At 63.3% G+C, this 113176-nt stretch carries 107 protein-coding genes, 2 pseudogenes and 1 riboswitch (2 of these 110 running past the window's edge); of the genes and pseudogenes, 52 read left to right on the forward strand and 57 right to left on the reverse strand.

The features are described from left to right. The 6 genes from tsaE to BQ8482_RS03345 all read left to right on the forward strand — a co-directional run. Window positions 1-508 carry the 3' portion of a tRNA (adenosine(37)-N6)-threonylcarbamoyltransferase complex ATPase subunit type 1 TsaE gene (tsaE, locus tag BQ8482_RS03320; protein WP_123147350.1) on the forward strand. Its footprint begins 1004 nt before the window's first position, so 508 of the gene's 1512 nt are visible here — the last part of the coding sequence; its start codon lies off the left edge, out of view; its stop codon occupies window positions 506-508. Window positions 509-528: 20 nt separating this feature from the next. Continuing rightward, window positions 529-1254 (forward strand): nucleotidyltransferase family protein, encoded by a 726-nt coding sequence (locus BQ8482_RS03325; RefSeq protein WP_123146248.1) that lies wholly within the window; start codon window positions 529-531, stop codon window positions 1252-1254. Further along, a complete protein-coding gene (gene addB, locus BQ8482_RS03330; RefSeq protein WP_123146249.1) occupies window positions 1251-4373 on the forward strand; it encodes a double-strand break repair protein AddB in 3123 nt (1040 codons plus the stop codon). Before BQ8482_RS03325 ends, addB begins: the two co-directional genes overlap by 4 nt. Then, window positions 4370-7882 (forward strand): double-strand break repair helicase AddA, encoded by a 3513-nt coding sequence (gene addA, locus BQ8482_RS03335; RefSeq protein ID WP_123146250.1) that lies wholly within the window; start codon window positions 4370-4372, stop codon window positions 7880-7882. Before addB ends, addA begins: the two co-directional genes overlap by 4 nt. 74 nt (window positions 7883-7956) lie before the next feature. Then, a complete protein-coding gene (gene trxA, locus BQ8482_RS03340; protein ID WP_123146251.1) occupies window positions 7957-8280 on the forward strand; it encodes a thioredoxin in 324 nt (107 codons plus the stop codon). Window positions 8281-8465: 185 nt separating this feature from the next. Beyond that, the gene (locus tag BQ8482_RS03345; protein WP_065011517.1) at window positions 8466-8747 is read left to right on the forward strand and encodes a cupin domain-containing protein; all 282 of its coding nucleotides are present in this window, start codon (window positions 8466-8468) and stop codon (window positions 8745-8747) included. Window positions 8748-8935: 188 nt separating this feature from the next. On the opposite strand, the gene BQ8482_RS03350 is transcribed toward BQ8482_RS03345, so the two are convergent. The 6 genes from BQ8482_RS03350 to BQ8482_RS03375 form a co-directional block, all read right to left on the reverse strand. Then, a complete protein-coding gene (locus tag BQ8482_RS03350; RefSeq protein WP_123146252.1) occupies window positions 8936-9355 on the reverse strand; it encodes a VOC family protein in 420 nt (139 codons plus the stop codon). Window positions 9356-9417: 62 nt separating this feature from the next. Next, entirely contained in the window at window positions 9418-10743 is a 1326-nt protein-coding gene (locus BQ8482_RS03355) for a bifunctional folylpolyglutamate synthase/dihydrofolate synthase (protein ID WP_123146253.1), read from the reverse strand. Between the two features lie 125 nt (window positions 10744-10868). Further along, window positions 10869-11795 (reverse strand): acetyl-CoA carboxylase, carboxyltransferase subunit beta, encoded by a 927-nt coding sequence (accD, locus tag BQ8482_RS03360; RefSeq protein ID WP_123146254.1) that lies wholly within the window; start codon window positions 11793-11795, stop codon window positions 10869-10871. Window positions 11796-11831: 36 nt separating this feature from the next. Then, window positions 11832-12671, reverse strand: coding sequence for a tryptophan synthase subunit alpha (trpA, locus tag BQ8482_RS03365; protein ID WP_123146255.1), 840 nt, complete (start codon window positions 12669-12671; stop codon window positions 11832-11834). Between the two features lie 2 nt (window positions 12672-12673). Beyond that, window positions 12674-13924, reverse strand: coding sequence for a tryptophan synthase subunit beta (gene trpB / locus BQ8482_RS03370; RefSeq protein WP_123146256.1), 1251 nt, complete (start codon window positions 13922-13924; stop codon window positions 12674-12676). 86 nt (window positions 13925-14010) lie between these two features. Continuing rightward, entirely contained in the window at window positions 14011-14670 is a 660-nt protein-coding gene (locus tag BQ8482_RS03375; RefSeq protein ID WP_123146257.1) for a phosphoribosylanthranilate isomerase, read from the reverse strand. Window positions 14671-14780: 110 nt separating this feature from the next. On the opposite strand from BQ8482_RS03375, the gene BQ8482_RS03380 reads away from it, so the two are divergent. After that, window positions 14781-14999 (forward strand): hypothetical protein, encoded by a 219-nt coding sequence (locus tag BQ8482_RS03380; protein ID WP_077374793.1) that lies wholly within the window; start codon window positions 14781-14783, stop codon window positions 14997-14999. A gap of 9 nt (window positions 15000-15008) precedes the next feature. Here BQ8482_RS03380 and BQ8482_RS03385 read toward each other — a convergent pair whose 3' ends face one another. From BQ8482_RS03385 to BQ8482_RS03395, 3 genes are all read right to left on the reverse strand, one after another. Then, entirely contained in the window at window positions 15009-15767 is a 759-nt protein-coding gene (locus BQ8482_RS03385; protein ID WP_123146258.1) for a M48 family metallopeptidase, read from the reverse strand. Between the two features lie 98 nt (window positions 15768-15865). Then, window positions 15866-16354, reverse strand: coding sequence for a DUF2852 domain-containing protein (locus tag BQ8482_RS03390; protein WP_123146259.1), 489 nt, complete (start codon window positions 16352-16354; stop codon window positions 15866-15868). Between the two features lie 235 nt (window positions 16355-16589). Beyond that, complete coding sequence (locus BQ8482_RS03395; RefSeq protein WP_123146260.1) at window positions 16590-17054, reverse strand: Lrp/AsnC family transcriptional regulator; 465 nt, start codon at window positions 17052-17054, stop codon at window positions 16590-16592. Window positions 17055-17225: 171 nt separating this feature from the next. Between BQ8482_RS03395 and BQ8482_RS03400 the strand changes: the two genes are divergently transcribed. Beyond that, a complete protein-coding gene (locus tag BQ8482_RS03400) occupies window positions 17226-18239 on the forward strand; it encodes a 1-aminocyclopropane-1-carboxylate deaminase (RefSeq protein ID WP_123146261.1) in 1014 nt (337 codons plus the stop codon). 108 nt (window positions 18240-18347) lie between these two features. On the opposite strand, the gene BQ8482_RS03405 is transcribed toward BQ8482_RS03400, so the two are convergent. Then, on the reverse strand, window positions 18348-19124 hold the full coding sequence (locus BQ8482_RS03405) for an alpha/beta hydrolase (protein WP_123146262.1): 777 nt from the start codon (window positions 19122-19124) through the stop codon (window positions 18348-18350). A 210-nt stretch (window positions 19125-19334) separates the two neighbouring features. Between BQ8482_RS03405 and infC the strand changes: the two genes are divergently transcribed. The 8 genes from infC (at window position 19335) to pheT (ending at window position 26514) form a co-directional block, all read left to right on the forward strand. Further along, entirely contained in the window at window positions 19335-19871 is a 537-nt protein-coding gene (gene infC, locus BQ8482_RS03410) for a translation initiation factor IF-3 (RefSeq protein ID WP_077374810.1), read from the forward strand. 127 nt (window positions 19872-19998) lie between these two features. Then, the gene (locus BQ8482_RS03415) at window positions 19999-20643 is read left to right on the forward strand and encodes a methyltransferase family protein (RefSeq protein WP_123146263.1); all 645 of its coding nucleotides are present in this window, start codon (window positions 19999-20001) and stop codon (window positions 20641-20643) included. A gap of 241 nt (window positions 20644-20884) precedes the next feature. Further along, window positions 20885-21541 (forward strand): methyltransferase family protein, encoded by a 657-nt coding sequence (locus BQ8482_RS03420; protein WP_123147351.1) that lies wholly within the window; start codon window positions 20885-20887, stop codon window positions 21539-21541. 274 nt (window positions 21542-21815) lie between these two features. Continuing rightward, window positions 21816-22019, forward strand: coding sequence for a 50S ribosomal protein L35 (gene rpmI, locus BQ8482_RS03425; RefSeq protein WP_006201248.1), 204 nt, complete (start codon window positions 21816-21818; stop codon window positions 22017-22019). A gap of 38 nt (window positions 22020-22057) precedes the next feature. Next, window positions 22058-22459: a 50S ribosomal protein L20 gene (gene rplT / locus BQ8482_RS03430; protein ID WP_006201247.1), complete on the forward strand. Its 402-nt coding sequence runs from the start codon at window positions 22058-22060 to the stop codon at window positions 22457-22459. 124 nt (window positions 22460-22583) lie between these two features. Next, window positions 22584-23687, forward strand: coding sequence for a phenylalanine--tRNA ligase subunit alpha (gene pheS / locus BQ8482_RS03435; RefSeq protein WP_123146264.1), 1104 nt, complete (start codon window positions 22584-22586; stop codon window positions 23685-23687). Next, window positions 23684-24109, forward strand: a complete 426-nt coding sequence (locus BQ8482_RS03440; RefSeq protein ID WP_123146265.1) for a GFA family protein — start codon at window positions 23684-23686, stop codon at window positions 24107-24109. Before pheS ends, BQ8482_RS03440 begins: the two co-directional genes overlap by 4 nt. Continuing rightward, a complete protein-coding gene (pheT, locus tag BQ8482_RS03445; RefSeq protein ID WP_123146266.1) occupies window positions 24106-26514 on the forward strand; it encodes a phenylalanine--tRNA ligase subunit beta in 2409 nt (802 codons plus the stop codon). Before BQ8482_RS03440 ends, pheT begins: the two co-directional genes overlap by 4 nt. Before the next feature lie 172 nt (window positions 26515-26686). On the opposite strand, the gene BQ8482_RS03450 is transcribed toward pheT, so the two are convergent. After that, window positions 26687-27682: an aldo/keto reductase gene (locus BQ8482_RS03450; RefSeq protein WP_123146267.1), complete on the reverse strand. Its 996-nt coding sequence runs from the start codon at window positions 27680-27682 to the stop codon at window positions 26687-26689. A 96-nt stretch (window positions 27683-27778) separates the two neighbouring features. Between BQ8482_RS03450 and BQ8482_RS03455 the strand changes: the two genes are divergently transcribed. The 4 genes from BQ8482_RS03455 (at window position 27779) to BQ8482_RS03470 (ending at window position 31246) form a co-directional block, all read left to right on the forward strand. Continuing rightward, window positions 27779-28669: a LysR family transcriptional regulator gene (locus tag BQ8482_RS03455; RefSeq protein WP_123146268.1), complete on the forward strand. Its 891-nt coding sequence runs from the start codon at window positions 27779-27781 to the stop codon at window positions 28667-28669. A 179-nt stretch (window positions 28670-28848) separates the two neighbouring features. After that, the gene (locus tag BQ8482_RS03460) at window positions 28849-29427 is read left to right on the forward strand and encodes a cytochrome b (protein ID WP_123146269.1); all 579 of its coding nucleotides are present in this window, start codon (window positions 28849-28851) and stop codon (window positions 29425-29427) included. 71 nt (window positions 29428-29498) lie between these two features. Beyond that, on the forward strand, window positions 29499-30074 hold the full coding sequence (locus tag BQ8482_RS03465) for a YceI family protein (RefSeq protein ID WP_123146270.1): 576 nt from the start codon (window positions 29499-29501) through the stop codon (window positions 30072-30074). Window positions 30075-30259: 185 nt separating this feature from the next. Next, window positions 30260-31246 carry a Gfo/Idh/MocA family protein gene (locus tag BQ8482_RS03470; RefSeq protein WP_123146271.1) on the forward strand — a complete coding sequence of 329 codons (987 nt, stop codon included), beginning with the start codon at window positions 30260-30262 and terminating at the stop codon, window positions 31244-31246. Window positions 31247-31522: 276 nt separating this feature from the next. Here the strand turns inward: BQ8482_RS03470 and BQ8482_RS03475 are convergent, their stop codons facing one another. The 7 genes from BQ8482_RS03475 to bcoG form a co-directional block, all read right to left on the reverse strand. Further along, window positions 31523-32464, reverse strand: coding sequence for an alpha/beta hydrolase (locus BQ8482_RS03475; protein WP_123146272.1), 942 nt, complete (start codon window positions 32462-32464; stop codon window positions 31523-31525). A 219-nt stretch (window positions 32465-32683) separates the two neighbouring features. Next, window positions 32684-33466: a carnitinyl-CoA dehydratase gene (locus BQ8482_RS03485; RefSeq protein ID WP_123146273.1), complete on the reverse strand. Its 783-nt coding sequence runs from the start codon at window positions 33464-33466 to the stop codon at window positions 32684-32686. Then, a complete protein-coding gene (locus tag BQ8482_RS03490) occupies window positions 33459-35537 on the reverse strand; it encodes an acetate--CoA ligase family protein (protein WP_123146274.1) in 2079 nt (692 codons plus the stop codon). The genes BQ8482_RS03485 and BQ8482_RS03490 overlap by 8 nt, the downstream gene beginning before the upstream one ends. Window positions 35538-35540: 3 nt before the next feature. Continuing rightward, entirely contained in the window at window positions 35541-36704 is a 1164-nt protein-coding gene (locus BQ8482_RS03495) for an acyl-CoA dehydrogenase family protein (protein WP_123146275.1), read from the reverse strand. A 4-nt stretch (window positions 36705-36708) separates the two neighbouring features. Next, the gene (locus BQ8482_RS03500) at window positions 36709-37782 is read right to left on the reverse strand and encodes a 3-hydroxyacyl-CoA dehydrogenase NAD-binding domain-containing protein (RefSeq protein ID WP_123146276.1); all 1074 of its coding nucleotides are present in this window, start codon (window positions 37780-37782) and stop codon (window positions 36709-36711) included. Continuing rightward, entirely contained in the window at window positions 37779-38408 is a 630-nt protein-coding gene (locus BQ8482_RS03505) for an HD domain-containing protein (protein WP_123146277.1), read from the reverse strand. Before BQ8482_RS03505 ends, BQ8482_RS03500 begins: the two co-directional genes overlap by 4 nt. A gap of 28 nt (window positions 38409-38436) precedes the next feature. Further along, window positions 38437-39348: a 3-dehydrocarnitine:acetyl-CoA trimethylamine transferase BcoG gene (gene bcoG, locus BQ8482_RS03510; protein ID WP_123147352.1), complete on the reverse strand. Its 912-nt coding sequence runs from the start codon at window positions 39346-39348 to the stop codon at window positions 38437-38439. Window positions 39349-39466: 118 nt separating this feature from the next. On the opposite strand from bcoG, the gene BQ8482_RS03515 reads away from it, so the two are divergent. Then, window positions 39467-40447 carry a GlxA family transcriptional regulator gene (locus tag BQ8482_RS03515; RefSeq protein ID WP_123146278.1) on the forward strand — a complete coding sequence of 327 codons (981 nt, stop codon included), beginning with the start codon at window positions 39467-39469 and terminating at the stop codon, window positions 40445-40447. A 6-nt stretch (window positions 40448-40453) separates the two neighbouring features. Here the strand turns inward: BQ8482_RS03515 and BQ8482_RS03520 are convergent, their stop codons facing one another. After that, window positions 40454-40663, reverse strand: a complete 210-nt coding sequence (locus tag BQ8482_RS03520; protein ID WP_123146279.1) for a hypothetical protein — start codon at window positions 40661-40663, stop codon at window positions 40454-40456. 185 nt (window positions 40664-40848) lie between these two features. Beyond that, window positions 40849-42174 carry a xylose isomerase gene (gene xylA / locus BQ8482_RS03525; RefSeq protein ID WP_123146280.1) on the reverse strand — a complete coding sequence of 442 codons (1326 nt, stop codon included), beginning with the start codon at window positions 42172-42174 and terminating at the stop codon, window positions 40849-40851. 112 nt (window positions 42175-42286) lie between these two features. Here xylA and BQ8482_RS03530 point away from each other — a divergent pair, with 112 nt between their 5' ends. Beyond that, entirely contained in the window at window positions 42287-42649 is a 363-nt protein-coding gene (locus BQ8482_RS03530) for a nuclear transport factor 2 family protein (protein ID WP_123146281.1), read from the forward strand. A gap of 290 nt (window positions 42650-42939) precedes the next feature. Here the strand turns inward: BQ8482_RS03530 and xylB are convergent, their stop codons facing one another. Both xylB and BQ8482_RS03540 read right to left on the reverse strand, forming a co-directional pair. Then, window positions 42940-44394 carry a xylulokinase gene (xylB, locus tag BQ8482_RS03535; protein WP_123146282.1) on the reverse strand — a complete coding sequence of 485 codons (1455 nt, stop codon included), beginning with the start codon at window positions 44392-44394 and terminating at the stop codon, window positions 42940-42942. Window positions 44395-44475: 81 nt separating this feature from the next. Beyond that, window positions 44476-45798, reverse strand: coding sequence for a tetratricopeptide repeat protein (locus tag BQ8482_RS03540; protein WP_123146283.1), 1323 nt, complete (start codon window positions 45796-45798; stop codon window positions 44476-44478). Window positions 45799-46044: 246 nt separating this feature from the next. On the opposite strand from BQ8482_RS03540, the gene BQ8482_RS03545 reads away from it, so the two are divergent. Next, complete coding sequence (locus tag BQ8482_RS03545) at window positions 46045-46449, forward strand: hypothetical protein (RefSeq protein WP_133254694.1); 405 nt, start codon at window positions 46045-46047, stop codon at window positions 46447-46449. 393 nt (window positions 46450-46842) lie between these two features. Here BQ8482_RS03545 and BQ8482_RS03550 read toward each other — a convergent pair whose 3' ends face one another. Further along, the gene (locus tag BQ8482_RS03550; RefSeq protein ID WP_123146285.1) at window positions 46843-47466 is read right to left on the reverse strand and encodes a LysE family translocator; all 624 of its coding nucleotides are present in this window, start codon (window positions 47464-47466) and stop codon (window positions 46843-46845) included. 197 nt (window positions 47467-47663) lie between these two features. On the opposite strand from BQ8482_RS03550, the gene BQ8482_RS03555 reads away from it, so the two are divergent. The 6 genes and pseudogenes from BQ8482_RS03555 to BQ8482_RS03580 all read left to right on the forward strand — a co-directional run bounded on the left by BQ8482_RS03555 (window position 47664) and on the right by BQ8482_RS03580 (window position 52385). After that, entirely contained in the window at window positions 47664-48437 is a 774-nt protein-coding gene (locus BQ8482_RS03555; RefSeq protein ID WP_123146286.1) for a L,D-transpeptidase, read from the forward strand. A 119-nt stretch (window positions 48438-48556) separates the two neighbouring features. Further along, entirely contained in the window at window positions 48557-49723 is a 1167-nt protein-coding gene (locus tag BQ8482_RS03560; protein ID WP_123146287.1) for a diphosphate--fructose-6-phosphate 1-phosphotransferase, read from the forward strand. Window positions 49724-49757: 34 nt separating this feature from the next. Beyond that, window positions 49758-50483: an MBL fold metallo-hydrolase gene (locus BQ8482_RS03565; protein ID WP_123147353.1), complete on the forward strand. Its 726-nt coding sequence runs from the start codon at window positions 49758-49760 to the stop codon at window positions 50481-50483. Window positions 50484-50672: 189 nt separating this feature from the next. Beyond that, window positions 50673-50922 (forward strand): annotated as a pseudogene (locus tag BQ8482_RS03570) (PDZ domain-containing protein); the annotation flags it as partial. Between the two features lie 108 nt (window positions 50923-51030). Continuing rightward, the gene (locus tag BQ8482_RS03575; protein ID WP_123146288.1) at window positions 51031-51642 is read left to right on the forward strand and encodes a molybdopterin-dependent oxidoreductase; all 612 of its coding nucleotides are present in this window, start codon (window positions 51031-51033) and stop codon (window positions 51640-51642) included. Further along, complete coding sequence (locus BQ8482_RS03580; protein WP_123146289.1) at window positions 51639-52385, forward strand: FAD-binding oxidoreductase; 747 nt, start codon at window positions 51639-51641, stop codon at window positions 52383-52385. Before BQ8482_RS03575 ends, BQ8482_RS03580 begins: the two co-directional genes overlap by 4 nt. Before the next feature lie 12 nt (window positions 52386-52397). Here BQ8482_RS03580 and BQ8482_RS03585 read toward each other — a convergent pair whose 3' ends face one another. Both BQ8482_RS03585 and BQ8482_RS03590 read right to left on the reverse strand, forming a co-directional pair. Then, complete coding sequence (locus BQ8482_RS03585; RefSeq protein ID WP_123147354.1) at window positions 52398-53528, reverse strand: FAD-binding oxidoreductase; 1131 nt, start codon at window positions 53526-53528, stop codon at window positions 52398-52400. A 23-nt stretch (window positions 53529-53551) separates the two neighbouring features. Further along, window positions 53552-54799 (reverse strand): aromatic ring-hydroxylating oxygenase subunit alpha, encoded by a 1248-nt coding sequence (locus tag BQ8482_RS03590; RefSeq protein WP_123146290.1) that lies wholly within the window; start codon window positions 54797-54799, stop codon window positions 53552-53554. A gap of 215 nt (window positions 54800-55014) precedes the next feature. Further along, a riboswitch (cobalamin riboswitch) is annotated at window positions 55015-55215 on the reverse strand. 521 nt (window positions 55216-55736) lie between these two features. Here BQ8482_RS03590 and BQ8482_RS03595 point away from each other — a divergent pair. From BQ8482_RS03595 to BQ8482_RS03605, 3 genes are all read left to right on the forward strand, one after another. Then, a complete protein-coding gene (locus tag BQ8482_RS03595; RefSeq protein ID WP_123146291.1) occupies window positions 55737-55940 on the forward strand; it encodes a DUF680 domain-containing protein in 204 nt (67 codons plus the stop codon). A gap of 121 nt (window positions 55941-56061) precedes the next feature. Next, window positions 56062-56286: a DUF680 domain-containing protein gene (locus tag BQ8482_RS03600; RefSeq protein WP_123146292.1), complete on the forward strand. Its 225-nt coding sequence runs from the start codon at window positions 56062-56064 to the stop codon at window positions 56284-56286. Window positions 56287-56374: 88 nt separating this feature from the next. Continuing rightward, the gene (locus tag BQ8482_RS03605; protein WP_123146293.1) at window positions 56375-56611 is read left to right on the forward strand and encodes a DUF680 domain-containing protein; all 237 of its coding nucleotides are present in this window, start codon (window positions 56375-56377) and stop codon (window positions 56609-56611) included. 85 nt (window positions 56612-56696) lie between these two features. Here BQ8482_RS03605 and BQ8482_RS03610 read toward each other — a convergent pair whose 3' ends face one another. The 5 genes from BQ8482_RS03610 to BQ8482_RS03630 all read right to left on the reverse strand — a co-directional run bounded on the left by BQ8482_RS03610 (window position 56697) and on the right by BQ8482_RS03630 (window position 63259). Further along, complete coding sequence (locus tag BQ8482_RS03610) at window positions 56697-57809, reverse strand: ABC transporter ATP-binding protein (protein ID WP_123146294.1); 1113 nt, start codon at window positions 57807-57809, stop codon at window positions 56697-56699. 24 nt (window positions 57810-57833) lie between these two features. After that, window positions 57834-59498 (reverse strand): beta-galactosidase BglA, encoded by a 1665-nt coding sequence (bglA, locus tag BQ8482_RS03615; protein WP_123146295.1) that lies wholly within the window; start codon window positions 59496-59498, stop codon window positions 57834-57836. A 4-nt stretch (window positions 59499-59502) separates the two neighbouring features. Beyond that, the gene (locus BQ8482_RS03620; protein ID WP_123146296.1) at window positions 59503-60657 is read right to left on the reverse strand and encodes a carbohydrate ABC transporter permease; all 1155 of its coding nucleotides are present in this window, start codon (window positions 60655-60657) and stop codon (window positions 59503-59505) included. Window position 60658: 1 nt separating this feature from the next. Beyond that, window positions 60659-61672 carry a carbohydrate ABC transporter permease gene (locus tag BQ8482_RS03625; protein ID WP_123146297.1) on the reverse strand — a complete coding sequence of 338 codons (1014 nt, stop codon included), beginning with the start codon at window positions 61670-61672 and terminating at the stop codon, window positions 60659-60661. A 231-nt stretch (window positions 61673-61903) separates the two neighbouring features. Next, window positions 61904-63259: an ABC transporter substrate-binding protein gene (locus tag BQ8482_RS03630; protein ID WP_123146298.1), complete on the reverse strand. Its 1356-nt coding sequence runs from the start codon at window positions 63257-63259 to the stop codon at window positions 61904-61906. A 366-nt stretch (window positions 63260-63625) separates the two neighbouring features. Here BQ8482_RS03630 and BQ8482_RS03635 point away from each other — a divergent pair, with 366 nt between their 5' ends. Beyond that, window positions 63626-64648: a substrate-binding domain-containing protein gene (locus BQ8482_RS03635; protein WP_123146299.1), complete on the forward strand. Its 1023-nt coding sequence runs from the start codon at window positions 63626-63628 to the stop codon at window positions 64646-64648. A gap of 61 nt (window positions 64649-64709) precedes the next feature. Here the strand turns inward: BQ8482_RS03635 and BQ8482_RS03640 are convergent, their stop codons facing one another. From BQ8482_RS03640 to BQ8482_RS03655, 4 genes are all read right to left on the reverse strand, one after another. Next, entirely contained in the window at window positions 64710-65105 is a 396-nt protein-coding gene (locus BQ8482_RS03640; protein ID WP_123146300.1) for a DUF2314 domain-containing protein, read from the reverse strand. Window positions 65106-65247: 142 nt separating this feature from the next. Further along, entirely contained in the window at window positions 65248-66726 is a 1479-nt protein-coding gene (locus tag BQ8482_RS03645; RefSeq protein WP_123146301.1) for a S8 family serine peptidase, read from the reverse strand. Continuing rightward, window positions 66716-67384: an anti-sigma factor gene (locus BQ8482_RS03650; protein ID WP_123146302.1), complete on the reverse strand. Its 669-nt coding sequence runs from the start codon at window positions 67382-67384 to the stop codon at window positions 66716-66718. Before BQ8482_RS03650 ends, BQ8482_RS03645 begins: the two co-directional genes overlap by 11 nt. Further along, window positions 67381-67947 carry a sigma-70 family RNA polymerase sigma factor gene (locus tag BQ8482_RS03655; protein WP_123147355.1) on the reverse strand — a complete coding sequence of 189 codons (567 nt, stop codon included), beginning with the start codon at window positions 67945-67947 and terminating at the stop codon, window positions 67381-67383. The genes BQ8482_RS03650 and BQ8482_RS03655 overlap by 4 nt, the downstream gene beginning before the upstream one ends. 496 nt (window positions 67948-68443) lie before the next feature. Between BQ8482_RS03655 and BQ8482_RS03660 the strand changes: the two genes are divergently transcribed. Then, the gene (locus tag BQ8482_RS03660; protein ID WP_123147356.1) at window positions 68444-69448 is read left to right on the forward strand and encodes a zinc-dependent alcohol dehydrogenase family protein; all 1005 of its coding nucleotides are present in this window, start codon (window positions 68444-68446) and stop codon (window positions 69446-69448) included. A gap of 84 nt (window positions 69449-69532) precedes the next feature. Here BQ8482_RS03660 and BQ8482_RS03665 read toward each other — a convergent pair whose 3' ends face one another. The 10 genes from BQ8482_RS03665 to puuE all read right to left on the reverse strand — a co-directional run bounded on the left by BQ8482_RS03665 (window position 69533) and on the right by puuE (window position 81080). Further along, window positions 69533-70372, reverse strand: coding sequence for an alkaline phosphatase family protein (locus BQ8482_RS03665; protein WP_123146303.1), 840 nt, complete (start codon window positions 70370-70372; stop codon window positions 69533-69535). Window positions 70373-70380: 8 nt separating this feature from the next. Further along, window positions 70381-72033: an ABC transporter ATP-binding protein gene (locus BQ8482_RS03670; RefSeq protein WP_123146304.1), complete on the reverse strand. Its 1653-nt coding sequence runs from the start codon at window positions 72031-72033 to the stop codon at window positions 70381-70383. Further along, the gene (locus BQ8482_RS03675; RefSeq protein ID WP_123146305.1) at window positions 72033-72857 is read right to left on the reverse strand and encodes an ABC transporter permease; all 825 of its coding nucleotides are present in this window, start codon (window positions 72855-72857) and stop codon (window positions 72033-72035) included. Before BQ8482_RS03675 ends, BQ8482_RS03670 begins: the two co-directional genes overlap by 1 nt. A gap of 10 nt (window positions 72858-72867) precedes the next feature. Next, window positions 72868-73827 (reverse strand): ABC transporter permease, encoded by a 960-nt coding sequence (locus BQ8482_RS03680; protein ID WP_123146306.1) that lies wholly within the window; start codon window positions 73825-73827, stop codon window positions 72868-72870. Between the two features lie 17 nt (window positions 73828-73844). After that, window positions 73845-75434, reverse strand: coding sequence for an ABC transporter substrate-binding protein (locus BQ8482_RS03685; protein ID WP_123146307.1), 1590 nt, complete (start codon window positions 75432-75434; stop codon window positions 73845-73847). A 156-nt stretch (window positions 75435-75590) separates the two neighbouring features. Beyond that, window positions 75591-77576: a CocE/NonD family hydrolase gene (locus BQ8482_RS03690; protein WP_123146308.1), complete on the reverse strand. Its 1986-nt coding sequence runs from the start codon at window positions 77574-77576 to the stop codon at window positions 75591-75593. 83 nt (window positions 77577-77659) lie between these two features. Beyond that, a complete protein-coding gene (locus BQ8482_RS03695) occupies window positions 77660-78253 on the reverse strand; it encodes a nucleoside deaminase (RefSeq protein WP_123146309.1) in 594 nt (197 codons plus the stop codon). Continuing rightward, on the reverse strand, window positions 78253-78756 hold the full coding sequence (locus tag BQ8482_RS03700) for an ureidoglycolate lyase (RefSeq protein WP_123146310.1): 504 nt from the start codon (window positions 78754-78756) through the stop codon (window positions 78253-78255). The genes BQ8482_RS03695 and BQ8482_RS03700 overlap by 1 nt, the downstream gene beginning before the upstream one ends. After that, window positions 78753-79601: a bifunctional allantoicase/(S)-ureidoglycine aminohydrolase gene (locus tag BQ8482_RS03705; RefSeq protein WP_425294067.1), complete on the reverse strand. Its 849-nt coding sequence runs from the start codon at window positions 79599-79601 to the stop codon at window positions 78753-78755. The genes BQ8482_RS03700 and BQ8482_RS03705 overlap by 4 nt, the downstream gene beginning before the upstream one ends. A 45-nt stretch (window positions 79602-79646) precedes the next feature. Beyond that, on the reverse strand, window positions 79647-81080 hold the full coding sequence (gene puuE / locus BQ8482_RS03710; protein WP_123146312.1) for an allantoinase PuuE: 1434 nt from the start codon (window positions 81078-81080) through the stop codon (window positions 79647-79649). 174 nt (window positions 81081-81254) lie between these two features. Here puuE and uraH point away from each other — a divergent pair, with 174 nt between their 5' ends. The 4 genes from uraH (at window position 81255) to xdhC (ending at window position 86745) form a co-directional block, all read left to right on the forward strand. Then, a complete protein-coding gene (gene uraH, locus BQ8482_RS03715) occupies window positions 81255-81629 on the forward strand; it encodes a hydroxyisourate hydrolase (RefSeq protein ID WP_095493926.1) in 375 nt (124 codons plus the stop codon). Window positions 81630-81632: 3 nt separating this feature from the next. Then, window positions 81633-83114: a xanthine dehydrogenase small subunit gene (gene xdhA / locus BQ8482_RS03720; RefSeq protein ID WP_123146313.1), complete on the forward strand. Its 1482-nt coding sequence runs from the start codon at window positions 81633-81635 to the stop codon at window positions 83112-83114. A gap of 217 nt (window positions 83115-83331) precedes the next feature. After that, complete coding sequence (xdhB, locus tag BQ8482_RS03725) at window positions 83332-85680, forward strand: xanthine dehydrogenase molybdopterin binding subunit (protein WP_123146314.1); 2349 nt, start codon at window positions 83332-83334, stop codon at window positions 85678-85680. 75 nt (window positions 85681-85755) lie between these two features. Then, complete coding sequence (gene xdhC / locus BQ8482_RS03730; protein WP_123146315.1) at window positions 85756-86745, forward strand: xanthine dehydrogenase accessory protein XdhC; 990 nt, start codon at window positions 85756-85758, stop codon at window positions 86743-86745. Between the two features lie 57 nt (window positions 86746-86802). Here xdhC and BQ8482_RS03735 read toward each other — a convergent pair whose 3' ends face one another. The 3 genes from BQ8482_RS03735 to BQ8482_RS03745 form a co-directional block, all read right to left on the reverse strand. Continuing rightward, the gene (locus BQ8482_RS03735) at window positions 86803-88068 is read right to left on the reverse strand and encodes an LLM class flavin-dependent oxidoreductase (protein ID WP_123146316.1); all 1266 of its coding nucleotides are present in this window, start codon (window positions 88066-88068) and stop codon (window positions 86803-86805) included. Further along, window positions 88065-89090, reverse strand: coding sequence for an LLM class flavin-dependent oxidoreductase (locus BQ8482_RS03740; protein ID WP_123146317.1), 1026 nt, complete (start codon window positions 89088-89090; stop codon window positions 88065-88067). Before BQ8482_RS03740 ends, BQ8482_RS03735 begins: the two co-directional genes overlap by 4 nt. Window positions 89091-89177: 87 nt before the next feature. Next, window positions 89178-90098, reverse strand: coding sequence for a LysR family transcriptional regulator (locus BQ8482_RS03745; RefSeq protein ID WP_123146318.1), 921 nt, complete (start codon window positions 90096-90098; stop codon window positions 89178-89180). A gap of 140 nt (window positions 90099-90238) precedes the next feature. Here BQ8482_RS03745 and BQ8482_RS03750 point away from each other — a divergent pair, with 140 nt between their 5' ends. The 5 genes from BQ8482_RS03750 to BQ8482_RS03770 are packed head-to-tail and all read left to right on the forward strand — an operon-like array spanning window position 90239 to window position 95351. Then, a complete protein-coding gene (locus BQ8482_RS03750) occupies window positions 90239-91456 on the forward strand; it encodes a urate hydroxylase PuuD (RefSeq protein ID WP_123146319.1) in 1218 nt (405 codons plus the stop codon). Between the two features lie 2 nt (window positions 91457-91458). Then, the gene (guaD, locus tag BQ8482_RS03755; protein WP_123146320.1) at window positions 91459-92787 is read left to right on the forward strand and encodes a guanine deaminase; all 1329 of its coding nucleotides are present in this window, start codon (window positions 91459-91461) and stop codon (window positions 92785-92787) included. 15 nt (window positions 92788-92802) lie between these two features. Continuing rightward, window positions 92803-93537, forward strand: coding sequence for an aspartate/glutamate racemase family protein (locus BQ8482_RS03760; protein WP_123146321.1), 735 nt, complete (start codon window positions 92803-92805; stop codon window positions 93535-93537). Window positions 93538-93585: 48 nt separating this feature from the next. Next, complete coding sequence (locus BQ8482_RS03765) at window positions 93586-94089, forward strand: heme-degrading domain-containing protein (RefSeq protein ID WP_123146322.1); 504 nt, start codon at window positions 93586-93588, stop codon at window positions 94087-94089. Beyond that, entirely contained in the window at window positions 94086-95351 is a 1266-nt protein-coding gene (locus BQ8482_RS03770; RefSeq protein WP_123146323.1) for a glycerate kinase type-2 family protein, read from the forward strand. The genes BQ8482_RS03765 and BQ8482_RS03770 overlap by 4 nt, the downstream gene beginning before the upstream one ends. 2 nt (window positions 95352-95353) lie before the next feature. Here BQ8482_RS03770 and BQ8482_RS03775 read toward each other — a convergent pair whose 3' ends face one another. The 3 genes from BQ8482_RS03775 to BQ8482_RS03785 all read right to left on the reverse strand — a co-directional run bounded on the left by BQ8482_RS03775 (window position 95354) and on the right by BQ8482_RS03785 (window position 98986). Then, window positions 95354-96079 carry a UdgX family uracil-DNA binding protein gene (locus BQ8482_RS03775; RefSeq protein WP_280178803.1) on the reverse strand — a complete coding sequence of 242 codons (726 nt, stop codon included), beginning with the start codon at window positions 96077-96079 and terminating at the stop codon, window positions 95354-95356. 89 nt (window positions 96080-96168) lie between these two features. After that, on the reverse strand, window positions 96169-97590 hold the full coding sequence (locus BQ8482_RS03780) for a glutamine synthetase family protein (protein WP_123146325.1): 1422 nt from the start codon (window positions 97588-97590) through the stop codon (window positions 96169-96171). Window positions 97591-97603: 13 nt separating this feature from the next. After that, window positions 97604-98986: an aspartate aminotransferase family protein gene (locus tag BQ8482_RS03785; RefSeq protein ID WP_123146326.1), complete on the reverse strand. Its 1383-nt coding sequence runs from the start codon at window positions 98984-98986 to the stop codon at window positions 97604-97606. Between the two features lie 165 nt (window positions 98987-99151). Between BQ8482_RS03785 and BQ8482_RS03790 the strand changes: the two genes are divergently transcribed. Further along, on the forward strand, window positions 99152-99604 hold the full coding sequence (locus tag BQ8482_RS03790; RefSeq protein ID WP_123146327.1) for a hypothetical protein: 453 nt from the start codon (window positions 99152-99154) through the stop codon (window positions 99602-99604). Between the two features lie 11 nt (window positions 99605-99615). Here BQ8482_RS03790 and BQ8482_RS03795 read toward each other — a convergent pair whose 3' ends face one another. Next, window positions 99616-100590 (reverse strand): WD40 repeat domain-containing protein, encoded by a 975-nt coding sequence (locus BQ8482_RS03795; protein WP_123146328.1) that lies wholly within the window; start codon window positions 100588-100590, stop codon window positions 99616-99618. A gap of 261 nt (window positions 100591-100851) precedes the next feature. Then, window positions 100852-101907 carry a CobW family GTP-binding protein gene (locus tag BQ8482_RS03800; protein ID WP_123146329.1) on the reverse strand — a complete coding sequence of 352 codons (1056 nt, stop codon included), beginning with the start codon at window positions 101905-101907 and terminating at the stop codon, window positions 100852-100854. Window positions 101908-102092: 185 nt separating this feature from the next. On the opposite strand from BQ8482_RS03800, the gene BQ8482_RS03805 reads away from it, so the two are divergent. Then, entirely contained in the window at window positions 102093-102824 is a 732-nt protein-coding gene (locus BQ8482_RS03805) for an intradiol ring-cleavage dioxygenase (RefSeq protein ID WP_123146330.1), read from the forward strand. A 221-nt stretch (window positions 102825-103045) separates the two neighbouring features. Next, a complete protein-coding gene (locus tag BQ8482_RS03810; protein WP_123147357.1) occupies window positions 103046-103516 on the forward strand; it encodes a MarR family winged helix-turn-helix transcriptional regulator in 471 nt (156 codons plus the stop codon). A 16-nt stretch (window positions 103517-103532) separates the two neighbouring features. On the opposite strand, the gene BQ8482_RS03815 is transcribed toward BQ8482_RS03810, so the two are convergent. Next, window positions 103533-104411: an AraC family transcriptional regulator gene (locus BQ8482_RS03815; RefSeq protein WP_123146331.1), complete on the reverse strand. Its 879-nt coding sequence runs from the start codon at window positions 104409-104411 to the stop codon at window positions 103533-103535. A 35-nt stretch (window positions 104412-104446) separates the two neighbouring features. Here BQ8482_RS03815 and BQ8482_RS03820 point away from each other — a divergent pair, with 35 nt between their 5' ends. The 5 genes and pseudogenes from BQ8482_RS03820 (at window position 104447) to BQ8482_RS03840 (ending at window position 107798) form a co-directional block, all read left to right on the forward strand. After that, complete coding sequence (locus BQ8482_RS03820; protein WP_123146332.1) at window positions 104447-104854, forward strand: DUF2000 family protein; 408 nt, start codon at window positions 104447-104449, stop codon at window positions 104852-104854. Between the two features lie 72 nt (window positions 104855-104926). Further along, window positions 104927-105187, forward strand: a pseudogene (locus tag BQ8482_RS03825) (EamA/RhaT family transporter); the annotation flags it as partial. A 123-nt stretch (window positions 105188-105310) separates the two neighbouring features. Continuing rightward, window positions 105311-106333: a LacI family DNA-binding transcriptional regulator gene (locus tag BQ8482_RS03830; RefSeq protein WP_123146333.1), complete on the forward strand. Its 1023-nt coding sequence runs from the start codon at window positions 105311-105313 to the stop codon at window positions 106331-106333. Continuing rightward, window positions 106330-107313 carry a 2-hydroxyacid dehydrogenase gene (locus BQ8482_RS03835; RefSeq protein ID WP_123146334.1) on the forward strand — a complete coding sequence of 328 codons (984 nt, stop codon included), beginning with the start codon at window positions 106330-106332 and terminating at the stop codon, window positions 107311-107313. The genes BQ8482_RS03830 and BQ8482_RS03835 overlap by 4 nt, the downstream gene beginning before the upstream one ends. Before the next feature lie 83 nt (window positions 107314-107396). Next, window positions 107397-107798 (forward strand): hypothetical protein, encoded by a 402-nt coding sequence (locus tag BQ8482_RS03840; RefSeq protein WP_123146335.1) that lies wholly within the window; start codon window positions 107397-107399, stop codon window positions 107796-107798. Window positions 107799-107813: 15 nt separating this feature from the next. On the opposite strand, the gene BQ8482_RS03845 is transcribed toward BQ8482_RS03840, so the two are convergent. Then, the gene (locus BQ8482_RS03845; RefSeq protein WP_123146336.1) at window positions 107814-108587 is read right to left on the reverse strand and encodes a gamma-glutamyl-gamma-aminobutyrate hydrolase family protein; all 774 of its coding nucleotides are present in this window, start codon (window positions 108585-108587) and stop codon (window positions 107814-107816) included. A gap of 289 nt (window positions 108588-108876) precedes the next feature. Here BQ8482_RS03845 and BQ8482_RS03850 point away from each other — a divergent pair, with 289 nt between their 5' ends. Beyond that, complete coding sequence (locus tag BQ8482_RS03850) at window positions 108877-109986, forward strand: TRAP transporter substrate-binding protein (RefSeq protein ID WP_123146337.1); 1110 nt, start codon at window positions 108877-108879, stop codon at window positions 109984-109986. 62 nt (window positions 109987-110048) lie between these two features. Here BQ8482_RS03850 and BQ8482_RS03855 read toward each other — a convergent pair whose 3' ends face one another. The 3 genes in view from BQ8482_RS03855 to BQ8482_RS03865 are tightly spaced (at most 19 nt apart) and all read right to left on the reverse strand, a layout consistent with a single transcriptional unit that may run on beyond the window. After that, window positions 110049-111071 (reverse strand): zinc-dependent alcohol dehydrogenase family protein, encoded by a 1023-nt coding sequence (locus tag BQ8482_RS03855; protein ID WP_123146338.1) that lies wholly within the window; start codon window positions 111069-111071, stop codon window positions 110049-110051. A 19-nt stretch (window positions 111072-111090) separates the two neighbouring features. Next, window positions 111091-112863 (reverse strand): TRAP transporter large permease, encoded by a 1773-nt coding sequence (locus BQ8482_RS03860; RefSeq protein ID WP_208867593.1) that lies wholly within the window; start codon window positions 112861-112863, stop codon window positions 111091-111093. Further along, window positions 112860-113176: the 3' portion of a TRAP transporter small permease subunit gene (locus BQ8482_RS03865; RefSeq protein WP_095493902.1), read on the reverse strand. 268 nt of this gene lie beyond the right edge of the window; the window shows 317 of its 585 coding nt (coding positions 269-585); its start codon lies off the right edge, out of view; the stop codon is at window positions 112860-112862. Before BQ8482_RS03865 ends, BQ8482_RS03860 begins: the two co-directional genes overlap by 4 nt.

Raw genomic sequence — 113176 nt, forward strand, 5'->3', positions numbered from 1 at the left:
GCGCGTCGGCTATACAAAAGAATGGAATGCGGTTCTCGACCGGTTGGAGGGGCGCGAATACACGCTCATGCTGCGCGACTTTCATTCGCCCAACATCATCTGGCGCGGCGAGCGTACCGGTCACGATCGCCTCGGCATCGTCGATGTCCAGGACGCGCTGATCGGCCCTTCGGCCTACGATCTCGCCTCGCTGGCCATGGATGCCCGCGTTACAATTTCGCCTGAGATCGAGCGGCGGACGCTCGATGCCTATATCGCCGCGCGCCATAAGGCTGGCGTTTTTAACGAAGACGAATTCGTCGAGACCTATGCGATGATGGCGGCGCAGCGCAATTCGAAGATTCTCGGCATTTTCGTCCGGCTCGAAAAGCGCGACGGCAAGCCCTATTATCTGAAACACCTGCCGCGCATTCGCGATTATCTCCGGCGGGCGCTGGCGCATCCCGGGCTGGCCAGCTTGCGGGATTTCTATACCGCCCACGGCCTACTGGAGGAACGGTCGCTGTGACGACACGCCTCAAAACCGCAATGGTGCTTGCCGCCGGGCTCGGAAAGCGCATGCGGCCAATCACCGACACAATGCCGAAGCCGCTGGTCAAGATATCAGGCAAGACGTTGCTCGACTGGAGCCTGGACAGCCTGGCCCACGCCGGCGTCGACAAGGCCATGGTCAACGTCCATTATTTTCCCGAACAGATCGTCGCCCATGTCGCCGCGCGCCGCGCGCCGCGGGTCGTCATTTCCGACGAAAGCGAAAGACTGCTCGATTCCGCCGGCGGTATCGTCCATGCTTTGCCGGAACTGGGAGGGGCTCCCTTTTACATTGTCAACGCCGACACCTTCTGGATCGACAGCGGCGTGCCCAACCTTGCCCGCCTCGTCCTTGCATGGGACGCGGCGAAAATGGATATTCTGCTGATGCTCGCGGATCCCCAGTCAGCAACCGGACACAGCGGCGGCACCGATTTCCTGATGTCGCCGGCTGGCGCCTTGCGGCGTTCGAAAGGCGACCCGACAGGCCTGATCTACGCCGGCGCGGCGATCGTCCATCCCAGGCTTTTCAAGGATGCGCCGGCCGGGCCGCATTCGCTTAACGCCTATTTCGATGCGGCCATCGCTGCCAGTCGCCTGTTCGGCATGACGATGCACGGCCATTGGATCACCGTCGGCACGCCCGACGCCATACCGCTTGCGGAAGCGGCCGTCGCCGCCGCTCTTGCTGAGTCGCCCAGCGCTCTTACTGAGTTGAAATGAGCGGCTCCCGCCGCGTTTTCTCGATCCCGCCCGGAGCGCCGTTTCTGCCGACGCTGGCCGAGGCCCTGCTGTCAGGATGGCTTGTCCCCGGTTTCCGGTTCGACGGCGACCCACTGGCACTGGCCGACGCCACCATCTACGTGCCGACGCGTCGCGCTGCGCGGGCGCTGCGCGGCGTCTTCGTCGACCGTCTCGGTGGCCGCTCGGCGATCCTGCCGGTCATCCGTCCGCTCGGCGAGTTCGACGAGGATGAAGCTGCATTCGAGGCCGACGCATCGGCGGCCATCAATCTTGCGCCGCCGATCGCCGCGATCGAGCGCCTGCTGCTGCTGGCGCCGCTGGTCCGCGCCTGGAAACGCCGCCTGCCGGCGCATGTCGCGGCACTTTTCGACGAAGAGATCGTCGTGCCGGCCTCCGCCGCCGACGCCATCTGGCTGGCGCGCGACCTGGCCCGGCTGATGGACGAGATCGAGACGGAAGGTACGGACTGGACCAGGCTCGCCGATCTGGTGACCGGCAACCTCGCCGGCTGGTGGCAAGTGACGCTCGATTTCCTGGGCATCGTCACCGAAAACTGGCCGAATCTCCTCGAGGAACGCAATCGCTCCAACCCGGCCGCGCATCGCAATGCGCTGATAAGGCTGGAAGCAGCACGGCTGAAGCGCAATCCGCCGGCCGGACCGGTGATCGCCGCTGGCTCCACCGGGTCTATTCCCGCCACCGCTGAACTGCTTGCGGTGATCGCCGGCCTGCCCAGCGGCGCGGTCGTGCTGCCCGGCCTCGACCTGATGCTGGATGAGCCGTCATTCCAGGCAATTGCGGCGCCCGGCGCGCGGCCGGCCTTGCTCGGCCATCCGCAATACGGCCTGACAAAACTGATCGGCAAGATCGGCGTGCTGCGCGGCGATGTCGAGGAGATCGCCGTTGCCGAAACGCCGCTCACGTTGCGCGCCGCACTTGTCGGCGAGGCGCTGCGGCCGGCCGAAACCACTGAGCTGTGGGCCGAGACGCGCGCCCGCTTTACGGCCGGCGATATCACCGACGCCTTCGCCGACGTGACGCTTCTCGAAGCCGCCGGCGAACGCGACGAAGCGGTGGCGATCGCCGTCGCGCTCAAACGTGCCGTCGAACAGCCCGGCCAGCGCGCCGCACTCGTCACTGGCGACCGCGCCCTGGCGCGGCGCGTCTCAGTCGAGCTCTTGCGGTTTGGCGTCGTCGCCGACGATTCGGGCGGCACGCCGCTCGCCAACACGCCTGCCGCCAGCCTGCTCAGGTTGGCGCTTCAGGCTGCGTTCCGCCCTGGCGACCCGGTCGCCCTGCTGTCGCTGCTCAAGCACCCGCTGCTGGGCCTCGGCCTGGAACGCACAAGCGTCCGTCATGCGGCGGAGATCGTCGAACTGGTGGTGCTGCGCGGCGGCACCGGCCGCCCCGACATCGCATCGCTGCCGGAGCTCTTCGAGGCCCGACTCACCGGCGTGGGCAACGGCACCCGCCCGCCTTTCTGGTTCTCCCGCCTGACTGTGCGAAACATCGAGGGCGCCCGCGAATTGCTCATCCGCCTTGTCGCCGCGCTGGCGCCGCTGATCGCCTTTCGCAGTCAAGCCGAGGCCGATCTTGCCGAATTGACCCGGGCCAGCGTCGTCGCGCTCGAAAGTCTGGGCCGCACCGCGGATGGCAGCCTGAGCGAACTCTATGCCGGCGATGCCGGCGAAAAGCTCGCCGAGCTCTTGCGCGGGCTGGTCGCTGCCTCGGCGTCGTTCTCCTTCGCGGCGGACGAATGGCCCGATGTGATGGAGGCGCTGATCGCGCCCGAGACAGTCAAGCCGGCACGAGGGACCGATAGGAACATCGCCATCTGGGGTGCGCTGGAAGCCCGATTGCAGAACGTCGACACGCTGGTCGTCGGCGGGCTCAACGAAGGCGTGTGGCCGCGCAAGCCGGAAAGCGACCGCTTCATGTCGCGGCTGATGAAGACCGGCATCGATCTCGAGCCGCCCGAACGGCGCATCGGCCTGGCCGCCCATGATTTCCAGATGGCGATGGGGGCGAAGAAAGTGGTGCTGGCGCGCTCCGCCCGCTCGGGCGACGCGCCGGCGGTGCCGTCGCGCTGGCTGCAACGCCTCCTGACCTTCATCGGCAAGGACCATGCGGCGGTGCTTCGCCGGCGTGGTGATGAATTCCTGTCCTGGGCCCGTGCGCTCGATGCCGGCGAAAGAAGAGAGTTCGCGCCGCGACCGCAGCCGAAGCCGCCGCTGGCTGTGCGGCCTCAGCATTTCTCCGTCACCGAAATCGAGACGCTGCGCCGCGACCCTTACGCGGTCTATGCCAGGAGGATCCTCGGCCTGATGCCGCTCGATCCCGTCATCCGCGATCCGGGCGCCGCCGAGCGCGGTACGCTGTTCCACGCCATCCTGCATCTTTTTTCGCGGACCGTGGCCGATCCGCTTGTGCCGGAGGCGCTGGACGCTCTCATCGCCGCCGGCCGCGCATGCTTTGCCGAGGCGCCCCTTCCTTCCGATGTCGAGGCGGTGTGGTGGCCGCGCTTCGAAAAGCTCGCCGCCGGCATCATCGAATGGGAGCGCGGCCGCGCCTTCGCCGTGACACGGCGCCACGCGGAGGAGCGCGCCGAAAAAACCGGCGTCGGCCAGTCCGGCGTGACGCTGTCCGGCTATGCCGATCGCGTCGATCTCCTGGCCGGCGGCATGGCCGATATCCTGGACTACAAGACCGGCTCGTCGCCGTCGAAGGCGCAGGCCCATACGCTGCTTTCGCCGCAACTGGCGCTCGAGGGCGCGCTGCTCAGGCGCGGCGCCTTCAAGGGGCTTGGCGCGCGCGAGCCGTCGCAGCTGGCCTTCATCAGGCTGAAGCCGAATGGCGAGGTATTCGAGGAATCCATCCTCGAATACAACCGCAAGCCGCGAACCGCCACCGATCTTGCCGAGGAGGCCTGGGCGCGGCTCGAAAAACTGCTGATCCACTATGCCGACCCGACGACCGGCTATTTGTCGCGGGCGCTGCCGTTCCGTGAGGGCGAGACCGATGGCGACTACGACCATCTCGCCCGCGTGCTCGAATGGTCTGCTGGCGGCGACGCCGACGACGAGGGAGGGGAGGCATGAAGAAGGCCTATCCCATCCCGACCGATACCGCCGCCAGCCAGGCCAGCGCCTCCGACCCGCAAAATTCCGCCTGGGTGTCGGCCAATGCCGGATCGGGCAAGACCCATGTGCTGGCCCAGCGCGTCATCCGTCTTCTGCTGCGTGGCACCGATCCGTCGAAGATCCTGTGCCTGACCTATACCCGCGCCGCCGCCGCCAACATGTCGAACCGGGTGTTTTCGACATTGTCGGAATGGACGGCGCTTGGCGACGTCGAACTGGCGGCAAGGATAGAAGCGCTGGACGGTCGCCAGCCCGATCGCGAAACCCTGCGCCGCGCCCGCCGGCTGTTTGCCGAGGCGCTGGAGACACCGGGCGGGCTGAAGATCCAGACCATCCACGCCTTCTGCGAATCGGTGCTGCACCAGTTTCCGCTGGAAGCCAACATACCGGCTCATTTCGAAATGCTCGATCCGCAGATGGAGGCGTCGCTCTTCGCCGCCGCCCGCCGCGACATGATCTCGGGCACGGCGGCCGGCGATGCGGGGCTGGCCGAGGCTTTCGCCACCATTCTGGAGCGCGGCGGCGAACATGGGCTCGACGCATTGCTGGCCGAGATCGTGCGCAAGCGCGACGGCTTGCGCGCCTTCATCAGCGCGGCCGGCGGCGATGGCTTCCGGGCGCTGTTCGACGAATTCAAGTTTCGCGCCGGCCAGACCGCCGAAGGCCTGGCTGCATCCGTCTGGCCGCTGCCGGGCTTCCTGCCGGACTATTTCATCACCTTTGCCGGCGCTGCCGAAGCCGCCGATGCCCGCATCGTGCTGAACAATTTGCTGCCCTACGCCCATCTTGCCTTCGCCGAGAATGATCCGGTTCGCCGGCTGCAATTGCTGGCAAAAGCCTTCCTGCGGGCAGATGGCGAGCCTTATGAGCCGGCAAAGACGTTCAAGAAGGCGTTGCTCGACCGGCTGCCGGATCTTGCCGAGCGCTATCTCTCAGCGGCCGATGCCATCCTCGAAATCTCCGATCGGCTGGCCTTGTTCAGGATGCTGGAGGGCACACGTGCCGCTCTGACCATCGCTGACTGGCTGATCGCCCGCTACGAGCACTTGAAGCGCGCCCGCGGCTTCCTTGACTTCAACGACCTCATCACCCGAACGGTCAATCTTCTGGCGCGGCCCGACGCCGGTCCATGGGTGCAATATAAGCTCGACCAGGGCATCGACCATATCCTGCTCGACGAGGCGCAGGACACCAGTCCCGACCAGTGGGAGGTGGTTAAGCGGCTGGCCGAGGAATTCTTTGCCGGGCTCGGCGCGCGAGACATGGTCCACCGCACGGTGTTTGCCGTCGGCGATGAAAAGCAGTCGATCTATTCCTTTCAAGGAGCAGCGCCCGACTCCTTCGCCGACTCAAGGCTGCTGTTTTCCGGAAAGGTGCGCGACGCCAATGCCGCCTTCGCCGATCTCAAGCTGACCTGGTCTTTCCGCTCGACCGACGACGTGCTTGCGGCGGTGGACCGTGTCTTTGCCGACCCGGTCGTGCGGCGCGGCATCAGCCACGATCCCGACCCGCTGAACCACAAGGCGATCCGCACCGATGCGCCGGGCTATGTCGAGGTCTGGCCGTCGATCGGTGCCGACGTCGTCGACGAGCCCGACGACTGGACGCAAGCCGTCGACCACGCCCATGCGCCGGCGGTGCGTGTTGCCGAAAACGTGGCGGCGACCGTTGCCGGCTGGATCGGCGCCGGCGAGATCATCGAAGGCCGCGGCAAGAAGCTTCGGCCCGGCGACGTGCTGGTGCTGGTGCGCAAGCGCGATCGCTTCGTCCATGCGCTGACACGCGCGCTGAAGCGCCGCGGCATACCGGTCGCAGGCGCCGACCGGCTCAGCCTGCCCGGTCATATCGCGGTTAAGGACCTGATCGCGCTCGGCCATTTTCTCATCCAGCCTGAGGACGATCTGTCGCTTGCCGCCGTGCTGCGCAGCCCGGTTTTCGATGTTTCGGAAGAGATGCTTTTCGCGCTCGCCGGCGAGCGGCCGTCCGGCCTCTCGTTGATCGCTTCGCTCAGGCAGCAAGCCGGCGAAAGCGCCGCCTTGGCCGCAATCGTTGCCCAACTCGACACATGGTCTGATGAAGCCGCATTCAAGCCGGTATTCGAATTCTATGCCGGGGCTCTCGGCCGCGACGGCCTGCGCAAGAAAATGATCGCACGGCTCGGGCCGGAGGCCGGCGACATCCTCGACGAGTTCCTGAGCTTCTGCCTGGCCGAGGAGCGGAGCGGCCTGCCAGGACTGGAATCCTTCCTGTCGACGCTGGAAAATGCCGGCCCCGAGATCAAACGCGAAATGGACCAGACCCGCGACGAGGTTCGCGTCATGACCGTGCATGCCGCCAAGGGCCTGGAGGCGCCTGTCGTGTTCCTGGTCGATGGCGGTTCCGCCCCGTTCAGCGACCAGCATCTGCCAAGGCTGATGCCGTTCGATGGCTCGGGCGACCATTGGGACGGCAAGGGCTATCTCTGGCGCTCGGCCAGCGATGTCGCCAATGGATTTTCGCGGGCCGCTTCGGTCCGCGCCCGCGAATTGGCCGACGACGAATACCGCCGGCTGCTCTATGTCGGCATGACTCGTGCCGAGGACCGGCTGATTGTCTGCGGCTATCACGGCAAGCGGGCGCCGAACGCCGGCACCTGGCATTCGATCGTCAGTCGCGCGCTGGTCGGCGCCCCCGAAAGCACGGAGCGGCAGCACCCGGCCACCGGCGAGACCGTGCATCGCTTTCACGCGACAAAACTGCCGCCGGTCGCACACGCGGCCACCGAAGAGGCGCGGCAGGCGCAACAGTTGGAGCCGTTGCCAAACACCCTGTTCCAGCCCTTGCCGCCCTTCGAGGACCTGCCGCGACCGCTGTCGCCGTCCGGCGCCTCGGCGCTGATCGACGAGGCCAAGCAAGCGGTGATCGACACCGGCTCGCCGGTGCTGGACACCGAGGCGGAGCCTGGCTTTGCCGTAATGCGAGGGCTGGCGCTGCACAAATTGCTGCAGATGCTGCCCGGCATTGCGGAGGCGGAACGCCGCGATGCCGCGGAACGCTATCTCAGGCGCGCCGGCGCGCAATGGCCTGAAACCGAGCGCGACAAGGCCTTGGCCTCGGTGGCGGCGATCCTTGCCGACAGCCGTTTCGATCAGCTGTTTGCGTCGAATTCACGCGCCGAAGTCGCGATCATGGGCAGCCTGGAGGTCAAGGGCAAGCTGCGCTCGATCTCCGGCAAGATCGACCGGCTGGCGGTCACATCAGGCAAGGTGTCGATCGTCGACTACAAGACCAACCGGCCGGCGCCTGCAACCCTGTCGGACGTTCCACCGGCCTATGTCCTGCAGCTCGCGCTCTATCGCGCGCTGCTCCAGCCGCTTTATCCCGAGCATGAGGTCTCGGCGGCGCTGATGTTCACTGAAGCGCCGCGATTGATCGAGCTGCCGCTAGCGGTCATGGACGACGCCCTTGCCCGACTCACGCGAGCGTGACACAACAATTGCTTGAAGAAGGGCGCGACCACCACCACATTTGGTGCGACAATAACTCTCGAAAGGATTTTCGCATGGCCACCGTCAAGGTCGACAAGAGCAATTTCCAGACCGACGTACTTGATGCCAAGGAGCCGGTCGTGGTCGACTTCTGGGCGGAATGGTGCGGCCCGTGTAAGATGATCGCGCCGGCGCTGGAAGACATCGCTGTCGAACTCGGCAGCAAGGTCAAGATCGCCAAGCTCAACATCGACGAGAATCCCGAGCTGGCCGCGCAGTTCGGCGTGCGCTCGATCCCGACGCTGATGATCTTCAAGGGCGGCGAAATGGCCGACATGAAGGTCGGCGCCGCGCCGAAGACGGCGCTGTCGCACTGGATCAACGGCAATCTCGCCTGAACCGGCTGAAATTTCGCAGACAAGCCCGGCCTCGCGCCGGGCTTTTTCGTGGCGTCATCTCCAGCACTTGATCTTACGCATGACCCAGAAAATCGAATCCGATTTTCTGGGTCATGCGCTGGTCCGCCCTGGCACTCGCCACTTGCCGCCTCATGCTCTTGTCTGGCTTAAAGCAGGAGAACGACATGACCGGATCCGCCAAGGCCACCGTCTTCATCGACAATGAGCGCGTCATCGTCACCGAATACCGCTTCGCCCCAGGCGACAACACCGGCTGGCACCGTCATGGCCACGATTATGTCATCGTGCCGCTGATGGACGGCAAGCTCAAGCTCCTGACCAAGGACGGCGAATCCTTCGCCGAAATGAAGAAGGGGGCGCCCTATTTCCGCAAGGAGGGCGTGGAGCATGACGTCATCAATGCCAATGAGGGCGAATATGCCTTCATCGAGATCGAGCTGAAGTAATTCACCTAGGGTGTGTTGAGATTCAGGTCAGGCCGAGTCGAAAATGGTGGGTTCCGAGAACCGGGGCGGAGCGTACTTTTGGGTACGTGAGCACCGGAAGCGCAGGAAGCCGCCATTTGCAGGCCGGCATCACCTGAATATCAACACACCCTAAAGCGGCTCAGGCCCGCCGTAGGCTGGAGGCGCGGTTACCAATCCGCGATACGATCGCCTCCGACGAACTGTGCACTTTTCTCGGTATATTCAAACAGTTCTATCATCACGTCGTTAGGACCGCGAACCCATGCCTGGTAGGTATCATCGCACGCGTGTTTCTTTGAAGTGATATCAACGCCTTTCGACCTTACGTGGGCGATCGCGGCGTCAATGTCTTCCACTTCGAGGCAGAAGTGGTTGATCTGGTTCAAGTCGCTATAGCTGGCCCCATCTTTCTGGAACACCTCGATGTGGCTGCGGCTGCCGCAATTGAGGTAGAAACCAAAAATCTTGCCGTCGCGCAGGAAGTTGAACTGGGTGTCCATGCCGAGGACGTCCCGATAGAAGCTTCGCGTCGCTTCGAGGTCATCCGCGAAGATGCAAACGTGAGCGAGCTGCTTTACCTTGATCATGACTGGCTCCTCGCGGTGATCTGACGAAGTCCGGCGTCATCGTGCCCTGGTGAACACGCGCCTCAAACCGGCGGCGTGCCGTTTTCGGCCAGCACCGCGCCGGCCAGATAGAGCGAGCCGCTGATCAGGATGCGCGGCGGCGGTCCGTCCCACGTGTCGCGCAGCAGCATCAGCGCATTGGCGACGGAGCTCACCGGTTCGGCCGACAGGCCGGCCTCGACGGCGCGGATCGCCAGTTCGTCATTCGGCACGCTGGCCTCGCTGAGGCTCACTGGCACCGTGTAGACATGCCGCACCAGGCCCTTGAAGGCGCGGAAATAGCCGCTCTGGTCCTTGGTGTTGATCATGCCGGAAATCAGAAACAGCGGCCGCGGGTTTTTTTCCTCCTGCTCGGCCAATGCCTCGGCGACGACCACGCCGGCGCCTGGATTGTGGCCGCCGTCGAGCCAGATGTCGGCGCCCTTTGGCGCCAGTTCCGTCAGCCTGCCTTGCGGCAATTTTTGCATCCGCCCCGGCCAGGTGACATTGGCCATCGCCTTGTCGGCGACGCGATGGCTGATCTCGAAGCCCGCCGCCTTGACCGCCGCAATCGCCGCCGCCGCATTGGCGAACTGGTGGCGCCCGGGCAGGCGCGGTGGCGACAGGTCCATCAGCCCGTCTTCGTCCTGATAGACCATCCGGCCGTTTTCCTCGAAGGCGAGGAAATCCTGGCCATAGACGAAGGCGGGACAGTCGAGCCGCTCGGCGGTTTCGATAAGCACCTGCAGCGCCGTCTCGCTTTCCTGCGCGCCGATGACCACCGGGCAACCGCCCTTGATGATGCCGGCCTTTTCGGCGGCGATCAGTTCGACACGGTCGCCGAGATAGGATTCGTGGTCGAGCGAGACCGGCATGATCACCGACACCGCCGGCTCGCTGATGACATTGGTGGCGTCGAAGCGGCCGCCGAGACCGACCTCGATGATGACGGCATCTGCCGGATGTTCGGAAAACAGCAGAAAGGTGACGGCGGTGAGGATTTCGAAGACGGTGATCTTCTGGCCTTCATTGGCTTTGGCGACGCGGGCGATGGCGTCGGCGAAGACCTTGTCCTCGACCAGCCTGCCGCCGCCATCGGCGGCCAGCCGGTAGCGCTCATGCCAGTTCACCAGATGTGGCGATGTGTGGACATGGACGCGGCGGCCGGTCGCTTCGAGCAGCGCCCGCGAAAACGCGGCGCAGGAGCCCTTGCCGTTGGTGCCGGCGATGTGGATGACCGGCGGCAGATGGTCCTGCGGATTGCCAAGCCGCTCCAGCAGCCGCGAAATGCGGTCGAGCGAAAGATCGAAGCCCTTCGGATGAAGCGACATCAGGCTTTCGATTTCGCGGTCGGCAGCAAGCGTGGTCATGGGAGAATCCTAGCGCATGACCCCGAAAATCGAAAATCGATTTTCGGAAAGGATCATGCGCGAAATCAAGATGCTACAGCGCCACAGATGGCGCGCAATCGCGGTTCGCGACGACGGATGTCGCGTCAGGCTTGCGGGCGTGCTTCCCCCGGCAGCGCCATCGGCGGCAGGATTTCCGGCTCCAGCGGCTTTTCTTCTTCCGGCAGCTTGAGCAGCATTTTCAGGAGCCGAGCGATCGTCTGGCGCATCTCCAGCCGCGACACCACCATATCGACCATGCCGTGCTCCATCAGATACTCGGAGCGCTGGAAGCCGTCGGGCAGCTTTTCCCTGATGGTCTGCTCGATGACGCGCGGCCCGGCAAACCCGATCAGCGCGCCGGGCTCTGCGATGTGCACGTCGCCCAGCATGGCGTAAGAGGCGGTGACGCCGCCGGTGGTCGGGTTGGTCAGGACGACAATATAGGGAAGACCGGCCTCCTTCAGTCGATCGACGCCGATCGTGGTTCTCGGCAACTGCATGAGCGACAGGATGCCTTCCTGCATGCGGGCGCCACCGGAGGCCGCGAACAGGATCAGCGGCCGCTTGCGTTGCACTGCGACCTCGAAGCCACGAATGATGGCGTCGCCGGCGGCCATGCCGAGCGAGCCACCCATGAAGGCGAAGTCCTGCACAGTCACCACCACCGGCAGGCCCTCGACGGTCCCCAGCGCATTGATGATCGCGTCCTCCAGCCCGGTCTTGGCCTTGGCGTCCTTCAGCCGGTCGGTGTAGCGCTTCTCGTCGCGGAATTTCAGCGGATCCTGCACCACCTTGGGGTTTTCGAGCATCTCGTACTTGCCGTCGTCGAAGAAGAATCTCAGCCGCTCCTTGGCCGAGATCTTCATGTGATGGCCGGAGGACGGGATGACGAACTGGTTCTGCTCCAGATCCTTGTGGAAGACCATCTCGCCGGTCTCCGGATCCTTGATCCAGAGATTCTCAGGCATGTCGGTGCGCCGGCCGAGCATCGAATTGATCTTCGGGCGAACGTAGTTGGTGATCCAGTTCATCGCTTCGGCTCCTGTCCTGACGAAGAGGTAGGACAGTTATTCGGCGGCAGCAAGGCGGGCTGCGCGCACGCCTTGCGAAAGCCCGCTGACCAACGTGGCGACCGCCTCGGCCGGGTCGGCGGTCTTTTCGCCCTTCGGCCCCAGAACATTGGCGACGGCATTGACGATCGCGGTGCCGACGACGACGCCGTCGGCCGACGCTCCGATGATGCGCGCCTGCTCGGCGGTCTTGACGCCGAAGCCGACGCAGACCGGCAGGTCGGTATGGCCCTTGATGCGCCTGACCGCCGCCGCCACCTTGCCGGTGTCGGCAAGCGCCGAGCCGGTGATGCCGGTCATCGACACGTAATAGACGAAGCCGGAGGTGTTCTGCAGCACCTTGGGCAGGCGCTTGTCGTCGGTGGTCGGCGTCGCCAGCCGGATGAAATTAATGCCGGCCTTCAGCGCCGGAATGCACAATTCCTCATCCATTTCCGGCGGCAGGTCGACGACGATCAGCCCGTCGATGCCGCTGGCCAGCGCATCCCTGAGAAAGCGGTCGACGCCGTGAATGTAGATCGGATTGTAGTAGCCCATCAAAACGATCGGCGTTTCATTGTCGGTAGCGCGAAATTCCGAAGCCATCTTCAGCGTCTTGACCAGCGTCTGGCCGCCTTTCAGCGCGCGCAGGCCGGCCGCCTGGATCGCCGGGCCGTCCGCCATCGGATCAGAAAACGGCATGCCCATTTCGATGATGTCGGCGCCCGCTTTGGGCAGCGCCTTCATGATCGACAAAGCGGTGTCGTAGTCCGGGTCGCCGCTCATGAAATAGGTGACGAGCGCCGGGCGGCCTTCGGCCTTCAGCTTGGCCATGCGTCGGTCGATGCGGGTGGTCATGATCAGATCTCCATGCCCAGCATATTGGCCACCGTATGCACATCCTTGTCGCCGCGGCCGGACAGGTTGACGATGACGATCTGGTCCTTGTCCATGGCGGGCACGACCTTCACCGCATGCGCAATGGCATGGGCGGATTCGAGCGCCGGAATGATGCCTTCGACGCGCGTCGTCAGCTGGAACGCCTCGAGCGCCTCGTCATCGAGGATTGGCACGTAGTCGACGCGGCCACTGTCGCGCAGCCAGGAATGCTCCGGCCCGACGCCCGGATAGTCGAGGCCGGCCGAGATCGAATGCCCGTCCATGATCTGCCCGTCGGCGTTCTGCAGAAGATAGGTGCGGTTGCCGTGCAGCACGCCGGGCGCGCCGGCACTCATCGAGGCGCAATGCTCGATGCCGTCGAGGCCGCGGCCACCGGCCTCGATGCCGATGATCTTTACGCTGCGGTCGTCGAGGAACGGGTGAAAAAGGCCGATGGCGTTCGAGCCGCCGCCGACGGCGGCGATGATGGTGTCCGGCAGCCGGCCTTCCTGTTCGAGGATCTGGGCGCGCGCCTCAATGCCGATCACCGACTGGAAGTCGCGCACCAGTTCCGGATAGGGGTGCGGGCCGGCGGCCGTGCCGATCAGGTAATAGGTGTCCTCGACATTGGTCACCCAATCCCGAAGAGCTTCGTTCATGGCGTCCTTCAGCGTACCGTGGCCGGCGGTCACCGGCCGCACCTCGGCACCGAGCAGCTTCATCCGGAAGACGTTCGGGCTTTGCCGGGCGACGTCGGTGGCGCCCATATAGACGACACACGGGAAGCCGAAACGCGCCGCCACGGTGGCCGACGCCACGCCATGCTGGCCGGCGCCGGTCTCGGCGATGATACGCTTCTTGCCCATGCGCTTGGCCAGCAGGATCTGGCCGAGGCAGTTGTTGATCTTGTGCGAGCCGGTGTGGTTCAAATCCTCGCGCTTGAAATAGACCTTTGCGCCGCCCCCAAGACCCTTCGCCGAGGAAACCTCGCGAAGATGCCTGGTCAGGCCTTCGGCGAAATAAAGCTTCGACGGCCGCCCGGCATAGTGGGTTGAAAGGTCAGTCAGTTCGGCCTTGAAATCCGGATCGTCCTTGACCTCGTTCCAGTGCCGCTCGAGGTCGAGGATCAGCGGCATCAACGTTTCGGCAACGAAACGACCGCCGAAGATGCCGAACATGCCCTGCTCGTCGGGTCCGGTGCGGAAGGAATTGGGTATCGCCGGCTTGTTCATCGCCGATCTCCTACTTCTTGGTTGGAGCTTGTCCTTGTCGGAAAACCGGTTTCCTATTTTCCGAGACATGCTCCGGGTTCTATCCTTCAGGCTGCGCGGGTATCCCGCGCGGCTCTGACGGCCCGGAAAAACTGTTCGATCAGCGCCGGGTCCTTGACGCCTGGCGCGCTTTCCACGCCCGAGGAAATGTCTAGTCCGGGCGGGTTGGCAAGCCGAAAGGCATCGCCGATATTGGCGGCGTTGAGCCCACCGGAAAGCATGTAATCGACGCCTGCGTCAAGGCCGGCCAGAACGCGCCAGTCGAAGGCAATGCCGTTGCCGCCCGGCAGTTCCGAACCCTTCGGCGGCTTGGCGTCGAATAGGAAACGGTCGGCAATGCCGACGAAGGGTCTTATCCGCTCCAGGTCGGCAGCCTCGCTGACCGGCAGCGCCTTCATCACCGGCAGGCCATAGCGGGCCTTGATCTCGGCCACCCGCTCCGGCGTTTCCGAGCCATGCAGCTGCAGCATGTCGGGCTGCATTTTTTCGACGATTTCGTCCAGGAACGCATCACCGGCGTCGACCGTCACGGCAACCGTCTTGGCCTTGCCGGTCGCCGCTTCGCGCAAGCGGCCGGCTTCCGCCGGCTCGATATAGCGCGGGCTTTTGGCAAAGAAAATAAAGCCGACATGGCTGGCGCCGCCGGCCAATGCCGCGGCCAATGCCTTGTCAGTCTTCAGTCCGCATATCTTGATGTCGAGCGCCATGGCGCGGGATTGGCACGAAACGGCAAAAGAGTCGAGAAAAAGCATCCTGTTTGCCACCAGCGCGGAACGCGCTACCTTACTTAAGATAGTACAGGCGGGAGCACACAAGCATGGCAGACGAAACCGTCGCCCAACTCAGGCAGAAGGTCGCGCAGGCCCGCGAGGTCATCGCTCATCTGATGGACAAGGCCGCCTTCAACGGCGCCGAGGCACACCGCGCGCTCGACTATTTCAGCAACGACGCCTTCGAGAAGAATTTCTTGCCATGGCCGCGCCATACCGACGAAGGCTTGCGTCCTGAAGAGCTCAACGCCGCCAACGACGATTGATCGGGCGATCTAATCGAACATGATCGCTTGCAGCGCGCCGCCATTGCGCTTGAGCCAGTCCTTGCAGCGCTCGGTGTCCGGGCAAAGCTGCTCGCACAATTTCCAGAATTTCGGGCCGTGGTTCATCTCCTTGAGATGCGCCACCTCATGCGCGACGAGGTAGTTTATAACAGGCGATGGCGCCATCATGATGCGCCAGGAGAAGGACAAATTGCCGTCGGAAGTGCACGAGCCCCAGCGGCTCGACGTGTCCTTGAAGCGGATCGCCTTGGCGCGCTTGCCGATCGTCCCGGTGTGCCTGACCACCAACCGCTCGATCTCGCGCTTGGCCTCGCGCTTGAGGAAATCGGCGATGCGGCGCGGCAGGTGCACGCGCTCGCCATGCACGATCATCAGCGGACCGCGTTCGTCGCACGACAGCGTGACGGTACCGCGTTTCGAGGGCTCATGAACAATGCGATGCGGCACGCCGCGCACCGGTATCTTGATGCCGGGCCGCACCTGCGGGCGGTTGGGCACCTTGGCCAGCCGCTGTTCCAGCCAGTCCTGATGGCGGTCGAGGAATTTTTCCACCTCGCCACGGCGCAGGCCCGGCGGCACGGTGATGCGCAAGCCGCGGCCGCCGGAATCGATCCGCAGCGTCAGGCGCCGCGCGCGGTCGCTCTCGACGATCTTGAGTGGCAGCGTGCGGCCGGCAACACAATGCTCCCGCTCCACGACGGGGGCGGGCCTGGGTTTGGTCAGGTTGCGGAGGAAGCCGAATGACATGGCGGGACGATACGTGATTCGAGGAAAACGAATAGAACAAAAAAGAAACGGCGCCGCTGACGCGACGCCGTTTTTGATTATTTATCGGGGCAAGGCTCTTACTCGTCCAGTAGGCCTGGCGTGGATTTGCCACCGCGTTTGCCGGTCGCCGTCGAGCCGGTCGATCCACCTGTTGTAGGCGACGTCGACTTGTTGCGGTTCGCCATGAAGCGGTCGAACTCTTCCTGGTCCTTGGCGCGACGCAATTCCCTGGCATATTCATCGAACTCGCTCAACATCTCGTCGAGCTTGCGGCGCTCTTCATTGAGCCGCTCAAGTTCCTTTTCGCGCCAGTCGTCGAAAGCGACGTTGCCGGTGCGGGCGGAGCCGTAGCCCCAGCGCGCCGCTCTGTCAGAACCGCGGCGGCAGCCGGCGAAGATGCCGTCGGTGGCGCGGTTGACGTCGCGCTTGAAGCCTTCAAGCCGGTCGCCCCAGATGATGTAGGCGAGCATGGCGAGGCCGAGCGGCCAGAACACCATAAAGCCGATCACCATCAGTGCGATGGTCGCCGGCGTCCAGGCCGGACGGATCAATGCAGATGTGTTCATTTTCTCCCAATCCTTCAGTTGGAGACAGCCAATCCCGGCTGCGTGGAATCGAAATGGGAAGGGAAAAACGGCTATTCAAGACAGTCACAGCCAAAACCGGACAAACATCTGAAATGATTATCGCTTTTTGAGCGTTTCAAGGGAAAGAACGACCAGGCCGGCAAGCAAGGTGGCCGACGGTTCTGCAGCGAAAGTCCGGCGCCGGTGCATTGACTTGATGCTTCGGATGTCCGTTTCAAAAATCCAGGGGTGCGTTATCGACGACCTCTTTCATCACGAAGAAGGTTCTCGTCTGGCGAACGCCGGGCAATGCGATCAACTGGTCTCCGTGAATTCGGTTGAAATCCGCCATGTCGCCGACCCTGATCTTCAGAAAATAGTCGAAGTCGCCCGCCACCAGATGGCAATCGAGGATGAATTTCAGTTTCGCGACGGCCTTCTCGAAATCCGCGAAACTCTCCGGGGTCGAGCGGTCGAGGACGACGCCAACCATCACCAGCGCGCCTCTGTCGACTTTCTGCGGTATCACCACCGCCCTGACATGGCTGATGAAGCCTTCATCGAACAAGCGCTGCGTGCGGCGGTGGCACGTCGCCGGGCTGACAGCGACCGACTGCGCCAGCTCTGCATTGGTCAGTCGTCCGTTGTCCTGGAGCAGGCGCAACATTTTCAGGTCGATCCGGTCGAGCGGTGCTCGCATGGAAGATTCTTCCGATATTGGAGTTGAAAATTGAAGCTATATGACAATTCCGCGCTGTTAGGCGATGCCTCGGACATTTCAGGTCCGATCTTTGAGAGCACCTTTCAAGGCAAAGATGGTAGTGTTCACCGCATCACATCGCAATGAACAGGAACAAGAGAGGGCACTCTCATGCTCGAGAAATTCGAACGCTATCCGCTCACCTTCGGGCCGACCCATATCGAGAAACTGGAGCGGCTCGGCGCTCACCTCGGCGGGAAGGTCGATCTCTACGCCAAGCGAGAGGATTGCAATTCCGGCCTCGCCTTCGGCGGCAACAAATTGCGCAAGCTCGAATACATCATCCCGGACGCGATCGCCTCAAACGCCGACACGCTGGTCTCGATCGGCGGCGTTCAATCCAACCATACGCGCATGGTGGCGGCCGTCGCGGCGAAGATCGGCATGAAATGCCGCCTCGTGCAGGAAAGCTGGGTACCCCATGAAGATGCCATCTACGATCGCGTCGGCAACATCCTTTTGAGCCGGATTATGGGCGCTGATGTCCAGATGGTCGATGAGGGCTTCGATATCGGAATTAGGGAAAGCTGGGAGCAGGCGATCGCGGATGTGAAGGCGAAGGGTGGCAAGCCTTATCCGATTCCGGCCGGGGCTTCGGTGCATAAATATGGCGGCTTGGGTTATGTCGGCTTCGCCGAGGAGGTCCGCGCGCAGGAGAAGGAACTCGGCTTTGCCTTCGACTACATCGTCGTTTGTACCGTCACCGGTTCAACTCATGCTGGCATGCTGGTCGGCTTCGCCAAGGACGGCCGCGAACGCAACGTGATCGGCATCGACGCATCCTGCACCCCGGCGCAGACCAAGGCGCAGGTACTCAACATTGCGCAGAACACCGCGACGCTGGTCGAACTCGGCAAGGAGCTCAATGAGGATGATGTCGTCCTGATCGAGGATTATGCCTACCCGGTCTACGGCGTCCCCTCTCAGGAGACGAAGGAAGCAATCCGTCTCTGCGCGCGCCTCGAAGGCATGATCACGGATCCGGTTTACGAGGGAAAATCCATGCAGGGCACGATCGATCTCGTGAGGAAGGGTTATTTTCCCAAGGGATCCAAGGTGCTCTACGCCCACCTCGGCGGTGCTCCAGCCATCAACGGATATGCTTACACATTCCGCAACGGCTGAATGCTTTTTAGTTGCAGCACGTATCCCTCTGACGACATCCGCGTCCGCCGGCAGACAGGGCAGGATTCCAGGAGGGCTGCAGCCGGCCGCGACGAATGCGCATGTCTCTTAGCATGCCTGCCGCACCATGGCGTCGACCGCCCGCACCAGCATGTCTAGATCCTGAGGCCGCGACAGGCGGTGGTCGCCGTCGGGGATCAGCGACAGCGTGACGTCGTCGGCCGGCAGCAGGCCGACCAGTTTCAGCGCATGGCTCGGCGGCACGTCTGCATCGGCCAGCCCTTGCAATATGTGGACGGGGCAGTGGGTGTCGATCGGCCCGTTCATCGTCAGGTTGTTGCGGCCGTCCTCGATCAGCGCACGGGTGTAGATGTAAGGCTCGGCCGAATAGTCCGACGGCTCCTCGAAATAACCCTTTTTGGCAAGATCGCGCTTCTGCGCTTTGGTCAGCGCCGGCTCGACCAGCTCTGCGGTGAAATCCGCCGCCGGCGCCAGAAGCACCAGGCCGGCGATGCGGTTCTCGTGCGACTTGTGCAATTCTTGGCGCAATTCCTGGACCATGCGTAGCGCTATCCATGCGCCCATCGAGGAGCCCACCAGGATCTGCCTGCCTAGCGTGAAATGGTGGAAGACGGCGAGGCTTTGCGAAAGCCATTTCGAGACGGTGCCATCGGCAAAGGCGCCGTCCGATTCGCCATGGCCGGAATAGTCGTGGCGCAGGAATGCCCGGCCTTGTCCGCTCGCCCATTCCGCCAGCTTCTCGGCTTTGGTGCCCAGCATGTCCGACTTGTAGCCGCCGAGCCAGACAATGCCTGGCGCGGCACCCGCAGCGCGCCTGACAGCGATGCTGGTTCCGTCGACGTTGAGAAAAACCGGTGCGATCATGGCTCACTCCTCACGCAGGTCTTTTGACACAGCTGGCGGTTCAACGAAAAGTGCTCGGCAACTTTCTTCGTTTGGTACAGGCTGAAGTCAGGGAACAGGTGATTTCCTGTGAACGCTGTGCTATTGACTCCGGCCGCGCGCTCACCACATTGGCGCGTTCGCAATCTGAATTGAAAACCCTGAACGAAACGGCTCAAGGAGACCACGACCATTCGCAGACCTTTCAAAGCAACGGCGCCCACCAAGGAGGGCCCGCGCTCCAACCGTGACATCCGGGTTCCCCGGGTCCAACTTATCGACGCCGAAGGCCACAACCATGGCGATGTCTCCATCAACGACGCATTGCTGCTCGCCGAAGAGGCTGGGCTCGATCTGGTCGAGATATCGCCCAACGCAGTGCCGCCCGTCGTAAAAATTCTCGATCTCGGCAAGCTGAAATACGCCAACCAGAAGAAGGCGGCTGAGGCGCGCAAGAACCAGAAGGTCATCGAGATCAAGGAGATCAAGATGCGCCCGAACATCGACAGCCATGATTACGAGACCAAGATGAAAGCGGTCCGGCGGTTTTTCGAGGAAGGTGACAAGGTCAAGCTGACATTGCGCTTTCGCGGCCGCGAAATGGCGCATATGGAACTCGGCATGCAGCTTCTGAACAAGGTTCGCGAGGAAGTGGCGCCGATCGCCAAGGTCGAAGCCGAACCAAAGCTCGAAGGCCGCCAGATGATGATGGTGCTGGCGCCCCGCTAAAGCGATCCCGTCAAAAGCAAAGGCCGCTTCGGCGGCCTTTTGTTGTTTTTGTCTTCGCCATGATTTCTCCGCAAGGTGCAGCGACAAGGATTCTGGTTGCCGGTCCTCGCGGCGAAAGGATTGTCCCATGGCCGCTGCGGCACGTTCTCCGATTGAAAAGTCGTTCGACGAAATGGGCCGCTATCAGCGGCGCCGGCGCGTCCTGCTGGCGCTGCTGATCGGAGCTTTTTGCGCTTTGCTGATCTTCGGCGGCTCCACGCACGATGAACTAGGCCACGAACGCATAGAGGGGCAGTACGGGATCGCCCTGATACTGATCGGGATCGGCGGCCGGCTCTGGTCGATCCTCTATATCGGCGGCCGCAAGTCGGCCGAAGTGGTTGCTACCGGCCCATATTCGGTGATGCGCAACCCGCTGTATTTTTTCTCCACCGTAGCGGCCGCCGGCATCGGCGCCCAGACCGGCAGCGTGATCGTCTCGGTGGCGTCGGCGGTTTTGTGCGCGGCCGCGTTCTACATCGTCACGCTGCGCGAGGAACGGCATTTGACCACCGTGCTCGGGGCGCCGTACAAGGACTACATCGCACGGGTGCCGCGGTTTTTTCCCAATCCCCGGCTTTATCGCGATCAGGCCGAAGTCACCTTCACACCGCGCATCTTCAATCATACGCTGCGCGACGGCTTGATGTTCGTGGCTTCCATACCGTTTTTCGAACTCATCGAGTCCGGACAGGAAAGCGGGGTAATTCCCGTCCTCTTCTGGCTGTATTGAGCGGGATGGGCAGGCAAAGGAGGCGACATGCTACCCGCCTTCTCGCTTCTTTTCCTCGCGCGTCGTTGTCCCAAAACCGCTGCGCACCCTCGGGTGAGGCCCGTGGGCGGGCTTTTGGGCGACATGCATTAAATTCGCCTGAATCATCTTGCAAGGCGTCCCGGCGATCGGCGGGACGCCTGTTTTCTTGGCCAGAAGCTGCGATCGCCAGCGAAGTTTCCTCGACGATCGGATTCCCGACATGCTCAATGAAGTCAAATCGGCGCCGGCCGAACAAGCGCAGGCCAGGCGTGCGCTGGGCAGGTATCAGCACGCGCGCAGGATGGTGCTTGCCGCCCTCGTCGTCGTCATGTTCGCAGCGCTGCTGTTTGGCCAGTCTGCTTTTCCTCCCGAAAGCGTGCCGCACGAAACGATCGAAATGGTCGGCGTCCTGCTGATCTTTCTCGGCATTGTCGGGCGCTTGTGGTCGACGCTCTATATTGGCGGACGCAAATCCTCCGAGGTGGTTACCGGCGGACCCTATTCGATCACCCGCAATCCGCTCTATGTCTTCTCCTCGATAGCTGCCGCCGGCGTCGGCGCGCAGATGGGCTCGATCACTGCGGCGATCGGCTTCGCGGTGGTTTGCGCCGCCGCCTTTCATGTCGTCATCCTGCGCGAAGAGAAGTTCCTGAAGGAGGCCTTCGGTACTCCATTCCAGGCCTATATGGCGCGGGTGCCGCGCTTCTTCCCGAAGCTTTCGCTGTATCGGGAAGGTGATACCGGCAGCTTCAAGCCGCGCCTGCTGCGGACGACGCTGCTGGACGGACTGGTATTCCTCGTTGCCCTGCCGTTTTTCGAATCGATCGACGGCGCCCAACTATCGGGCATACTGCCGGTGCTGTTCCGTCTCCCATAGGCAAGATCCCGAACCGAAGGTCTGCGACGGCCAAAGTGGGAACCGGTTTTGCTGCGATGACCTCCAGTTCGGATAAGGTCATGGGAATACCGGATACTGGACAGAGCGTCGCATCCTTGCAGGTGTTGCGCGCCGGCCCGCTTTGACGTATAGCACCGCCGTTCCCAAAAACCGCCCGGCAGGGCATGCCGTGGCGGTTTCATTTGCTTTTCGGGCTTTGGTCGGCCTGAAGCGAACAAAAAGCGCGATGATGCGCACATAACGGAGTAGCAAAATGCCCAAGATGAAGACCAAGTCAGCCGCCAAGAAGCGGTTCAAGATCACAGGTACGGGTAAAGTCCTGTCGGCTGCGGCCGGCAAGCGTCACGGCATGATCAAGCGTTCCAACAAGTTCATTCGAAATGCCCGCGGCACGATGGTTCTGGCTGAACCGGATGGCAAGAAGGTCATCAAGAATTTTCTGCCGAACGGCCTCTAAGGCATTCGGTCTGGACAAATTTTTAAGGAGATCATGACATGGCACGCGTAAAAAGAGGCGTCACCTCGCACGCCAAGCACAAAAAGGTCCTGAAAGCCGCCAAGGGTTTTTATGGCCGCCGCAAGAACACCATCCGCATCGCCAAGCAGGCGGTGGAAAAGTCGCTGCAGTATGCCTACCGCGACCGCAAGAACCGCAAGCGTTCGTTCCGCGCTCTGTGGATCCAGCGCATCAATGCCGCGACCCACGAGCATGGCCTGACCTATGGCCGGTTCATCGACGGCCTCAACAAGGCCGGCATCGAGATCGATCGCAAGATCCTGTCGGACATGGCCATCCACGAGCCGCAGGCATTTGCCGCACTTGTGGCCAAGGCCAAGGTCGCGCTCGAATACCTCAAGAACACCACCCCGAACGCTTTTGAAAGCGCTGTAGCCTAACCAGCGCCTTCCCAAGCACTTCGACACTTGATTTGGGAAACCCGCGCTGGCAGGGCTGGCGCGGGTTTTTCTTTGTGACGCGATGTAAGTCAGCGATGACTTAATCTTTGAACTGGTAGCTGCGATGAACATCACTTTAAACGATCGGAATATCGACGCCCTCGAAACAGCATTGATGGCGGAGATTGCGGGTGCGGCGGATGAGCACGAGATCGAAGCCGTTCGCATCTCTGCGCTGGGCAAAAAAGGCTCGGTCTCGGAGTTGTTGAAATCGCTGGGAGGGATGTCGCAGGAACAGCGTCAAATTTTTGGCCCCGAGGTCAACGGCCTCAAGAACCGCATCACCGAGGCGCTTACTGCGCGGCGCGCCGAGCTGAAGGACGTGGCGATCGCGGCACGGCTCGCGGCGGAAAAGGTCGACGTCACATTGCCGGTGCGGCAATCGCCGGCCGAGCGCGGCCGCATCCACCCGATCAGCCAGGTCAGCGACGAGATTGCCGCGATCTTCGGCGACCTCGGCTTTGCCATCGCCGAAGGCCCCGATATCGAGACCGATTATTACAATTTCACCGCGCTGAATTTCCCGGAAGGCCATCCGGCGCGCGAGATGCACGACACCTTCTTCTTCCGGCCGAACGAGAAGGGCGAGCGCAAGCTTTTGCGCACCCACACCTCGCCGGTGCAGATCCGCACCATGGAGGCGCAGAAGCCGCCGATCCGCATCGTCATTCCCGGAAAAACCTACCGGCAGGATTCCGATGCCACGCACTCGCCGATGTTCCATCAGGTCGAAGGGCTGGTGATCGACAGATCAGCCAACGTCGCCAACATGAAATGGGTGCTGGAGGAGTTCTGCAAGGCCTTCTTCGAGGTGCCGCAGGTCAAGATGCGCTTCCGGCCGAGCTTCTTCCCGTTCACCGAACCCAGCATGGAGGTCGACATCCAGTGCGACCGTTCGCGGCCGGGCGAGGTGCGCTTCGGCGAAGGCTCCGACTGGATGGAGATCCTCGGCTGCGGCATGGTCCACCCCAATGTGCTGAGATATGGCGGGCTCGATCCCGACGAATATCAGGGCTTTGCCTGGGGCATGGGCATCGATCGCATCGCCATGCTGAAATACGGCATGCCGGACCTGCGCGCCTTCTTCGACGCCGATGTGCGCTGGCTGTCGCATTACGGTTTCCGGCCGCTCGACATGCCGACACTATTCGGGGGCTTGAGCTCATGACAGCGGCCCACACCGGCGGCTGCCGCTGCGGCGCCGTGCGGTTCGAGGCTTCGGCCGAACCGCACCATGTCAGCTATTGCCATTGCGGCGATTGCCGGCGGGCCAGCGGCGCGCCGGTTTCGGCTTTCGTCGGCTTCCTGACCGAGCAGGTCGCCTTTACGGGCAAGGCGCTGAAGATGTTCGAGAATGGCCCGGTGACGCGCTCCTTTTGCGGCATCTGCGGCTCGCCGATCGCCTATGTCGACGAGCGGCTGGCCGACCACATTTATTTCATGCTCGGCGCCATGGACATGCCGGCTTTTTTCAAGCCGACGCACCACGCCCATGTGCGCGAGCAGCTTCCCTTCCTGCACATGCCCGACGCGCTGCCGCGCCATCTGAAAACCAGCGTGCCCAGACCATCAGACGGAACCCAGTCATGAAACTCACCCTCTCCTGGCTCAAGGATCACCTCGAGACCGACGCCTCGCTGGCCGAGATCGTCGAGCGGCTGACCTCGATCGGCCTCGAAGTCGAGCATGTCGACGACAGATCGAGCCTAAAACCCTTCGTCATCGCCAAGGTGCTGACGGCGGTGCAGCACCCCGACGCCGATCGGTTGCGCGTGCTGACGGTCGATACCGGCGACGGCAAGGCCCCCGTACAGGTTGTGTGTGGAGCGCCGAACGCCCGCGCGGGCCTGATCGGCGCCTTTGCGGCACCCGGCACCTATATTCCCGGCATCGACGTGACGCTAACCGTCGGCAAGATCAGGGGCGTCGAAAGCCACGGCATGATGTGCTCCGAGCGCGAGTTGGAATTGTCCGACGAGCATGACGGCATCATCGATCTGCCGGCCGATGCGCCGGTCGGCACCAGCTTCGCCGCCTATGCGCATCTCGACGACCCGTTGATCGACATCAACCTCACGCCGAACCGGCCGGATGCGACCAGTGTCTACGGCATCGCTCGCGATCTGGCGGCGAGCGGCCTTGGCCGCCTCGTCGGCGGAGCAATCATGCCACATGCCGGCAGCGGCATGTGCCCGGTCAAGGTGACGATCGAGGCGCCGGAGCTCTGCCCCGGTTTTGCGCTGCGCCTGGTGCGCGGCGTGAAAAACCGCCCGTCGCCGAAATGGCTGCAGCAAAGGCTGATCGCCATTGGTCTTCGGCCGATCAGCGCGCTGGTCGACATCACCAATTACGTCACCTTCGACCGCGGCCGGCCCTTGCATGTGTTCGACGCCAGCAAGGTCGCTGGCAACCTCGTCGTGCGCCGGGCGCGCGATGGCGAAAAGGTCCTGGCGCTCGATGGCCGCGAATACACGCTGACACCTGAAATGTGCGTGATAGCAGACCAGGACGGCGTCGAATCGATCGCCGGCATCATGGGCGGCGAGCATTCCGGCTGCGACGAGAACACCACCGACGTGCTGATCGAATCGGCCCTTTGGGATCCGATCACCACGGCTCGCACCGGCCGCACGCTCGGCATCATCAGCGATGCGCGCTATCGCTTCGAGCGTGGTGTCGACCCGGAATTCATGGTGCCAGGCGTGGAACTGGCGACCAAGCTGGTGCTGGATTTCTGCGGCGGCACGCCGACCGAAATCGAGGTGGCCGGCTATGGCGGCCACAAACCCAAGATCGTGTCCTTCCCATTGTCGGAAGTGAAGCGGCTGACCGGCATCGAGGTGCCGCGCTCGACAAGCCTCGACATTCTTGCCCGCCTCGGCTTCAAGCCGGAAGGCGAGGGCGATGTCATCAATGTGGCGGTTCCGTCCTGGCGGCCGGATGTCGACGGCAAGGCCGATCTGGTCGAGGAAGTCATGCGCATCCATGGCGTCGACAATATCGCACCGCAGCCGCTCGGCGCGCACGACGCCGTCAACGCCAAGATCCTGACTGTCTTGCAGGTCCGCACCCGCGCCGCCAAGCGGGCGCTGGCGGTGCGCGGCATGATGGAGGCGGTCACCTGGTCGTTCATTCCGGCAAAACATGCCGAACTGTTCGGCGGCGGCCAGACAGCACTCAAGCTCGCCAACCCGATCGCCGCCGACATGTCCGACATGCGGCCGTCGCTGCTGCCGGGCCTGATCGCCGCCGCGCAGCGCAATGCCGACAAGGGCATCGGCGATGTCGCGCTGTTCGAAGTGTCCGGCACCTATGAGGGCGATGCGGCCGACCAGCAGCGGCGCGTCGCCGCCGGCGTGCGGCGCGGCACGGCCAAGCTCGAAGGCTCCGGCCGCCACTGGGCCGGCAATGCCGGTCCGGTCGGTGTGTTCGACGCCAAGGCCGACGCGATCGCAGCACTTGAAGCCTGCGGCGCGCCGGTCGAGCGGCTGCAGATCGAGGCCGGCGGCTCGGCCTGGTATCATCCCGGCCGTTCCGGCACGATCAAGCTCGGGCCGAAGGTCATTTTGGGCACGTTCGGCGAATTCCACCCGAAGACGCTGGAGGAATTGGACGTCTCCGGGCCGCTCTGCGGCTTCGAGGTTTTCGTCGATGCCGTGCCCGAGCCGAAGGCCAAGCCGACGCGGACCAAGCCGAGACTGGAACTGTCCGCCTTCCAGGCGGTCAAGCGCGATTTCGCCTTCGTCGTCGACAAGGCAGTCGAAGCCGGCACGCTGACTCGCGCAGCCCTTGCCGCCGACAGGAAGCTGATCACCAACGTCTCGGTATTCGATGTTTTCGAAGGTGCCGCACTCGGCGCGGCCAAGAAATCGATCGCCATCGAAGTGTCGATCCAGCCGGTCGAAAAGACGCTGACCGACGAGGATTTTGAGGCGCTGGCAAAGCGCATCGTCGAGAATGTGAACAAGCAGACCGGCGGCGTGCTCAGAGCGTGACGGCTGCGGGCACATGGCGATCACTGCTGTGCCGTGGTGAGCCTATCTCCGCGGAAGTTGGCAGGACAGAGGGGGGTGTCTCGCGCCCACATCTCGCAATTATTTTTGCATCGCGCGGCGCTCGAAAAGGGGCGCCGAAACGCCCCGTTTCGATTACTCCGTCGATCACCGTTCACCCGTTGACCAGCGCCAGCAGCTCTTCGGTGTAGCGCTTGCCGACCACCTTCTCCGGCGACAGGGCGTCGCCAATCGCCGCCACTTCCGCCTGGCTCAGCGCAATCTGTGCCGCTGCCGCATTTTGTTCCAGATGGCGAATTTTTCGCGCGCCGGGGATCGGTACGATGAAATCGCCCTGATGCAGCACCCAGGCGAGCGCCAGTTGCGCCGGCGCGACGCCCTTCTCCGCCGCCATTGTCTCCAGCGTCGCGATAACAGCCGCATTGGCCGCCATGGCGTCGGCCTGGAAGCGCGGTAGTCCACGCCGCCAGTCGTCGGCTCCGAGCACCTCGGGCTTGGCGATCGTGCCGGTCAGCAGGCCGCGACCGAGCGGGCTGTAGGGAACAAAGCCGATGCCGAGTTCGCGGCAGACGGCAAACACCTCTTCTTCCGGATCGCGGCTCCACAGCGAATATTCGCTTTGTACGGCCGATATCGGATGCACGGCATGCGCCCGGCGAATGGTCGCCGCACTCGCTTCCGACAGGCCGAGCGCGCGCACCTTGCCTTCGCGCACCAGCTCGGCCATGGCGCCAACCGTATCCTCGATCGGCACATTGGGATCGACGCGATGCTGGTAGTACAGGTCGATCACCTCGGTGCCCAGCCGCTTCAATGAGGCTTCGGCGACCGCTTTGACGTGTTCGGGACGGCTGTCAACGCCTGCCATGCGCTCGACACTATTGCCTTCTTCAAGAATCTTGAAGCCGAATTTGGTGGCGATCGTCACCTTATCGCGCACCGGCTTCAACGCCTTGCCGAGCAGGATCTCATTCTCGTAGGGGCCATAGACTTCGGCCGTGTCGAAGAAATTGACGCCGATATCGACGGCGCGGCGCAGCGTCGCGATCGCGTCCACCTCCGGCTGGCCGCCATAGCCGAAGCTCATCCCCATGCAGCCGAGGCCGACCGGATAGACGTCAAGTTCATTTCCAAGCTTGCGGGTTTGCATCACGCGTCTCCTTGTTGTGATGCGGCAGAGATAGCGCCTTGCGCCGCGTTCGATAATCGGCTCTCATTTGCACGGGCTGTTCCAAGAAATAGATCAATGAAGCGAACTCATCTTTCCCAACTCGCAGTGCTGGCTACCGTCGCCCAGTGCGGCAGCTTTCGCGGCGCGGCCAGGGAGCTCGCCATCGCGCCATCGGCGGTCAGCCACGCGGTTTCCAGCCTGGAAGCGCGTCTTGGCGTGCGGCTCCTGGCCCGCAGCACGCGCAGCGTCGCCCCGACTGAGGAAGGCGCGCAGCTGCTCGAGCGGCTGAGGCCGGCGCTGTCGGAGATCGATCTGGCGCTGGAATCGGCGCTCGAGGCGCGCGACCGGCCGGCCGGCAACCTCAGGCTGACCGTGCCGCGCACCGCCGCCCACCTGGCGCTGACGCCGCGCCTCGGTGCCTTTGCATCTGCCTATCCCGACATCGTGCTGGAGATTCTCATCGAAGACCGCTTCACCGATGTGGTCGAAGGCGGCTTCGACGCCGGCGTCCGGCTCGGCGAGAGCCTGCAGCGCGACATGATCGCTGTGCGCATCGGTCCAAACCTTCGCGGCGCCGTCGTCGGCGCGCCATCCTATTTCGCGACCATGCCCAGGCCGCGCCATCCGCACGATCTTGCCGGTCACCGTTGCCTCCGCTTCCGCTTCTCCAGCGGCATCCTCTACCGCTGGGAATTCGAGACGGACGGCGAGGAGATCGAGCTGGCGGTGCAAGGGCCGCTGATCCTCGACGAGGACCATATGATCGCCAATGCGGCGATCGACGGCGCCGGCCTTGCCTTCGTGTTCGAGGATTATGTTCGCGATGCCATTGCCGCCGGCAAGCTCATTCGCGTGCTGGAGGAATGGTGCCCGCCCTTCGACGGTTTCTTCGTCTACTATCCGAGCCGCCGCCAGATGCGGCCGGCGCTGCGAGCCTTCGTCAATTTCTTCAAGATGAGCGGGTAAGCCACCCTCCCCCTTGTTGGGAGGGTCGGCTCGCGGTCGGAGCGAAGCGGAGGCTGCGAGCCGGGGTGGGGGTAGCGCGCTACGAGACCCCGCTTCGCAAAAGCTGCTTTGGCGGCATTTGCTGCGCGACCCTCCAGGGGAGGGTGGAAGAAGGCGGGCCCGGCATTCGTTCACTTCCCATGCCGGCATGGATCACAAACAGCACGACCCGCTACGGCTGGGCGGCGATCGTCCTCCACTGGCTGATCGCGGCGATCTTCATCGGCCAGTTCGTGCTCGGCTTTGTTATGATGCGGGTGTCCAGCCAGCGCACCGCCTTCGAGCTGATCCAGCTGCACAAATCCCTGGGTTTTCTGGTGCTCGGGCTGGTGATCCTGCGCATTGCCTGGCGGCTCGGCAATGCGGTGCCGGCGCTGCCGCGCTCGGTCGGGCCGTTAGAGCGCCGCGTGGCGCCGCTCGTCCATTTTGCGCTCTACGTGTTTCAGCTTGCGCTGCCTCTGTCCGGCTGGGCACTGGTATCAGTGTCGATGCTGGAGATACCGAGCGTGCCGTTCAACCTGTTCGTCATGCCGGACCTGCCACTCGCGGAATCGGACACGGCGGAAAGCTTCTGGACCTCGGCGCATTGGTACCTTGCCTATGCCGGCATCGGGCTTGTCGCCCTGCATATCGTCGCGGCGCTGCGCCATCATTTCTGGCTTAAGGACGCGGTGCTGACGCGCATGATCAGGCCTTCGTCGGATCACAGCGCGGAATAGAGCAGGCGGCTCATTCGTTGATAGGGCGAGGGCGCTAGAGAAGCGTTGCCTGCAGGAAAAGGATCACGCCCATGGTTGCGCGCATCTTCGGATTTGCAGCGGTCGCCACGTGCCTTGCCATGCCTGTTTTCGCGGCGGTAGCACTCAGCGACGCTGCCGGCAGCTACACGATCAGCCCGGCCGGCTCCAGCATCCGTTTCTCGGTCGGCAAGGCCGGCGGCGGCGGGCTCGCCGGCGCCTTCGCCCGCTTCAAGGGCTCGATCCGCATCGACAACAGCGATGTCAGGCGCTCCCGTGTCAATATCACCATCTTTCCCGAAAGCGTCGGCACCGGCCAGGGCCGCGTCGACGCCTTCCTTCGCTCCGACGCGGTGTTCGACGCCGCCAACAACCCGGAAATCCAGTTCCGCTCGACCAGCGTGAGACGCATCGGCGAGACGTCAGCCCTCGTCACCGGTCGGCTGACGGCGCGCGGCAAGACTTTTTCGGAGAAGTTCACGGCCGAGCTCGCCGGTCTCAAGGCAGGCACGATAAAATTCCATGTCACCGGCAAGGTGCTGCGGTCGCGCTACGGCATGGATGTCGGCACGCCGATCTATTCGAACGTCGTCGACTTCGACATGACGCTTACAGGTAGAAGGGGATAGCCTTTGCAGGACCTGGGTTCCTCGCCCCCCACTTCCTGGGGCGAGGAATCCAAGCTCTGCGGAGGGCAGCGCCGGCATCCGAAAAGCCGCAGACGATCGCCTTGCTCGCTGACATGCTTCTCATTGGCTTTTTTGCCGATTTCAGGCAAACCTCGACGCCTGCAATCTAAAGAGGGAGAAGCCTGATGTTCCGATGGGGTGTTTTGTCGACGGCCAAGATCGGCCGCGAGCATCTTTTGCCTGCAATGGTCGAGGCGGAGAACGGTGTACTGTCGGCGATCGCCAGCCGCGACCTGTCGAAAGCCCGCGCCCTGGCCGACCGTTTCGGCGCGCCCCATGCCTTCGGTTCCTATAGCGAGCTGCTCGCATCCAGGGACGTCGACGGCGTCTACATCCCGCTGCCGACCGCGCAGCATGTCGAATGGACCGCCAAGGCGATCGAGGCCGGCAAGCATGTTCTGGTCGAGAAGCCGCTGGCGCTCGATGCCAAGGACATTCCGCCGCTGATAAAGCTGCGCGACGCCAAAAACGTGCTCGTCTGCGAAGCCTTCATGGTCGTCTACCACCCGCAGTGGATCAAAGTTCGCGAGCTGATCGCCAACGGCGCCATCGGCCGGCTGCGCCATGTGCAGGGCGCGTTTTCCTACTACAATGTCGATCCCAAGAACATGCGCAACCAGCTCGACCTCGGCGGAGGCGCGCTGCCCGACATTGGCGTCTACCCGACGGTGTCGACGCGCTTTTCGACGGGCAAGGAGCCGCTGCGCGTCCAGGCGACGATCGAGCGCGACAAGACGTTCGGCACCGACATCTATTCTTCGATCCGCGCCGATTTCGGCGACTTCGAATTGTCATTCTATCTGTCGACGCAGATGGCGGCGCGGCAGGTGATGGTATTCCACGGCGAGAAGGGTTTCATCGAGGTGCTTTCGCCGTTCAACGCCGGAATCTATGACCACCATCGCGTCGAGCTGCACAACCAGAACCATAGCGAGGCGCAAGTGTTCCGCTTCCCCGGGATGCAGCAATACCGGCTGGAGGTCGAGGCGTTCGCGCGGGCGGCACAGGGCGGCACGGACCGCGTCTTTACGCTGGAGGAATCGGTGCTCAACCAGAAGGTCATCGACGCCATTTTCCGCGCCGGCGAGAAGGAAGGCTGGGAGGCGGTCTGATAATTCGTCAAAGCCAGGAGGAGAGCCGGGGAGAACAGAATGGCTGACGATGCCGATGTGATCATTGTCGCGCCGGGCTTGCCGGCCTCGTCGAACTGACTGAGGCCGGCTAGAAGATCGTCGTCGTCGACCAGGAGCCGGGCCAGTCGCTCGGCGGCATCTTCCTCGTCGATTCGCTCATGGTACGCGGCGCTGGAAGGCACGTTTCTCGGCGGCTGCATCTTTTCCGGGCCGCAGCGCCGGCCGCGCGGCGTCACGCGGGGTGGGCTAGACCCCTTACCAGATCCACTCGCCGCGTCCCAGAACCGCTACCGCGTGGACGATCCGGGTAAAGCTCGAGCGCGCGCGGCCGACCGTATGCCGGGCTCTGAGATAACCATGCACCAGCCCCGGCTCTTCGAACCAGAAGGCGTGGCCGTCTGCCGCAACGACGCGGTCGCGATAGGCCTCGCCGTCTGACGACAGCGGGTCGCATTGCGCGGTGATCACCACGGTCGGCGGCAGATTGGCAAAATCGGCGTCGGCAAGCGGCCACAGAGTGAGGTCGCCAGTGCGGTCCTCGCCGCCGGTCCTGATATCCTTGTAGAAATTGAGGTCGCGCACCGTCAGCATCGGCGCCTCGGCATGGGTCACATAGGATCCTTGCGAGCGGTCGCCGCCGAGGCCGGGATAGATCAGCATTTGGCCGATCGGCCTTCGCGCGTGGCCGCGCGTCGCATGGCTGACGGAGGCGCAGAGATTGCCGCCGGCGCTGTCGCCGCAAAGCAGGACGGGGCATTCGTAGGTTGAGGTGGCCCATTCGAAGGCGCCCATCACGTCGTCGAAGGCGGCCGGATGCAGATGCTCGGGTGCCAGCCGATAGTCGACCGAAACCACTTCATAGCCGGTGCGAGCGCAAAGCTCGGCGCAGACATCGTCATGGCTATCGAGTCCGCCGAGGATGAAACCGCCGCCATGGACATAGAGCACCATCGCAGAGGCGTTCGGCGCCGCGCTGCGATAAATGCGGATCAGGACGTCGTGCGCGGGCGCGGCAATGACGGTGGTTTCAGCCGTCACGCCTTGGGGATAGCCGGCAAAGAACTCGCGGCACATCCGGTCGTAGATCGGACGCTGCTGGGCGATCGTGTAGTCGATCGTATCCGACGGATAGTAGGAATTGGTCCGCTCGATGAAGGCCCATGTCTCGGCGTCTATGAGTTTTTTGTAGTCGGTCATGGGAGCCGGATGGGCTGCCAAGGTTGAGCCTTCCCACCCCCCTCTGCCCTGCCGGCCATCTCCCCCTCAAGGGGGGAGATCGGATGTCGCGTCGGCTTTCGCCAATCTCCAGCGCGGCAGGAAGGGCGGATGGGCCGAAGCTGCCAATCTCCCCCCTTGCGGGGGAGATGGCCGGCAGGGCAGAGGGGGGTGGGAAGAAACGCCATCATCTCCGCAGTATCATTTCCCCTTCCACACCGGCTCGCGCTTTTCGGCAAAGGCGCGAAAGCCCTCAAGATTGTCCTCCGAGCCGTACAGTGCGTCAACCGTCGGCAACTGGCGGCGCGTCACCCGGTTCATCGCGTCCTGGAAGGTGAGCGATTCGGCGACACGCGCCGTCTCCTTGATCGCGGCGAAGACCAGCGGCGGGCCGCCGGCGAGCAGCCGGGCGATCTCCCAGACGCGGTCCTCGAGCCTCTCCTTGGACAGCACCTCGTTGACCAGGCCCCAGCGATGCGCCTCTGCGACATCCATCCAGCGGCCGGTGAGCAAAAGGTCCATGGCGACATGATAGGGGATGCGTTTCGGCAGCTTGATCGTTGCCGCGTCGGCCAGCGTACCGGCGCGGATTTCCGGCAGCGCGAAGGAGGAATGATCCGACGCGTAGATAAGGTCGCAGGACAGCGCCAGCTCGAAGCCGCCGCCGACCGCCATGCCGTTGACGCAGGCGATGACCGGCTTGTTGAGGTCGCGCAATTCCTGCAGTCCGCCGAACCCGCCGACGCCATAGTCGCCGTCGACCGCATCGCCACCGGCCGCGGCCTTGAGGTCCCAGCCGGCGCAGAAGAACTTGTCGCCGGCGGTCTTGACGATGGCGACTCGCAGATCCGGATCGTCGCGGAACGCCTTGAACGTCTCGCCCATCAGCCGCGACGTTTTCAGGTCGATGGCATTGGCCTTGGGCCGGTCGAGCACGACTTCGAGGATGGTGCCCTCGCGGCGGGTGGTGATGACGTCAGACATTCTTGTTCTCTCCCAGCACCAGCAGCGCGTCGGCGATCCAGGCGCCATTGCCCTCGGTGCAGACGATCAGCGGGTTGATGTCGAGCTCCTCGATCTCGCCGGCATTTTGCTGCACGAAGGCAGCGATGCCTGATATCGCATCGATGGCCGCCGCGACATCGGCCCTGGGCCGGCCGCGATAGCCTTCGAGCAGCGGGAACAATTTGAGCCCGCGCAGCGCCGCCTCGATGTCGTCGCGGGTTGCCGGCAGCATCAGCGTCACGCTGTCGCGCAGCAGCTCGACCAGCACGCCACCGGTGCCCAGCGTCATCACCGCGCCGAACATCGGGTCGCGGGTGAAGCCGACGAGCAGTTCGGCGACGCCGTCGCGCACCATGCGCTCGACATAGAGGCCGGTGCCGAGTGGGGCGAGATCATGAGCGGCGGTGCTGACGGATTCGGCATCCCTGAGGTTGAGCCGCACCGCGCCGAGCTCGGATTTATGGGTGACGCCCAAAGCCTTCAGCGCCACCGGGAAGCCGAGCGCCATCGAGGAGATGACAGCTTCAACTGCATTGCCGGCGCGTTCGCCCCTGGGCACGGGGAGCCCGGCCTCGATCAGCCGCGCTTTCGCCTCGGCTTCATCAGGCGTGACATGGTCGCCGGCCGGCGCCCCGGAAGCGGAGGTGTCGATCGGCTGCGCCTGCGGCTCGCGCCAGGCCCAGCCGATGAAGGCTGCCGCCTGGGCGGCGTCCATGGCTTCGGAAATGCCGAACAACGGCACCATGCCGCGTGCCATCAGGCCGGCGGTGTATTCCTCGGGCAGGTTCTCCGGCAGCGACGAGACGATCGCGCCCTGCGCCTTGTTGGTCTTCAGCGCCGATTCGAAGGCACGCAGCGTCGCCCACCAGTCGGTGTCCGAGCAGCGGTCGGGGCGCGGGAAATCGAGCACCAGCATGTTGAGATCGAAACCGCCCGACACCATGGCGGTGAAGGTGGCGGTCATCGCCGGCTCGTTGTTCCAGATAAATGTGTGGTAGTCGAGCGGGTTGGCCACCGCAACCAGCGGCCCGAGCGTCGATTTGACGTGGGCGCGGTGCGTATCGGTCAACGCCGGAAAGTTCACCCAGCGGCCTTCGGCGCTGTCGGCCATCACAGACGCCTCGCCGCCCGAACAGCTCATCGACGACAGCCGATAGCCGGGCAGGGGGCCGGTGACGTGCAGCAGCTTGAGCGCCTCGATGAAGGCCGGGATCGAATCGACGCGGGCGATGCCGAGCCGCTTCAGGAAGGCGCCCGAGGCGGCATCCGACCCGGCCAGCGATGCAGTGTGCGACACCGTCGCCTGCCGCGCCTGCTCGGAGCGGCCGACCTTCATGGCGATGATCGGTTTCTTCAGCTCCCGCGCACGTGCAGCCAGCCTTTCGAACCCGGCTACCGAATCGAAGGCCTCGATGTGCAGGCCGAGCGAAGTGACGCGGTCGTCCTCGATCAGGCCGAGCGCCATTTCGGAAAGGCCGGTCTGCGCCTGGTTGCCGGCGGTCATCAGAAAGGCGATCGGCAGGCCGCGCTTCTGCATCGTCATATTGATGGCGATATTCGACGACTGGGTGATGATGGCGACGCCGCGGCCGCCCTCGGCCAGCCTGATGCCGCCGTGCTGATCGGGCCACAGCAGCGCGCCGTCGGCATAGTTGATCAGGCCGTAGCAGTTCGGTCCGATGATCGGCATCTGGCCCGCCGCCGCGACCAACTCGGCCTGCAGCCGCTCGCCGTCCTCGTCATAGGCCTCGGTCTCGAGGAAGCCGGCGGCAAAGCAGATGGCGCCGCCGGCGCCGCGTTCGGCCAGCGCCTTGACCACCTCGATGGTCAGATGCCGGTTGACGCCGACAAAGGCGGCGTCGGGGGCGCCGGGTAGATCGGCTACCGAACGGTAGGCCTTGCGGCCGGCGACTTCGTCTTTGCTCGGGTGCACCGGCCAGATCTCGCCGGCAAAGCCCATTTTGATCGACTGCGCGACGACGGCGGCGGCCTGCGCGCCGCCGAAGACGGCGATCGATTTCGGGCGCAGAAGACGTTCAAGCCTGTGCATTGTTCAGCCGCCGAACGGGCGCAGCAGCGCCCGTGAAATGATGTGGCGCTGGATTTCCGAAGTGCCTTCCCAGATGCGCTCGACGCGGGCGTCGCGCCAGATGCGCTCCAGCGGCAGATCGTCCATCAGCCCCATGCCGCCATGGATCTGGATCGCCTCGTCGGCGACGAAGGCAAGCATTTCTGTGGCCTTCAGCTTGGCCATGGCCATGTCCTGATCGGTGACGGTGCCCTGATCGTACTTCCAGCCGGCTTCGAACACCATCAGGTCGGCGGCCTTCAGTTCGGTCGCCATGTCGGCGAGCTTGAACGACACGCCCTGGAACTTGCCGATCTGCTGGCCGAACTGCTGGCGCTGCGCGGCATATTCGACGGCGTGACCAAGCGCCCGCTCGGCCCGGCCGAGACAGGTCGCGCCGACCTGCAGGCGGGTTGCGCCAAGCCACGAATTGGCGACGTCGAAACCCTTGTGGACCTCGCCGAGAACCTGGGCTCCGGGCAGCCGGCATTCGTCGAATTCGAGGATGGCATTGGTGTAGCCGCGGTGCGAGACGTTGCGGTAGCCGTCACGCACCGTAAAACCCTTGGTGCCCTTGTCGACGAAGAACGCGGTGATCTTCTTGCGTTTTCCACGCGAAGACTCTTCCTCTCCCGAGGCCATGAAGACGATGGCGAAATCGGCAAGATCGGCATGGCTGATGAAGTGTTTGGTGCCGTTCAGCACCCAGTCGTCGCCATCCTGCACGGCGGTCGCCTTCATGCCGCGCAGATCGGAGCCGGCGCCCGGCTCGGTCATCGCCAGGCAATCCCATTTCTCGCCGCGAATGCAGGGATAGAGATATTTCTCGCGCTGCTCCGGCGTGCCGGCCAGAAGGATGTTGGAAGGCCGCGCCACGCAGGTCCAATGCAGCGCGTAATTGGCGCGGCCGAGCTCTTTTTCGTAAAGCAGCCAGGTCACCGTATTGAGCCCGGCGCCCCCGACTTCCGTTGGCATGTTGGCGGCATAGAGCCCGGCTTCGATTGCCTTGGCCTTGATCTCCTCGATCAGTTCGCGGCGCAGTACGCCGGTGCGCTCGACCTCGCGCTCGTGCGGATACAGCTCGTTCTCGACGAAGGCGCGCGTCGTCTCGACGATGAGTTTCTGTTCTTCCGAAAGACCAAAATCCATGGCCTCAGCCTTTCTTCTTATTCTTCGGCTTTTCAGCCTTGGCCTTTTCGGCCGCCTTGGAAGTAGCGGGCTTCTTCGCCGCAAGCTTGGCGAGCTGCTTCGTATAGTCCTTGTGCAAGGCGCCGGCGCCCCAACCCTTGCCTTTATTCTGCTTCGACAGCGCCTCCATGATCGCGACCAGATTGTCGTCGCGGATCTTTTCGAGCTCGCGGATTGACAGGCCATGTGCCTGGTCGTCCGACTGGGTGGCGATCAGGTCGACCAGCTCGTCGTTGAACTCCGGCACATCCATCAGCTTGGTCCATGGCCATTTCAGGCATGGCCCAAACTGCGCCATGAAATGGCGCATGCCGGCCTCGCCGCCGGCGACGCGATAGACCTGGAACATGCCCATCTGCGCCCAGCGCAAGCCGAAGCCATAGCGCATGATGTCGTCGAGTTCCTCGACCGTGCAGATGCCGTCTTTTATCAGCCACAGCGCCTCGCGCCATGCCGCCTCCAGCAGGCGGTCGCCGACAAAAGCCTCGATCTCCTTGCGGATGACCACCGGCTTCATGCCGATCGAGGCGTACATCTCCTTGGCGACCTCGATGGCCTCGGGGAAGGTCTGTTCGCCGCCGACGACCTCGACCAGAGGCAAGAGATAGACCGGGTTGAACGGATGGCCGACGACCAGCCGCTCCGGATGCTCCTTCATCGCCACCTGCATGTCGGTCGGCTTGATGCCGGAGGTCGAGGAGCCGACAATGGCGTTGGCCGGCGCATAAAGGTCGATCTCGGCCAGCACGCGGTGTTTCAGGTCGAGCCGTTCCGGCACGCTTTCCTGGATGAAATCGGCGTCGGCCACGGCATCGGCGATGGTCTTGGCAAAGGTCAGTTTGCCCTCTTTTGGCACGCCGCCGGGCAGCATCTGCTTGTAGGCGCGGCGCGCGCCTTTCATCACCTCGCCGACCTTGCGCGCGGCGTCGGGATCGGGATCGAAGATCGACACGTCGATGCCGTTCAAGAGCAGGCGCGCGACCCAGCCGGCGCCGATGACGCCGCCGCCGATGGCGGCCGCCTTGGTGATGATGCTCATGCGGAGGCTCCGGTTCTTGTCCTGGCTACTTTGGAATCGATGAGGGGCACGCGTTCGCCGGCACGGATCACTGTGGCGTCATAGGCTCTGCGCGCGAACACTTCGAGCACGAAGGGCCGGAAGAAGTCGATCGGCAACGTCTCGTAATCCGGATCGAAGCTCGACTGGTCCCAGCGCTCGCAGAACTGGTCGCAATCGTCGAAATAAAGGTGGCCGGCGAAACGGTCGCGCGCATGGGGATTGCCGCCGAGATGATGGGCATAATAGAGGCGCTGGAAGTCGCCGTGCTTTTCCACCACCCAGGTGCACTGCTCGCGCACGAAAGGTTTTAGGATCGAAGCTGCATATTCGTCGTGATTGTACGGTGCGTAGATGTCGCCGATGTCGTGCAGCAACGCGCAGGCGAGCCAGTCGGTGTCGGCGCCATCGCGCCATGCGCGCGTCGCCGTCTGCAGCGAATGACCGAGCCGGGTGATCTTGTAGCCGGACAGGCCTTCGTCGAGTTGGACAAGCGCGTCAAGCAGCCGTTCGCCGGTCTTCGCCGCATAGTCGATCTCGTGCTCGGTGAGGAAGGCGTAATCGTCGCGGTCGCCGTCCTTCATCGCGGTGAATTTCACGGTCTTCATCGGCAGCTCCTCCCTACCGATCGCTTGTTCAAAGCGGCGCGCGCTTCGTCAGGTTGAGCTTCTTGCGCACCTCATCCGGGCCGATGACCCTTGCGCCCATGTTCGACACGATGCTGACCGCCCGCTCGACCAGCTGCGCATTGGTCGCCAGCACGCCCTTGTCGAGCCAGAGATTGTCCTCGAGCCCGACGCGGACATTGCCGCCGGCCAGCACCGCGGCGGCGGCGTAGGCCATCTGGTTGCGGCCGATAGAAAACGCCGACCAATTCCAGTTCGACGGCACGTTGTTGACCATGGCCATGAAGGTGTTGAGATCATCAGGCGCGCCCCATGGCACGCCCATGCACAATTGCACGAGCGCGTCCGGATCCAGTACCTTTTCCTCGACCAACTGCTTGGCAAACCACAGATGGCCGGTGTCGAAGGCCTCGATCTCCGGCTTGACGCCGAGCGCCGTCATCATGGCGCCCATGGCGCGCAGCATGCCGGGCGTGTTGGTCATAACATAGTCGGCTTCGGCGAAATTCATCGTCCCGCAGTCGAGCGTGCAGATCTCCGGCAGGCACTGGCGCACATGTTCCACACGGTTGGTGGCGCCACCCATATCGGTGGCTTTCTCGTTCAGCGGCAGCGGGTTTTCCGGCGAACCGAACACCATATCGCCGCCCATGCCGGCGGTCAGGTTCAGCACCACGTCGACGTCTGCCGCGCGGATGCGCTCAGTTACTTCGCGATAAAGGTGCACGTCGCGGCGCGGCTTGCCGGTTTCGGGATCGCGCACGTGGCAGTGGACGATCGCCGCACCCGCCTTTGCCGCATCGATGGCCGAATCGGCGATCTGCTTGGGTGAACGCGGCACATGCGGGCTGCGGTCTTGCGAGCTGCCGGACCCGGTCACGGCACAGGTAATGAAAACCTCACGGTTCATTGCAAGTGGCATCGGACTCTCCCAATCGGCACAGACGGTCTCGACCAACATGGCCCCAAATGGGCCCGATCGAACAGATGGCAACAATGCCTGACTTGCCGGAAACTGTTTTGCGTTTTACGAAGACCATATGATGAAAAACGAAAAGCCTTCGATCTTTCGCGCCGAGCGCTCGCCGCTCAAGGTGACGCTGCTGGTGTTTTCCGGTTCGTCGATCATGTGCGTGGCATCGACCGTCGATCCGCTGCGCGCCGCCAACCGTATTGCCGGCGAGACGCTGTTCGATTTCAGGCTGGTTTCGGTGACCGGCGAAGCACCAATCACCACATGCGGCCTGCCGGTTGCGGTCAGCGGCCGCTTCGATGCGGCGGATACAGCCGATATGCTTGTCGTGGTCGCCGGCTTCGGCACGCAGAACTATGCCACATCGGCCCTGCTTTCCGGCTTGCGCCGGGCGGCGCGCGCCGCGCGCGCCTGCGGCGGCGTCGAAGCCGGCACCTGGCTTGTGGCCCGCGCCGGCCTGCTGGAAGGGCGCAGCGCCACCACGCATTGGGAGGACATGGAGGATTTCTCGTCGGCCTTTCCAGGCGTCGATGTACGCCCTGACCGCTACGTCATCGACGGGCCGGTCTTCACTTCGGGCGGCGCCTCGCCGACCTTCGACCTAATGCTGCATCTGATCCGCACGCGGCTCGGCATGGCCGTCGCGCTCGATGTGGCAAGTGTCTTCATCTACGACCAGGCGCGGGCGGCGACCGACGCGCAGCCGCTGGTCTCGCTCGGCCGCCTCGACGGCTACGATCCGCGGCTGGCGCAAGCCATCCGGCTGATGGAAGCGCATGTCGACCAGCCGCTGACCATCGCCGCGGTGGCGAAGCGCGCCGGGGTGACGGCGCGAACGCTTGAAAGCATCTTTCGCAAGTCGATCGGCGAGACGCCGGGCGCTTATTATCTCAGGCTGCGGCTGGGTGCCGCGCGCCGGCTGGTGGTCGACACGCGCGTGGCCATGGCCGACATTGCCGGGCGAACAGGGTTCTCGTCCGCCGCGGCATTTTCCAGGGCGTTTTCCAGAGCTTTCGGCGAAGCGCCGGTCAGGCTGCGTAGGGGATAGTCGGGATTAGGCAGCGTCCTTGCGGTCGCCTTTGCCGTCGATCTGCGAGCGCATCTGTCTCGCAAGATGGGTCTCAAAGCGGCTGGCGACCGCGCGATCCCATTCGTTTGCACTCCGCGCACCATGTTTCGGATGCGGCAGCGCCATCAGCCGGTCGATGATCGATCCCGCCTCGCCAGATGAGAGCAGGGCGTCGATTTCGCGTTCGTGCTGCATATCGTTTCGCCTCCTTCTTTCTGTTCCCGCCACGAACCACACTATACCGGATTCGTGACGGCTGTTTGAAGGCAAGAGCGAGGCGATTGAGGGGCGGTGCGAGGCAAAACCTTGTCATCGGTTCCGCCTTCGCGCAAAGCTGTTCCGGGTAGGTGGATCGGTCAAAGACCCGCCGGTGCGACACCTCAGACGTACCGGTTGACGATATTCTCGAGCAGTTCCTGGCGGCCGGATCTGGGCTGCGGCTCGATCTTCTTCTTGACGACGCGCTCGGCGATCTCCTCCAGCGTCCGCTTGCCGGCAAGCATCGCCTTGGCCTCGGCGGAGTTCCAGCCGGCATAGCGCTCGGCCAGCGGGGCGGATAGCGCCTTGTCCTCGACCATGCGGGCGGCGGCCTTGAGGCCGCGTGCACAGCAATCCATGCCGCCGATATGGCCAATCAGCAGATCCTGCGGATCGAGCGATTGCCGGCGCAGCTTGGCATCGAAATTGGTGCCGCCGGACTTGAAGCCGCCGGCCTGCAAGACCTGGTAATAGGCAAGCGCCATCTCCGGCACGTTGTTGGGGAACTGGTCGGTGTCCCAGCCCGACTGGTAGTCGTTGCGGTTCATGTCGATCGAGCCGAAGATGCCGAGCGCATTGGCCAGCGCCAGCTCATGCTCGAAGGAATGGCCGGCCAGGATCGCATGGCCCTGCTCGATGTTGAGCTTGACCTCCTTCTCCAAGCCGAAGCGTTTCAGGAAGCCGTAGACCGTGGCGACGTCATAGTCGTACTGGTGCTTTGTCGGCTCCTGCGGCTTCGGCTCGATCAGGATGGTGCCCTTGAAGCCGATCCGGTGCTTGTAGTCGACGACCAGGTTGAGGAAGCGACCGGCCTGCTCCTGCTCGCGGGCAAGGTCGGTGTTGAGCAGCGTCTCATAGCCCTCGCGTCCGCCCCACAGCACATAATTCTCGCCCTTCAGCCGCTTGGTGACGTCGATGCAGTGCTTCACCGTCGCTGCCGCATAGGCAAACACATCCGGGTCGGGATTGGTGGCGGCGCCCGACATGAAGCGGCGGTTGGAGAACAGGTTGGCCGTGCCCCAAAGCAGCTTGACGCCGGTCTGCTTCATCTTCGTCGCAAAATAATCTGAGATCTCGTCGAGGCGCGCGGCACTTTCGGAAAAATCTTTTCCTTCCGGCCGCACATCGGCATCGTGGAAGCAGAAGTAGGGTGCGCCGAGCAGCGCAAACATCTCGAAGGCGACATCGGCCTTGAGCTTGGCCAGTTCCATCGTGTCGGTGCCGCCAGCCTTGGCAAACCACGGCCGATCGAAAGTCTGGCCGCCGAACGGATCTCCGCCCGGCCAGGCGAACGAATGCCAGTAGGCGACGGCAAAGCGCAGATGGTCTTCCAGCCGCTTGCCGGCGACAATTTCATCGGGATTGTAGAAGCGGTAGGCCAGCGGATTGGTCGAATCCGGCCCCTCATATTTGATCTTCTGGATGTCGCCGAAAAAGCCGCTGGTCATGATTGTCTTTCCTCTCGCATGGTTCTGTCCTGATTACCTCAGGCGTAATTGGTTTCGCGCTGGCGCTGGATGAAAAGGATCATGTCAAAGCAATCAACAACGGAGACAGACCATGACCGACCTCAACACGATCGCCGAAAACTACATCGCCGCTTGGAACGAGAGCGAGGCCGCGCGCCGGACTGCCTTGCTCAAGGCGACCTTCACCGAAGACGTCAGCTATCGTGACCCGATCATGCAGGGCGACGGCCATGATGGCGTCGCCGCACTGATCGACGGCGTTCAGCAGCGTTTTGCCGGCTTCCGGTTCTCGCTGAAGGGCAAGCCGGACGGGTTTGGCGACACGATCCGCTTCTCGTGGAATCTCGGGCCGGATGGCACGGATTCCGTCATCGAAGGCACCGACATCGGTGTCATCGAGAATGGCCGCCTGAAAATCGTCACCGGCTTTCTCGACAAGGTTCCGGCACAGTGAAGACTTCGTGGCGAGGCGGGGGCGACACACCCCCCTCTGGCCTGCCGGCCATCTCCCCCTCAAGGGCAGCCCCCTCATCCGGCCGCTTCGCGGCCACCTTCTCCCCGCTGGGGAGAAGAGGCTGGCGCCAAGGTCGGCGATCTCCTCTCCCCCCGGGGAGAGGTCGGATTGCCCCGAATTGCTCTTCGCAATTCGGTTGGCAATCCGGGTGAGGGGGCGCTTGCCTAAAAGCCATAGCCATACCCTTGAGGGAGAGATGGCCGGCAGGCCAGAGGGGGCTAAACCCTCGCTCATGCGGTCGCAGCCTTGATGGCTGGGTAAAGCAAGCGGTAGCGCTGATAAGCATCCGCATAGGCGTTGCTTAGCGCGGCGACCGGTTCGATGGTGGCATCGGTGGCCGGCGCCGTGCACACTCTAAGCGGATCGGCGCCCGTCGCCGCGATCATGCCGAGTCGGGCCGCACCGAAGGCAGCGCCGAAATCGCCGTCGGCCGGGATGTCAACGGGCAGGCCGAGCGCGGTGGCGATTGCCTTTAGCCAGTAGCGCGAGCGCGAGCCGCCGCCGATAGCCGTCACCCGCGTCAGCGTCGTACCGGCCTTGGCCAGGGCTTCGAGACTGTCGCGGAAGGCGAAAGCCACGCCCTCCAGCACGGCCTGGGTCAACACGGCGCGGCTCGATTCATGCGCAAGCCCAGTAAACGAGCCGCGAATGGCCGAATCATTGTGGGGCGTGCGCTCGCCGGAGAGATAGGGCAGGAAGGACACGCCGGTCGGCGCCTTCAGCGTATCGCCGAGCTCGGCGGTCAGCTCGCCGGCGCCTTTCCCTGATATCTCCGACAGCCAGTTGAGCGAATCGGTTGCCGACAGGATGACGCCCATCTGGTGCCAGGTGTCGGGCAGCGCGTGGCAGAACGTGTGCACCGCGCTTTCCGGGTTTGGCAGATAAGACGCATTGGCGGCGAACAGCACGCCTGACGTGCCAAGCGAGACGAAGGCCTGGCCGGCTGCGACCGTGCCCATGCCGCAGGCCGAGGCCGCATTGTCGCCGGCGCCGCCGGCGATCGGGATGCCGGCCTGCATCCCCCATTTCGAGGCCAATTCGCTGCGCAAGGCGCCGGCCTTCTCAGTGCCTTCGACCAGCGACGGCATCTGCCCTTCATCGAGCGAGGTCGCGGAAAGCAGGTCGGTTGACCAGTCTCGCTTGCCGACATCGAGCCAGGACGTGCCTGCCGAGTCGGACATTTCCGAAATATGTTCGCCGGAAAGCCAGAGCCGCAGGAAATCCTTCGGCAGCAAGACTTTTGCCACCTTGCCGAAAATATCAGGCTCGTTGTTCTTTACCCAGACCAGCTTTGGCGCGGTAAAACCGGGGAAGACGATGTTGCCGGTGAGCTTGCGGAAGCGCGGATCGGCGTCGAGCTTGGCCGCCTCGGCATGGCTGCGCGTGTCGTTCCACAGGATGCAGGCGCGCAGCACCTGGTCGCCGGCATCGAGCAAGGTGGCGCCATGCATCTGGCCGGAGAGGCCTATGCCTTTGACGGCGGCGAGCTGTCCTGGATGGGAAGCCTTGAGTTCCGCGATCGCTTCCTCGCAGGCGCGGATCCACTCGGCGGGGTTCTGCTCGGACCAGCCGGGATGCGGCCGCAACACGTCGAGCGACGCGTGGCCGGAGCCGATGATCGTCTGCCCGGCATCGATCAAAAGCGCCTTGACGCCCGACGTGCCCAGATCGAGGCCGAGATACATGATGTCCTCCCAATGCCATTAATTTTTTCGGATCTCGAAAAAATCTGACTTGGCAGTTTTTAAGACAAGATCCGCCTCTGGTCAATTCTCCGACAAATTGGCCGCCCGCCGCGAGAACAATGCCGACAGCGGACTGTTCGGCCGCGCCAGCGCGCGTTCCGCGGCAAGCGCCCGTGCCAGCGCATGGTCGCCGGAACGCAGCGCCGCCTCGATCAGCGTCAGGTCGATGACGTCGCGTTGCGCGTGGCTGCCGCCGAAGCAGTGGGCGATCGCGCGGATTGGCCGGATCAGGCGTACCGCCTCGGCATAATTGCCGTCGCCGAATGCCTTGATGGCGAGCGTCAGGGGATGGCCGACATCCCGGGTGAAAGCGGCGTTGTCGTCGTTGCCGCGCATGGCCTCGCGCTGCGCCTCGAGCAAGGTGCGAACCGGCGCTTCTTGGCCGGCGCCGACGAAGGCCATCATTGCATGGGCATCGTTGAAGGCATAGTTGCCGGCGCCGGCCTTGGCCCAGTTGGCGGCAAGTGCTGCCCAGCGGTCGCCGACATCGATGCCGCCGAGATGCAGTCGCCACAGGATCGCCGAGGCATCGACCATGTTAAGCGCCAGCGTCGAGCGCTCGCCGTAGATCGGGCCGTCATAGAGCGCCAGCACCTCGCCGGTCTCGCCGAGATCGTAGTGGAACAGCGCCAGATGCCACCAATTATGCACCTGCAGGAAGCTTTCCAGCGTCCACGCTTCCGGGTTGGCGCGCATCCATGCGATGCCGTCCCTTTGCCGGCTCTGCATTTCCATGACATGAGCGACGGCGTGCTGCGCCCAGCCGTCGCGCGGCTCGATGTCGACTGCTGCGCGGCCAAGCTTTTCGGCGCGCGCATAGTCGCCCATCTCCTCCAGCCCGAACGCCTGCATGCCGAGTATGGCGTGGTATCCCGGCATGCCGCTCTGCCACGACGGCAGCGCGCGGCCGATGCGGTCGCGCAGCATACGGGCATTGCCGGTGAAGAAGTCGATCTGGTGCCCGGTCTGCAGCGCCAGCGCGTCGAGCGGGAAGTCGATGGCGATATCCTCGAGCAGACGGGCGGCTTCATGCCAGCGTCCTCCGGCAAGATGGCCAAGTGCTGCGACATGCGCCTGTTCGCGCGACGTGGCGGCAAGCGGCAGTGCCGCCTCGTGGCATGTCCTGGCCACGGCTGTCGCCTCGCGCTCGGTGGCGAGGCCGAAGAGATAGCCCTTGAACACATGCGCCATGACGAAACCGGGATCTTCGGCGATGGCGCGGTCGACCGAGGCGACCGGATCGCCGATGAAGCATTGCAGTTCGCGCACGGCCTGGCTGTAGGACGAGAACCCGGCCTCCGTCGCGCCCGAAAACGTCAGGCCGAATGCGTCCCTGACTGCCATGGGCTACCCATCGACGACCACACAATTTGTGGATCCGATCTTACAACATTAGCGGTCGGCGCGCTAATCAGGTCTGGGCCGGTAGCAGCTGCGGATTTCAGCAAATATGTAGGCGACGGGTTTGACTCTTTGGCAAGGTCACCTGGAGATATCAAGCAGGCTTTGAAAGCCCTTCGCAACGACTGTTTAGGTGTCACTACCAAATCTGTGACGGCGCAGGCCGAGGCGTTGAAAAGGTAAAGGGTAATGATAGCGATAGGGAATCAATTTGGCGGCCCAGAACAGCGCGGCAGCCTCGTCCACTCAATGCTCAACAAGGCAATGAACGTCGCCGCCGATGTCCGTGATGCGAGTTACAACGATGGTACCGAGGCATGGATAAATCCGATTTTCATTCTGCCTGGCTCGGTCAGTAAGCCTGAGTTTGAGGGCTACAAGCTCGGCCACTTCTCTCGAGAGCAGAAAGGCTTGGTGGTGATGATCGCCGTTCCGCAGCCCGTCGCCAATGGTGAGGATATAGCTGGCTTTGTGGGCATGTCGTTGCGCGAAGCTGTGCGGCTTGCTGCCGCCTATTTTGCTGAAAGGGGCATCAGCTTCTCGACGCTGAAAGCCGAAAAGATCATCCTGGCGATCGAGGCGGCCCTCGAGTAAGCTTCTGGCTCTCGCACTACCCCTCCAGTACTTGACATGGCTTTCGTGTTCCAAGCCCACGGCAGGAGTTTGTTGAGATCGTTGACGAATTACGGTGACGAATTACGGCGAATTACGGAATTACGGTGACAGCGCACTTTTTGCTACGTTTGCTCGGCTGTCGCTGTGTGTAGATTGACCGCATGGCTCGACTTGCATTGCCGCGTCGCCGATGTCGGCATCTGCGCGGCCGGTGGACAGTGAAGCACTTCTGGCCCGGACTGCCGAGCAAACCGAAAAAGCCGTGAAATCAGGAAACCGCGACAGGCGGGGAAAAGCGAATGGTGTACTTGTCACCGTAATTCGTAATTCTGGGCCTGCAGCAAAAATTGCGGCAGGCGAATTTCGTCTGCTCTAATTGCCCGAGCGCATCGCCACCGTGGCGATGCCGGCGCCGACCAGCAGTGTGCCGCCGGTGCGGTTGAAGATGCGGATCGCCCGGGGATTACGCACGACGTTGCGCGCCCTTGCCGCGATCAGCGCGTAACCGAAGGCATTGGCGAAGGCGAGCGCCAGGAAGGTCGTTTCGAAGATCAGCATCTGCGTCCAGAAATCGGCGTGCCGGTCGAGGAACTGCGGCAGGAAGGCGACGAAGAAGGTGATGCTTTTCGGGTTGAGCGCGGTGACCAGCCAGGCATGCGCCATCATCTTGGCCGAGGACACCGCGTCCAGGCGCGGCTCGGCCTTGAGCGTGCCACCGGCGCGAAACAGCTTTATGCCGAGATAGATCAGATAGCCGGCGCCGATCACCTTCAGCACGGTGAACACGGTGGCCGACGCCGCCAGCAGTGCGCCGATGCCCAGCATCGACAGCGTCATCGCCGTAAAATCGCCAAACGCCACGCCGGCCGCCATCGGCAGCGCGGTGCGCCAGCCCTGGCCGAGCGCATAGGACACGACTAGAAGGATGGTCGGACCGGGAATGACAAGAAGGATCGTCGAGGCGGCGGCAAAGGCGGCCCAGTTTTCGAAGGACATGTTCGTCTCCTTGAGCTCAAAGAAGAGGATAAATCCTTGGGCTCGCGAAGATGTAAAGGGGCGACATCGAAAAATGTACGGCGCGACGGAGGTTAAGGTAGGGCAAGATGTCTTCACGCTTTTTCAACCATGATTGGTGAAAATGCATCCTATCCGGCCGGACCGTGTTTCCCGCCGATAGCGTAGGGTCTGGGTAGATGCGTGAGTTGCCGCAAAGTCTGACGCCGCCGTGCGACGGCGACGCCATCGACATCGAAATTTCCGAAAACCAGCTTTCCCGCCGCACGGTGTTGTCCGGCGCCGGTGCGCTGGCGCTACTCGGCGTCGCAGGCTGCAGCCAAACGCTCGACCTGTCGGCGCTGCAACTCGACGGCGTCACAACCGGCGCGATCACCCCCATCCGCCCGAGCATCAGCGTCGACAAGAACATTACCAGCCCTGGTGTGATGTATGCCTCCGTCACCGACGGCGGCTTCACGCTGCCGGAAGTGCCCTACCTCAAGGTAAAGCCGGAGTTCCGCCGCCAGATCGTCGTCGACCCGACCGGCGAGCAGCCCGGCACCATCGTCGTCCATTCGCAGGAGCGGCTGCTCTATCTGGTGCAGCCCGGCGGTGACGCGATCCGTTACGGCGTCGGCATCGGCAAGGAAGGCTTCCGCTGGTCCGGCCGCGCCAACATCCAGTACGGCAAGGAATGGCCGACCTGGAGGCCGCCGGCCGAGATGATCGCCCGCAAGCCGGAACTGGTGAAATGGCAGGCCGGGCAGCCCGGCGGCCTCGACAACCCGCTCGGCGCGCGCGCGCTGTACATCTACCAGAACGGCCAGGACACCGGCTACCGCATCCACGGCTCGCCCGAATGGTGGAGCATCGGCCAGGCGATGTCGTCGGGCTGCGTTCGCCTGATCAACCAGGACATCATAGACCTCTACAGCCGCGTCTCGAGGAAGAACCCGGTCGTCGTCGTCTGATCTCCCGGTCGTCGTCTGACCTGATAGCGCGGCCGGCGCGGCTGCTCGACTCTCCCGTTGCGTGATCTCGCAAGACAGGCGAATGTGCCTGCAAAGCCACTGCTCGGGAGACGTGAAGCATGTCCGGAACTTTTGTGATCGCGCAAGGCGGCGGTCCGACCGCCGTCATCAACCAAACGATGGTGGGCGCCGCGCTCGAAATCCGCAAGCGGCATCCCGGCGCCAAGGTCCTGGGCTCGATCCATGGCGTGCGCGGCATTCGTGACGGCAACTATGTCGATCTCTCAGCCATTCCGGAGGATCGGCTGCGGCTGATTGCGGCAACGCCGAGCGCCGCGCTTGGCTCAACCCGCGACAAGCCGGATGACGCCTATTGCGAGATCATCCTCAACGGCCTGAAGAAGGCCGGCGCCGACGCCTTCATCTATATCGGCGGCAACGACACGTCGGGCACGCAGCAGATCCTGACCGACGCCGCCGGCGGCAAGATGGCTTTTGTCCATGCGCCGAAAACCATCGACAACGATCTCGAGGAGAACGACCACACGCCCGGCTTCATTTCGGCAGCCGAGTTCGTCGCCGGCGCCTTTCTCTCGGTCGACCTCGACTTCCGTGCTCTGCCCGGCATCTATGTCGGCATCGTCATGGGGCGGCATGCCGGTTTCCTCACCGCCGCCGCCGCCGCATGGCAGCTTGATCCCGACAGCGGCCCGCATCTCGTCTATGTGCCGGAGCGTCCGTTCTCGGCCGCGGCCTTCATCGACGATGTTCGCGCCACGCTCGACCGCCACAAGCGCTGCATCGTCGCCGTGTCCGAAGGCGTCAGCACCGCCGACGGCAAGGCGCTGGTCGAAAGCCTTGTGCCGCCGGAGAAACTGGAGCGCGATGCGCATGGCAACGTCAAGCTGTCGGGCAGCGACCTGCCGGCCGCCCTCGAGCGCGCGCTGGCCGAAGGATTGCCGGGCAAGCGGGCGCGCGTCGATGCGCTCGGCTACATGCCGCGCGGCTACGTCGGCGCCATCAACCCCGTGGATGCACAGGAAGCCTTTGATGCCGGCGTCTTTGCGGTCGCTGTCGCCGAACAGGGCGGCGGCTCGGTGGCGCTGCAATATGACGGCAAGAAAACCGTGCTGAACAAGGTGCCGCTGAAAAACGTCGCCGGCAAGACGCGCCACATGCCAGACGATTTCATGCTGCCTGAGGTCAACCAGCTCTCCGATGCGGGAATGGCCTATCTGAAGCGGCTGGTCCCCGAAAAATATAAGGTTGGAAAACCGTTCGTCTGATGCCGGGTCTCTCCTGATGCCGGTCTCTCTTCTGATGCTTGACTGGTTCAGCAGGACGAAAGTCGACGCCCAAACGACGATGCTGACCGAGCCGTTCGTGCATGATTTCGTGCGCGCCAACATCTGGCATCTGCGCGGCCGCGACGTCGACCTGCTTGTCGACACCGGCATGGGCATCCGCCCGCTTGCGCCGGAGCTCGACACGCCTGATGGCAAGCCGCTGCTCGTCGTCGCCACCCACATCCATCTCGACCATGTCGGCTCGCTGCACGAATTCCCGCTGCGGGCAGGGCCCAGGATGAGTGCTGCGTGTTTCGACAGCATGGACGAAGCGGTCACATACGCCCACATGTTTCAAGATCTCGACGGCGCCGTCTCCAAGCTGCCGGCGCCGGGCTGGAAAGCAGCCGATTACAAGATTCCGCCGGCGCCGCTGACGCGAACACTTGACGAGGGCGATCTGGTCGATCTCGGCGACCGGCAATTCCGCGTGCTGCATCTGCCTGGCCATTCGCCCGATTCGATTGCACTGTTCGACGAGGCCGACGGCCTGTTCTTGGCCGGCGACGCCATCTACGACGCGATGCTGATCGACGACCTGCCGGATTCCGACCGATCAGCCTATCGCCGGACGATGCAGCGGCTGCTCGATCTGCCGATCCGCATCGGTCATGGCGGCCATGGACCAAGCTTCAATGCCAAACGGATGCGCGAAATCGCCAACGGCTATCTCAGGCGGACAGACGGGATCGGCGCATAAGAGGCTTCGATGGCCGGCAGGCAGAGGCGGGAAGACATGCGAGCTCGTGATCCCTGTCAGCAATTTTGTTCTTGCTTTGTGCCGGCAACTATGCTATCGATTCCTCTATGGTGCTGATTGCGCCAACAACCCGCCGCAAGGCGGGTTTTATGTTTCAGATCGGCGCTACTCCCCTTCATCAAGGGTTCGAATCTGACGCCAAACCAGCGCGGCGCGCTGGTCGAGAGCGTCAAATCCTGATGAAGCAGCCTCGGCTTCCGGTATCCAGCCCGGCGACATCATCGTCGCCGTCAGTCAGGCGCCGGTGCGGAACGCCAGGCAGGCGGACCAGGCGATTGCGCAGGCGCAGGCCGGGAAATCCGGCAAGAAGTCCGTGCTCCTGCTCGTCGAACGCGGCGACGCGCAGATGTTCGTCGCCGTGCCCTTCGCCAGTGGCTGAAGCGGCGCATTGCCGCGAGGTTGCAGCCAAAATTATGGTTGCCCGCCAGAGCATCTTCGAGAAGACTAGTGAAGGCCGGCAGACGGCCTGATTTAAACGGATTTCCCGATGGTCACCCGCGGCTTCTTTTCAGGACGAAAGCCCCCGACGGATACGGATGCGCGTATCCCGCCGGGGCAGTATCTCGAGCTAGGGTTTCCGGTGCTGTCGGCCGGGCCGACGCCGCGCGTGCGCACCGAGGACTGGTCGTTCGCGCTCAAGCACGGACCGCGGCCGATCAAGAAGTGGAACTGGACAGAGTTCAACGCACTGCCGTTGACCAAGATGACCCGCGACATCCATTGCGTCACCGCATGGACCAAGTTCGACACGGCGTGGCAGGGTGTGCTGGTCGACGATATTCTGGCGGATGCCGGCATCGAGCCGCTGAGCCCCTTCACGCTGGCACTGTCGTTCGACGGCTACACCACCAACGTGCCGACGAAGGATCTCACCGCCGGCAAGGCGATGGTGGCACTGCTTTACGAAGGCAAGCCGATCACGCCGGACCATGGCGGCCCAGCGCGGCTGCTGGTTCCGCATCTCTATTTCTGGAAGTCGGCCAAATGGCTGAACGGGCTGCAGTTCACCGAGCGTGACGAGCCCGGGTTCTGGGAGCTGCGCGGCTATCACATCTATGGCGACCCGTGGCGCGAGCAGCGCTATACGGGCGATCCATGAGCGACGGGCCGGCGGCGCAGTCGCCCTGGCAGACGGTGACCATCAGACGCATCGAAAAGCGCACGCCGCGCGTCACCAGCTTTTTCCTCAAGCCGTCGCGGCCGTTCGCCTATCGTGCCGGGCAGCATGTCGACGTTAGGCTGACGGCGCCGGACGGCTATCAGGCGCGCCGTTCCTACTCCATCGCCTCGGCGCCTGACGCCGGCGAGACGATCGAACTGGCGATCGAAAGGCTCGACGATGGCGAGATCTCGCCCTTCTTCCACGATATCGCTGCGGTCGGCGATGAGGTCGAGCTGCGCGGACCGCTCGGCGGCCACTTCGTCTGGTCCGACAGCGACGGCGGCCCGCTTCTGCTGGTCGGCGGTGGGTCCGGCGTGGTGCCGCTGATGGCGATGATCCGCCATCGTGTCGCGCGCAAATCGACGGTGCCCGCGGTGCTGGTGTTTTCGGCACGGGTCTGGGACGAGGTGATCTTTCGCGACGAACTGATCGACTTCCACAATCGCCGGGACGGCTTCGATCTGGTGTTGGCGCTGACCCGCGAGCCGGCCCGGCGCCCGGCGGACTATTCGCGGCGGGTCGATGCCGCGATGATGGAGCAATCGATGGTGCGGCTGCCCGCGCCGCCAAGGTTCGCCTTTGTCTGCGGCTCGAATGCCTTCGTGTCGGCCGCCGCCCAGGCGCTGATCGATGCCGGCGTTCCGGCAAGCCTCATCCGCACCGAGCGCTACGGGGTTTAAGCTCCCCGCCGGTTAGGCGTCGATCTCGATCGCCGTCAGCGGCTTCGAACAGCAGGCAAGGATGAAGCCGTCGTCGATCTCGTGATCGAGGATGCCGCCATTGTGGCTCATCTCGACTGTGCCCGAGACCTTTTTTACCTTGCAGGTTCCGCACAGGCCGAACTCGCAGGCTGCGGGAATTCGTACGCCCGAAGCGCGCGCCGTCTGCAGCACGGTCTGGCCGGCAATGCAGTCGGCATCGACATCCGAAAGCGAAAAGCGGATCGGCGTTGCGGCCTCAGTAGGTATCTCGACCCCGCCCTCTGCCGGCCCACCCTTTGCCGGCCCACCCTCTGCCGGCGAACCGAACGGGGCCGGTATTTCCTCAACCCCTGGGGCCGCGAAGCTTTCCTGATGATAGTTGGCCATGTCGAAGCCGGCCGCCTCCAGCATCTGCCGCACCGCGCGCATGAACGGATCGGGGCCGCAGCAGAAAATTTCGCGCTCGCGAAAATCGGGCGCCAGCAGCGGCAGCCGTATCGCGTCGATCCGGCCCATATGGCCGAACCAGCCCTCACGGCTGGACCGCTCCTCGATCATGAAGCCGAGCGTCAGGCCCGGCATACGGCTGCCGAGCAGCTCGAGCTCCTTGCGGAAGATGATCTCCTCGGGCTTTCGCGCGCAGTTGACGAAGCCGACATCTGTCCATGGCGCGCAATCGTTCAGCCAGCGCAGCATCGACATCATCGGCGTCACGCCGGAGCCGGCCGAAATGAACAGATACTTGGCCGCGGGATGGCTGTGCAGCGAAAAGTCGCCCGCCGGCCCATAGGCCTTCACGTGAACGCCGGGTTTCAGATTGTCGAACATCCAGCGCGTGCCGATGCTGCCGGCCTGCTCTTTCACCGTCACCGCGATCGAGAACGGCCGCGACGGCGAGGACGACAGCGTATAGGTCCGCATCAGCGGGCTTCCGGTGGTCGGCAGTTCCAGCGTCACGAACTGCCCCGGTCTGTAGCGGAACCAGGTCTGGTTGTCGGAGCGGAAGGTGAAGGTCTTCACGTCAGGCGCCTCGTCGCTGACGCCGATCACTTCCAGCACCTGAAGCCTGTCGTTCCAGGGCGTCATCTCGTCGAGATGGCGGTAGAGCCCGAGATCCGTCATCGCATTCATCCCCTTGACCTCGCTCAGGCGACGCTGCGCAACGCCGGCCGGCCGTCCTCGGCAAGGCGCGGCCCGATGAAGGAGGCGTACCATTCGACGAACTGGATGACGCCGCTCTCATGCAATTCCGAATAGGGGCCGGGCTCATAGGCCGGCGACAGGATGCCGAAGGCGTTTTCCTCGACGATACGGCGGTCCTGGTCGTTGGTCTCGGTCCACACATGGGTGAGATCGGCGAGATCGTAATCGACGCCTTCGACCGCGTCCTTGTGGACAAGCCATTTGGTGGTGACGGCCGTTTCCGTGGCACTGATCGGCAGCACGCGGAAGGTGACCGCATGATCGCCGAGGATATGGTTCCAGGTCGTCGGATAGTGATAGAGCAGCAGCGAGCCGATACGGTCGGTCGAAACGTCGTCGGAGAGGTTCTTCTTCACCGCACGTCTTCCCGTCATCGTGTAGCTGACGGCATCGCGCAGCAGCGGCGCGCGGGTGGCGCGATACTGCCCGGCCGGATCGATGCGGAACTTGCTCGGCAAGCCCGCCGCCTCGCATTTCGCCCAGTGCGCGAGCATCTCCGGATCGCTGTCGGCGCCCTGCACGCCGGTCACGGTCGGCGCTTCCGGGAATGTCTTGCACAGTTCCGGATGGTTGCCGGCGCAATGGTAGCACTCGCGGTTGTTTTCCCAGACGAGCTTCCAGTTGCCCTTCTCGACGATGGTCGATTCGAAGGCGATTTTTGCCTCGCGCAGCCGGTGCGGCAGGAGGTAAGGCTCGATTATGGCGCGCATCGGCGCGAAATCGGCGGGCTCCTTGGCCAGGCAGATGAAGATGTAGCCACTGATGCTTTCGCAAGCCACCGGCTTCAGGCTGAACTGGCTCTTGTCGAAGCCGTCCGCCATCTGCCTTGCGAACAAGAGCCGGCCGTCCAGCTCGTAGGTCCACTGGTGATAGGGGCAGACGAGCTTCGCCGCCGTACCCTTGTCGGCGTTGCAGACGCGGCTGCCGCGATGCCGGCAGGAATTGTGGAAGGCGTTGATCTTGCCTTGCTGGTCGCGGACCAGCACGACCGGATAGTCGCCGATCTGGGCGGTGATGTAGCTGCCCGGCTTCGGCAACTCGCAATCGTGGCCGATGAACAGCCAGTCGCGATACCAGATCAGCTCCATGTCGAGCTTGAAGAAATCGGGATCGGTGTAGAAGGGCTGCTCGAGCGAGTAGCCTTCCCTGCGGCCGTGCAAGAGCCTCAGCATGTCGTTGCGCGCATCCATGTCCTGTCCTCATAGCCGTCGCATCGGCCCGAAATCGGAATCGATTTCGGAAAGCACGATGCGCAATTCAAAGTCTTGGAGCGTACTTTGTGCGTCCAAATGGACGCACGTCGCTCCAAAGACTGAACTGGTGGTGATGGAGGGAGGATCGGCCGCAAGCCGGCGACAGGGCCGGGCATGCACTATCCACCTCTTGACCGCCCACCGCGATCAGTCGAGTCTAGAAATCTCGGGCTGGTTTCCGGGCTCTGGAGTGTCCTTGCGGACCATCGCGACACCTTCCCAGGCTTGGGCCTAGTGGTCTCCCGTTGCGACTTGAACTCCACCACCGTTGCGGGGGCAGCGCCGGGTTCTGACCGGCTTCCCAATTCTCCGCTTCGTCGTCACCAAGCGGCACCTGAGATGGCGTGATCTAATCATGACGGCCGGCTGACTGTCGGCATGAAAGCGACATCGTATCCATGCGGCGCGACACCGCCGGCGAAACCTGTGGGCCGGGATTTGAGGAAGGTGAAATTTGCGCCTGCTGCGAGCGCTGCCGGTCCTGAAAGCGTGCCGGATTGACCATTGCATGGCGCCGAAATGGTTAACGATTCGACAACAACTCAGCACCGGCTTTTTAAGCCGCTTCTAAAATCGAACCGAACGGTTCGTTTCTGTTGACAATGCGTGCATGACGCTGTGAACGCAGGTCCGGCAATCCGTCAAATGGTCGATTAGCCTTTTTGTCTTAAACCTTTGAAAACAAAACAGAAAGCAATGACGAGAGAAGCCTCTTGTACAATTTCAAGGTGTAGATTCTTGGTCCACACGGAACAACTTCGTGATTGGAATCTGCCAGATGGCCTTCCCACATCGGGGCTGTCCGAACGACGCGAATCCCTCTCAAGACACGCCGCTAGACGGACGGAAAACTAAAGATACTGGAGTTCCAAAAATGAAAAAGATTGCTCTTACTGCCGTCGCCGTTCTGGCCATCACCGGCAGCGCCTTTGCTGGCAGCGACCATTATGGGTCCAACGGCGCCAATCAGCCGACCGCCTCGGTCGACAGTTCGTATACGGCTTCCATTCAGAAGTCGGCTCACGCTGAAAAGCCCGTCGACCAGGGCGCCGACCGCAACCTTTTCGGCAACAATTAACAGCTGATCCCAGACCATGATCCCGAAGTGGAAACCGGTTTTCGGAAAAGATCATGGTCAAACAACAAGACAAAGCGGCCAGTCCGCCGCTCGGGATCTGAAAAATTCAGGAGTACTAGAAATGAAGAAGATCATTCTTGCCACCGCCGCCATCCTGGCTGTCTCCGGCAGCGCTTTTGCCGGCAGCGACAACTTTGGATTGAACGGCGCCAACCAGCCGGCCGCTGCGGTCGACAACGGCTCGTACACGGCTTCGATTCAGAATTCGGCTTCGGCGCAGAATCCGGTTCCGGCTGACGAGAAGCCCGTCAATGGCAGCGACCGTAACCTCTTCGGCAACAACTAATGTCGATCCCAACAGCAGCGGCGGCATTGTCTTTCACAAAGACCGCGGCCGCCGCGCTGATGGCATACGAAAATCCAGGATTACTGAAATGAAGAAGATCGTTCTCACCGCTGCGGCACTTTTGATTGCTGCCGGCAGCGCCTATGCCCGCAACGACAACGTTGGCGGAACCGACATCAACAAGCAGGCGACCGTCAACGTCGACAACACGCAGACGTCTTCGGTAAGCAATACCGGCTCGCCGGTTTACAAGCTGCTCAATTCCTCGGGCGACGTACAGAAGTCCGCCCCGCAGGGCAGCGACCGGAACCTGTTCGGCCGCTAACAGCGACCTGAATGCAATGCACAAGAGCGGCGGGCCTTGCCCGCCGCTCTTGTTTTTGCCTTCGCCAAACTGCCTGATCCAGTAGTTAGGCTGCCTTTGCTTCCGCCATGTGGAGTGTGAAGGAATGTCCGTCGGCGTCGAAAATATGCAGGTCGCCGGGATCGGCATTCAACCGCAACGCAGCGCCGCGCTTGACTTCGACATTGCCTGGCAGCTTGGTCACCAGCGGCAGGTCGGCGCGGCCGATGTCGACATAGACGAGCTGGACCTCGCCGAGCTGCTCGACATAATCCACCGTTCCCTCGAAAAGATAATCGGCGCCGATGGCGATCATCAGATCCTCCGGCCGCACGCCGAAGCTGACCGAAGCACCCTTCACTGACGCCGGCGTGGCGATCGGCACCGTCGCCTTGCGCCCGCCGACATGACTGACGATGGTCGGGTCGCCTGATTTGTCGATCGTCGCCGGCAGGATGTTCATGGCCGGCGAGCCGATGAACTGGGCGACGAACAGATTGCCGGGTCTCTTGTAGAGCTCCATCGGCGTGCCGACCTGCTCGATATGGCCCTCCTTGAGCACGACGATGCGGTCGGCCAGCGTCATCGCCTCGACCTGGTCGTGGGTGACGTAGATCATCGTTGTAGCAGGCATCGACTCCTTGAGCTTGGCGATCTCGATGCGGGTGGCAACCCGCAGTGCCGCGTCGAGGTTCGACAGCGGCTCGTCGAACAGGAAGACCTTCGGGTTACGCACGATGGCGCGGCCGATGGCGACGCGCTGGCGCTGGCCGCCCGACATCGCCTTGGGCAAGCGGTCGAGATATTTGGTCAGCTGCAGGATTTCCGCCGCCTGGCGCACCCGCTTGTCGATCTCGGCCTTGCTCTCCTTGCCGATCTTCATCGAGAATGCCATGTTGTCGTAGACGGTCATGTGCGGATAGAGCGCATAGGACTGGAACACCATGGCGATGCCGCGCTTCGACGGTGGCACGTCGTTCACCACCTCGCCGTCGATCTTGAGCTCGCCGGAGGTGATTTCCTCAAGCCCGGCGATGGACCGCAGCAAGGTCGACTTGCCACAGCCCGAAGGGCCGACGAAGACGATGAACTCGCCCGACTTGATGTCGAGGTCGATGCCATGGAGAATATTGAGATTGCCGTATGATTTCTTCACTTGCCTTAGCGTGACATCGGCCATGATTCCCTCCAGTGAATTGCAAATTCAGTCGATACGCCCGAACCAGGCGCCGTAGCCGCAGAGGCTGATAGAGCCGGCGACAGTCTGTCCCGAAAACCCGTGCCCCGGCAAGGGCTGCAGCGAGCGTCCGCCGAGATTGACCTCGGCCGGTCGGCTGCCGAGATTGAAGGCGCAGACGATCTGCTCATTGCCCTCGCGGCGCGTGAAGGCGACCGTATCGCCCTCGCTTTCGATGAAGTCGATTTCGCCCTTGGCCAGCGCCGGATGTAAACGGCGGAAGGCAAGAAAGCGCCGGTAATGTTCGAGCAGCGAGCTGTTGTCGCCCTGCTGCACATCGACCGCTTGCGAAAGGTGCTTGGTGGGCACCGGCAGCCAGGGTTTTGCCTTGGAGAAGCCGCCATTGCTGTCGGCGCCATTCCAGACCATCGGCGTGCGACAGCCGTCGCGGCCCTTGAACTCCGGCCAGAAGCGGATGCCGTAGGGGTCCCGCAGATCCTCGAATTGCAATTCCGCTTCGCCAAGACCAAGTTCCTCGCCCTGATAGATACAGACCGAGCCGCGCAGCGACATCAGCAGCGCCGAGATCACCTTGAGATAAGCGGTCCGGTCGGCCTCGTCGGCCGCCCAGCGCGAGGCAGTGCGCATCACGTCATGGTTGGAGAAGGCCCAGCACGACCAGCCGTCGCTGGCGACCTTGCCGAAGGCCTCCAGCACTGAACGCACCTTTGCCGCGCTGATCTTTTCGGGCGCCAGGAAGTCGAACGAATAGCACATGTGCACGCGCTTGCTGCCGGTGGTGTAGGCCGCCACCACCTCCAGTCCGCGCTGCGAATCGCCGACTTCGCCGACCGCCGCCGTCGCCGGATATTCATCAAGCAGGGCGCGGAAGCGTGCGAGGAAACCGAGATTTTCGGGGCGGCTCTTGTCGTAGAGGTGGTCCTGGTAGTTGTAGGGGTTTACGGAAGGAGCAGTCTGGTCGTTGCGCTGTTCGGGCGGCAGCGGCGGATTGTCCTCCAGGCCCTGGCTGTGGAAGTAGAAATTGATGGTGTCGAGGCGGAAGCCGTCGACGCCGCGCTCCAGCCAGAAGCGGGTGACATCGAGCAGCGCATCCTGGACCGCGCGGCTGTGGAAGTTGAGATCGGGCTGCTCGGCCAGGAAATTATGCAGGTAATATTGCTGGCGGCTGGTGTCCCACTGCCAGGCCGAGCCGCCGAAGATCGACAGCCAGTTGTTGGGTGGCGTGCCGTCGGGCTTGGCGTCGGCCCAGACGTACCAGTCCGCCTTCGGGTTGGTGCGGCTCGAGCGGCTTTCCCTAAACCACGGATGGATGTCGGCGGTATGCGACAGCACCTCGTCGATCATCACCTTGAGCCCGAGCCTGTGCGCCTCGGCGGTCAAGGCATCGAAATCGGCCAGCGTGCCGAACATCGGATCGACGTCGCAATAGTCGGATACGTCGTAGCCGAAATCCTTCATCGGCGACCTGAAGAACGGCGAGATCCAGATGGCATCGACGCCGAGCGCCGCGATATAGGGCAGCCTGCGGATGATGCCCCTGAGGTCGCCGATGCCGTCGCCGTTGGAGTCCTGGTAGCTGCGCGGATAGATCTGGTAGATCACGGCACCTCGCCACCAGTCGCGGTCGACGGCGACGTCGGGGCTCAACGTCGCTTTCACAGCGGATTGCATAAGCTCAACCTCCTTTCACCGAGCCGGCGAGCAGCCCGCGGACGAAATAGCGCTGCAGCGAGAAGAACACGATCAACGGCACGACAATGGTGATGAAAGCCGATGTCGTCAGGATCTCCCAGTCGCCGCCGCGCGAGCCGAGCAACGCGTTGAGTTTGGCGGTCAGCACGATCTGGTCGCCCTCGGTACCGAGGAAAACCATCGCGACCAGCAGATCGTTCCACACCCACAGGAACTGGAAGATGGCGAAGGAGGCCAGCACCGGGAACGACAGCGGCAGCACGATCTTGACGAAGATCTCGAAATCACTGGCGCCGTCGATGCGCGCCGATTCCATGATTTCGCGCGGCAGGCCGGCGATGTAGCTTCTGAGGAGATATATGGCGAAGGGCAGGCCGAAGCCGGTATGCGCCAGCCAGATGCCGAGATAGGTTTTCGACGGCACGCCGAAGAAGCTGCCGACGCCGTTGTAAAGCTTCAGCAGCGGGATCAGCGACATCTGCAGTGGCACGACCAAGAGGCCGATGATCACCGCGATGAGCAACGCCCGGCCGGGAAAGCGCATCCAGGCCAGCGCATAGGCCGCGAACGCCGCGATCAGGATCGGGATGACCGTCGCCGGAATGGTGACGGTCAGCGAATTCATGAAGGAGCGGCCGATGCCTTCCGAAAACAGCACCGTACTGTAATTGTCGGTGGTGAATTTCGGCGGCGCCGACGAGGCGTAGTAGACGCGCTGGCCGCGCTCGCCCTCGAAGGGCTTGGTTGAGGTCATGACGAAACTGCCGTCGGCGTTGAGCTGCAAGGTCTCGCCGTCGCCGAGATCGGCTGTGGTGCCGGCGGGATATTGCGTCGGCGCCGACGACTTGACGCCGAAGGCGCTGATGTCGCGGGCCGGATCGTCGCCGAAGATGTTGCCCTCGAGGACGAACTTGCCGTCCTTCTCGACTTGCGCCGAGGCGGGTGGCAGCCGGCCCGCTTCCGTCTGGGTGGAACTGGCGAACGAGTTCCACCAGCCCGAGGCGATGATCTGATCCTTGTCACGCAGCGATGAGACGAGAATGCCGAGCGTCGGCACGGTCCAGATCGCGACGAAGATGAAGACAGCGATATGGACGCCGAAACGGCTGGCAAAGGACTTTCCGGTCGCCACGGCCATCTCAATGTCCTCCCGTCTCTTTGTTCGCCTGCCGGATGTTCCAGACCATGATCGGAATGACCGCGATCATGATGATGATGGCGATGGTGGCGCCGCGGCCGAAATCGCCGCCGCCGCGGAACATCCAGTCGAACATCAGATTGGCCAGCACCTGGCTGTTCCATTGGCCATTGGTCATGGTCAGCACGATGTCGAACACCTTCAGCACCAGGATGGTGATGGTGGTCCAGACGACGGCGATCGTGCCCCAGATCTGCGGCACCATGATCTTCCAGAAGATCTGGAACGGATTGGCGCCATCGATGACGGCCGCTTCCAGCGTCTCTTCGGGGATGCCCCGCAAGGCAGAGGACAGGATGACCATGGCAAAGCCGGTCTGGATCCAGATCAGGATGATCATCAGGAAGAAATTGTTCCAGAACGGCAGCGATATCCAGACTTGAGGCTGGCCGCCGAAATACTGGATGATGGCGTTGAGCAGGCCGATCTGCGTCTGGCCTGCGCCGCGATACTCGTAGATGAATTTCCAGATGACGCTGGCGCCGACGAACGAGATGGCGAGCGGCAGGAAGATGAGGCTCTTGGCGATGGTGCCCCACCAGATCTTGTCGGTGAGGACGGCGATGATCAGCCCGAGGAAGGTGCAGGCGGCAGGCACGACCGCCAGCCAGATGATGTTGTTGAGGATGGAGGTGCGGAATTCGCGGTCGCCCAACGCCCATTCATAATTGGCGAAGCCGACGAAATTGGCGCCACCGCGATCGAGCAACGACAGCCTGAGCGTCTCCACGACCGGGTAGATCAGGTAGATGGTGAGGATGATCATGGCCGGACCGACGAACAGCCACGGCCGGATCATCCCCTGCCGGCGCAGATTGTCGATGGCCGCAGCACCTGCAACGCCGCGCGACGGGAAGATGATGTCCACCAATTTGTTGGCGCCCCAGAAATAGGCGACGCAGCCGCCGACGCCGACGATGATGACTGTTATGGCCGAGAAAATCTGAGCCGCCACGGGTCCCTCCCTCTGCGCATGATCCGCCAGTCGAGAATGGCTTTGACGACGGGATCATTGGCCGATTCATTTGTTTGGAACGCGACCGGATGCAAGGCAGGGTTCTACTCTTGCTGGTCGCGCGCCATGCCGGAATGTGCTCATAAAAATTGCTGCGCCGCCGGTCGGATCCGCGCCACTGAGGCGCGGATCCATTCAGGATCGGTAGTCAGAACGTTCAGCCGGGGCCGCCTATTTGATCGCGTCCCAGCTCTTCTGGATGTCGGTGGCGACATCCTGGGCGGACTTGCCGCCGACGAGATCGATCATGCCGGTCCAGAAGGCGCCGGCGCCGATCTTGCCCGGCATCAGGTCCGACCCGTCGAAGCGGAAGGTCGAGGCTTCGGCAAGGATTTCGCCCTGCTTCTTCAGTGCGTCGCTGGCATAGGCCTCCTTGTTGACCGATTTGAACGGCGTCACGAAACCGCCCTGCGCCATCCAGATCTCATGGGCGAGCGGCATCTTCAGGAATTCGATGAAGGCGCGCGCGGCCTTGGAGTCCTTGGTGATCATGGCCAGCGTGCCGGCGCCGAGCACCGGGGTGCCGAGGTCGGACTTGGAAGCGTAAGGTGGGTAGTAGAAGAAGTCGGCGTCCTGGCCGATCTCAGTGCCTTCCGGGAAGAAGGTCGGGATGAACGACGCTTGATGGTGCAAATAGCATTTCGGCGGCACCGAGAAGAGGCCCTTCGGGCTGTCGCGGAAGTCGGTCGCCGCCACCGCCTTGGCGCCGCCGTCGACCATCTTGTCGTCGGTCGCGATCTTGCCGAAAATGTCGATGGCGTTGACCACCGCCGGATCGTTGAACGGAATCTCGTTCTTCACCCACTTGTCGTAGGTCTCGGGCGTCTGGGTGCGCAGCATGATGTCCTCGACCCAGTCGGTCGCCGGCCAGCCGGTGGCGCCGCCCGAACCGAGTCCGATGCACCATGGCGTGCCGCCGTCGGCGATGATCTTCTTTTCAAGCTCGGCGAGCTCTTCCTGTGTCTTCGGCACCTCGTAGTCGGCTTCCTCGAAATTGTCCGGCGAGTACCAGACCAGCGATTTCACGTCGGCCTTGTAGGGGAAGGCGAAGAAGCCCGGCTTGCCGTCCTTGTCCTTGAAGGTGCCGAGATCGACCCATGACTGGCCGGCGCCGTAATTGTCCTTGATCCAGTTGGCGGTGTCATCGCCGAGCGGCGTCAGCAGGCCCTTGGACGCCAGGTCCTGGATCAGGCCCGGCTGCGGCAGCACGGCGATGTTGGGCGGGCTTCCGGCCTGCGTGTCGATGACGATCTGCTGTTCGTAATTTTCCGACGATGAGTATTTGATCTCGGCGCCGGTGGCCTCCGAGAAATAGTCGAGAACGGTGCGCACAAGGCCCTCGTCCTCGCCGCGCCATGGCCCGAAGATCGACAGCGTCTCGCCCTTGAGGTCGACCTTCTTCAGCTCTTCGTAATTCGCCCAGTTGAAGCGGGGGTCTTCGCCCGGCTTGAACTTCAGTTCGGCTTGCGCCGGCGCGCCCAGGACGAGCGTGACAAACGCGGCGCCCAGCAGAAGCATTTTCTTCATCGGTATTCCTCCCAGTGGTCACGAACACTCGGACGAAACCTCCATTCCGTCCGCCGACGCTGCAGGACTGTGACTCAGTCGGAAAGGAACCGCAACCTTTCGAAGAGCCTTCCAAAGCGCTTTGGTCTTTTTGATCACGCCATGAAATCGATCAGGAGTCAAGGGGGCGAAGAGGCTAATCGATTTAGTTCCTGCCGATGTATGAGCATATAAAGTGCGCTGCAGCATGCCTTTTGGGCGATACAGCAGTAAATTTTGCTTTAAACTGGTCAGAAACGGTGCTTATGGTCTTTTACATGCAGCAGCGCTGCCAGTGGCGGCCGGCAATCCCATGGTTAAAAGCGCTTTGAGGCTTGGAGGCCTCCAGTGAACCTCAAACAGCTCTCCCACATGCTGGCGCTTTCGCAGACCACGGTAAGCCGCGCGCTGAACGGCTACCCGGAAGTCAACGAGGAAACGCGCCGGCGGGTGATCGCCGCCGCCAAGCGCCACGGCTACCGTCCCAACCCGAGCGCGCGCCGGCTGGCTACCGGCAAGACCGGGATGATCGGCTATGTCTTGCCGACCGGGGCGGCCGTCGACATCGACCCGCATTTCGTCGAATTCCTGTCCGGTCTCGGCGACTACGCCCGTTCTCACGAACTCGACCTGGTGCTGTCCCCGGCCGATGCCGACGACCAGGAGACCACCTATCGGCGCATCGTCGCCAACCGGCAGGTCGACGCCGTCTATATCTCGTCGCCGAGGCCGGCCGATCGGCGGGTGGCGCTGGTCAACGCGCTCGGCATCCCGTTCATCGTCCATGGCCGCAGCGAAGGCCTGGATTTCGACTATCCTTTCACCGACATCGACAATGAGGGCGCCTTCCACGAAGCGGCACGGTTGCTCGTCCAGCTCGGGCACCGGCGGCTGGCGCTGATCAACGGCGACGACCGCGAGACCTTCGCCATTCACCGCGAGCGTGGCGTGCGCCGGGCGCTGGCGGCAAGCGGCCTGGTGCTATGCGAAGGCCATGTCTGTTCCCTCGCCATGACCGAGGAGAATGGCTACCGCGCCGCCAGGCGCTTACTCGACCAAAGCGATGCGCCGACCGCGATCGCCTGCTCCAGCCTGATCATGGCGCTCGGCGTCGTGCGCGCGGTGCGCGATCTCGGCCTGACCATCCCCGGCGACCTGTCGCTGATCGCCCATGACGACGTCTTCCCCTGGCTGAAGCCGGAGAATTTTTCGGTGCCGTTGTCGACGACGCGTTCGTCGATCCGCTTGGCCGGCGCGCGCATCGCCGAGCGGCTGGCGGCGCGGATTTCGGGATTGGAGGAGGGCGCCCGCGGCGAAGTCTGGCCGGTCGATCTGGTGATCAGGGGATCGGTCGCCGGCGCGCCGACGTAGGGATCAAATTCCAATCACTCTGAGCGACCGAGTTCGACCCGTTGTAGACATAAGACCGCAATCACGTTTGAGGCCAACGCTTCTTCGGTGTTTGTGCGGCCAAGGCAATGGTTTTTTCGTCACGTTCGCGAATATCGATCACATCACGGGCGGAAAACGGTAACTCAACCCCACTCCAAAGCTCATCATTCTGAGCAACTGCATACGGATCGTTATCGAGGACACCCAAGTAGCCTCCGTCGATCCGCTCACGCACCAGCACCCACATGCGCTCTACGGCGACGGGTTCATTCTCATCATCGACCGAAATTCGAAAGATCAGTTTCGCGAGATCTCCCGGTTGCAACCCTTCTCGTTCATGCGAATCGGGTATCCAGAATGTGTTCGGCGACGCCCGATGATATTCCTCGCCATCATCCAGGCACCACCCGTCCAATTGGAAATCCGGTTCACGCATTGCTCTATCTTAGGGGCCACATGGATGTCGGGAAACCACCCATCTCGGCCATCTGCGGCAACGAGTTTTGAGCCTATTCCATGTCGCCCAAAAATGCTGCGGTTTGCGATAATGCATAAAACAGAAGCTTGAAGCGTTAGACCTATTCCTTCACCGCCTCGGCCGCCTTGGCGTCCAACAGGCCGTAGCCGAAATCATTGTCCCGCCCCTCGGGGCCAAGGTCCCTGGCCGTGGCGGCCAGTGCCTTCTCGACCCAGTCGGCGGAGCGGTCGGGCGCGGTATGCAACAGGTTGGCGATGGCGCCGGTCACGATGGCCGCGGCAAACGAGGTGCCGGTGACCACATCCGAACCGGCACCGCTCGGCGCCACCATCTCGACGCCGGGGGCGGAGAGGAAGACGTAGGCGCCGCGATTGGCCTGCTGCATCAGCCCGTCCTTGGCATCGGTGGCGGTCACCGCGATGACGCCGTCGAAGGCGGCCGGGTAGCCGTAGGGCGCCTTCGGCCCGTTGTTGCCGGCGGCGGCGACCAGCACGATGCCCAAGGCGCGTGCATTGCGGCAGGCGACGCCGAGCAGGTCGTTCTTCGGGCCGACGAAGCTCATATTGATGATGCGGACGTCCTGCTCCGCCGCCCAGTCGAGCGCCGCAAGGATGACGTCCATGGTCGATTTGCCGCCCTCGAAGGCGCGGGCGTGATAGATCCTGGCGCCTGGCGCCATGCCTTTGAGCGCACCGACGCCGGCGATCAGGCCGTCGATCGAGGTGCCATGATCGCGCGCCTCGATCGGCACGTCGGGCATGGCGTCGAACTGATCGGCGATGACGCCGGAGAGCGCCGGATTGGTATCGTCGATGGCGGTGTCGACGACGGCGATACGTACATTCTCGCCGCTCGCCTCTCTCGAATCGAGCGCAATGCGCTCGAAGGCATAATTGACGATCGTGGCTGCCTGCTGCAGCGAGTAGATATGGTTGGGCTCGCGCCGCAGAGTGCGGCCGTCGGCGGCAAGCTGCGCCAGCACGACGCCGACCGGGCGGCTGTCGGGAATGCCGAAGCGCACCAGCGTGGTGCCGAGCAGCTGAGACTGGCGCTGTGAACGCACCTCGAGGCCAAAGGAGGCGGCGATCTGCTGAACGGCGTCGTCAGCCACCGTCACCAGCACCTCGTCTGCCACGAAATCACCGACGACGGCGCGCGGCGGCTCGGCCGCGACGAGATCGGTGGGCGAAATGACCGGACTGCCCGGCGCGGCGGCCTGTATCGCTGCCGCGCCGGCAGGCGGGACCGGTGGTGGCAACGCACCGCTGGCCGGATCGCGGCGTGGATCGGGCGTCGGCAGCGGAGCCTGGCCGCCGCCGACCGGATTGGGGAACAGGTCGACGATCAGCGCGGGAAGAAAGACCGCATTTGTCGCGGCGGAACCTGCGCCAGGCCTTTCGCCGCTGCCATCCTCTGTGTCGCCCTTGACGCAGTCGGCCGCCGCCGTCCCTCGGTTGAGGCAGTCGATTTCCCTCTGGGTGAGGTTCGGATCATTGGTCTGCGCCGACGCGGGCGCGGCGGCGATCGTCATCGCCGCCACAACGAGCGCCGCAAATCGAATGACCGCCCTAGCCGCCATCGACCGGTTTCCTTCCCTCGACCACAGCCTCCGCAAACGGCTGGGCGGCAATGAGGCCGAGCACTTTTTCATAGTCGGCGGCAGTCGTGGCCGGGATGCCAAGACGGAACACGCCATCGGCAGTCGGCCCGCCGGCAATCTTCAGCTGGTGTTCGCCAAGAAAAGCGACAATGTCGGCCATCTTAGCATCCGGCTTGAACTTGACCAGCGCGAACGGCATTTTCGCCAGATCGCCTTGCTGGCCGGCAATTTCGAAATCGCTGTCCATGCCGCCGGGCCGCTCAAACGACTGCACCACAACAAGCGCCAGCAGAGCGGCGGCCGCAGCCCAGGCGACGCCGGCCGGCAGCGCCGTGAAGCGGCCCCACACCTGCGCCAGCCAGGACGATGCCGCCGGCGCGCGCACCGGGCCGGCTTCGGCGTCGAGCGCTCGGGCGAAGCGGCCGAGCGCATCGGCCGGCGGACGGATCGCTTCATTGGATGCAGCGGTGCTGGAGAATTCGGCTTCGGCCTCGCCGAGTGCGGCAAGCGCTGCCGGGTCGGTCGCCAGCCATTCCTCGACGGCTTCGAGTTCCGCACCTTCCAGCGAGCCGTTCAGATAGAACGGCAGCAGCGTTTCCATTTCATCGCGGCGCGACATCTTTTCAGCGGCGCTCATGGCCACCCCCTGTCGTAACCGGCGGCGTTGAGGGCCTCGCCGAGTTTCTTGCGGGCGTAGAACATCCTGGTCTTGACGGTGGCGACCGGAATACCGAGCACCTCGCCGATCTCGCTCACCGACTGTCCGTGGTAATAGGCAAGGTCGATCACCGTTCGGTGTTCTTCCGGCAAGGCATCGACGAAGCGCCGCAACGCGGCGCCCTTGTCTTCCTTCATGGTGACGACTTCCGGCGTGTCGGCGCCGTCGGCGATCTGGGCCGCGTCATCGTCGTCGATCCAGTCTTCCTTTTTCTTGCGCAGCGACGACAGCGCCTTGAAGCGGGCGATGCCGAGCAGCCATGTCGAGACTTCCGAGCGGCCCTCGAAGCCGGGCGCCTGGCGCCAGAGTTCGAGAAACACCTCGTTGGCGATATCGTCGGCCATCATTTCCGATCCGGTCTGGCGCACCACGAAACGGTAGATCCGCGCGTGGTGGCGCATGAACAGGAGCCGCACGGCGGCACGATCGCCCTTCGCGACCCGGCCGACAAGCGCGCGATCGGTTTCCGTCGCTGCCGTCATGGCCGGTCGAGCCGCCTGGCTCCTGCCTGCTCTGTCGCTGATCGGCCCAAAAAGGTTCACCGCTTTCCGCCCGGATTTTTGAAAGCTAACCGAAGAGCGGAGAGGTTGCCAGAGTGTACGTTCTCCCGGTTTTTAAGGGTCCTGTCTCAGTCAGGGGCGCCAAGCAAAAGGCGGCCGTCAGGCTCGCAGTGACGGCGGCCACAAGGCGGCTCATGCGCGTCGGGCAAGGTGCAGTCGTTCAGCCTCGGACGGAGCGCCATTGGACGACACCGCCGCGCAGGATTCCCGACAGTTTTGTAACTCACCGGTCCGCTGCCGGGCGACTAAGGTCCCGATCGCAACCACAACCCAGCTGAAGAAGCGAATGTCATGACCAACAACAGCTTTGCGGCCGCGATTCTCGTGGATCGATCGCCGATGCCGGTGTTCGATGCGCTCAATCGTCCATGCGACTGGTGGGGCGCATGAAGCCTTGCGCGGTCGGAAGGAGCTTTCCATAAGACAGATTAGGCTGAAAGCGCCGGGAGGCTTGGAAAATCTCAAGCTGGTCGAGACGGATTGCCCGGAACCAGGGCCGGGTGAGTTGCTTGTCAGGATACGGGCGTGTTCGTTGAATTTCCACGACAGCATGGTGGCGCTGGGAAAGAAACCGTGCGCCGATGGCCGTATCCCGCTGTCCGATGGCGCTGGAGAAGTAGTTGCGGTCTCAGATGATGTCCAAGAATTCAAGGCCGGAGATGCCGTCGTCAGCACCTATTGGCCCCATTGGCTGGCCGGCGAACCGACGCCAGCCAATAAGAGTGGCGAATTGGGAGATGATGTTGACGGCTATGCCCGCGAGTATGTGTGCATGCCGTGGCACGCCTTCACAAGGGCACCGGCAGACTTCACGCATATGGAGGCGGCAACGCTTACCTGTGCCGGCGTTACCGCCTGGAAAGCCCTGATGGTGTGCGGGCAGGTAAAGCCCGGTGATACGGTGCTGGTCCTTGGCACGGGAAGTGTATCGCTGTTCGCGCTGCAATTCGCAAAAATTGCGGGCGCTCGCGTTATTGCAACCTCTTCATCGGAGGAGAAGCTGGAAAAGCTGAAGCGGTTTGGAGCCGACATAGTCGTCAATTACAAGGCAGTGCCGGATTGGGGCCAGAAGGTAAGGATTTTGACGGACGGACGCGGCGTCGATCATGTGATCGAGGTTGGCGGGCCCGGCACGTTGGAGCAGTCGATAACAGCTTGCAGGATGGGCGGTCACATCGCACTAATCGGTGTCTTGACTGGTTTTGCCGGACAAGTTTCGATCCCGGCCCTGTTTTCCAATCAGATTAGGGTCAGCGGAATCTCGATTGGCAGCAGGGCAGACCAAGAAGACATGATTCGTGCCATAGAGGCCAACCGTTTGAAGCCTGTTATCGACCGCGGTTTTCCGCTGCAGGAGATCGCCAATGCCTTCAAGCACTACGAGTCCCAAAAGCATTTTGGCAAGGTCTGTCTCGAACTTTGACTGCTGTATCTGGCCTCCATTTGGCGTTGCGCATTTCGGCCCCGGCTTCATGTTCTCCGTAAGCAAGCAGGCTAGGCACCCCATTCAGTCGAGAAACGACTTGGCCTTCATGGTGGCCGGGACCGGCACGCCGAGGCGCGCTAGCACAGTCGGCGCAAGCTGCAGCTGGTTGAGCAGTGTATCGGCCTCCGGACCCTTGCCCAGTCCGAAATAATACAGAGCAAAATCCTGCATCTCGTCGTCATGGCCGCCATGATGGCCGCGATCGGTCTGGCCGTGATCGGCGGTGACGATCACCTCGTAGCCGGCTTCTCGCCAGCGCGGCAGGAACGTGGCGAGCATGCCGTCCATCGCATAAACGGCATGGTCCATCTCATGGCAGTCGTGGCCGAAGCGGTGGCCCATCGAATCCAGTGTGCAGGTGTGCAGGATGCCGTAATCGATGCCGTGGCGTCTGGTCAGCATGGTCAGCGTCGCGAACAGGTCGACGTCGCTCGGCGTCATCTGGTTTCGGGCATTGTAGCCGGTCATGGTGTGGAACCGGCCATGCGTGATCGGCCCGCCCGGCTCGTCGAACTCCATGTCCTCGACCAGATCGAACGGAGAGGCCCGGAAGAATTCTGACCAGTAGGAATGGGTGACCGCGCCGGTCTTGCCGCCGGCCTTGCTGACTTCGGAGAAGATATCAGGTTGCTCGACGCGGAACCGGTTCTCGTTGGTCAAGATGCCATGCACTTGCGGCGCCACGCCGGTGTGGATCGAGGCATAGCAGCAGGCAGAGGTCGACGGCAGCACGGAGCGCATCTTCCAGATCCGCGCTTCGCCCGATTGCACCCAGCCTTCGAGATTGCCCATCAGCCGGCGCCAGTTGCGGTAAGGCACGCCGTCGAGGATGATCAGCAGAAGTTTTGTCGTCAGCGCCACCGGGATGTTTAATTCCCGGCACTGGCCATGCGCCGTCCCTTGATCGCCTTTTCCAGCCAGCCGATCTCCATTTCGGGGACTGAGGACAAGAGAAGGTCGGTGTAGGCGTCGAACGGCGGCGCCAGCACCTGGCTCTTCGCGCCGTAGCGCACCACCTCGCCGCGATACATCACTGCAATCGAATCGGCGATCGACTTCACCGTCGCGAGGTCGTGGGTGATGAACAGATAGGCGACGTTTTCCTCCATCTGCAGCTCGAGCAACAGCTTAAGGATGCCATTGGCGACCAGCGGGTCGAGCGCCGAGGTCACCTCGTCGCAGATGATCAGCTTCGGCTTGGCGGCGAGCGAGCGGGCGATGCAGACGCGCTGCTTCTGGCCGCCGGAAAGCTCGGCCGGGTAGCGGTCGATGAAACCCTTGCCCATTTCGATCTTGTCGAGCAGCTCGGCGACGCGGGCGTCACGTTGCCTTCCACGCAGACCGAAATAGAACTCGAGCGGCCGGCCGATGATGGTGCCGACGGTCTGGCGCGGATTCATCGCGACGTCAGCCATCTGGTAGATCATCTGCAACTGGCGCAGATCTTCCTTGGGCCGGTCGGCAAGTCGGTTGGCGAGCGGGCGTCCGTCGAAGGTGACGGTGCCTTGTTCGGGTGGCAAGAGGCCGGTGATGGCGCGCGCCAGTGTCGACTTGCCCGACCCGGACTCGCCGACCACGGCCAGCGTCTGGCCCGGATAGATGTCGACCGAGACGTTCTTCAGCACCTTGATGTGGCTGCGGCCATAGGCGGCGGTGATGTTCTTGACCGACAGGAACGGCGTCGTGCCGGGCTTCTGCTCCTGGTGCTCGATCTCATGCACCGAGACCAGCGCATTGGTGTATTCCTGGCGCGGTTCCTTGATGATCTGGCGGGTGCCGCCCCATTCGACCAGCCGGCCATGGCGCAGCACCATGATCTCGTCCGACACCTGCGCGACGACGGCCAGGTCATGGGTGATGTAGAGCGCCGCGACATGGGTGTCGCGGATGGCGTCCTTGATCGCCGCCAGCACGTCGATCTGCGTCGTCACGTCGAGCGCCGTGGTCGGCTCGTCGAAGACGATCAGGTCGGGCTCGGAGCACAGCGCCATCGCCGTCATCACGCGCTGCAGCTGGCCGCCGGACACCTGGTGCGGAAAGCGTTCGCCGATGCTTTCAGGGTTCGGCAGGCTGAGCTTCTTGAACAGCGCGACGGCGCGTTTTTCGGCTGCGGCCCGTGTCGCCGTGCCATGCAGCAGCGTCGCCTCGACCACCTGGTCCATCAGTCTGTGCGCCGGGTTGAAGGCGGCGGCAGCCGATTGCGCGACATAGCAGACCTCGCGGCCGCGCAGCTTGCGAAAACCCTCCTTGCCGCTCTTAAGGATGTCGCGGCCGTTCAGCATGACCTCGCCGCCGGTGATGCGGACGCCGCCGCGGCCATAGCCCATCGACGCCAGGCCAATGGTCGACTTGCCGGCGCCGGACTCGCCGATCAGGCCGAGCACTTTGCCCTTCTCGAGCGTCAGCGAGACGTCGTGGACCAGCACGATGTTCTTCGGCGCCTCGCCGGGCGGGAACACCGTGGCCTCGATGCGCAGATTGCGGATATCGAGCAGCACGGACTTTGCTCGCTGGTCAGCCATTACCCGCGCCCTCCCTTCAGGCTTGTCGTGCGGTTGAGCACCCAGTCGGCGACAAGGTTGACGGAAATCGCCAGCATCGCGATCGCCGCCGCAGGGATCAGTGCCGCCGCGATGCCAAAGACGATACCATCCTTGTTTTCCTTGACCATGCCGCCCCAATCGGCGCTAGGCGGCTGCACGCCGAGACCGAGGAAGGACAGCGTCGACAGGAACAGCACCGCATAGATGAAGCGCAGGCCGAGCTCCGAAACCAGCGGCGACAACGCATTGGGCAGGATCTCGCGGAAGATGATCCACACGCTGCCTTCGCCGCGCAGCTTGGCCGCCTCGACGAAATCCATGACGTTGATATCGACGGCGACCGCGCGCGACAGGCGGTAGACGCGGGTCGAGTCGAGGATACCCATGACCAGGATCAGCGTCACCAGATTGGTTGGCAGCACCGAGAGCACGACGAGGGCCATGATCAGCGTCGGGATCGACATCAGGAGATCGACAAGACGCGACATAAGCGTGTCGAACCAGCCGCCGAAAACCGCCGCCGAGAAACCAAGGATGGCGCCGAGCGAGAAGGACAGCGCGGTGGCCAGAACCGCGATGAACAGCGTGACGCGGGCGCCGTAGATCATGCGCGAAAGGAGGTCGCGGCCGAGATTGTCGGTGCCCAGCCAATGTGTTGCCGACATCGGTCCCCAGACATCGCCGACGATCTCGCCATTGCCATACGGCGCGATCCAGGGCGCGAAGATCGCCGCCAGCACGAACAGCGCAGTCAGCACCAGGCCGATCAGCGCGGGAAGAGGGATGCGTTTTATATCCAGCACAGCGCGCCCCTTATTTCGGGTGTCTGAGACGCGGATTGGCGATGATCGCCGCTATGTCCGCAATGATGTTCAGGCTGATGTAGACGGCGGCGAAGATCAGGCCGACCGCCTGCACCACCGGCACGTCGCGCTTGGTGACGTGGTCGACGAGATATTGGCCCATGCCCGGGTAGACGAAGATCACTTCGACCACGACGACGCCGACGATCAGATAGGCGAGGTTGAGCATGACGACGTTGATGATCGGCGCAATCGCATTGGGAAACGCATGCCTGCGGATGACGGCGAATGCCGAAAGCCCCTTGAGTTCCGCCGTCTCGACATAGGCCGATTGCATGACGTTGAGGATCGCGGCGCGCGTCATGCGCATCATGTGGGCGAGCACCACCAGCGTCAGTGCCGCCGCCGGCAGCATGATCGCCAGCATGCGTTCGCCGAAAGGCATTCCGTCATAGACCGTCGAGATGCCCGGGAAGATCTGGTACTTCACGGCAAAGAAATAGACGAGCACGTAGCCGACGAAGAATTCGGGAAAGGACGTCGAGGCAAGCGCCAGTCCTGAGATCAGCTTGTCGACCCAGCCATTGCGGTAGCGGACTGCGATCAGGCCGAGGATGATCGCCAGCGGCACGGCCACGACCGCCGCCCAGAAGGCGAGGAACAGCGTGTTCCACAGCCGTCCCCCGATCGACGTCGCAATATCCTGCCCGCTCGACATCGCGGTGCCGAGATCGCCGGTCACGACGCCGCCGAGCCAGCGGAAATAGCGGATAAAGGCCGGGTCGTTGAGCCCGAGCTGCTCGCGCAGATTGGCGAGCGACTCCGGTGTCGCCGACTGTCCAAGGATGGCTTGCGCGACGTCGCCGGGCAGGATTTGGGTGCCGGCGAAGATCAGGACCGATACGGCCAACAGCAGGAGGATGCCCAGCGCAATGCGCTGGGCCACCAGTTTCACGATGGGTGAGGACATATCCGCAAGGCCCGGGCTCAGGCTTCGAGCCAGCACTTTGCCAGAGCGTACCCGTTCATCAGCTCCTGATGCGGATCGTCCACCCAGCCGGCGACCTTGGCGCCCGTCGCGTCGATGAACTGGTTGAACATCGGCAGGATGAGACCGCCCTCGTCGCGAACGAGCATCGCCATGTCGCGATACATCGCCTTGCGCTTGGCCTCGTCGAGCTCGGCACGCGCCGCCAGCACCATCTTGTCGAAATCCGGACGCAGGAAACGCGTGTCGTTCCAGTCCGCCGTCGACAGGTATGCGGTGGAATACATCTGGTCCTGGGTCGAGCGTCCGCCCCAATAAGATGTCGAGAAGGGCTGCTTGTTCCAGACCTCCGACCAGTAGCCGTCGCCGGGCTCGCGCTTGACCTCGATGGTGATGCCGGCCTTGGCGCAGCTCTGCTGATAGAGCTGGGCGGCGTCGACCGCGCCGGGAAAGGCGACATCGGATGTTCTCAGCAGCACCGAGCCGGAATGGCCAGACTTCTTGTAGTGGAAGGCGGCCTTGTCGGGATCGAACTTGCGCTGCTCGATGTCGTCGGGAAAGAGCGGGTAGGACGCGTTGATCGGAAAATCATTGCCGAGTGAGCCGTAGCCTCTCAAGATTTTGTCGAGCATCTCCTCGCGGTCCATCGCCAGCTTCAGCGCCATCCGCAGATCGTTGTTGTCGAACGGCGCGGTGTTGCAGTGCATGATGAAGACGTAGTGGCCGGGTCCCGAATGGTTGCGGATGGTGACGCCGGGCAGGCGCTTGATCAGGTCGACGATCTTCGGCTCGACGCGGTTGATCATATTGACCTGGCCGCCCTGCAAGGCCGCCGTGCGCGCCGTGGCGTCGTTGATGACGATGACTTCGATCTGGTCGGCATGGCCCATCTTGTCGCCCTGCCAGTAATTGGCGAAGCGCTCGCCGCCATGGCGCACGCCGGGCTCGTTGGTCACGATCTTGTACGGTCCGGCGCCAATGCCGGCATCGGGCTTGTCCTTGCCGCCGTTTGGCTGGACGATCAGATGGTAGTCGCTGAGCAGGTAGGGCAGGTCGGCATTGGCCTCCTTCAGCGTCAGCACCACTTCCTTGCCGCTGGCCTTGATGCTCTCGATGCCCTTCATGTAGCCGAGCGCGCCCGACTTCGCCTTCTCGTCCGAATGGCGTTCGAGCGTGGCGGCCACGTCCTCGGCGGTCACCGTCTTGCCATTATGGAATTCGACGCCGTCGCGAATCTTCAGCGTCCACACCTTGGCGTCGTCCGACGAGCCAATCTCCTCGGCGATGCGGTTCTCGAGATTGCCCTCCGGGGACAGCTCGACAATCATTTCGCCCCAGCATTTGCCGAAGGCGAACGGCACCTGCGTCATCATCAGGGCCGGATCGAGGCTGTTGGTGGATTCACCGCCGACCAGGCCGGCCTTCAGCGTGCCGCCCTTGACCGGACCCGCGGCGCGCGCCGCACTTGAAAGCAGCGAGTTGGCGAAGGTCGCGGTGACGCCGAGCGCTGCCGCCCGGCCGAGAAAATCACGACGGCTGAGCTTGCCGGATGCGACGCGCCGGCTAAGGAATTCCAGTTCGTTCGACATGTTGAGTTCCTCACTCTGTTGGTTCGACCTTGTGGTCGTTTTTTATCATTTCTTGTGAGGAGAATAATGACCGCAAGGGAACGCCGTAAGCAAGACCGAATGCGACATGCCGTGGCGTAAATCGTACGTCGCAATTGGACCAATCCGCATAAGCGCTCAAAGCAGAGCGCGCGGGATTTTCTCTTCGAAATTGCGCTCGAAAACCAGTTTCTCGCCTTCATAGGCTTCGATTCTGGCGCTAACCATGAAGCTTTGCGCGTCGGACCGCATTTCGGCTGACGTTTCGGTGCGCACCGACCATCCATTTCGCGACAGCGTTTGCGTCCAATGCGTCTTGCCCGAGGCTGACAGCGGATTGTCGGGATGGATCGCCCATGTCTCTCGCGCGATGCTGCCATTGGCGAGGCCATGCTCCAGATCGCGCACCTCGCCGAAATCGTCGACGATGGAAAGCGTGACGATTCCGGTCTTTTCGTCGCGATCAACATGACGTTCGGAATTGGTGGCGCGGATCGTTTCGGTTGCCCAGGGCGCGGCTGCCTCGGGTGAGGGGAAACCGACTTCGTCGCCTTGCGCCAGCGGGCGCAACGGCAGCATCAGCGTTGCCGCCGACAGGCCAAGCCGGACCGGCTCCGGCGATGGCCAGATCATCGGCCAGTAGGCGTTCGACACGGCAATACGCAGGCGGTGGCCTGATGGTACGCGATAGGCACATTGGTCGAGTACCACCCGGGCGCCGACAGTCTCGCCCGGCACCAGCGCTTGCGGGAATTCGTGCGAGTTGCGGTGCGTCAGGTTGAGCACGCCATAGGAGATCAGCTCCGACGCGCCGTCGGGATGCACGTCGCAGAGCCGGATCGCGATGTTCGCTTGATACCGGTCGGACGAAACCCGGACCAGCACTTCCGGCGCGCCGACAATGTCGATCGCTTCGGTGAGCACCGGCTGGTCGAAACACACCGACAGCGCATCGTCGGGGCGCTGGTCACCGGGCAGTTCCGGGCCGAAGGTGAAGGGAAAATATTCGCCGCCGGCAAGGCCGCAGCTTTGCGGCGAAGCGACGATGATCGGCTTGCGGCCTTCTGGGATCAACTCGATGTCCTGCGTTTTGATCTCAGGCGACGGCCACACCGGTTCCGCGACCCAGCGCCCCGGCCGCTCGGGATGCCAGCGCGCGGGACGGACGCTGTCCATGACATAGGCGCGGTAGGCGGGGTCGGTCTCGACGCCGGTATCGATGTCCTTCAGCCAGCGGTCCCACCAGCGCAAGGCCTCCTGCAGGAAACCGATGCGCGGTTCAGGTGCCGCATAATGCGGGTATTTGTGGATCCACGGGCCGACGATGCCTTTGACCGGCGCCTCGATATTGGCGGCGAGATGGGAAATAGTATTGCGATAGCCGTCATGCCAGCCGCCGATCGACAGCACGGCGGCCTGGATGGCGGAATAGTCCTCGCAGATCGAGCCGCGCTTCCAATAGGCATCGCGGTGCTGGTGCTTCAGCCACAGCGGCGCCAGGAAGGGCTGGTTCTCCAGCCGGGTCAGCCACAGGTCGCGCCATCTGTTGTCGCCGGCCAGCAGCGGGTCCGGCGGCCGCGACGAATAGGACAGCATGGTCGAGGCCCAGCCGAAATTCTCGATCAGCAGGCAGCCGCCCTTGTAGTGGATGTCGTCGGCATAGCGGTCGACGGTCGAGCACAGGCTGATGACCGCCTTCAGCGCCGGCGGCTGCTTGGCTGCAGTCTGCAGGCAGTTGAAGCCGCCCCAGGAGATGCCCATCATGCCGACACTGCCGTTGCACCAGGGCTGGGATGCGGCCCAGGCAATCACATTGCAAGCATCCTGCAATTCCTGCTCGGAATATTCGTCGTCCATCAGCCCTTCGGAATCGCCATTGCCGCGCATGTCGACGCGGATCGAGGCATAGCCGTGGCCGGCGAAATAGGGATGCGTCAGCTGATCGCGAAAGATCGTGCCGTCGCGCTTGCGGTAGGGCAGGTGCTCGAGGATCGCCGGTACCGGATCGTCGGCAGCGTCAGCCGGCATCCACACCCGCGCCGACAGCCGGCAGCCGTCCGGCATGACGATCCCCATGTCCGGATACTCGACGACCTTGCGGGGAAATTCAGTGACGGTTTTCATGCGGGGCTCCTAGGTGGCTGCATGATGGAGCCCGAGCCTGCCGCGTCGTGGGCCAGCCAACGAATTCAGCTGGTCAATCCGCGTCAACTCAGCGGAATGTCGTTTTCGGCCTTGCTCGCCTGGTAGGTATTGGACAGTTCGTCGTAGCGCGCGGCGATCGTGCCGATCCGTGCTTCCAGTCGCTGGCGCTCGGCTTCGGGCAACGACCGCACCAATTTGCGGATCGAAAAACTCTTCCAATAGGCGTTCTCGGCATTGTAGCCGCCGGGGTCGAGGGTGAAGACCTCCTTCAGGATCTTCAGGTCATGCGGGATGGCGAAGCTGTCGCGCGAATCCTCGTGGCTGAACAGATAGTAGAAATTATCGAAGCCGGTCCAGGTGATCGCCGACAGACAGAGCGAACAGGGTTCGTGCGTGGCGAGAAAAATGGCGTCCTTGGTGTCGACGCGCTCGGCCTTCGGCATTTCATAGAACCGCTTCAGGCAGTGCACCTCGCCATGCCAGAGCGGATTTTCCGTCTCGTTGTTGGTTTCGGAGAGCACCAGAGAGCGGTCGTCCTTGCGCAGGATCGCCGCGCCGAACAGCTTGTTGCCATGGGCGACGCCTTCGGCCGTCTTCGGCAGGATGTCATGCTCGATGACGTCGAGCAGGCGGTCGATCAGCGAGACGTCGACCATCACTGGCTCCCGTCGGGGAGGTCGATCTCGTAGGCGTGCGAGAAATGGCACTCTTCGAGATTGGAGCCGTCGCCACCGCGGTCGACGACGAGAAAATCCTGAACCTCGCCGATCGGTGTCAGCACGCCGTGCCACCGATTGCGGGGGTAATTGACGCCTTGCCCAGGCGCGGTGATGAAGGCGTGCGGCTCGCCCGGACCTTCGTCGCCATCATCGCAAACGATGACCAGGAACGGCCGTGGCGACAGCGGGATGAAAGCTTGGCTGCCGAACGGGTGACGCTCAACCATGGTCAGCTTCAGCGGAAATTCGTAAGGCGTGCCGCGCACCATGGAGATCAGCACGCGCGCATTCGGCCCCTGCGCTTCGACGGTGGCGAGGTCATGGTAGCGCTCCGCTCTGCCGCCATTGATCGGGTAGTGGTTTTCGCCGCCCATATCGATGACGTCGCCGAATTCAGCGAAGTTCTCGCGGGTCAGCGGGCGCGCCACAATGCGGCTCATGGCGTGCGCCTCGCGACGCCGGCGCCGCCAAGCTTGGCGTGGCGGTTAACGTCCTTGTAGAGCAGGTAACGGAATTTTCCCGGACCGCCGGCATAGCAGGCCTGCGGGCAGAAGGCGCGCAGCCACATATAGTCGCCGGCCTCGACCTCGACCCAGTCCTGGTTGAGGCGATAGACCGCCTTGCCTTCCAGCACATAGAGGCCGTGCTCCATGACATGGGTCTCGGCGAAGGGGATGACCGCGCCCGGCTCGAGCGTGACGACGGTGATATGCATGTCGTGGCGCATGTCTTCAGGATCGACGAAGCGCGTCGTCGCCCACCGACCGTCGGTGCCGGGCATCGGCGTCGGCGCGATGTCCTGTTCGTTGGCGAGGAAGCCTTGCGGCGTATCTATGCCCTCAACGGCCTCGTAGGCTTTTCGGATCCAGTGGAAGCGGACAGCTTCATCGCTCTCGTTGCGAACGGTCCATCCGCTGGCCGGCGGCAGGAAAGCAAAGCCACCCGGCTGCAGGACATTTTTCTCGCCAGCCAGCAAAACGGTCAGCTCGCCCTCGACCACGAACAAAGCGCCCTCGGCGCCGGCATCCGGTTCCGGCCGATCGCTGCCGCCGCCGGGTGCGACCTCGACTATGTATTGCGAGAACGTCTCGGCAAACCCCGACAGCGGGCGCGACAGCACCCAGACGCGGGTCTTGTCCCAGAATGGCAAGGCGCTGGTGACGATGTCCTGCATCACCCCCCTTGGAATGACGGCATAGGCCTCGGTGAAGACGGCCCGGCCGGTCAGCAGCTCACTCTGGCCGGGGTGGCCGCCCTGCGGCGCGTAATAGGTTCGGTCGGCCATTTTCATCGTATCCATCAGTTCAAAGCCTAATTGCGGAAGCCAAGCCTATTGCGGAAGCATGTCCTTGAGGCGAAGCAGCGCAATGCGCTCGACCTGTTTGCAGGCGGTTTCGAATTCAACGTCTTGGCTGTTGCCGATGCGCGTCTCGAACTCAGCCACGATCTCCGCCTTGGTCTTGCCTTTCACCGCGATGATGAAGGGGAAGCCGAAACTGGTGACGTAGGCGGCATTGAGCTTGGAGAACAGCTCGCGCTCGTCGTCGGTCAGCGCGTCGAGCCCGGCGGAAGCCTGTTCCCTGGCCGATTCCGCTGTCAGCCGCTTGGCCTGCGCCAATTTGCCGGCAAGGTCGGGATGGGCGTTGAGCACGGAGAGCCGCTCGGCGTCGCTGGCGCCGCGAAAGACACGGCACAATGCATTATGGAGGCCGCCGGCACTGTCATGCGGCGGGCCGAGTTCCAGTTCGAAGGCGCGCTCGGCGATCCACGGCGAATGCTCGAACACGCCGCCGAAAGCCTGGACGAAGGCCTCGAATTCCATTTTCGACGGACGCAGCGCCGGCGGCCGGAACGGATGGGTCTGTTGCCAGTGTCTGGCGATGTCGATGCGCCGCGCCAGCCAGACCCTGTCATGCGATTTGACGTAGTCGACAAAACGCTTCAGCGCCGCGACCCGGCCCGGCCGGCCGACGAGGCGGCAGTGCAGGCCGATATTCATCATGCGCGGCCGCCCTGCCTTGCCCTCGGCATAGAGCGTGTCGAAACTATCCCTGAGATAGGCAAAGAACTGGTCGCCCGAGTTGAAGCCCTGCGGCGTGGCGAAACGCATGTCGTTGGCGTCGAGCGTATAGGGGATGATGAGCTGCGGCTTCGCCGATCCGTACGGCCCGTCATGCTCGAACCAGTAGGGCAGTTCGTCGTCATAGGTGTCCGACACATAGTCGAAGCCGCCTTCTTCCGCCGCCAGCCGCACGGTGTTGATCGAGGTGCGGCCGGTGTACCAGCCGGTCGGCCGTGCCCCGGTCACCTCATAGTGCAGCTGGATCGCCGCTTCCATGTCGCGGCGCTCGTCTTCCGGCGCATGATCGCGGTAGTCGATCCATCTCAGCCCGTGCGAGGCGATCTCCCAGCCGGCCTCCTGCATAGCCGCGACCTGGTCGGGCGAACGCGCCAGCGCTGTGGCGACGCCGTAGCAGGTGACCGGCACCTCAGCCTCGGTAAACAGGCGCAGCAATCGCCAGAAGCCGGCGCGCGCGCCATATTCGTAGATCGATTCCATATTCCAGTGGCGCTGGCCGGGCCAGGGTGCGGCGCCGACGATCTCGGACAGGAAGGCTTCCGAAGCCTTGTCGCCATGCAGGACGCAGTTCTCGCCGCCTTCCTCGTAGTTGACGACGAACTGCACCGCGACATGCGCCCCGCCAGGCCATTTCGGATCCGGCGGATTGGCGCCATAGCCGCGCATGTCTCGTTCGTAACGCATTATCGCTCCTGCCGGATGGTGTGATCAGGATAGTCGAAAGGGCTGCTTGCGCATTCCCCAGAAAATTTTGAAAGTGTTTTTGCAGCACTCCGCTCGACCGGGACTTATGCATCGCCTTTAATTGGCGCACAATTCGTCAAATATGTTCGAGTGTACCGGGAATGGGAGCAGCCAGTGGCGGAAACGTCGAAAGCCGAAGGCGGACGTCTGACGACCCATGTCCTCGACACCGCGACCGGCCGGCCGGCGGCAGGCCTGTCGATCGAGCTCTACCGCATCAACGACGACATGCGGACGCATCTGAAGACAGCGGTCACCAATGCCGACGGCCGCTGTGACGCGCCGCTGCTTGCGGACGCGGAATTCCGCACCGGCGAATACGAGCTGGTCTTCGCCGCCGGCGACTATCTGCGCCGGCAGGGATTGAGGCTGCCGGAACCGGCCTTCCTCGACAGCGTGCCGATCCGCTTCGGCATGGCCGAGCCGGTGCACTATCATGTGCCGCTGCTTATATCCCCCTACGGCTATTCGACCTATCGGGGGAGCTGAGACATGACGAGGCTCAAAACACGCAGCGAGATACGCTTCATCCTCAACGGCGAGGATGTCGCACTTGGCACGGTCGCGCCCGACGAGACCTTGCTCGACTGGCTGCGGCTCGAGCGCACGCTACGCGGCACCAAGGAAGGCTGCGCCGAGGGCGATTGCGGCGCTTGCACCGTCCTGGTTGGAAGGCTCTCAGCCGGCCGGCTGGTCTATGAAAGCGTCAACGCCTGCATCCGCTTCCTCGGTTCGCTCGATGGCACGCATGTCGTGACCGTCGAGCATCTGCCTGGCGACGGCGATAGGCTGCACCCTGTGCAGCAGGCGATGGTCGATTTCCACGGCTCGCAATGCGGCTTCTGCACGCCGGGCTTCGTCATGTCGCTTTACGCCCTGTGGATGCGGTCGCCTGAGCCTTCGGATGCAGCCATCGAAAGGGCGCTGCAGGGCAATCTCTGCCGTTGCACCGGCTACGAGGCGATCGTCCGCGCCGCTCGTGCCATCTCCACCTATGGCAAGGCGGCAACGGACCCGTTGGCGGCGGAGCGCAAGGCGATCGCCGAGAAGCTTGCGGCCATGAAAGACGGTGCGCGCATCGAGATCGGCGCCGGCAAGCAGCGCCTGGTCGTGCCGGCCGATGCCGACGACCTCGCCGCCGTGCTCGACAAGGAGCCGGGCGCCACCATCGTTGCCGGTTCGACCGATGTCGGCCTTTGGGTGACCAAGCATATGCGCGATATTGGGCCGGCGATCTTCATCGGCAATCTCGACGGGCTCTGCGCGGTTTCCGAGGATAAGGGCATCATCTCGATCGGCGCTGGTGTCACCTATACCGAAGCTTTCTCAATATTGGCGAAGCGCATACCGGCGCTCGGGCCGCTGTTCGATCGCATCGGCGGCGACCAGGTGCGCAATATGGGCACGATCGGCGGCAACATCGCCAACGGCTCGCCGATCGGCGACACGCCGCCGCCGCTGATCGCTTTGGGTGCGCGGTTGACGCTGCGCCGCGGCAACAAGCGGCGGGCGATCCCGCTCAAAGATTTCTTCATCGCCTATGGCAAGCAGGATCGGCAGCAGGGCGAGTTCGTTGAGGCCGTGCATGTCCCGGTGCCGGGCAGCGACACGAAATTCGCCGTCTACAAGATCACCAAGCGCCGTGACGAGGACATCACCGCAGCGCTTGGCGCATTCCTGCTGACCCTGGCCGGCGACGGCACGGTGGCGGATATCTGCATCGCCTATGGCGGCATGGCGGCAACGCCGAAGCGGGCGGCCGCAGTTGAAGAGGCGCTGCTTGGCAAGCCCTGGACGGAGGCGACGGTCGAGACGGCGATGGCCGAGTACGCCAAAGACTTTACCCCGCTGACCGACATGCGAGCGAGCGCCGAATACCGGGCGCTGGCGGCGCGGAACCTGCTGTTGCGGTTCTTCGCCGAGACCAGCGGCACCAAGGCGCCGATCCAGATATCGCGCCACGAGGCGGCGTGATGAACTTGTATGTCACCTCAGGCAAACAAACAGCCGAACGATCGCGAGTAGCGTCCTTCTTCTCCGCGTTTACGGGGAGAGGATGCCGGCAGGCAGATGAGGGGCGGCGCCGTCCTCGATCGATGTTCGCAAGCTCGTCAACGTCAACGCTGCCCCTCATCCGGCCCTTCGGGCCACCTTCTCCCCGTCCACGGGGAGAAGGGAGGAGAGGCGCACCATGACCCGCCACGCTCCCAACCTCAGGGCACAGAAAATCGCTGGTGGCGTTGCCACCGACCAGCGCCATGATTCCGCGCACAAGCATGTCCGCGGCACGGCCGTCTATATCGACGACATGCCGGAATCATCAGGCACGCTGCATGGCTGCCTCGGGCTTTCGACGGCCACGCACGCCACCATCACCAGCATGGACCTGTCGGCGGTGCGTGCAGCACCCGGCGTCGTCGACGTGCTGACGGCCAGTGACGTGCCGGGCGAAAACGACATTTCGCCGACCGGCCGTCACGACGAACCGGTGCTGGCCGACGGCGAGGTGCAGTTCTTCGGCCAGCCGATCTTCTGCGTCATCGCCGAAACCCGCGAGCAGGCGCGCCGCGCCACAAGGCTGGCCAAGGTCGAATACAAGGAATCGCCTTTCGTCACCGACATCGGCGTCCTCGATCCCAGGAAGGACAAGCTGGTCACGCCGCCGCTGACCCTGAGGCGCGGCGATGCCGCGGCTGCGATCAACGCGGCGCCGCGCCGGCTGAAGGGAAAAATGCGCATCGGGGGCCAGGACCATTTTTATCTCGAAGGCCAGATCGCCATGGCCATTCCCGGCGAGGATCAGGACGTCACGATTTATTCCTCGACCCAGCATCCGAGTGAAATCCAGCACATGGTCAGCCATGCGCTCGGCGTGCCGAGCCATGCCGTCACGGTCGAGATCCGCCGGATGGGCGGCGCTTTCGGCGGCAAGGAAACGCAGGGCAACCAGTTTGCAGTATTGGCCGCTATCGCCGCGAAGAAACATCATCGCGCCGTGAAAATCCGGCCCGACCGTGACGACGACATGATCGCCACCGGCAAGCGCCACGACTTCCTCGTCGATTATGAGGTCGGCTTCGACGACGAGGGCAATATTCTCGGCGTCGACTTTATGTTCGCGGCGCGTTGCGGCTTCTCGGCGGACCTTTCAGGCCCGGTCACCGACCGTGCGCTGTTCCATTGCGACAACACCTATTTCTGGCCAGCGGTTCATGCTCAGTCGGCGCCGCTTTACACCAACACCGTGTCGAACACCGCCTTCCGCGGCTTCGGCGGGCCGCAAGGCATGGTCGGCGCCGAGCGTGTCATCGAAGAGGTCGCCTTTGCCGTCGGCAAGGACCCGCTCGAGATTCGCAAGAAGAACTTTTATGGCGCCAGCGACCGCAACGTCACGCCCTACCACCAGACGGTCGAGGACAACATCGTCCACCGCATCGTCGCCGAGTTGGAGGCAAGTTGCGACTATGCAAGGCGCCGCCGCACCATCGAATCCTTCAACGCCAACAGTCGCTTCATCAAGCGTGGATTGGCGCTGACGCCGGTCAAGTTCGGGATCTCGTTCACTGCCACGCACTACAACCAGGCCGGCGCGCTGGTGCATGTCTACACCGATGGATCGGTGCATCTGAACCATGGCGGCACCGAAATGGGGCAGGGCCTCTACGTCAAGGTGGCGCAGGTGGTGGCGGAAGAATTCCAGATCGACCTCGACCAGGTCAAGATTACCGCGACGACAACGGGCAAGGTGCCGAACACCTCGGCGACCGCCGCATCGTCCGGTTCTGATCTCAACGGTATGGCGGCACAGAACGCCGCCCGGCAGATCAAGGAGCGGCTGACCAATTTCGCCGCCGAGAAATATCAGGTGCCGCGCGACCAAGTGCTATTCCTGCCCAACCGGGTGCGCATCGGCAACCAGGAAATCGCCTTCGCCGATCTCGTCAGGCAGGCTTATATGGCGCGCATCCAGCTTTCGGCGGCGGGCTTCTACAAGACGCCAAAAATCCACTGGGACCGCGACAAGGGCGAGGGCCGTCCCTTCTATTATTTCGCCTATGGTGCCGCGTGCTCGGAAGTCTCGGTCGATACGCTGACAGGCGAATACATGGTCGAGCGCACAGACATCCTGCACGAGACCGGCCGCTCGCTGAACCGCGCCATAGACCTCGGCCAGGTCGAGGGCGGCTTCATCCAGGGCATGGGCTGGCTGACGACGGAGGAACTGTGGTGGGACGACAAGGGCCGGCTACGCACCCATGCGCCGTCGACCTACAAGATTCCGCTCGCCTCGGACCGGCCGAAGATCTTCAACGTGACGCTGGCCGACTGGCCTGAGGCACACGAGCCGACGGTGCACCGCTCGAAGGCGGTCGGCGAGCCGCCGCTCCCGCTCGGCATGTCGGTGCTGCATGCGTTGTCGGATGCGGTGGCAAGCGTTGCCGACCACCGGATTTGCCCGCGCCTCGACCCGCCGGCGACGCCGGAGCGGGTGCTGATGGCGATCGAACAGCTGAAGCGGGAAGCCAAGACCGGCACCTGAGTCAGATCACAGAAATCGGGCAACACGTGCAATCCGGGCCGAAAACTCTATATTTCCCGATAGGGAAAGCGAAACATGACTTCGAAAGTGCAAAGCCTGAAAGCCTTTCTTGCCGGCGGCGGCCGGGTCGCCCTGGTCGAGGTGACCGGGACAAAAGGCTCGACGCCGCGTGAGAAGGGCGCCTTCATGCTCGTCTCGGGCGCGGCGATTTTTGGCACGATCGGCGGCGGACAACTCGAATTCATGGCGATCGATAAGGCGCGGCAGCTGCTTTTCTCCCCCCTTGAGGGGGGGATGGCCGCGGAGCGGCCAGAGGGGGTCGTCTCAGGAGGCACCGCCAAAGCGTCGAGCACTGCCGCGGCGACCCCACCCGACGGCTTCGCCGCCACCCTCCCCTCAAGAGGGAGGGATATCCGCGCCACGCTCGACATCCCGCTCGGGCCGGAAATCGGCCAGTGCTGCGGCGGCAGGGTCGAGGTGTCGATCCGGTTGGTCGATAAGGCGTTGGCGCAAGAGCTGGTTGCGGCGGCGGAAGCCGAGGAAGCGAAGCTGCCGCATGTCTACATCTTCGGCGGCGGCCATGTCGGCCACGCGCTGGCTTCGGCGGTGGCCTTGCTGCCGGTACGTGTCGTCGTTGTCGAGACGCGGGCCGAGGCGCTGGAGGGCATGCCGGACACGGTCGAAACCTGTCTGACGCCTATGCCTGAGTCGATGGTGCGGAATGCGCCTGTTGGCGCCGCCTTCGTCATCCTCACCCACGACCACGCGCTGGATTTCCTGATCGTCGCCGAGGCGCTGAAACGCAGGGATGCCGCCTATGTCGGCATGATCGGCTCGAAGACCAAAAAGGCGACCTTCAGGAGCTGGTTCCTGAAGTCGGCGGACGGAAGCGAGGCGGAATTTGCCCGCCTCGTCTCGCCGATCGGCGGCAATGCAGTCAAGGACAAGCGCCCGCAGGTGATCGCGGCAGTTGCGGCGGCCGAGATCATGACGGCGCTGGCCGCGCATGCCGTCGCACCAGCCGCTCCGCACCCCGCCTCTCGTCGCAAAGCGATGGCCGGCTGACGGCTGGTATCCCGCCGAGCTGCATTTTCGTGCAGGCGAACTTCCATAGCCTGCTGCTCACTTCGGTCGTTTCAAGCCCAGATGGTCGCGCAGCATACGGCCCTCATAGTCCTTGCGGAACAGGCCGCGCCGCTGCAGCTCCGGTACGACAAGTGTGGCAAATGCATCGAGCTCACCAGGGAAGTAAGACGGCATGACGTTGAAACCGTCGGCCGCGCCGCCCTCGAAGCGTGCCTCGAGCTCGTCGGCGATCTGGGCAGGCGTTCCGACGACGCGCCAGTGACCACGCGCGCCGGCGAAATGGCGGGCAAGCTGGCGAATCGAAAGGTTGTCCCGGCGCGACTGCTCGATGACCAGCGCCTGCCGGCTCTGCATGCCTTCGCTGGCCGGCAGCTGCGGCAGCGGCCCGTCTATGGGGTAGCGCCATAGATCGGAAATGCTGAGATAGCTGGAAAGCAGCGCCACGCCGACATCGTCGGGGATCAGTTCTTGCAGCTCCTCATGCTTGGCCCTGGCTTCCGTTTCGGTTGCCGCGACGATCGGCCCGACGCCCGGCATGATCTTGATGTCGTCCGGTTCGCGCCCATAGGTCGCCAGACGCCTCTTGAGATCGGTGTAGAAGGCCTTCGCCTCCTCGAATGTCTGCGCCGCCGTGAACACGACATCAGCGGTTCGGGCGGCGAGATCCCGGCCCTCGTCCGATGCCCCCGCCTGAACCATCACCGGTGCGCCTTGAGGTGAGCGCGGCAGGTCGAGCGGGTCGCGCACTGAAAAGCTTCTGCTGTCGTGACCAGGTCCGGAAACCCCGTCGAGCTTGCCTCGCCAGAGTGCGGTAACCACGCCAGCGAATTCACGCGCGCGCTCATAACGGTCAGCATGGGGGCGCAGGCCGGTTGAACCGAAATTGGCGGCTTCGATGTGGCTGGCGGACGTGACGAGATTCCAGCCGGCACGGCCGCTGCTCAGATGGTCGAGCGACAAAAAAGTCCGCGCCAGCCCGTAAGGCTCGTTGTAGCTTGTTGACGCCGTGGAGACGAGACCGATGCGGCTGGTCTGGACCGCGAGAGCCGCAAGCAGGCTGATGGGTTCGAACCCGATCGAGCGTGACGTCTGGCTGGCAATGTTGACATTGGCCTCGCGCACGCCGGCGGCGTCCTCGCAGAACAACAGGTCGAATTTCGCCGCCTCCGCCGTCCGCGCCAGCTGGACGTAATGGTCGATGTCGACCCCCGCCGTCGCATGCGCCTGCGGATGGCGCCAGGCGGCAATGTGGTGGCCTGTTGCCCACAGGAAGGCGCCGAGCTTCATCTGACGGGCGGTCATTGTCCCTCCTCCCCGGCCAGTCCGAGATGGGAGCGCAGCGTCGCGCCGGGATAATCCGACCGGAGAAGGCCGCGGCGACGAAGCTCCGGCAGTACGAGGTCGACGAAATTGTCGAGCACAGACTCGAGCGGCGGCATGAGTATGTTGAAACCGTCGCAGCTTTTCGACCGGAAGGACTCTTCGAGCCTGTCCGCGATAACGTCCGGCCTGGCGGCCATTTCAGCACCCGGCGCGACGTTCATCAGCACCTTTATCGCGCCGGGGCTACGCCCGAACGCAAGAGCGCGGCGCTTCAGATCGTCAGCCTTGGCGCCCGTGATCGATGGCTCGTCCAGCAGGATGACATCGGCGACGCGGGCACCGATTTCCATGTCGGGCTCCGACAGGCCTGACATGACGAGCACCGGCATATCCTGCGACGAGCGTGCAACGTTCAGCGGCCCGCGCACAGAGAAAAACTCGCCCTTGTGGTCGAGCAGGTGCATCTTTTCGGGATCGAAGAAGCGGCCTTCGCTTTTGTCGAACAGCAGGGCATCCGCATCCCAGCCTCGCCACAAGCCTTGCACGATACCGATGAATTCCTCGGCGCGTCGGCGAAAATCGTCGCCGGAAAACCCTTCTGGCCGGCTGAAATTGGCCGCCTCGGTCGGATCCTGCATCATCGTCGCGTTCCAGCCGCCACGACCATGGCTGATGATGTCGAGCGATGCGAAACGGCGCGCGAGATTGTAGGGCTGGTGGGCGACCGTCGATGCCGCGGCGACGAGGCCGATCCTGCTGGTCACCGTCGCCAGCGCCGCCAGCAGGGTCGTCGCTTCGAAGGGCAGTTGCCGGTTCGGTGCGTCGCCGCCTGCAGCTGGCGCGGAATCGGCAAGAAGCACCATGTCCAGCCCGGCTGCTTCGGCTTTTTGCAAGAACCGCGCCAGAAGGCTGAAATCCGCGCCGCCGGCTGGCGGCTCGCTGGAAGGAGCATTTCCCGGCAACAAGGAAACGGCGAGATGCATTGTGGGGCCGTTGCCCATCGATAGTCCTTGCAAGGCGAAAGTTCTACCAGAACTATGTTCGCCGCCTCCAGGGATGGCAACCGGTTGCGCTGGTCCAGCAAGCCGTCACTTGCCTGCCAGAATATCCTTGATCAGCCGTTGGCACCGCTCGGCCATGAAGTCGAGCAGCAGCCGCACCTTCGGGTCCTGCAGCTTCTTGTGCGGGTAGACGGCGGCGAACTGCACCGGTGTCGGCGGGGTGTCTGGCAGGATCACCTTCAGCCGCCGATCGCGGATGAACGGCTCGACCTCGAAGCGCGGCTTGTTGATGATGCCGCGGCCGGACAGCGCCCAGCCGGTCAGCACGTCGCCATCGTCGGTGTCATAGGGCCCGTGCACTTCGAATTTCCGCGGGCCGTCGGCCATCTGCAGCGTCCACACATATTCGCGCGCGCCGGCGTAGCGCAGCATCAGGCAGTCGTGTTTCTTGCCGATCAGTTCCTGCGGTTCGTTCGGTTCGCCGCGCGCCTCCAGATATTTCGGTGCCGCCACCAGCACCCGTTCGCACTCCATGATGCCGCGCATCCTGAGGCTGGAATCCTCGATGATGCCCAGCCGGAAGGCGACATCAATGCCTTCCTTCATGATGTCGACATTGTGGTCGGAAAGCCTCAGCCGAACCTCGATATCAGGATATTTGTCGTGGAAATCCGGGATGCCGGATGCCACCAGCCGGCGGCCGAGGCCGAGCGGCGCTGTCACCTTGATGGTGCCGCGCGGCTGGCCGGACAAGGCGCTGACCGCGGCTTCCGCCTCGGTAATGGCTTCCAGCACCTGCTTGGCGCCGGAGTAGAACACGGTGCCGTGCTCGGTCGGCATCAATTGCCGCGTCGTGCGGTTGAACAGCCTGACACCAAGGTGCTTCTCGAGTTCCTTGATGCGGTTGGAAGCGACCGCCGGCGAGATGCGCATGTCGCGGCCCGCCGCCGACAGATTGCCGAGCTCGACGACGCGGACGAAGACGGCGATGTTGTCGAGATAGGCCATGCGGCTTTAGGGCTCTCATGCGGCTGCGTAGGGATAACCCTAGTATTTTCCAATTTTTTTTGAAAGTCATCGTGCAGCTCGGCCCTTTCCGTTTGCGCTCCAGTCCGTAAAGTCACCCGATCGGCAGGGACGACTTTTCAATGATGGATTTCGCGATTTTCTGGGACTGGCTGAGTTTCGCCGTGCGCTGGCTGCATGTCGTCACCAGCATAGCCTGGATCGGCTCGTCCTTCTATTTCGTCGCGCTCGATCTTGGCTTGCGCCAGCGTCCGGGCATGCCTGTCGGCGCCTTCGGCGAGGAATGGCAGGTGCATGGCGGCGGCTTCTACCACATCCAGAAATATCTGGTGGCGCCGGCCGAAATGCCCGAGCACCTGACCTGGTTCAAATGGGAATCCTACGCCACCTGGCTGTCGGGCTTTGCCATGCTGTGCGTCGTCTACTATGCCGGGGCGGACCTCTTCCTGATCGATCCCAACGTGCTTGCCATGTCGGTGCCTACAGGCATCTTGCTGTCGCTGGCGACGATCGGCGTTGGCTGGGTGGTCTACGATCTCTTATGCCGTTCGCCGCTTGGCAGGAGCGACACCGGCCTGATGCTGGTGCTCTATGGCGTGCTGGTGTTCATCGCCTGGGGTCTTACCCATCTGTTCACCGGCCGCGCCGCTTTCCTGCATCTTGGCGCCATCACCGCGACGATCATGTCGGCCAATGTCTTCATGGTCATCATTCCGAACCAGAAGATCGTCGTCGCCGACCTGATCGCCGGCCGCAAGCCCGACCCGAAATACGGCAAGATCGCCAAGCAGCGCTCGCTGCACAACAATTACCTGACGCTGCCCGTTCTGTTCCTGATGCTGTCGAACCACTACCCGCTGGCGTTCGGCACCGAGTTCAACTGGGTAATCGCCTCGCTGGTTTTCACCATCGGCGTGTTGATCCGGCACTATTTCAACACCATGCATGCGCGCAAGGGTAACCCGACCTGGACCTGGCTGGCTGCCGCCGTCCTGTTCGTCATCATTATCTGGCTGTCAACGGTGCCGAAAGTGCTGACCGGCGACGTCAAGGCGTCCTCGGCGGCACAGGTCTATGTCGCCTCGGCGCACTTTCCCGCAGTGCGCGACACGGTGCTTGGCCGCTGCTCGATGTGTCATGCGCAGGAGCCATCCTACGAGGGCATCTATCACGCGCCGAAAGGTGTGATGCTCGACACGGACGCCGGTATCGCCGAGCAAGCCCGCGAGATCTACCTGCAGGCCGGCCGCAGCCACGCGATGCCGCCCGCCAACGTCACCCATATCACCGAAAAGGAGCGGGCGCTGCTGGTGGCATGGTTCGAGGAGGCGGGGAAATAAGCATGACCAGCACGCTCCTGCGCGGCCGCACGCTGTCCTTCCTGCGCTGGCCTGAGACCGTCGACGACCATTCCGCCTGGCGCTACGAGGATGACGGCGGCCTGCTGCTCCGCGACGGCAGGATCGTTGCCGCAGGCGCCTATGCCGAGGTCGAGAAAAAGGCTGATGAAGGCGTAAAAAAGATCGACCACCGCCCGCATTTGCTGCTGCCGGGCTTCATTGACGCGCATGCGCATTTTCCGCAGATGCAGGTTATCGCTTCCTACGGAGCCGAGCTGCTAGACTGGCTGAACACTTACACCTTTCCCGAGGAAACCAAATTCCAGAACGCCCAGCATGGCCGCCGCATCGCCAGGCTGTTCCTCGACGAGATGGTGCGCCACGGCACGACGACAGTCGCCGCCTATTGCTCGGTCCACAGGGAATCGGCCGAAGCGTTCTTCGCCGAGTCGCATGACCGCAACATGCTCAACGTCGCCGGCAAGGTGATGATGGATCGCAACGCGCCGGAGGGCGTGCTCGACACGCCGCAATCGGCTTATGACGACAGCAAGGCGCTGATCGCCGAGTGGCACGGCAAGGGGCGCCAGCACTATGCCATCACACCGCGCTTCGCCATCACCTCCTCACCCGAGCAATTGGAGATGGCGGGCGCGCTCTGCCGCGAACATCCTGATCTGCACATGCAGACGCATCTGTCGGAAAACCACGCCGAGATTGCCTTTACGCTGCAACTCTACCCGCAGGCACACGACTATACCGATGTCTACGAGCAATACGGGCTGCTCGGGCGCAAAAGCCTGTTCGGCCACTGCATCCATCTGTCCGAACGCGAGGCGGATGCGCTTTCGGACACGGGCTCGGTGGCCGTGTTCTGCCCGACCTCGAACCTGTTCCTCGGTTCGGGCCTGTTCGATTATCAGCGCTACCGCACGCGTGAAAAAGCTCTTCGGATCGCGGCCGCCACCGATGTCGGCGGCGGCACTAACTATTCGATGCTGCGCACCATGGACGAGGGCTACAAGGCGATCGCCCTGAACGGAGAAAAACTCAACCCGTTCCAGTCGTTCTGGCAGCTCACCCGCGGCAATGCCGAGGCGCTGTCGATCGTGGAAAGGATCGGCACGCTCGACCAAGGCAGCGATGCCGACATCGTTGTCCTCGATGCCCGCGCCACGCCGGCCATGCGGCTGCGGATGGAGACGGCGGACACGCTGGCCGAGGAGCTGTTTCTGCTGCAGACGCTGGGCGACGATCGCGCCGTGCGCGAGGTTTATGTCGCCGGACGTGCGATGAAATGCGACCTGGGACTTAACGTCGCCATGAAGTAATCTGTGGGTTCAAGCATGACACTGCGCCAGTCCAAGCTGATCGGAATGGTCGGAGGGATGAGCTGGGAGTCCAGCGCCCTCTACTATCGGCTGCTGAACGCGGCCGCACATCGCCGCCTCGGCGGCCATCACAATGCGCGCTCCGTGCTGTTCACGCTCGATTTCGACGAACTTAACACCATGGCTTCCATGGGGCGATGGGATAGAGTCAGTGAAAGAGTTGCCGAGGCCGCCCGGTGCCTGGAAAGAGCCGGGGCAGACTTCGTGATAATCACAGCGGTAACCCCGCACTCGGTTGCAGATCAGGTTGAGACGGCGATTGGTATCCCGTTGCTCCATCTGGCCGATCCGACTGCAGTTGCGATCCGCAACGGGGGTTTCTCGCGCGTCGGACTTTTGGGAACCAGATACACGATGGAGATGGATTTCTTCAGGCAACGGCTCAGGGACCGTCATGGCCTGGACGTGATCACGCCGCCGCAGGAGCAGCGCACCGCTCTGCACCGGATCATCGTTGACGAGTTGACCTTGGGCGCCGTCGAGGACGCCTCCAAGGCGGCGCTCCTGCAAATGGCGCGTGATCTCCAGGCCCGGGGCGCGGAAGCGATCATCGTCGGCTGCACCGAACTGCCGCTTCTGCTCGACACGGACGACTATCCTGTGCCAGCCTTCGACGTAACGGTTCTTCATGCCGAGGCCGCGGTCGATCTGGCGCTGGAGACGGATCCGCGTGAAGGATCCGAGGCTTGACCCGGCGGCAGCCATCGGTCAAAGCGTGCGAATTGACAGGGGAACGACATGGCCGTTGCGGACGACATCGCTCTGATCAAGAAACAGGAAGCTACGCTTGTCTTCCCCGTCTTCGACGAGGCTGTCGCCTTCAAGATCGGCTCGGCGATCCGCGACCGGGCGCTAGCCGAAGACCTGCCGATCATCGTCGACATCAGGACCTTCGACCGGCCGCTGTTCTACGCGGCAATGCCAGGCTCGAACGCTTCCAATCCGGACTGGGCGCGGCGCAAGATCAACGTGGTGCGGCGGTTCCTGAAAAGCACCTACCGCATGGTGCTGGAGCAGCAGCGTCCCGACCGCAGCTTCAAGCCGGGCGAGGGGCTCGATATATCAGACTACGTGCTGGCCGGCGGCGGCTTTCCCGTCACGGTCAAAGGCGCCGGTGTGATCGGTGTGATCGCGGTCTCGGGCCTGCCGGAGCGCGAGGATCACGGCGTCGTCGTCGATGCGCTGTGCAGCCATCTCGGCGTCGACGGGCGTGAGTTGGCACTGCCGCCGGAAGCAAAATGACCGCGCTCGATCCCAAGCCCTTCCTCACCGCCATCTTCAATGCCGCCGTCGCCGCCGCCGATCCCCAGAGGACCATCAGGGATCATCTGCCGGCAACGCCGAAAGGGCGCACCATCGTCATCGGCGCTGGCAAAGGCTCGGCGCAAATGGCTGCGGCCTTCGAAAGGGTGTGGGACGGGCCGATAGAAGGGCTGGTCGTCACCCGTTACGGCTATGGCGCGACCTGCCAGCGCATCGAGATCATTGAGGCGGCGCATCCGGTGCCGGATGCCGCCGGTCTCGAAGCCTCGCGCCGGCTGCTCGAAAAGGTGCAGGGCCTGACCGCGGACGATCTGGTCGTGGCGCTCATCTCAGGCGGCGGCTCGGCGCTGCTGCCGTCGCCTGCCGAAAATCTGACGCTGGCCGACGAGATCGCCGTCAACGAGGCGCTGCTTGCCTCCGGCGCACCGATCGCTGCTATGAACACCATTCGCAAGCATGTTTCCACGATCAAGGGCGGCAGGCTGGCGGCAGCCGCCTATCCGGCAAAGGTGGTGTCGCTGGTGGTCTCCGACATTCCCGGCGACAATCCGGCGCTGGTTGCCTCCGGCCCGACCGTTCCCGATTCGGGCAGTCGCAAAGAGGCGCTGGCATCGATCGCCGCCTATGGCATGAAACTGCCGGCTGCGGTGATGGCGCATATCAATTCGCCGGCCGCAGATGCGCCGCGTGCCGCCGAACCGCGTTTTTCTCGCAACGAAGTGCATCTGATCGCCTCGGCCGGCGTGTCGCTGGAGGCGGCTGCGGCCGAAGCCAGGCGCCAAGGTATCGAGGCGGTCATCCTCTCCGATTCTATTGAGGGCGAGGCGCGCGAGGTCGGCGGTGTCCACGCCGCGATCGCGCGCGAGGTGGCGGCGCGCAACCGGCCTTTCCCGAAGCCTGTGCTGATCCTGTCGGGCGGCGAGACGGCGGTGACCTTGCGGTCAAAAGGCCGGGGCGGCCGTAACTCGGAATTCCTGCTCGCCTTCGCCATCGGCATCAGCGGCATGGAGGGCGTCCATGCACTGGCCGCTGACACCGATGGCATCGACGGTTCGGAGGACAATGCCGGCGCCTTTGCCGACGGTTCGACGGTTTCGCGGATGCGGGCGGCAGGCGTCAATGCCAAGGCGATGCTTGCCGGCAACAATGCCTGGACGGCATTCAATGCCATTGGCGATCTTTTCGTGCCCGGCCCGACCGGGACGAACGTCAATGATCTCCGGGCCATATTGATCAGATAGGCTCATGCAGCCATCAGCGTCTTCACCGCCTTCATATCCTTCAGGAACCGCTCGCGTTCGGCCTGTTTGTCCGCCGGCTCGCGGATGCGCAGGATAAAGGACGGGTGGATTGTGACGAAGACACGCAAGCCATCCTCGCGCTCCACGACCGCGCCGCGCATCTTCATGATCGGCACAACTTTGCCGAGCAGAGACTGCGCAGCCGTTGCGCCGAGCGCCACAGCCAGATTGGGCTTGATCAGATCGAGCTCCTTGTCGAGCCACCAGCGGCAGGCCTGCACCTCGCCGGCATTCGGCTTGGAGTGGATGCGCCGCTTGCCGCGCGGCTCGAATTTGAAATGCTTGACCGCGTTGGTGACATAGACTTTCAGCCGATCGACACCGGCATCGTCAAGGATCGCATCGAAGACCTTGCCGGCCGGCCCGACGAAGGGTTTGCCGGCCAGATCTTCCTGGTCGCCAGGCTGTTCACCGACGAAAACCACCTTGGCTTTATCAGGCCCTTCGCCGAACACGGTCTGCGTCGCGTTGCGCCACAGCGGACAGCGACGGCAGGCCTTCGCCACTTCGCTGAGTTCGGGAATGGTGCTTGCGCCATCGTCTTCCGCCGTCTCAGGCAATTCACGGTTGGGCCAGCGTCTTGCCTGCACCTTGGCGTGGTGCGGCGCGGGAGTTGTCTGCATCCTGGCAATCATGGCTGATGCGGCCTTGTCCGCAGCTGCGATCAGATGCGGAATGAGCGAAACCCCGGAAAGGTTCCTTCAAATAGCCCGGACCCCAGGCTTTCGCTGGGAGAATGACCGCCGATGCGATCGCCTCACACCTCGTGCAGATAGAGGTGATAATCCAGTTCGCTGACCGTGCGCGCCACCCGCAGATATTCGGATTGCTTGATTGCCACGAATGTCCGGTGCAGGTCTTCCCCCAGTGCCCCTTTGAGGAATGTCGAGGCCCTTGCCGCCTCGATCGCCGCGCGCCAGTCCACCGGCATTGTCGTCCGTGTCACGGCTGATTCGTAGCCATTGCCGGTGGTTTCGGGGCCGGGATCGAGGCCTTCGTCGAGGCCCTTAGTGATGCCGGCCAGCACAGTTGCCGCCACCAGATAAGGGTTGGCGTCGACGCCCGACGGCCGGTGCTCGATGCGCCGGTTTTTCGCATCGCCTGCCGGCACACGCAATGCCACCGAGCGGTTGTTGACGCCCCAGGTCGGCGCCACCGGCGCATAGGATTGCGAAACAAAACGCCGCCATGAATTGGCATGCGGCGCAAACACCAGCATCGATTCGGCCATGGTCTGGATGAGGCCGCCCAGTCCGCGCAGCAGCGGCAAGGACCAAGTCTCGCCGCTGGCCTCAGCGAAGATGTTCTTGCCGGCCTTGTCCTGCAGCGAGACATGGAAATGCATGCCGGAACCGGCATATTTCTCGATCGGCTTGGCCATGAAGCAAGCGGTGACGCCGTGGCGGCGCGCCTGTGCCCGCACCAGCCGCTTCAGCATGACGAGGTCGTCGGCCGCGCGGATCACATCTTGGCGATAATTCAGCGTCAGCTCGTATTGACCGGGCGCATATTCGGAAATGACCGTCTCCGCCGGGATGCCTTGCACCTTGGCCGCGGCATAGATGTCGGAAAACAGCGGCTCCATGCCGTGCAGATGGTCGACGGAATAGACCTCGGTCTTGGCCGAGCGTCGGCCGTCGAGCACTGCGTGCGCTGGTTGCACCTTGCCGTCGGCGTCGCGCTCGTTGGCGAGCAGGAAGAATTCGAGTTCGAAGGCGCCGGCCGGACACAGGCCCTTGGCCGCCAGTATCTCCACCTGACGGCCCAGCGCCAGGCGCGGGTCGGAGGACATGGGCTGACCGTCGAGATGGTACATCGCCATCAGCACCTGGCCGCGCGGCGGCTGTGTGCCGAACAGCGGTACCAGCGTACCGGGAATCGGCCATGCTCTGAGATCACCGTCGCCGGTCGTCCAGATCAGTCCCGTCTCGTGCACGTCCTCGCCGGTAATGTCGAGGCCGAGGATCGAGGTCGGCATATGCCGGCCGCCCTCGAAGATGCTCATCAACTCGTGCCGGCGCACGATCTTGCCACGCCCGACGCCATTGGCGTCGGTCAGCACGATGTCGAACGCTTCGATCTCGGGATAGGCGTCGAGAAAGGTTTGCGCCTCAGCGGGCGTCGAGCCCGAAGGGGAGGCGATGATGGCGTTCAGAGTTTGCTTGTGCGCTTCTCTCATACGCAAGCTTGTCTCATGCCGCGAGCCTTGCCGCAACCGCGCCGAAGGCGGTGATCAAGCGGTTGACCTGGGTGGCGCTGGTCGCCGGCGAGATCAGCATCATGTTGTGGAACGGCGCGATCAGCACGCCGCGATTGACCAGCGCGACATGGATAGCCGCTTCGAGCGCCGGCGCGTGCGCTGTTTCCGCCTCGCCGCCATTCCTCAGCGGGCCAGGCGCGCAGATGAACTCGACGCGGGCGCCGACTCGGGCAACATGCCACGGCAGGCGGTAACGGTCGATGACGGCGGTCAGCCCGGCGTCGAGCCGCCGGGCCAGGTGGTCCATATCGTTGTAATTCTCGTCGGTCATCACGTCTTCGAGCGTAGCGCGCATTGCCGCGAATTGCAGCGGATTGGCCGAGAGCGTCGTGCCCATGCCGGAATAGCCTGGTTCCTTGCTCCTGTTATAGGCGGCATAGCGGGTGGCGACGTCTTCGCTCATCCCCCACACACTGGCCGGCACACCGCCGGCGATCGGCTTGCCGAGCACGAACAGGTCCGGCTCCAAGCCGTGTCTTCCGGTGTAGCCGCCCGGACCGGTCGAAATCGTGTGCGTCTCGTCGATCAGCAGCAGGGTGCCGGCCGCGCGGGTGAGACGCCGCAGCGCCTCGTGGAAGCCAGGGTCGGGTAGCACCATGCAGGAATTGGTCAGCACTGGCTCGGTGATGACGCAGGCGATATCCTTATCCCGGAGCACGGCCTCGAGTGCCGGCACATCGTTGAACTCGATGACATCGGTTGCCCGGGTCAGGTCGCGGAATTCGCCGGCCAGTCCCGGCCGGTTGGCCGGTCTGCCGTCGACCAGCCGCACCATCGTCTCGTCGACCGAGCCGTGATAGCAGCCGTTGAAGACCAGGATCTTTTCGCGGCCGGTGATGGTGCGGGCGACGCGCAGCGCAAAGCGATTGGCATCGGTCGCCGTCGTCGCGATCTGCCAGAACGGCAGGCCGAAGCGCTGTTGCAGCAACGGGCCGATGGCGCGCACATCCTCGGAAGGCAGCATGTAAGTCAGGCCGCGCCCGGCCTGCCGGCGGATGGCGCGGGCGACCGGCGGCGGCGAATGGCCGAACATCGAGCCGGTGTCGCCGAGGCAGAAATCGTCGAGCCGGTTGCCGTCGATATCGGTGATCGTGGCGCCTCTGGCGCTGTCGACCAGGATCGGAAACGGCGTCGGCCAGTCGTTCATCCAGTGCATCGGCACGCCGCCGAAGAAGCCCGGCAGGCCGTTGCCGACCTTGGCTGCCGATTTCGGCCTTGCCTTGCGGAAGGCTTCGGCCTCGGTCTCGCGCAGATCGGCGATGCAGGCGGCGCTGATGCCGCCGATGGAAGTCTTTAAATGGTCGATTGTATGCATGAAGGTCCCTCTCATGCGTCACTTTGCCAATCGGCGTCCGGAACCGCAATTGGCCGGACAGCTGCGCTGCATTGGTTCAGTGGCCACGGTGAAGAGGACGGGCGCTTGACCTGAGGGCATCCTCCAGCATCTATGCGGATAGGGTTTGTGGCTGGGGGAAGAAAGATGCGGACGATCTTCTGTGCAACAACGCTGCTGTTATCGGCCGGCTCGGCCTTCGCCACCGGCGGCATCTGGTGCTCGGCCGAGGATGCAGCGGTGAGATTCCAGGTAGAAGCCGGCGTCACCAGAGGCATGGGCGGTCCAACGTTCAATTTCCGGGGCGATCTCGAAATTCTCGGCAGACCCGTCGGCGACGATTTGCGCAAGACAGTGTTCGAGGATTCCAACCTCACGCAATACTGGCTCGACGGCAAGGAATTGCGGCTGCTCGTCTATCGCGAGCACGAGGTCGCAAACACCTACAGCTCTGTCGAACTGACGATCGTGACCAAGTCCAGTGAAGAAGGCACCTATGACGGGCGCTATTCGCTCGCCATCTATGAGGGCACTGCTGACACGGGTGGCGATGGCATGCCTGCCGCGTTGACCGGCAAAGTCTCCTGCGGGGCCGAGTAGAGAACTCCCGGTTATGCGGAAATGTCGATGACGCCGCAGTCGCCGGCGGCACTGCCGAAGGCGACGCGGCGTTCCTCCCTATCCCACATCATCGAGGTGATGGCGCCCTTGCCCGGTCGGCGCAGAAGCACCTCTTTGGCGTCAGCGAAACGCACCGCCATCACCATGCCGTCGTCATAGCCGACGGCGACGACATCCTGGCTGGGATGGCAGGCGACCGAGGTCACCATGGCGTTGCCGCGCGTACCGAGCTCCAGCGGCGCCTTGCCCATCGGCCCGTCCTTGCCCGAAAAAGGCCAGACGATCGCCGCCGGCGCGCCGGAACTGGCCAGCCATTTTCCCTTGGCGCTCCACGACAGGCTTTTGACTTTGCCGGGATAGCCGCTCATGCGCATGTGCTTGCCGTCGGCCAGCTTCCAGCCATGCAGCGCGTTCTCCTGCATGGTGGTGACGAGGAAGGCGCCATCGGGCGAGAAGGTGATGCCGGTATGGGCGCCGGCCCACTCCAGCTCGACCGGTTTGCCGTTCGCCGCCGGGAAATGCAGCGTCGCGCCATTGTAGCGGGCGACACCAAAGCGCATGCCCTTGGGCGAGAACGCCAGCCCCTCGACCGAACGCGGATGCATGAATTCCTTAGTCTTGCCGTCGGCAAAGCGCACAAAAGCGAACTTGCCGGAGGCATAGGCGACGGCGCCTTGTGGTCCAGCCGCGACGCTGGTGATCCATTTTTTCCCGGCGCTTGCCAGCTCCGCCGCATCGCCGCCGGCGGTAACGGAAAAAATCTTGCCGTCCTCGCCGCCGGTGATCAGCCGGTCGTTGGCCGCATCGTGGAAGGCGGCGAGCAGCCCGTCATTAGCCTGCGCCGTCTTGTGGCCATGGTCCAGCCGATGGATTGTGCCGTCGGCCAGCGCGAAATGCGGTACGTCGCCAAGGAAAACGGCGGCGATACAATGTCCCTGGAGATCAAGCGGGGCGACTGTCGGCATGTGAGACTATTCCATTCGAGATTTCGGCTGGTCGTCTACCCCCGCGCGGGAGCCGCCAGCGCGGGTAGGTGCAGCTCTCCTTCTCCCCTTGTGGGAGAAGGAGGATTGGCTCGCAGCGCCAAGACGGTTGAGGGGTGCTGGACGGAGTGCCGTCGTTGCCAAGCTGGAACACCCCTCATCCGACCGAGCTTCGCTCGGCCACCTTCTCCCGCAAGGGGAGAAGGAAAGAAGCGGCAGCGCTAGCGTTATAAGGCCTGGAAATCAAGCGGCCTGGCAGGCCTCAAAACTCATCTTCAGCCGTTCGGCGTCGAGCTCGCGGCCGATGAAGACCAGCCGGCTCTCGTGCTTCTCCCCGTCCTTCCAGGCGCGCTGGTGGTCGCCCTCGATGATCATGTGGACGCCCTGGATGACATAGCGCTCATCATCCCCCTTGAGCGCGATGATGCCCTTCAGCCGCAGGATGTTCGGGCCTTCCATCTGGGTGACCTTCTCGATCCACGGGAAGAATTTCTTCGGGTCCATCTCGCCGCCGCGCAGCGACACCGACTGCACCGTCACGTCATGGATATCGGAAGGGTGTGCGTGATGGTCGTGCCCGTCATGGTGATGATGCCCGTCATGATCGTGATGGTCGTGATGATGATGATCGTGGTCGTCATGCGCCTCGAGGAAATGCGGATCGTTCTCCAGCGCCCGCGAAAGATCGAAGGCGCCGCGGTCGAGCACCTCCGACAGCGCCAGGCCGGCGCGAGTGGTGCGATGGATCCTGGCCGCCGGGTTGATCGCGCGGATCGTCGCCTCGACCTTGCTCAGTTCCTCCGGCGTGACGAGGTCGGTCTTGTTGAGCACGACGACATCGGCAAAGGCGATCTGGTCCTCGGCTTCGCGGGAATCCTTCAGCCGCAATGGCAGGTGCTTGGCGTCGACCAGCACCACGACCGCGTCGAGCCTGGTCTTGGAGCGCACGTCTTCGTCCATGAAGAAGGTCTGCGCCACCGGCACCGGATCGGCGAGGCCGGTCGTCTCGACCACGATGGCGTCGAAGCGGCCTGGCCGGCGCATCAGGCCTTCGACGACGCGGATCAGGTCGCCGCGCACCGTGCAGCAGACGCAGCCATTGTTCATCTCATAGATTTCCTCGTCGGATTCCACGATCAGTTCGTTGTCGATGCCGATCTCGCCGAATTCATTGACGATGACGGCGTAGCGCTTGCCGTGGTTTTCCGAAAGGATGCGGTTGAGCAGTGTCGTCTTGCCGGCGCCGAGATAGCCGGTGAGAACGGTTACGGGGATCTGCGTCGTCTGTGCATCGCTCATGTTGGGCCTCGAAAAGGGATTGTTGGATCCATATAGGATGTGCGCCGTGCTTTTGCACGCGGCAAACCGATGGGCCAAACAGTTCGCCAACATTGCCGGACTTTCCCAACATCGCTGGACTTCATTGGCGCTGGCGGGTCTCACTGCCTAGGTCGCTTGCTCAGAAGAACCAGAAGAGGTGCCGGATGTCCGACAAACCGTCCTCCTTGCCTTTGAGCCGGCGTCAGGCGCTCGCCCTCATTGCCGTCAGCGCGGGCGGCGGCGTCTTTCTGCCGGGCATCGCGATGGCTCAGCAGGCCTCGCCCTATGCCGGGCTTGCCCTGTTCGATAGCGGTGCCGGCGTCTGCGCGATCACGCCGGAAGCGACCGAGGGGCCGTTCTATTTCGACCCGAAGCTCGAACGCGCCGATATCACCGAAGGCAAAGCGGGCATTGGCCTCAATGTGCGGCTGCAGGTCGTCGACGCGGCCTGCCGGCCGCTTGCCGGCGCGCGCGTCGACATCTGGCATTGCGACGCGCAAGGCCATTATTCGGGCTATCCGGGACAAGGCGACGGCCAGGATGTCGATACGTCAGGCCAGAGTTTTCTGCGCGGCTGGCAGAAGGCGGATGACACCGGCATCGTCTCGTTCACCACCATCTATCCCGGCTGGTATCGCGGCCGCACCACCCACATCCACTTCAAGGTCTTCCCCGATGACAATTCGGTGATGACCGGCCAGCTGTTTTTCCCCGACAGCCTGAGCGAGCAGATATTCACCACTGTCGCGCCCTACACCGATCGGTCCGGCAGGCGGGATACGCCGAATGCCAGGGACGGTATCGCGCGGCGCGCCGGGCCGCTGTCGCAGGCGGCGCTGCGCGAGGTGGCGGACGACTATCAGGCCCTGATGATCGTCGCAGTAAAGGCTGCATGAGTCTCGTTTCGCGTGTGCGTCGCTCCTGCGGAAAGCTTCAACCTGCACTGAAAAGTCGTTTGTCATCTAACTGAAATAAACTTCTGGCATTAGCCACGGCGGGCATCGCATTGCTTGCCGGCAAAGCTATTTTGCAAAGCCGGATCTGTTTGATCGTCGATTGCCAACCGGGCGGCTGCCGCTATGCTGTCCGCACCGGTTCGGCCCGAAGAGGGATGACCATGGCCAAGGCGGACAAGACTGCGACAATGAGCCGGCTGCATTCGGCGGCGCGGCTGGCGCGTACGGCACTCGCCGCGCGGCTTTTGACCCACGGCTTCTACGCCGGCCAGGACCAGATCATGCTGGCGCTCGACCGTGAGGACGGGCAGACGCCCGGCAATCTCGCCGGCCGCCTCGGTGTGCGCCCGCCGACCATCACCAAGACGATCAACCGGCTGCAGGCCCAGGGCTTTCTGGAAAAGCGCGCTTCTTCCGCCGATGCCCGACAGGCCCACATCTTCCTGACCAACACCGGCCGCGAAATCATCCACGCCATCGAGAAATCGGTGAAAAAGACCGAGAAGCAGGCGCTGAAGGGTCTCGATAAAAGGGACCAGAAGGCGTTGTTCAAGCTGCTCGCCCGCGTCGAGGCGAACCTCTCGAACGGCGAGATGGTTCTCGTCGATGATGAGATCGACGCCGACGAATGATCCGCGGCTGACGCCATCAGGCTGCGGCTGCCGACGATCCATGGACCAATGCCGACCAGCGGCCCGGCGTGACACCGAACGCCTTCTTGAAGTGCCTGTTAAAATGACTTTGGTCGCTGAAACCGGCCGCTATCGCGATCTGCGCCAATGGCTCGCTCGCCTCGATCATGCGGCGTGCTCGTTGAAGCCGGCGCATCAAGAGAAAGCGATGCGGGCTGGTGGAGAAGGCGGCACGGAAATGCCGCGATAGGGCATAGCGATCCAGCCCGGTGATCGCCTCCAGCTCTTCGGAACGGACGATACGGAAAACATTTTCTTCCAGATAGTCGCGTGCCAGGCTGGCAGCCCGCAATGCTGTCCTTGGGATCGGTTTCGCCTGCAGGCCTGCATGCCGTGCCAAGCTTTGCATCAATTGCGCAATGAAGTCGGCGACAAAGAGGTCGTCCAGCTTCTGGTCCAACGGCCCCAGCGCCGAAAGCAGCCTCGTGCGGAAAACAGGATCCGTCACCACGGCATTCCTGACGAAAGGCAGCGATGCGCCTATCGTATCGAGGCAGTCCAGCACGATGGACGGCTCCAGATAAAGCATCCTGTAACGCAAACCGTCTTCGGTGCCGGCGCCGCCGTCGTGCAATTCGTCGGGATGGAGCACGATAATCTGGCCGGGCAGGCTGTGATGCGTCGCGCCGCGATAACGGAAGGTCTGGACGCCATGCAGCGTCACGCCGATGGCGTAGGTATCATGACGATGGAGATCGAACGCGCTGCCGTGGAACCGGGCCTCGATACGCTCCATTCCGACGCAATCGGGGGCCGAGATGACACAGTTCTCAGCCGCGTCAACGCACAAACGTCCAAGACCCTGAAAGGCCTCGCCATCTAGACCGTGTGACATCGCTTCATTTCACAAACCTGAATGGTAAATGTCTCATGTTCGACACGAAATTTGCAATCGTGCTGCAGGACGACCTTCCCATCTGGCAAAAGCTCAATGTCACCGCCTTCCTGACCAGCGGCATCGTCGCGCAGTATAGCGAAATCATCGGCGAACCCTATCGCGACCGCGCCGGCAATATCTACAATCCGCTCTCGATCCAGCCGGTCATCGTGCTTTCGGCCGATCGCCCGACGCTTAGTGCGATCCACCGACGGGCGGTGGAGCGCGGTGTGACGACCTCGCTCTACGTCGACGAGATGTTTTCGACCGGCCACGACGCGGCGAACCGCGCCGTCTTTGCCGAATTCGCACCCGACGACGCCAAGGTCGTCGGTATCGCGCTGCGCGCCGAAAAGAAGCTTGTCGACAAGATCACCAAGGGCGCCCGCATGCATCCCTAGTGCATGTCGCCCAAAAGTGCGCACCGGTTTTGGGATGACGACATGCAGAAAGACCAAGCCTGTGGCGGCTGATTCATCCTTCTGATGCTTAGCGTGTTCGGCATCGTCTGCCATTGGCACCTGGTGCGGGCTATCGTCTCGGTATGCGCAAATCATTGGGATGATCATTGCCGGCTGGATTGTCTTCAACCAGTTCCCGACCGCTGGACGCTCGTCGGCGCTGCCGTCATCGTCGCCAGCGGCCTTTATAACGTTCATCGCGAGCACCGGCTTCGTGTGCGCAACCGCGCCGCCCTCGACGTCGAGGTGGAAGCGCTGGCAAAAAAACTTTGATTTGCTCCTGAAGGGTGGCATAAGGCCGCGTTTAAACTGTTTAGTTCATGATCCCGAAAAGTGGGAATCCGGTTTTCGCTGGAGATCATGGATCAGCTCTAGATCGTCGGGGAGCGCAAGGCGCTGGCACAGAAGATTAAGCTTTCGACGATCGCGGATGCGCTCGGCGTGTCCACGGCCACGGTTTCGCTGGCCCTGCGCGACAGTCCGCTGGTTGCCGGCGGCACCCGCGACCGCATCAAGGAACATGCCCGCGCCATCGGCTATATCTACAATCGCCGCGCCGCCAGCCTGCGCACCTCGCGTTCGGGCATCGTCGGCGTCGTCGTTCACGACATCATGAACCCGTTCTTCGCCGAGATACTGCGCTCGATCGAAAGCGAGCTCGATCGCAGCCGGCAGACCTTCATCCTGTCGAACCACTACGACCAGCTCGAAAAGCAGCGCACCTTCATCGACACGCTTTTGCAGCTCGGCGCCGACGGCGTCATCATGTCGCCGGCCATCGGCACGCCGCCCGAAGACATCTTGATGGCCGAGGAAAACGGCCTGCCGGCGGTGCTGATCGCACGCACCGTCGAAGGCGCCGACGTGCCGGTGTTTCGCGGCGACGATGCCTACGGCACCGGGCTTGCCACCAACCATCTGATCTCGCTCGGCCACAAGCGCATCGCCATGGTCGGCGGCACCGACCAGACCTCGACCGGCCGTGACCGCTACCAGGGCTATGTCAACGCCATGGAGGCGGCCGGGCTGGAGGTCAGGCCGTCCTGGCGCATCGCCGGTCCGCGCACCAAACAGGCCGGGTTCGAAGCGGCCGGGCAGTTCTTGTCGCTGAAGGACAAGCCGACCGCGGCCTGCTGCTGGAACGACCTTGTCGCCATCGGCCTGATGAACGGTATTGCACGCGCCGGGCTGGTGCCGGGCATTGACATATCCGTAACCGGCTATGACGATCTCGAGGAGGCGGCGATCGCAACGCCGGCGCTGACCACCGTCTGGAACGGCCAGCGTGAAGTCGGCCGCCGCGCCGCCAGCGCGCTGCTCGACAAGCTCAATGGGCAGATGGTGCGGCCGTCGCAGGAACTGATCAAGCCGGAACTGCATGTGCGTCAGTCGACCGGCAAACCGGTGGAGCGTACATGACAAAAGCCGAACAGCAGCAAGCAGTCGCCATTCTGGTGCCGGGCCAATTCAACGACCATGCGGTCGGCCGCATCGATCGAATGTTCAGCCGCGTCTGGATCGAACGGCCGGAAGCGTCGCTGGTCACCGACGAGCTGCGCCGGTCGGTGCGCGGCATTGCCGCCTTTGGCGGGATCAATGCAGCCCTCATCGACGCGCTGCCGAATCTCGAGATCATCGCCAATTTCGGCGTCGGCTATGATTCGGTCGATGCCCGTCACGCAGCGCAGCGCGGTGTCATGGTCACCAACACGCCTGACGTGCTGACCGAGGAGGTCGCGGACACGGCTCTCGGCCTGCTGATCAACACCATCCGCGAGTTGCCGCGCGCCGAGACCTGGCTGCGCGACGGCAGTTGGGCGCGCGACGGCAACTATCGCTTGAGCCGGCTGACCTTGCGCGGCCGTCGTGTCGGTATTTTCGGCATGGGCCGCATCGGCATTGCCATTGCGCGCCGGCTGGAGGCCTTCGGGCTGCCGATCGCCTATCACAACCGGCGCCAGGTCGAAGCCCTGTCCTATGAATACCACGGCACGCTGAAAGGCCTCGCCGAGGCGGTGGATACGCTGATCTCGGTGGCGCCCGGCGGCGCCTCGACGGAAAAGGCGGTCAATGCCGAGATACTGTCGGCGCTCGGCCCGAATGGCGTCTTCGTCAATATCGGCCGCGGCAGCACGGTGGACGAGGCAGCACTTGCGGCAGCCCTGGCCAATGGCACCATCGCCGCTGCCGGGCTCGACGTCTTCGCCGACGAGCCGAACGTGCCGCCAGCGCTGCTCGCCGCTCCCAACACATCGCTTTTGCCGCATGTCGGCTCGGCTTCGGAACATACCCGCCGCGCCATGGCCGATCTGTGCGTCGACAATCTGGTTTCCTGGTTTTCGGAAGGGAGGGCGCTGACGCCGGTGCCGGAAACGGAAAAGGTCAAGGCGCGCAGCTGAGCGGCAAGCTTTCCTATTTGTTAACGTCGGCTTAACGCTTTGAAATCATTTTTTATCTATCGCCAAACACGCGGAGAACGCAGATGAAAGCACTTGCTGCATTGATATCGGTGGCGGCGCTGTTCGGCATCGTTCACCTGTTTCACGGCGGCAGCGGCGAAGGCCGCACAGCCGATCACTCAACGCAGTCGCCCGGCGATTACAGGCTGGTGGCCAATGGCGACGAAGCGTCCTGCGCGGTCAAGCGCGGCACTGAGGTTGCGCAAGGCCTGTCGCTGTTGACGGTCACTGCGAATTGCCGCCGGGTTTTGCCTGGCATCGAGCGCGCGAAATTCTGGCGTGAGCAGGATGACGGCACGGTCATCTTCAGCGTGAACGGCATCGACCCGATCGTCACGTTCGGCGTCGCCGACGGCGACGGTTATGAATCCTACGCACCAACTCTGCCGCTGCTGTCGCTGGCGGCCAGCAGCGATCGACGTTGACGCCCCACGGCTGAATTATTCCGCGGCAGTGCGCGCGCCGGATTTCGCCGTGGCGTGCAGGCGCACCGCGTCGCCGAAGGCGCGGAAGATCTTTGCCGAGACGCTGTCCGAATTGACCCAGTATTCGGGATGCCATTGGACGCCCACGGCGAAGGCACGGGCGTCCCGCACCGAAACCGCCTCGACCGTGCCGTCGGTGGCGACGGCCTCTATCTGCAACTTCGGGCCGAGCCGGTCGATCGCCTGGCGATGCACCGAGTTGACCATGATGTCGCCCGCCCCGAACACGCCGGCGAGGCAGCTTGCGGGCTTGATCGAAATGGTCTGGCGGATGGCGAAGCGTTCGTCCTGATTGTCGCTCGCCGGTGCGCGATGGTCCAGCGATCCCTCGCGCTCCTGGATTTCTGTGGCCAGCGTGCCGCCCAGCGCCACATTCATCTCCTGGATGCCGCGGCAGATGGCGAGCAGCGGCACGCCGCGCTCCACTGCCTTGCGGATCAGCGGCAGCGTCGTGGCGTCGCGGGCCGGATCGTAGGGGCCGTTGGCCTCGCTGGCATCGCCGCCATAGAGCGTGGGATGCACGTTGGACTTCGAGCCGGTGATCATGACGCCGTCGACTGATGACAGGAGTTCATCGAAATCGAGCCGGTCGCCGAAGGACGGCACCAGCACCGGGAACACGCCGGCGGCCGAAAGCGCCGCCTCCAGATATTGCTGCGGAGCGGCATGCCAGGTGTAGTTGTCGAACTGGCGGACATCGGTCGATATGGCGACTAGCGGCTGCTGCATTTTTGATCCGGGTCCATTCAGTGCAAGGATATGTTCTGCCTTTAAAATAGGCGATCCGACGGCGCTTTGCCATGACAAGTTCGGCATGTCGCATGGGCCACGGAAGGGGCGTTAGACTTAAGTTGCAGGGAGGTGCGTTCGCGCCGCGTTTTTCGCGAAAACGCCGCCGGCAAAACCGGCTCCCATGGCTAGACTCGACTTCTTGCCCGTGTATTGTTTGCCGCGAAGCCGATCCGGGGCACAGAACATCTCCCGAACGTCGGTCTGTTGATCCAATAGGGAGGACTTCATGGATCGTCGATCATTCATCCGCAAGGCCGGTGTGACCGGTGTCGGCGCTGCGGCGGCTACGGCGGCGCTTGCCGCGCCGGCTATCGCCCAAACCAATCCGAAAGTGACATGGCGCCTGGCGTCGTCCTTCCCGAAATCCCTCGATACGATCTATGGTGGCGCCGAGGTCTTTTCCAAGATGCTTTCGGAGGCGACCGACGGCAACTTCCAGGTCCAGGTTTTCGCTGCCGGTGAACTGGTGCCCGGCCTGCAGGTCGCGGATGCCACCACCGCCGGCACCGTCGAGGCCTGCCATACGGTGGCATATTATTATTGGGGCAAGGACCCGACATGGGCTTTGGGTGCCGCGGTTCCGTTCTCGCTCAACGCGCGCGGCATCAATGCCTGGCATTACCACGGCGGCGGCATCGACCTGTTCAACGAGTTTCTGGCCACGCAGGGCCTTTTTGGCCTGCCCGGTGGCAATACCGGCGTGCAGATGGGCGGCTGGTTCCGCAAGGAAATCAACACCGTCGCCGACCTTTCGGGCCTCAAGATGCGCATCGGTGGCTTTGCCGGCAAAGTGGTGCAAAGGCTCGGCGTCGTGCCGCAGCAGATCGCCGGCGGCGATATCTATCCAGCGCTGGAAAAAGGCACCATCGACGCCGCCGAATGGGTCGGCCCTTATGACGATGAGAAGCTCGGCTTCTACAAGGTCGCGCCCAATTATTATTATCCTGGCTGGTGGGAAGGCGGGCCGACCGTCCATCTGATGTTCAACAAGGCAAAATACGAGGAGCTTTCGCCGGCCTACAAGGCGCTGGTGCGCACCGCGGCGCAGGCCGCCGACGCCAACATGCTGCAGAAATACGACTTTCTGAATCCGGCGGCCGTGAGGCGGCTGGTGTCCGCGGGCGCCAAATTGCGCCCGTTCAGCCCGGAAATCTTGGCAGCCTGCTCCGAAAAGGCGAACGAGGTCTATGCCGAGATGGAAGCTTCGAACGCGCCGTTCAAGAAGATATGGGACTCGATCAAGGCCTTCCGCAAGGAGCACTATCTCTGGGCGCAGGTGGCCGAGTACAATTACGACACCTTCATGATGGTCCAGCAGCGCACCGGCAAGCTCTGACAACAGTTACGGCGCAACGCGCTCTTCGGACGCGTGGCGCCGTCACATTTCGATTTGCCTGATCAGCGCGGCACCACCAGCACCTTGACTTCGCCTGGCGCAGGCGGATTGGCGATCACCGCAGCCGCCTCCTCCAGCGTCACCTGCCGTGAGATGAGCTTGTCGATCTCGATCGCACCCGAGGCGATGAGATCGGCGGCCCGGCGATGCGTAAACGGATTGAGGAACGAGCCGAGCACCTTCAATTCCCGGAACAACAGGTTGAAAGGCTCGAACTCGGCCTTCATGCCTTGAGGTGTCACGCCGACGACGACCACCGTACCGCCGGCTTTGGCCAGCCGCATCGATTGTTCGACCGTCTCTCTTACGCCGGCACATTCGAACACCACATCGACGCCGCCCGGCATGAGGCCCGACGGACCGAAGACCGTGTCGATGATATCGCAAGCGCTGGGGTCGACCGTCACCGTTGCGCCCAATTCTCCTGCAAGGGCGCGCCGCGAGGCCTGGCGCGTCGACAGGATGATTGTCGTCGCGCCGGCAAGCCTCGCCAGTTGCACGGTGAGCAGGCCGATCACCCCGCCGCCAAGCACGGCGACCGAGGAGCCGGGTCGGATCTGCGCCAGGTCCACGCCATGCAGGCAGCAGCCAAGCGGCTCGCAGAACGCGCCATGCGTCGGCCTCAGGTCTTTCGGAAGGAGAATGGCCTGCTTCTGAGGCAGCACGACATATTCGGCGAAGCCGCCGTCGCGGCGGATGCCGATGGCAACTAGATTATGGCAGAGATTGATGCGACCCGCGTGGCAGTGCGGGCAGTGCCCGCAGGCGATGTTGGGATCGCCGGTAACGCGATCGCCGACCGAAAAGCCGGACACAGCGGTTCCAGTCGCCTCGACGATCCCGGAGAATTCATGTCCGAGCGTCACCGGCGGCGTACAGGGAAATTCGCCATGGAAAAGATGCCGGTCGGTGCCGCAGACGCCGCATGCCTCGATCCGCACCAGGAGATCGTCCGGTCCGGCGGACGGTTTGCCGACCTCGCGCAGGGCAATGCTGCCCACGCCCTCCAGCCGCACCGCTTTCATCTTTGTTACGCCTCCGGCATCAATTGAAACTCGGTGGTTGGGACAGATCGGTTGCTGGCGCTGCTGGCTTGGCAGGCGGCGTTTCGCCGAAATTCGGCGGTTGCGACAGGTCTGGTGCGGGCGCGGTCGGCGCCGTGCCGCCATCCGCCGGAGGTGCGCCGAGTGGCGACAGGCTCGGCGTTTCCGGCACCTGATAATCGATCGTGCCTGGGTCCACTGCCGTGCCCTTGTAGTGCATCACCATCTGCGGGAAGGCGATGGTCAGGCCGATCATGATGACCTGGATGCAAACGAAGGGAACCGCGCCCCAATAGATCTGGCCGGTGGTCACCGGCGCGATCTTCTTGCCGGTGAGGCGATCGAGATAGGGCACGCGGGCGGCGACCGAACGCAGATAGAACAGTGCGAAGCCGAAGGGTGGATGCATGAAACTGGTCTGCATGTTGACGCCGAGCAGCACGCCGAACCAGATCAGGTCGATCCCGAGCTTGTCGGCGGCCGGCGCCAAAAGCGGCACGATGATGAAGGCGAGCTCGAAAAAATCGAGGAAGAAGGCGAGCAAGAAGACGAGGATGTTGACGCCGATCAGGAACCCGACTTCGCCGCCCGGCAACGATGTCAGGAGGTGTTCAACCCAGATATGGCCGTTGACGCCGTAGAAGGTGAGCGAGAACACCCGCGCCCCGATCAGGATGAACAGCACGAAGGACGACAGCCGCGTCGTCGACGCCAGTGCCTGCTTGATCACGTCCAGCGACAGCCGCCCCTTCATCGCCGCCATGATCAGCGCGCCGACAGCGCCCATGGCGCCGCCCTCGGTCGGTGTGGCGATCCCCAGGAAGATGGTGCCCAACACCAGGAAGATCAGCGCCAGCGGCGGGATCAGCACGATGATCACCTGCTGCGCCAGCCGCGACATCATGTTGATCTTCAGGCGCTGGTCGGCGATTGCCACGACGTAGATGAGGATCACGCCGATGGTGGCACCGAGAATGTCGGCGTTTTGGCCCTGCGATGGCGCAAGATAGCGATACGCCGCGTAGGAAACCACGACTGCCGCCAACACTGCGAACAGCAGCGACAGGACACCGTGGCCGAGCGTGCGGGCCTCCAGCGGCAGCGCCGGCATCGACTTCGGCCGGACGATCGACATGATCACGATGTACGTCGTGTAAAGGCCGGTCAGAACCAGCCCCGGGATCAGCGCGCCCGCATACATGTCGCCGACCGAGCGGCCGAGCTGGTCGGCCAGAACGATAAGCACCAGCGAGGGCGGAATGATCTGGGCGAGCGTGCCCGATGCGGCGATGACGCCGGACGCTACACGGCGGTCATAGCCGTAGCGCAGCATGATCGGCAGCGAGATCAGGCCCATGGCGATGACGGAGGCAGCCACCACCCCCGTGGTTGCGGCAAGCAGCGCGCCGACGAAGATCACAGCATAGGCGAGACCGCCGCGGATCGGCCCGAACAATTGGCCGATCGTGTCGAGCAGGTCTTCGGCCATGCCCGATCGCTCGAGCACGATGCCCATGAAGGTGAAGAACGGGATGGCCAGCAGCGTGTCGTTCGACATCACCCGGCTGCCGTAGAAATTGTCCGGCAGCGCGTGCAGCAGCGGCCAGGCGAGATTGATCGAGCCGCCCGAATAGGGTGACAGCACAACCCCGATGAAGAAGAACAGCAGGCCGTTGGCGGCGAGTGAGAAGGCGACCGGGTAGCCGATCAGCAGGAAGATGACCAGCGAGGCGAACATGATCGGCGCCATGTTCTGGGCGATGAACTCGATCACGAGCGCACCTCTTCGGCGAGCGCCTTCGCTTCGAGCTCGGCCTGCTCATGCACCGATATGAACGGCGTCGGATCGTCCATGTCGCCGCGCATGATGGCGATCTTCTTGATGATCTCGGAGATGCCCTGGAGCGCGAGCAGGAAAAAGCCGGCCAGCAGGATTGCCTTTGCAGGCCAGATGATCAGCCCGCCGGAATTGTTCGACATTTCGCCACTGCGAAACGACAGCGACACATAGGGAACGAAATAGATCACCATCAGCGTCACGAACGGCATCAGGAAAAAAAGGTGACCGAGAAGGTCTATCCAGTGCT

Origin of the sequence: Mesorhizobium delmotii (assembly GCF_900149755.1) — a bacterium.
Classification (GTDB): domain Bacteria; phylum Pseudomonadota; class Alphaproteobacteria; order Rhizobiales; family Rhizobiaceae; genus Mesorhizobium; species Mesorhizobium delmotii.

Coding starts and splice junctions, on each gene's coding strand:
- BQ8482_RS03470 (WP_123146271.1), top strand. CDS start 30,260: ATGTTCCGATGGGGTGTTTTGTCGACGGCCAAGATCGGCCGCGAGCAT.
- BQ8482_RS03690 (WP_123146308.1), bottom strand. CDS start 77,576: ATGAAAACCGTCACTGAATTTCCCCGCAAGGTCGTCGAGTATCCGGAC.
- BQ8482_RS03760 (WP_123146321.1), top strand. CDS start 92,803: ATGACACTGCGCCAGTCCAAGCTGATCGGAATGGTCGGAGGGATGAGC.
- BQ8482_RS03580 (WP_123146289.1), top strand. CDS start 51,639: ATGAGCGACGGGCCGGCGGCGCAGTCGCCCTGGCAGACGGTGACCATC.
- BQ8482_RS03770 (WP_123146323.1), top strand. CDS start 94,086: ATGACCGCGCTCGATCCCAAGCCCTTCCTCACCGCCATCTTCAATGCC.
- BQ8482_RS03545 (WP_133254694.1), top strand. CDS start 46,045: ATGATAGCGATAGGGAATCAATTTGGCGGCCCAGAACAGCGCGGCAGC.
- BQ8482_RS03600 (WP_123146292.1), top strand. CDS start 56,062: ATGAAGAAGATCATTCTTGCCACCGCCGCCATCCTGGCTGTCTCCGGC.
- trpA (WP_123146255.1), bottom strand. CDS start 12,671: ATGACCACCCGCATCGACCGACGCATGGCCAAGCTGAAGGCCGAAGGC.
- BQ8482_RS03460 (WP_123146269.1), top strand. CDS start 28,849: ATGCCGGCATGGATCACAAACAGCACGACCCGCTACGGCTGGGCGGCG.
- BQ8482_RS03345 (WP_065011517.1), top strand. CDS start 8,466: ATGACCGGATCCGCCAAGGCCACCGTCTTCATCGACAATGAGCGCGTC.
- BQ8482_RS03820 (WP_123146332.1), top strand. CDS start 104,447: ATGTTCGACACGAAATTTGCAATCGTGCTGCAGGACGACCTTCCCATC.
- BQ8482_RS03505 (WP_123146277.1), bottom strand. CDS start 38,408: ATGAAGACCGTGAAATTCACCGCGATGAAGGACGGCGACCGCGACGAT.
- BQ8482_RS03655 (WP_123147355.1), bottom strand. CDS start 67,947: ATGACGGCAGCGACGGAAACCGATCGCGCGCTTGTCGGCCGGGTCGCG.
- BQ8482_RS03400 (WP_123146261.1), top strand. CDS start 17,226: ATGCTCGAGAAATTCGAACGCTATCCGCTCACCTTCGGGCCGACCCAT.
- bcoG (WP_123147352.1), bottom strand. CDS start 39,348: ATGCCACTTGCAATGAACCGTGAGGTTTTCATTACCTGTGCCGTGACC.
- BQ8482_RS03650 (WP_123146302.1), bottom strand. CDS start 67,384: ATGAGCGCCGCTGAAAAGATGTCGCGCCGCGATGAAATGGAAACGCTG.
- BQ8482_RS03630 (WP_123146298.1), bottom strand. CDS start 63,259: ATGAAGAAAATGCTTCTGCTGGGCGCCGCGTTTGTCACGCTCGTCCTG.
- BQ8482_RS03765 (WP_123146322.1), top strand. CDS start 93,586: ATGGCCGTTGCGGACGACATCGCTCTGATCAAGAAACAGGAAGCTACG.
- trpB (WP_123146256.1), bottom strand. CDS start 13,924: ATGAACAAGCCGGCGATACCCAATTCCTTCCGCACCGGACCCGACGAG.
- BQ8482_RS03325 (WP_123146248.1), top strand. CDS start 529: ATGGTGCTTGCCGCCGGGCTCGGAAAGCGCATGCGGCCAATCACCGAC.
- BQ8482_RS03605 (WP_123146293.1), top strand. CDS start 56,375: ATGAAGAAGATCGTTCTCACCGCTGCGGCACTTTTGATTGCTGCCGGC.
- BQ8482_RS03595 (WP_123146291.1), top strand. CDS start 55,737: ATGAAAAAGATTGCTCTTACTGCCGTCGCCGTTCTGGCCATCACCGGC.
- BQ8482_RS03845 (WP_123146336.1), bottom strand. CDS start 108,587: ATGCAGCAGCCGCTAGTCGCCATATCGACCGATGTCCGCCAGTTCGAC.
- pheT (WP_123146266.1), top strand. CDS start 24,106: ATGAAACTCACCCTCTCCTGGCTCAAGGATCACCTCGAGACCGACGCC.
- BQ8482_RS03455 (WP_123146268.1), top strand. CDS start 27,779: ATGAAGCGAACTCATCTTTCCCAACTCGCAGTGCTGGCTACCGTCGCC.
- BQ8482_RS03685 (WP_123146307.1), bottom strand. CDS start 75,434: ATGTCGAACGAACTGGAATTCCTTAGCCGGCGCGTCGCATCCGGCAAG.
- BQ8482_RS03560 (WP_123146287.1), top strand. CDS start 48,557: ATGTCCGGAACTTTTGTGATCGCGCAAGGCGGCGGTCCGACCGCCGTC.
- BQ8482_RS03790 (WP_123146327.1), top strand. CDS start 99,152: ATGCGGACGATCTTCTGTGCAACAACGCTGCTGTTATCGGCCGGCTCG.
- xdhC (WP_123146315.1), top strand. CDS start 85,756: ATGACTTCGAAAGTGCAAAGCCTGAAAGCCTTTCTTGCCGGCGGCGGC.
- guaD (WP_123146320.1), top strand. CDS start 91,459: ATGACCAGCACGCTCCTGCGCGGCCGCACGCTGTCCTTCCTGCGCTGG.
- BQ8482_RS03550 (WP_123146285.1), bottom strand. CDS start 47,466: ATGTCCTTCGAAAACTGGGCCGCCTTTGCCGCCGCCTCGACGATCCTT.
- BQ8482_RS03485 (WP_123146273.1), bottom strand. CDS start 33,466: ATGTCTGACGTCATCACCACCCGCCGCGAGGGCACCATCCTCGAAGTC.
- BQ8482_RS03705 (WP_425294067.1), bottom strand. CDS start 79,601: ATGGCCGACCGAACCTATTACGCGCCGCAGGGCGGCCACCCCGGCCAG.
- BQ8482_RS03780 (WP_123146325.1), bottom strand. CDS start 97,590: ATGAGAGAAGCGCACAAGCAAACTCTGAACGCCATCATCGCCTCCCCT.
- trxA (WP_123146251.1), top strand. CDS start 7,957: ATGGCCACCGTCAAGGTCGACAAGAGCAATTTCCAGACCGACGTACTT.
- BQ8482_RS03805 (WP_123146330.1), top strand. CDS start 102,093: ATGTCCGACAAACCGTCCTCCTTGCCTTTGAGCCGGCGTCAGGCGCTC.
- BQ8482_RS03420 (WP_123147351.1), top strand. CDS start 20,885: ATGCTCAATGAAGTCAAATCGGCGCCGGCCGAACAAGCGCAGGCCAGG.
- BQ8482_RS03405 (WP_123146262.1), bottom strand. CDS start 19,124: ATGATCGCACCGGTTTTTCTCAACGTCGACGGAACCAGCATCGCTGTC.
- BQ8482_RS03540 (WP_123146283.1), bottom strand. CDS start 45,798: ATGGCAGTCAGGGACGCATTCGGCCTGACGTTTTCGGGCGCGACGGAG.
- BQ8482_RS03590 (WP_123146290.1), bottom strand. CDS start 54,799: ATGGATGCGCGCAACGACATGCTGAGGCTCTTGCACGGCCGCAGGGAA.
- BQ8482_RS03380 (WP_077374793.1), top strand. CDS start 14,781: ATGGCAGACGAAACCGTCGCCCAACTCAGGCAGAAGGTCGCGCAGGCC.
- BQ8482_RS03375 (WP_123146257.1), bottom strand. CDS start 14,670: ATGGCGCTCGACATCAAGATATGCGGACTGAAGACTGACAAGGCATTG.
- BQ8482_RS03390 (WP_123146259.1), bottom strand. CDS start 16,354: ATGAACACATCTGCATTGATCCGTCCGGCCTGGACGCCGGCGACCATC.
- BQ8482_RS03850 (WP_123146337.1), top strand. CDS start 108,877: ATGGATCGTCGATCATTCATCCGCAAGGCCGGTGTGACCGGTGTCGGC.
- xdhA (WP_123146313.1), top strand. CDS start 81,633: ATGACGAGGCTCAAAACACGCAGCGAGATACGCTTCATCCTCAACGGC.
- BQ8482_RS03800 (WP_123146329.1), bottom strand. CDS start 101,907: ATGAGCGATGCACAGACGACGCAGATCCCCGTAACCGTTCTCACCGGC.
- BQ8482_RS03520 (WP_123146279.1), bottom strand. CDS start 40,663: ATGCAGCACGAACGCGAAATCGACGCCCTGCTCTCATCTGGCGAGGCG.
- BQ8482_RS03610 (WP_123146294.1), bottom strand. CDS start 57,809: ATGGCCGATGTCACGCTAAGGCAAGTGAAGAAATCATACGGCAATCTC.
- accD (WP_123146254.1), bottom strand. CDS start 11,795: ATGAACTGGATCACCAACTACGTTCGCCCGAAGATCAATTCGATGCTC.
- BQ8482_RS03495 (WP_123146275.1), bottom strand. CDS start 36,704: ATGGATTTTGGTCTTTCGGAAGAACAGAAACTCATCGTCGAGACGACG.
- BQ8482_RS03385 (WP_123146258.1), bottom strand. CDS start 15,767: ATGTCATTCGGCTTCCTCCGCAACCTGACCAAACCCAGGCCCGCCCCC.
- BQ8482_RS03620 (WP_123146296.1), bottom strand. CDS start 60,657: ATGGCCGTGGCGACCGGAAAGTCCTTTGCCAGCCGTTTCGGCGTCCAT.
- BQ8482_RS03565 (WP_123147353.1), top strand. CDS start 49,758: ATGCTTGACTGGTTCAGCAGGACGAAAGTCGACGCCCAAACGACGATG.
- BQ8482_RS03350 (WP_123146252.1), bottom strand. CDS start 9,355: ATGATCAAGGTAAAGCAGCTCGCTCACGTTTGCATCTTCGCGGATGAC.
- BQ8482_RS03440 (WP_123146265.1), top strand. CDS start 23,684: ATGACAGCGGCCCACACCGGCGGCTGCCGCTGCGGCGCCGTGCGGTTC.
- BQ8482_RS03735 (WP_123146316.1), bottom strand. CDS start 88,068: ATGACCGCCCGTCAGATGAAGCTCGGCGCCTTCCTGTGGGCAACAGGC.
- addA (WP_123146250.1), top strand. CDS start 4,370: ATGAAGAAGGCCTATCCCATCCCGACCGATACCGCCGCCAGCCAGGCC.
- BQ8482_RS03645 (WP_123146301.1), bottom strand. CDS start 66,726: ATGGCGGCTAGGGCGGTCATTCGATTTGCGGCGCTCGTTGTGGCGGCG.
- BQ8482_RS03465 (WP_123146270.1), top strand. CDS start 29,499: ATGGTTGCGCGCATCTTCGGATTTGCAGCGGTCGCCACGTGCCTTGCC.
- BQ8482_RS03415 (WP_123146263.1), top strand. CDS start 19,999: ATGGCCGCTGCGGCACGTTCTCCGATTGAAAAGTCGTTCGACGAAATG.
- BQ8482_RS03640 (WP_123146300.1), bottom strand. CDS start 65,105: ATGCGTGAACCGGATTTCCAATTGGACGGGTGGTGCCTGGATGATGGC.
- BQ8482_RS03700 (WP_123146310.1), bottom strand. CDS start 78,756: ATGAGCCGCATTGTGGCGCGCCCGCTGACCCGCGAGAACTTCGCTGAA.
- BQ8482_RS03530 (WP_123146281.1), top strand. CDS start 42,287: ATGACCGACCTCAACACGATCGCCGAAAACTACATCGCCGCTTGGAAC.
- BQ8482_RS03500 (WP_123146276.1), bottom strand. CDS start 37,782: ATGAGCATCATCACCAAGGCGGCCGCCATCGGCGGCGGCGTCATCGGC.
- BQ8482_RS03815 (WP_123146331.1), bottom strand. CDS start 104,411: ATGTCACACGGTCTAGATGGCGAGGCCTTTCAGGGTCTTGGACGTTTG.
- rplT (WP_006201247.1), top strand. CDS start 22,058: ATGGCACGCGTAAAAAGAGGCGTCACCTCGCACGCCAAGCACAAAAAG.
- BQ8482_RS03355 (WP_123146253.1), bottom strand. CDS start 10,743: ATGACCACGCTTGCTGCCGACCGCGAAATCGAAAGCCTGATGTCGCTT.
- BQ8482_RS03490 (WP_123146274.1), bottom strand. CDS start 35,537: ATGCACAGGCTTGAACGTCTTCTGCGCCCGAAATCGATCGCCGTCTTC.
- BQ8482_RS03555 (WP_123146286.1), top strand. CDS start 47,664: ATGCGTGAGTTGCCGCAAAGTCTGACGCCGCCGTGCGACGGCGACGCC.
- puuE (WP_123146312.1), bottom strand. CDS start 81,080: ATGCGTTACGAACGAGACATGCGCGGCTATGGCGCCAATCCGCCGGAT.
- BQ8482_RS03680 (WP_123146306.1), bottom strand. CDS start 73,827: ATGTCCTCACCCATCGTGAAACTGGTGGCCCAGCGCATTGCGCTGGGC.
- BQ8482_RS03840 (WP_123146335.1), top strand. CDS start 107,397: ATGAAAGCACTTGCTGCATTGATATCGGTGGCGGCGCTGTTCGGCATC.
- xylA (WP_123146280.1), bottom strand. CDS start 42,174: ATGACCAGCGGCTTTTTCGGCGACATCCAGAAGATCAAATATGAGGGG.
- BQ8482_RS03395 (WP_123146260.1), bottom strand. CDS start 17,054: ATGCGAGCACCGCTCGACCGGATCGACCTGAAAATGTTGCGCCTGCTC.
- BQ8482_RS03585 (WP_123147354.1), bottom strand. CDS start 53,528: ATGACGGATCTCGGGCTCTACCGCCATCTCGACGAGATGACGCCCTGG.
- pheS (WP_123146264.1), top strand. CDS start 22,584: ATGAACATCACTTTAAACGATCGGAATATCGACGCCCTCGAAACAGCA.
- BQ8482_RS03575 (WP_123146288.1), top strand. CDS start 51,031: ATGGTCACCCGCGGCTTCTTTTCAGGACGAAAGCCCCCGACGGATACG.
- xdhB (WP_123146314.1), top strand. CDS start 83,332: ATGACCCGCCACGCTCCCAACCTCAGGGCACAGAAAATCGCTGGTGGC.
- BQ8482_RS03695 (WP_123146309.1), bottom strand. CDS start 78,253: ATGGTCGACGTCTCGCTGATCGACCGCCTGCTCGACGTCATCGAGCAT.
- BQ8482_RS03450 (WP_123146267.1), bottom strand. CDS start 27,682: ATGCAAACCCGCAAGCTTGGAAATGAACTTGACGTCTATCCGGTCGGC.
- BQ8482_RS03745 (WP_123146318.1), bottom strand. CDS start 90,098: ATGGCCTATCTCGACAACATCGCCGTCTTCGTCCGCGTCGTCGAGCTC.
- BQ8482_RS03810 (WP_123147357.1), top strand. CDS start 103,046: ATGGCCAAGGCGGACAAGACTGCGACAATGAGCCGGCTGCATTCGGCG.
- BQ8482_RS03835 (WP_123146334.1), top strand. CDS start 106,330: ATGACAAAAGCCGAACAGCAGCAAGCAGTCGCCATTCTGGTGCCGGGC.
- BQ8482_RS03750 (WP_123146319.1), top strand. CDS start 90,239: ATGATGGATTTCGCGATTTTCTGGGACTGGCTGAGTTTCGCCGTGCGC.
- BQ8482_RS03855 (WP_123146338.1), bottom strand. CDS start 111,071: ATGAAAGCGGTGCGGCTGGAGGGCGTGGGCAGCATTGCCCTGCGCGAG.
- BQ8482_RS03670 (WP_123146304.1), bottom strand. CDS start 72,033: ATGGCTGACCAGCGAGCAAAGTCCGTGCTGCTCGATATCCGCAATCTG.
- xylB (WP_123146282.1), bottom strand. CDS start 44,394: ATGTATCTCGGCCTCGATCTGGGCACGTCGGGCGTCAAGGCGCTTTTG.
- BQ8482_RS03475 (WP_123146272.1), bottom strand. CDS start 32,464: ATGACCGACTACAAAAAACTCATAGACGCCGAGACATGGGCCTTCATC.
- addB (WP_123146249.1), top strand. CDS start 1,251: ATGAGCGGCTCCCGCCGCGTTTTCTCGATCCCGCCCGGAGCGCCGTTT.
- BQ8482_RS03740 (WP_123146317.1), bottom strand. CDS start 89,090: ATGGGCAACGGCCCCACAATGCATCTCGCCGTTTCCTTGTTGCCGGGA.
- bglA (WP_123146295.1), bottom strand. CDS start 59,498: ATGCAATCCGCTGTGAAAGCGACGTTGAGCCCCGACGTCGCCGTCGAC.
- BQ8482_RS03515 (WP_123146278.1), top strand. CDS start 39,467: ATGATGAAAAACGAAAAGCCTTCGATCTTTCGCGCCGAGCGCTCGCCG.
- BQ8482_RS03785 (WP_123146326.1), bottom strand. CDS start 98,986: ATGCATACAATCGACCATTTAAAGACTTCCATCGGCGGCATCAGCGCC.
- BQ8482_RS03795 (WP_123146328.1), bottom strand. CDS start 100,590: ATGCCGACAGTCGCCCCGCTTGATCTCCAGGGACATTGTATCGCCGCC.
- rpmI (WP_006201248.1), top strand. CDS start 21,816: ATGCCCAAGATGAAGACCAAGTCAGCCGCCAAGAAGCGGTTCAAGATC.